We start from the raw sequence: 112,557 nt of genomic DNA, 5'->3' as shown, positions 1-112,557 counted from the left end.
GAGGCCATCGTCGCCGCCTCGAAGATCGGCGCGGACGTCGTCCTGCTCAACACCGGGCTGTCCCCGCAGCAGATGGGCGCGGTCGCGAAGGAGCAGGAGATCACGACGATCGTCGTCGACTCCGACCTCGCCGACCGGCTCGAGCAGGTCGACGACTCGGTCACCCAGATCGCCGCCTGGCAGGACGCGGGCGCCGCGTGCTGGGGCGACGACACCCTCGAGGGCCTCATCGCGGTCGACGGGTCCAAGCCGCTCCCGACGAAGCCGCCGACGGGCAAGACGATCGTGCTCACCTCGGGCACCACCGGGACGCCGAAGGGCGCGGAGCGGCCGTCGCCGGCCGGGATCGGCCCGGTCAACGCGATCCTCTCCCGCATCCCGCTGACCGCCCGCGAGCCGGCGCTGGTCTCGGCGCCGCTGTTCCACACCTGGGGCTTCGCGGCGTTCCAGATCGGCTCGCTCATGGGCTCCACGCTGGTGCTGCGGCGCAAGTTCGACCCCGAGGACGCGCTGGTCCAGCTCGCGACCCACCGCTGCACCTCGATGTTCGCGGTGCCGGTGATGCTGCAACGGATCCTCGAGCTCGGCGACGACGTGCTCGCCCGCTACGACACCTCCGCGCTGCGGACCGTCACAGCGACCGGCTCGGCGATGCCACCCCACAAGGTCACCCAGTTCCTGGAGAGCTTCGGCGACAAGCTCTACATGCTCTACGGCTCCACCGAGGTCTCGTGGGCCTCGATCGCGAAGCCCGAGGAGCTGCGTCAGGAGCCCGGGACGGCGGGCCGCCCGCCGGTCGGCACCGAGGTGAAGATCCTCGGCGACGACGACCGCGAGCTCCCGGCCGGCGAGACGGGGCGGATCTTCGTCGGGAACGACATGCTCTTCACCGGCTACACCGGCGGCCGCGGCCAGACCGACGTCGTCGACGGCATGCTCGGCACCGGCGACCTCGGCCACTACGACGCCAACGGCCTGCTGTTCGTCTCCGGCCGCGCCGACGACATGATCGTCTCGGGCGGGGAGAACATCCACGCCGGCGAGGTCGAGGGGCTGCTGGCCGACATGGACGGGGTCAAGGAGGCGGCCGTCGTCGGGGTCGACGACGAGGAGTACGGCCAGCGCCTGGCGGCCTACCTCGTGCTCGAGTCCGGCGCGTCGCTGACCGCCGACGAGGTCCGCGACCACGTCAAGAACCACCTGGCCCGCTTCGCCTCCCCCCGTGACGTCGAGTTCCTCGACGCGCTGCCCCGCAACCAGACCGGCAAGGTCGTCAAGGCGCAGCTGGGGTCGTCGTCGTGAGGGGGCCTGCGTTCGGTTGACCGGAACTCTCCTCGACTCCCCCGCTCCCCCCTGGAGAACCTGAGGTCATGGCAGCCTTCCCCCCGGCTCTCGGCCACGACGGTCTGATGACCGACGCGGACCCCGTCGCGCTCGCGCGCGGGGCCACGGACATGCTGCTGGCGAACGCGGCCGACAGCGACGACCCCGCCATCGGCGTCCAGCGCTGCATGCTGCGCTGGCTCGCGGCGAAGGGCCTCTACAGCGTGGCCGCGCCGGTCCACGACGGCGGGCTCGGCCACGACGAGCGCACGCTCTGCGAGGTCGAGGAGGTCCTGGCCGGGGCCGACGCCGCGACCTGGTTCGTGCTCACCCAGCACCGCAGCCCGCAGGCGCTGACCGCCGGGTCGGCCTACCCGGCCGCCGACGAGTACCGCGAGGCGCTGGCCCGCGGCGACGAGCTCGGCGGCATCGCGATCGCCCACCTGCGCCGGCCCGGCACCCCGGCCGTGCGGGCCGAGCCCGACGGTTCCGGCGGCTGGCGGTTCAGCGGGCGGGCGGAGTGGTGCACCGGGTGGGAGCTGGTCGACCTGATGCTGATCGCCGGGGTGTCCGACTCCGGCGAGGCGGTGTTCGCGTTGCTCCCCGCCCACGAGCGGCCGGGGCTGCGGGCGACCGAGCCGTACTCGCTGGCGGTCATGGGCGGGACGCGCACCGTCGGGCTGGAGTTCTCGGGGATGGCTGTCGGTTCTGACGAGGTGGCGGCGGTCCTGGGGCACGAGGAGTGGCGCCGCCAGGACCGGGGCACCGTCGTCGACACCAAGCCGGCGACGCTCGGGCTGCTGCGCCGCGTGATCGACGAGACCGTGCGCACCGGGCACGACCGCGAGCGCCCGGCCGCGCTGGAGGAGGCGCAGGCCCTGGCCGCGACGGCGTGGCCGTTGCGGGAGCGGGCGTACGAGCTGCGGTTCTCGTCGGATCGCGACCGGTTCGTCGACGAGCGGCTCTCGCTGCGGGGCCGGATCGCGGAGCTGACGGTGCGGGCGGCGGCCGGGCTGGTCTCGGCGCGGGGCGGGTCGGCGATGCTGGCGTCCAGCCCGGAGCAGCGGTGGTCGCGCGAGGCGATGTTCCACCTGGTGCAGGCGCAGACGGACGACGTGCGGTCGGCGCAGTTGGCGGCGTTCTCGCATCCGTAGGTTCTGGCCGTTGTCAGCGATGCGGCGTCGCTGACGCTGAACGTCAGTAGCTCCACATCCTCGCGGCGCCGGCGTCGAGCCGGGCTGGGCCGTCCTCGCTAGGGTCGGGGCGTGAACGGACGTCTGGTGTGGCTCGACTGCGAGATGACAGGACTCGACCTGGGGAACGACGCGCTCATCGAGATCGCGGCCCTCGTCACCGACGCGGACCTGGTCCCCCAGGGCGAGGGTGTGGACGTCGTCATCCACGCGTCCGACGAGGCACTGGCGAACATGCCCGAGGTCGTCGTCGAGATGCACGCCAAGTCCGGCCTCACCGACGAGGTCCGGGCGTCGACGGTCACGATGGCGGAGGCCGAGAAGCTCGTCCTGGACTACATCCGCGAGCACGTCCCGGAGGCGCGGACCGCTCCGCTGTGCGGCAACTCGATCGCCACCGACCGCGGCTTCATCGCCCGGGACATGCCTGAGCTCGACGCCCACCTGCACTACCGCATGATCGACGTCAGCTCGATCAAGGAGCTGTGCCGGCGCTGGTACCCGCGGATCTACTATGCGCAGCCGGAGAAGGGCCTGGCCCACCGGGCGCTGGCGGACGCGCGGGAGTCCATCCGCGAGCTCGAGTACTACCGCCGGACGGCGTTCGTGCCCCTGCCGGGGCCGTCGACGGACGAGGCCCGCGCGGCGGCGTCGGACGTCGTGGAGGCGGACACGGCGGGTGTGCAGTCGGCCGAGTAGGTGTTCCGGGGCCGGTGTGAATCGGCTGGCCCGGGGCTTGTAGTCTTGACCGGTCGCCGGGGCACCGGCGGACGATGGTGGGTGTAGCTCAGCTGGCAGAGCACTGGGTTGTGATCCCAGGTGTCGCGGGTTCAAGTCCCGTCACTCACCCGGACGGCAGGGGTACCCCCGCTGCCGGACCGGAAGGCCACCTTGATAGTCTTCTGGTCACGCGCCGTTAGCTCAATGGGCAGAGCAAGTGACTCTTAATCACTGGGTTCGGGGTTCGAGTCCCTGACGGCGCACCCATTCCCCAGGTCGAAGGCCGGACGACAGTCGGTGTCGAACGGGCATCCGTGTACCACCCGCGACGTTCGTCCGTCTGGTCGTGCCACGTGTCGAGGGCGGCGGTAGCGCCGGGGTTCGCGATACGCCGGCCGAGGCTGTGGTTCTGTGTCATGGAGACCTGGGCGTGCTCGAGCTGGTCGGCCACCGCGTGGGGTCTTGCCCCGTAGACCGGACACCTGGGGTGTGGTGTCGGTGGCACGAAGGTCGTCCCTGCCCGGGCGGACCCTGCCCACCTCAGGTTCTTCCCGAGCACTGAGCCTGTCGCGGCGGCGGTGGTGCGCACCTGCATCGAGAAGCGCCGAGGTTCGGCGTTCGACGTGTCGGGGACTCCTCCGCACCGACGTCGACAGCGAGGAGATCGCACGTGAGCGATCGGGTGTGCCTGATCACCGGAGCCAGCCGAGGAATCGGAGCCGCCAGTGCGCGGGAGCTCGCGGCGCGCGGTCACCGTGTGGTGGTCAACCATCGTGACAGCGCGACCGACGCCCAGGCCGTCGCGCAGGACGTCCGGGACGCCGGCGGGGCGGCACTGGTGGTGCAGGGCGACGTCACCGATCCGGACGACGTGACGCGGCTGGTCGACGCGGTCGTCGGACAGTGGGGACGGCTCGACGTGCTGGTCCACAACGCCATGACCCCGTTCCCGGTCACCTCGTTCGCCGACCTGAGCTGGGAGCAGCTCTCCACGAAGCTCGACCAGGAGATGCGTGCGGCGCACCTGCTGACCCACGCCGTGCTGCCGGGGATGATCGACCGCCGTGACGGGCGGTTGGTCTATCTGTCCACCGGCCTGTCCCGGCGCCCCCGAACCGGGATGATCGCGCTCGGTGTCGCCAAGGCCGCCCTGGACTCGTTCATGCGCTACGTCGCCGCCGAGGTGGCACCCCACGGCATCACGGCCAACGTCATCGCCCCGTCCACGGTCGAGGACACCGCCGTGAGCGGGCGGCTCTCCGACGAACTCAGGGCACAGCTCGCCGACGCAACGCCGATGGGGCGGCTCGCCCGACCCGAGGACGTCGCCCGCACGGTGGCCTACTTCGCCGGAGACGACGCCGAGTTCACCACGGGCAGTTGGGCGCCGGTCAACGGCGGCCTGATCATGCCGTGACCCCGCCTCGTGACCGTCATGACTTCCCGATCCGTTCCAGGAGCACCGCGTTGCACACCCTCGATCTCACGTACGTCGGCCACGGCCTGCACGAGGAGCTCGTCGCCTACGTGGCGGATCAGGAAGGCTTCCCCGAGCAGGAGGGCGTGCACCTCGCGGTGCGCGACGGGGTGAGCTGGGACGACGAGCGGCTGCGGCGCGGCGCCACGATCGGGCTGGGGCGCTCGGTGTTCGCCCGGCTCACCGACGGCGTCGAGTGGACCGCGCTCTCGGTGAGCACCCATCGGCCGCTGTTCTGGTTCGTCGGCGGCCCGCATGTGGGCGCGATGGAGGACTTGCGGGGACGTCGCCTGTTGGTCCACGCCCCGCACACCGCGCCGGGATGCTTCGCCCGCATCGTGCTGCGCCGGCACGGCCTCGATCCCGACCACGATCTCGAGTGCGTGGTCCGCCCGCCCGGGGACTACGCGATGGACCTGCGACGGCTGCGCGCGGGCGAGGTCGACGCCGCCTACCTCGGCAGCACTCTCGACCCGGCACAGGTCGCCGCCGAGGAGGGGTTCCACGAGCTCGCCTGGGTCGGCGATCACCTGGCCGTCCCCACCGTCGGACTCGCCGTCGATCCGGCTGTCGTCTCGCTCGACGACCCTGCGGTCGCGGCCGCTGTGCGTGCGCAGCGGCGGGCCCTGGCTCTGCTCGCCGCCGACCCGGAGACCGCCGTCGCCTACCTCCAGAGGTTCCTGGGCCGCGACACCCCGGACGAGGTCCGGCGCTACCACGACCGCTTCGTCGCGCCCTGGTTCACCTCCGACGGACAGGTCGACCTCGCCGCCGCCGACGAGGGCCTCGCCGCCGTCGCCGACGAGCTCGGCGTCGCCCACGTCCCCCGAGCCGCCGACGTCTACCGCACCGAGCACGTCGCCCGGTCCGCGCGGCTGTGACCCCCTACGGAAGAGCCCTCATGGCTCCCCGGAAACTGACGGCGGCGACGGCGATCAAGGGCCGATGCCCGGTGTGACGATCACCGCCCAGAGCCAGACCGTGCGCCGATCGCTGTCTTCGACCGCGAACACCACCAGGCCACGGCCCTCCGGTCCGAAGGCCACGGCCCGGGACCCGCTCGGATTCGCCGGGTGGTACGGAGCACCGACCGATGACGGGGGACGCCTCGAGGGCGCTCCGGACCTCGGCGAACGCCACAAGGAACTCGGCCGGCAACGCCTCGATCGCGGCCGCGATGTCCTCGCCGACCGGCTCGACCCGGAACACAGACCTACATGCCCGCCTTGGCCCGTGTCACCGCGAACGGTTCATCGACCGGAACCGGCTCACCGCTGAAGAACGCCGCCGCACGCCGCACCATCGTCCGGAACGCCTCCGGGTCGGACTGGGCGATCGCCTGCCGCCGCCACGTCTCCAGCGTCGACTGCAACCCGGTGATGTCGTAGTCACGCCGTGCCTCGTCGAGCGCGCGGCCGTAGTCCAGATCGAACCGCTGCCGGTCTTCCGGGGGCAATGCTGCTCGGATGGTCGCCGGCGACGCGCCCTGCGCCAGCGACCCGCCCGCGGGCACCTCGCTGGACGCGGAAGCCGTCATGACGCCACGGTAGCGGCTCGACGCGACATCAAGGGGAACCCGGCGACGCCATGCCGGCTCCAGCGACGTCATGATCGACATCGACCGACCGCTGAAGTGTCCGCTCACGTCACACCATCGCCCGGCACGGTGGGGCACGGTTGATGATCGACTCAGCACGGCACCATCACTGACCAGCACCGATGCTCGCCACAGCACACGGCAGAGATGGTGAACCCAGTCCACTGGGTTCGGAGTTCGAGTCCCTGACGGCGCACCCTTCTTCGTTGATCATCGGTTTACGTGATCATCCTTGCCGTGCGTCGACTGACTCCACGGCACGTCTACTCCAGACGATCTCTCCTATGGAGATCATCTTGGACGCCCCGCGGTGACTCCTGATCACCGACGTGCGTCCGTTCTGTCGCTTCGCAAGCGCGCTCGAAAGCAGATGCCCCGGCTCGTGGCCGGGACCGCCGAGTTCGATCATCGCGCCGGCGCCGCCTCAGAAGGCCGAATCGGTGGCGAGGCGATCGGTGGCCCGGCGCATCCGAGTGATCAGCCAGACCCACCAGGCCGCGATCCCGAGGAAGATCACCGAAGCGGCGAGGTAGAACCAGCGGGCCGGGCTGTCCTGGATGGCCGCGTTGCCCCCGTTGACCACACCGAGGGCGAGGTAGACCCAGATCAGCCCCCGTCGGCGGGAAAAATCTCGAGCCACCCGCACGGCTAGCTCCCGGCGATGCGGGTCGATCGGGCGCTCCCGGCGCAGGTCCCGTACCAACCCCCGCCGCTCCTTCTGGGTGGGCAGTTCCCACAAGGGGGAACGGGCGAACATCGCCGAACCGCGGCGGCGACGCCACAGAGTGAATCCCAGCCCGACAGCACCGCACAACACGGCGAACCCCACGACGATCGCGATCAGTAGGGCCCACTGCCCGGAGCTGACGGTGTCCTCGCCGGGATGCTCGGAGCGACCGATCAGGACCCCGGCCACCGCCGACGCGGCGGCGACCACCACGAAGAGCGCCGCGAACCACCACAGGTAGCGGCGTTCTCGCTGCCGCGGAGTCCGCACCGACGCGCCGTCGAGCTCGCTACGCTCCGTCTCCAGCGGACCGTCGCCACCGTCATTGCGTGCAGAACCCACCGCTGCCCCCTGGAACCCTGGCGCGACCCGACCCGCCCGTGTCGACGGAGATCCATCGCGGCCGTTCAGATCCCGTTACAGGGACGGCCCTCATACGCGGCACGACAGTTGATGCCGCGCCGGCGGCGTGGCCGGATCCGCACTCGAGGAAACCTCGATCGGTTCGTCGATGCCCGGGCCGGGGAACAGTCGTCCGGCCGGTTCAGATCCTTGCGTAACAAAAGGATCTGTGGCGGCGACGTCCTCGCCCAGGGCGCGCTCGAGGACGGGCGCCGTAACCGTGGGGGCAGCTCCGTGCACGACATTGCAACAGTCCGGACATCAGCGGGTCGGCTCGGGTCCGTCCCGGCGCGTGCGATGCCGCCGACGGTCCGGTCACGGGGGATGGCGGTGCGCTCGGCGCTGCTGGCTATGGTGACCGCGGCGGTGACGACGCTGTCGGGGGCGGGAATGGCATCGGCGAGCACCGCGGACCCGACGGTGACGTTCTTCTACTACCAGGCCTCGACCAGCCTGCAGCTGGTCGACATCTACACCCCGCCGGCCGCGATGGGCACCGGGCCGTTCCCCACCGTGGTGCTGGTACACGGCGGCGGGTTCGTGGGCGGCGACAAGAACGAGTTCGCCGCCATCGGCCAATCGGTCGCCCGCCGCGGCTACGTCGCCGTGGCCATCAACTACGCGATGCCTCAGCCGGGATATCCCATCGAGGTCAACGACGTCGTCGCGGCGGTGAACACCGTCAAGAGCCGGGCCGCCGAGCTGAAAGCCGACCCGAACCGGATCGCGCTGTGGGGCAACTCGGCCGGGGCGAACCTGGCCGCCCAGGCCGCCACCGCCGGCCACGCCCCGGTGAGGGCCGTGGTGGGCTGGTCCGGGCCCTACAACCTGGCCACCCCCAACGCCCAGCTCTACACCCCGCAGCTGCAGGGCTTCGTTCACAGCTACCTCGGCTGCGACCCGATCACCGACACCACCTGCCGCGCCGGGAAGGCGACGGAGGCCTCCCCGGTCGCCCACGTCGACGCCACGACCCCGCCGATGCGACTGGTCAACGAGACCGACGAGTTGCAGCCGGTCGAACAACTCGACTTCATGGTCACCGCGATGCGCGCCGCGGGCCGGCCGGTCACGCCGGTGGTGCACACCGGCACCCTGCACGCCCAGGACATGGCCGATATCGAAACCGGCCCGACCCTGGACTGGCTCGACCAGTACCTCAAGCCCGCAACCACGACGACCTCAACGTCCACCACGCCCCCGGTCACCACCACGCCGTCGCCCACCACCACGCCGTCGCCCACCACAACGCCCACCCCCACCAAGACGACGCCGCCGACCACCACGACTTCGCCGAGCGCGCCGGCCGCGGCTCCGACCTCGACGAGTGCGCCAACGGTTGACCCGATCGCGGCGTACTACCAGAAGCTGGGCGGAGCCTCCTCCTACCTCGGCGCTCCGAAGACCGCGACGTCCTCGGTGGCCGACGGGCAGAGCCGCGACTACACCGGCGGCACGATCTACTACTCCCCCGCCACAGGCGCCCACGCCGTGCACGGCACCATCCTCGCCAAGTACAAGGCCCTGGGCGGACCGGCCGGCATCCTCGGATTCCCCACCACCGACGAAACCGTCGCCCAGGACGGGCGGGGACGCTTCAACGACTTCGCCGGCGCTACCAGCCGCTCGAGCACCTCAGCTGCGTCGCTCTACTGGAACCCGGCCACCGACACCGCCTTCGCGCTGCGCGGACCGGTCCGGGACAAGTACCTCGCCGCCGGCGCCGCCAGCGGCCCGCTCGGCTATCCGACCGTGGACACCACTGCCACCCCGGACGGGAGCGGCTCCTACAGCCACTTCACCGGGGTGGGCGGATCGATCTACTACTCCCCGGCCACCGGGGCGCACATCGTGCAGGGCACCATCCGAACCCGCTGGGCCCAACTCGGATGGGAACGCTCCACGCTCGGCTATCCCACCACCGACGAATACGCCGTGACAGTCGGCCGGGCCAGCGACTTCGCCCACGGCACCATCACCTGGACCAGCCGCACCAACACCACCCAGGTCACCACCTACTGAACCACAGGCACCGCTGTGCTCCGATCCGGTCCGCCAAGCTGCGGGCTCAATCCGGTCCACGTTACGGCCCGGGCTGGTCCCAAAGTTCGGACGAGGCCTCGTACGCCAGGTCGAGCGCCGACAGGGCACCACGGGGAGGATGGCTGCATGACCGACCCGCGCCCCGTCCGGATCGGGCTGCAGCTGCAGCCTCAGCACGCCGACTACGCCGAGATCCGCCGCACCGTCGCCGCCGCCGAGGCGGCCGGCGCCGACGTGGTGTTCAACTGGGACCACTTCTTCCCGCTCTACGGCGAGCCCGACGGCAAGCACTTCGAGTGCTGGACCATTCTCGGTGCCTGGGCCGAGGCCACCTCACGGGTCGAGATCGGCGCCCTGGTGACCTGCAACAGCTACCGCAACCCCGAGTTGCTGGCCGACATGGCCCGCACCGTCGACCACATCTCCGAGGGCCGGCTGATCCTCGGCATCGGCTCCGGCTGGTTCCAGCGCGACTACGACGAGTACGGCTACGAGTTCGGCACCGCCGGCGGCCGGCTGAACGAGCTGGCCGCCGCGCTGCCACGGATCCGGTCGCGCTGGGCGAAGCTCAACCCGGCCCCGACCCGCGACATCCCGGTCCTGATCGGCGGGAGCGGCGAGAAGAAGACGCTGCGCTACACCGCCGAGCACGCCACGATCTGGCACGGCTTCGGTGACGCGGACACCGTCGCGCACAAGTGCTCGGTGCTCGACCAGCACTGCCGCGACATCGGGCGCGACCCCGCGGAGATCGAGCGCTCCACCGCGGTCCAGGGCACCCCGGACGAGACCGGCTCCGCCCTGTACGACGCCGGCGTCCGGCTGTTCACCGTCGGCCAGGACGGCGCCGGCGGCTACGACCTCGCCCGGCTCAAGGACTGGATCGCCTGGCGCGACGACCGCAACGGCTGACCAACCCCGACGACGACCCACCTCCGGTCTCGTTCGGGGCCGGAGGCGGGCTCGTGCTGCCAGTGCTCGTCGTGCTGGTGACGCTGTTCCTCGCGGAACGCTGCCGAGCGGTGGAGAGCGCCCGTCAGTACTCCCCCTTGATGACGAAGAAGCTGCCGCGGATGGTGCCGGCGAGCTTGGAGCGCTGCCTCGCGAACTTGAACCGCGTCGCCAGCTCCTCGGGAACCTCCATGCCGTCCGAGAGCTTGAACCCCACCGCGCGTTTCGAGCCCGGCTCGAGGCCGTACATCACGTTGATCGAGAGCCCCGACTCGTAGAACACGTAGGCGAACCGGGTCCCGTCCGCGACGAATCCGGTCGCCTCCAACGGACGCGACGCGATCACGAGGTCCCGTTCCTCGGCGAGGATCCGGGTCACCCAGTCGACCACCTCGGCGGCCTCGTCGGCGGGCTCGACGGTGAATTCGTGGTCGTACTTGTTCTTGAAGTACCGGGCCTCGTTCGCACGCAGGCCGGCCAGGGCCGCCGCGACCGGGGAGGTCTCGAGGCCCTCCGTCGAGACGTTGGAGAAGTCGACGACCTGCGACACCACACACCTCCAGGACCGGGAGCCGTGAGCGTATCGGCGCGGCTCGACGGCCGGATCCCTTCACCGAACGCAGACCGTCCAGCAGGAGCGTGACGACGCCGGCGGCCTCGGTCCGCCAGTCGGGACGGGCGTGGGCGGCGCCGACGCCATGGCGTCCTCGAGCTCCCGCCCTCCCGCGGCGACCGTGCTGGAACCTCCGGACATGAGCGTCGCCGGCGTGCGGGCCAGGCCCTGGTGCGCGTCGATGTGGTCGACCATCTCCCGGAGGAAGACCGCCAACGCCTCGCCTGCGGCTCGGGTCGCCCGGAGGTGCCGGGCGCGGTCGCTCAGGGCGAACCGGAGGTCGAAGAAGCGGCCGGCGCCTGTCGCTGGTCACCGATCAGCCCGCCGTCGCGAAGAGGTGCTCTGCCGCCTCCAGCCGCGGGGTCGCGACGCCCCTCCGACGCGCCTCGTCGAGCACGTCCCGACAGATCGCGCGTGGCTCCTCGGCCGCGGGATCGGCATGCGCCTCGAAGCTCCTGCGCAGGACCGGGACCGTGGCGGTCACGAGCGCGAGCGCGGCACCCGTCAACCACGCCGGGGCGCGGAACTGCAGGAGAGCACCGCGGTGCCGGCTCAGGTCGACACCCCGCGCCTCGAGGAGGGGCAGCAGCTCGCGGCTGGTGAGCATCGCCGCGCGCAGGTCCCCGGGCGCACCGATCAGGTCGGCCAGCGCTCCCCGCCGCAGCGCCTGCGCCTGCAGGCCGGCGTCGGAAAGGAAGTGGATCCAGAGCCAGCCCCGGAAGTCGGGCTGCTCGCGGATTCTCAGGCCTGCCTCGCGGAAGGTCCGGCGGACGGCCGGCTCGCGGTCGGTGGGCGGTCCGTCGAGGGTGCCGAAGAGGACCGAGGGCAGCAGCATCGCGCGCAGGACGTCGCCCCTGCCGAACCCTCCTCCCGCCTGCGGGAACCCCCACGCGACCCGGTCGGCGGGGAGGTCGCCGATCGCGGTCGACGGTTCGGTCCAGACGTTGCCGAAGACCAGCACCGCGGCCTCGCCGATCCGCGGCGCCAGGAACGCGGCGGCCTCGGCGAGCCGGTGGTGCCCGACGCTCAGCACGATCAGGTCGTAGTCGTGGTCGGGCGCGAGCTCCTCGCGGTAGCGCACCGGCCACCGCTCCTCGACGCGCTGCCCCCACGGCCGGTGCCGCATGTCGGTGAGCTCGAGGGTGATGACGGTCCCGTAGCCCGCAGCGCGGCCCGGACGGACGTAGAACTCGACCTCGTGCCCGGCCCGTTCCAGGACCCAGCCGTAGACGGACGCGATCACGCCGCGGCCGAACATCAGGATCTTCATTGGACCCCGGATCAGGGCCGTCTGGCCCGCACGAGCCACGTCGCGGAGTCGAACAGCACCCCGTCCCGGGTGTGATGGGCCTCGAACAGCGCGCGGAGCCGGTCGAGCGCGCGACGGCGGGCGGCCTCGTCGTAGCCGTCGAGCACGGCCGCGTTGTGGGTGACCGTGAAGCGCACCGCATCGTCGGGATCCGCCCCCGACCAGTGCGGTGCGCGGAGGTCCTCCAGCTCGACGTCGACGAAGCCCGCGGCACCCAGCACACTCCGGACCCGGGCCGCGTCGCTGAGCCCGAAGGGACTGGGTCCGTCGGTCGGGGGGATCGGCGCCTCCTGGTCGGGGTGCAGGGCACGCAGCACCTCGACCTGCCACGGATTGCGCTCCGGGCCCTGCCAGGTGAGCAGCACGAGCCGCCCCCCGGGTCGCAGCGCACGGCACAGGGAGGTGAACGCTGCGACGGAGTCGTCGAAGAACATCGACCCGAAATGGCTCACGACGACGTCGAACGGGCCCTCGTCCGGCGGGTCGACCTGCGCGTCGGCCGCGACGAAGATCGCATTGTCGCGTCCCGCCGCCTGTGCGCGACGACGTGCCAGGTCGACCAGCGGAGCCGACACGTCGACGCCGACCACGCGACGGGCCGTCGTCGCGATCCGGAGAGCCAGGGCTCCGGGTCCGCTGCCGACGTCGAGCACCAGGTCCTCGGCCCGCGCGTCGACGGCGGCCAGGTAGGCCGCGTCGTAGTCGGCGTACCCGCGCTCGAAGTGCTCGGCGTACTCGGTCCAGGCGGTCCCCGAAGGACCGTTCCACCGGGCGCGCTGCTCGGCGTTGGGCGCGGTGGTCACGGCACCATCGTGCCGGACGGAGCAGGACGAATCAGGAGGACGACCTCGATACGCTCGTAGGCTGCCGAGCATGCGCATGCTCCACGTCGGACTCCGCGTCACCGATCTGGACCGCTCGCTGGCCTTCTACACCGCCCTCGGCTACGCCGAGCTCGGCCGCGTCTCCGATACCCCCTTCGGCACCCTCACCATGCTCCGGCTGCCCGACGATCCATTCGTCAGCCTCGAGCTCGTCCACGACCCCGCCCGGCCCGTGACCGGCACCGACGCCGTCAACCACCTCGTCGTCCAGACCGACGACCTCGACGCGACGATCACCGATCTCGCCGCCCGCGGCGTCCCGGCCGAGCCGCCGGTCGAGCCCGGACCCGGCTTGCCGACGTCCTGGCTGACCGATCCGGACGGCTACCGGATCGAGCTCGTGCAGTGGCCGGCCGGGCACCCCGCCGGCATGACGGAAGCCGACATGGCGGGCGGATGACCGGGGACCCGGCGCGCCCCGTCAGCCGCCTGCAGCGTCCACGGCTTCGATCACGCCGAGGTCGTCGCGGACCGCCCAGTGCTCGGTGAGGTACTCGCCGTCGGTGGCGAAGACGTGGAGCTGCTTCCAGGCGATCCGGGCGCCGTTCGGGGCACGGTCCCCCAGCCAGGGCATCCCGCGGCCGACGTGCCGACCGTGCAGGGTCACCCACACCGCGATCCGCCCGTCGTCGAGCCTGCCCCAGCCGTGGAGCTCGGCGCTGCGCTCCTCGAAGCTGGACTCGATCCAGCCCCAGACCATGTCCCAGGTCTGCGGGCCGCGTCCGCCGCTGACGTGGTCGTGCAGATCGGGCCGCATCATGGCCTGGAACTCGGGCTCGCCGTGCGCGATCCACCCGGCGTAGGCCTGCGCGACCTGCTCTGCTTCGAGCACGGAGCCACTCTGGCACGGGGTCCGCGCCGTGGTCACCAGGCAGCGTGCGCTCGCGAGTGCGCCGACCCGCGCGATCGACTTAGGGTTGCCACCGGTGGGTCCAGCAGGCGAGAGAGGCGGTTGGTCAGTGTCCGAGGTGTCCGAGCGGTCCGGACTGCAGGTCGACGAGCACCTGCGGGCGTTCGTCGAGGACGAGCTGCTCGCGCAGGTCGAGCTCTCCGGCCCGGAGTTCTGGTCGATCCTGGCCCGCCTCCAGGAGCGGTTCGCGCCCCGGATCGCGACGGCGCTGGCCGAGCGCGACGACCTCCAGGCCGAGATCGACGCCTGGCACCAGGGGCACGGCGCGGGCTCCCGTGACGACTACGAGAAGCTGCTCACCGACCTCGGCTACCTGGCGCCGGAACCGTCGAACGTCCCGACGATCGACGTCGACCGGGTCGACCCGGAGATCGCCGAGGTCCCCGGCCCGCAGCTGGTGGTGCCGTCCACGAACGCACGCTTCTCGCTCAACGCCGCGAACGCACGCTGGGGCTCGCTGTTCGACGCGTTCTACGGCACGGACGCACTCCCCCAGGACCACGAGCTCGCGAAGGGCTACGACGAGCAGCGCGGCGCCCAGGTCATCGCGGCCGCCGACGAGCTGCTCGACGAGCTCTTCCCGCTCGAACGCGGCAGCCACGCCGACGTCACCGCCTACGACCCGTCGACCGACGGGCTGGCGGCCGACATGCCGGACGGCCCGGTCGGCCTCGCCGACCCGTCGTCGTTCGCCGGGTTCACCGCCCCGGACGCCGACGGCAAGGGCCACGTCCTGCTCGTGCGGAACGGCCTGCACCTCGACCTGGTGCTCGACCCGTCCACCCAGGTGGGCCGGCAGCACCACGCGGACGTCAGCGACATCGTGCTCGAGTCGGCGGTGACCACGATCGTCGACCTCGAGGACTCGGTCGCGACGGTCGACGGCGAGGACAAGGCCCTCGCCTACCGCACGTGGCTCGGGCTGATGACCGGCGATCTGATCTCGGAGTTCTCGAAGGGCGGCGAGACCGTCACCCGGCGGGTGAACCCGGACCGCGAGTACACCGCTGCCGACGGCACGCCGCTGACGCTGCCGGGCCGCTCGATGATGCTGGTCCGCACCTGCGGCCACCACATGACGACGAACGCGGTGCTCACCGCGGACGGCGCCGAGACCAACGAGGGCGTGCTCGATGCGCTCGTGTGCGCCGTCGCAGGTCTGTACGACCTGCGCGGGCTCGGTCCGCACACGAACTCCCGCGCCGGGAGCGTCTACGTCGTCAAGCCCAAGCAGCACGGGCCGGCAGAGGTCGCGCTGACCGTGGAGCTGTTCGCGGCGGTCGAGGAGGCCCTCGGCCTCGAGGCCAACACGCTGAAGATCGGCATCATGGACGAGGAGAAGCGGACGACGGTGAACCTGTCGGCCTGCATCGGCGCGGCCGCGAACCGCGTCATCTTCGTCAACACCGGGTTCCTCGACCGCACCGGCGACGAGATCCACACCTGCTTCGCCGCCGGCCCGGTGCTGCGCAAGGGCGACATGAAATCGACGGTCTGGCTGCAGACCTACGAGGACCGCAACGTCGACGTCGCGCTGGCGGCCGGCTTCGAGCACCACGCACAGGTCGGCAAGGGGATGTGGGCCAAGCCCGCCGCGATGGCCGAGATGCTCGAGCAGAAGATCGGGCACCCGAAGGCCGGCGCGAACACCGCCTGGGTGCCCTCGCCCACGGCGGCGACGCTGCACGCGCTGCACTACCTGCGCACCGACGTGCACGCCGTCCAGGAGGAGCTCTCGAAGCGGGACACCGCCGACCGCCGCCGCCTGCTGGAGCTCCCGCTCTCCGACCCGGGCACCCTGTCCGACGACGACGTGCGCCGGGAGCTCGAGACCAACGCCCAGTCGATCCTGGGCTACGTCGTGCGCTGGGTCGGGATGGGCATCGGCTGCTCGACGGTGCCAGACCTCGACGGGGTCGGGCTGATGGAGGACCGCGCGACGCTGCGGATCTCCAGCCAGCTCATCGCGAACTGGCTCGAGCACGGCGTCGTCGACGCCGACACGGTGCGGGACACGTTCGCGCGCATGGCCGCGCTCGTCGACGAGCAGAACGAGGGCCAGGACGGATACCCGCCGATGGCACCCGACCTGAAGGGCAGCGCGTCGTTCCAGGCCGCCCTCGAGCTGGTCTTCACGGGCGGCACCGAGCCGAACGGCTACACCGAGCGCGCTCTCACGCAGTGGCGTCGGAAGGCCAAGGCCGACGCCTGAACGCACTCAGCAGGGTCGACACGGTCGTTCCCGCGGGTCTTTCTCGATGGCGGACTCGGACCCGAGGAAGGCGTCGATGACGGGCGCGAGGTCCTCGGGATCGGTGAGCAGGTGCAGGTGCCCCCCGCTGTAACGGTGCACCACGGCTCGCGGCAGCAGTGCTCCGAGGATCGCCGAGTTGGCGGGCGGGATGATCGGGTCGTCGTCTCCCGCCAGGACCAGGGTCGGTTGCCGTATCAGCGGCAGGAACGGGAGGCTGCTCCAGCCGGCGATCGCCGCGAGCTGGTGCAGGTACCCCTTCGCGGTGGTGGGGACGGGCGCACGATGCAGCGCCGACATCGCGGCCTCCGGGTCCACCCGGGCCCTGCCGCCGTAGAGCTCGCCGGCGAACCGGACGGCGTAGCCGGGGTCCCGGTGCCGGCGCGGGGTGAGCATCCGGCCCAGGACCCGAGGTCGCGCGGGCACCATGAGGGTCCCGGTCCCGGTCGCGACGAGCACCACCCGGCGGCATCGACCCGGGTACTGGAAGGCGAGCTGTTGGGCGAGCCCGCCGCCCCAGGAGATGCCGAGGACGTCGAACCGCTCGTGCCCGAGCTCGCGCAGCGCATCCGCGAGGAGCCGCGCGAGCACGCCGTACCGGTACGGCCACCGGCTCGGCGGGGAGGCACCGACCCCCGGAGGGTCGAATCGGACGAGCGGCCGGTCCGGGGCGAGCTCGGCGACCAGGGGGTCGAACAACGCGTGCGGCGACCCGATCCCGGAGCACAGCAGCAGCGGCGGCCGCCCGGGTTCGCCCGGGCGGCGGGTGAGCGCGAACCGGTACCCGAAGCGGCCATGTACCGACGTCTGATCATCCGTGTCGAATCCGGAGCCCGGGTCCTGTCCGGCTGACGGGTTCACGTGGCGCGGACGTAGCTGCCGGGCGCCTCACCGAGCACCGGGTGCGCCACGCCGTCCCGGACGTCGGGGGCGGGGACCTCGGCCCCGCTGCGCTCGCCGAGCCAGGCGCTGAGGTCCGGCCACCACGAGCCCTCCACGCGTTCGGCGGCGGCCGACCACCCCTCGGGGTCGCCCGGCGTGTGGTCCCCGACGCGGAAGTGCGTGCGGGTGTTCCCGGGCGGGTTGACGATCGAGGCGATGTGCCCGCCCGACGACAGCACGAACCTGACCTTGCCGCCCAGCAGGCGGCTCGTCGCGTAACACCCCTGCCACGGGCACAGGTGGTCGGTGGATCCGGCGGTGACGTAGGCGTCCACGCCGACCACGGACAGGTCCACCGGGGTGCCGAGCATGTCGGCTCCCCCCTCGACGAGCGCGTTGCGCTGGGCGAGACGGATGAAGTCGCGATGCAGACCGGCCGGCATCCGGGTCGTGTCGGCGTTCCAGAACAGCACGTCGAACGGCTTCGGCGAACGCCCCAGCAGGTAGTTCTCGACCCAGTAGTTCCAGATGAGGTCGTTCGGCCGCAGCCAGGCGAACACCTCGGCGAGAGACCTGCCGTCGAGGTAGCCGTGGACCGCCGATGCGCGGATCGCGGCTTCCGCGGCGGCGGGGGTCAGGAGCGCACCGGGAAGCCCGCCGTCGGCATGGTCGAGCACCGCCACCGAGAAGGCCGCGGCCGCGATCCGGTCCTGCTCCCCCACGGCGGCCAGATGGGCGAGGACCATCGCGCTCAGGATGCCCCCGGAGCACAGGCCCAGCATCGACGTCCGCGTCGAACCGGCGGCCTCCCGCGCGGCGTCCAGGGCCTCGACGATCGCCGCGCCGTAGGTGTCGAAGCCCCACGAGGCGTGCCGGACGTCCGGGTTCCGCCAGGAGATCATGAAGACCTGGTGGCCCTCCCCGACCAGGTACTCGACCAGGCTGCGTCCCGGGGCGAGGTCCACCACGTAGTACTTGTTGATCGTCGGGGGAACGACCACGAGCGGAGCCTCCCGCACCTCGTCGGTCGTGGGGACGTAGCGGATCAGCTCGAACACCGGTGTCCGCAGGACGACCACGCCCGGGCTCGCGGCCAGGTCCCGCCCGACGTCGAAGGCGTCCGGTTCCACCATGCGCGGCACCCTGGGCGCGGTGGCGACGTCCCGGACGAGGTTCCGGACGCCCGTGACCATGTTGGCGCCACCGGTGTCGATCACCGCCTTGAGCGCCCGCGGGTTGAGCAGCGGGTTGTTGCTCGGCGCGAGCGCGTCGACGGCGTTGGACACCGACAGCGACACGCGCTGCGCGTCGGCCTCGGGGAGCTCGACGTCCTCGACCAGTGCCTCGGCGGCGTGCCCGACGGCGAGATGGGTCTGCATCGCCCGTCGCAGCACCGGGTTGCCGCTCCACGCGTCGTCCGAGAACCGTCGATCGCGCGCCTCGGGCTCGGTCGTCGAGGTCCCGACGACGATCCGGCCGAGCTCGGCGACGAGGCCGCGACCACGTCGCACGACCGTCTCCGGTCGACGGGCCAGGGCCGCCGCGAACCGCACCGTCGAGGCCCGCGGCAGCATCGAGCGCCATCCGCCCCGCGTGGCTTCGGCGAGCAGGAGGTCGAGGGGGGCTCCCGCCTCGACGTCGTCGTCGTGGTCGGCCATCAGCCGACCACCACGTCGTCGGGAACGACGACGTCGCGGTGCTGGATCTTGCCCGTCGGGCCCTTGGGCAGCTCGTCCACCTGCCAGATGTGGCGCGGGTACTTGTACGGGGCCACCCGTTCCTTGCAGAACGCCCGGATCGCGTCGGGATCGAACTCCGCGTCCGGGGCGATCGCGACCGCCGCCCCGACCTCCTCGCCCAGCGACGGGTGCTTCAGCCCGATGACGGCCGCCTCGGCGATGGCCGGGTGCTCGTAGAGCACCTCCTCGATCTCGCGCGGGTAGACGTTGTACCCACCGCGGATGATCAGCTGCTTCTTGCGGTCGACGATGAACAGGTAGCCGTCGTCATCGGCGCGGGCGAGGTCACCGGTGCGGAACCACCCGTCCGGGATCGACTCCGCCGTGGCCTCGGGCCGGTCGAGATAGCCGGCCATGAGGCACTCGCCCCGGACCGCGATCTCCCCCACCTCCCCCGGGGCGACATCGGCACCGTCCTCGCCGACCACCCGGACCTCGACCCCGCGGACAGGTGTCCCGATCGAGCCGACCCTGCGCTCCTGGTCCGGCTGGTTGAACGAGACGATCGGGGACGTCTCCGACAGCCCGTAGCCCTCGAGGATCGCGCACCCGAACGTCTCCTCGAAGCCGCGCAGGACCTCGCCCGGCATCGCCGCGCCGCCGGAGAGGCAGGTGCGCAGGCTGGAGGTGTCGTGGGACCCGGCGTCCGGGACGCCCATCATCGCCGAGTACATCGTCGGCACGCCCTCGAAGACCGTCACGCGGTGCCACGAGATCGTCTGGAGCGCGCGCCCGGCATCGAACCGCGGGAGCAGCGCCAGCGAGGCCCCGGAGAGCACGGCCGCGTTCAGGCCGCAGGTCAGGCCGAACACGTGGAACAGCGGCAGGCACCCCATGATCACGTCATCGGGGGTGGCCCGGATCAGGGTCTCGGCCGCCGTGCGGGCGTTGCTGGTCAGGTTCGCGTGCGTGAGCATCGCGCCCTTCGGCTGCCCCGTGGTGCCGGAGGTGTACAGCACGACCGCGAGATCGTCGTCGGTGCGCTCGGCGACCGACGGACCTTCCTCCGCGGGCTGTCCGGAGTCGTCGAGCTGCCCGGAGTCGGCGAGCTCGACCACCGGCAGGTCGCGGGCCCCGGCGGTCTCGCGGGCCGCTCCCGCGACACTCTCGGCGGCCACGACCGCCCGCGCGGAGGAGTCCTCCAGGTAGTAGTCGATCTCCCGACCGGTGAGCAGCGGATTCATCGGCACCACCGCGCATCCGGCCATCAACGCGCCGTAGAACGCGACCGGGAACGCCGGCACGTTGGCGGACACGAGGCCCACCCGGTCGCCGGGCGCGAGCCCGTGGGCGCGCAACCGCGCAGCCACCGCCGCAGCTCGTTCGGACAACTCGTCGTACGTGATCGTCTCGTCGCCGACCAGCAGAGCAGCCGCCCCGCCTCGGTCGCGCGCCTGGTCGACCAGATGTGCTGCCAGGTTCATCGTGTGCCACCTCTCCCCGTCGGCCGAGACGATGTCGCATGTCACGTCCCACGTCATTGGTCATGGGACCAAGCACGGTGTCACCGGGAACAAGCAGATCCTCGGAGATGTCGCCGCGGCGCGACCCGTGCCTCCTAAGGTGTCGCGATGGGACAGGCGGCACCGACGGGCAGCGAGGCCGCCGTCGCGCGGGTGGTCGAGGGCGTCCGAGGACGGATGCCCGATCTGCTGGCATCCGTGATCGACCGGATCCACGACGAGATCCCGGTCTACGGCCGCGACGATGTCGTCCCGGCCGAGGACCTGCGCGCCTCGGTCACGAACAATGTCGACTTCATCGTCGCCGGTCTGTCCGGGACGGGCACGGACGCCGACCTGCGCGCCGTGCGGACCACCGGCCGCGCCCGCGCGGCACAGGGCACCCCCCTCGTGGACGTGCTCAGCGCCTACCGCGTCGGGTTCGCGGAGATCTGGTCGCGGATGCTGGCGGTCGCGCGGGAGTGCGCCGACGTCCCCGACGCCGTGCTGGTCGACCTCGCGCACACCGTCTTCGAACTGCAGAACGCCTACTGCGACGCCGGCATCGCCGCCTACCGCGACGAAGCCCGCCTCCTCGCCCGGACCCAGGAACGCGAGCGCGCCGTCCTCGTCGAGGCGGTGCTCGCAGGACAGTCCACCCCGGGAATGCTCTGGGAGGTCGCCCAGGCGCTGCAGCTACCCCTCGTCGGGGCGTTCCTCGTCGTGGTGGCCCGTGCCCGGTTGGGTCACGACCCGATGCCGAGGATCGAACAGGCCCTCTCCGTCGCGGAGATGAGCTCGGTGTGGCGCCTCGAGGCCGAGAGCTGCCTCGGGATCGTCGCCCTCGGCGACCGGTCCCGCGCGGAGTCCGCGCTCACGATCCTCCGCCGGAACGCCTCCGGGTCCGGCGGAGTCAGCCCGGTGTTCATGGAGCTGCGTCAGGCCGCCTGGGCCCTGAGTCTCGCCCGGCTCGCCCTGGAGGGCTGCCAGGGGAGCCAGGGCGTGGAGCAGTTCCACGAACGGCCGCTCAACGTCCTGCTGGCCGCCGCGCCCCAGGCCGCGCTCGGCGCCGCGCAGGAGGTCCTCGGCGAGCTCCTCGAGCTCCCCGCCGACGACCGGAACACGCTGTTGCAGACCTTGGAGGCGTGGATCGACTCCGGCGGCTCGGCCCAGGAGACGGGCAAGGTCATGTTCTGCCACCCCAACACCGTCCGCTACCGCCTCCGCAGGATCGAGACGTCGACCGGCCGATCGCTCACCGACCCGACCGACTCGGCCGAGCTCGTCAACGCGATCCGTGCGTGGACACAGATGCCGCGGACGGCCGGGACATGACGGGCTCCGGGTCGCGGACTGGCTCGTGGGGTCGGTCCGGGCAGGTGGCGGCGTGGCTCGTCGTGGACGGTCCGTCGCTGCGCCAGTACGGGACCCCGACGACCGTCGGCGGGCGCCGGTCACCGATGTTGATCGGCGGCCTGGGCGAACTGCTCCCGCAGCGTCTTCTTGACGACCTTGCCACCGGGATTCCGCGGCAGCGCGTCCACGTGCCGCACGTGCCGAGGGCGCTTGTAGGCCGCCAGGTGCTCGCGCGCGAAGGCCTCGACCTCGGCGTCGGTCGGCGCGTCATCCGGGTCCCGCGCGACGACGACCGCCAGCGGGGTCTCGCCCCACCGGTCGTCGGGCACACCGATCAGCGCCACCTCGACGATCTTGGGGTGCCCGGACAGCACGTTCTCGACCTCGGCGCAGTAGATGTTCTCGCCACCCGAGATGATCATGTCCTTCACCCGGTCGACCACGTACAGGTACCCGTCGTCGTCCTCACGGACCAGGTCGCCCGAGTGGAACCACCCGCCGCGGAACGCCTCGGCGGTCTCCTCGGGCTTGTTCCAGTACTCGGTCATCACCATGGGACTGCGATAGACGATCTCGCCGACCGTTCCGCGCGGGACGTCGTTCATCTCCTCGTCGACGACGCGGACCTCGACCCCGATCATCGGGGTCCCGATCGAGCCGATCTTGCGGATCGAGTCCTCGCCGCGCAGGTAGGTGGTCACCGGGCTGCACTCGGTCTGCCCGAAGGCCGTGCAGACCTCGGCCTGCGGGAACGCGGCGATCATCGTCTTCAGGAGCGTGGTGGAGGCCGGGGCCGCACCCCACGAGATCCGGCGCAACCGGGACAGGTCCTGCCCGGCGAGATCGGGCACGGCGCAGATCGCCTGCCACTGCGCCGGCACCATGAAGCACGAGGTGACGCCCTCCTCGACGAGGGTCCGCACGGTCGCCGTCGGGTCGAAGCTCCCCGACGGCGGGATCACGACGGTGCCGCCGGTGATCAACGCCGGCAGCATCCCCGACAGCCCGGCGATGTGGAACAGCGGCGCCGCGGACATCCACACGCGGTCGTCGCCCTCGAGCCCCAGCGTCGCCATCGAACTGAAGGCGTGCAGGTAGAGGTTGCGATGGGACAGCACCGCTCCCTTGGGGAACCCGGTCGTCCCCGAGGTGTACATGATGAACGCCGCCGCGTCGTCGCTCACCGGCTGCTCGCGGTACACCCCGGACGCCTCGACGTCGTCATCACCCAGGGTCATGACGACGGCCGCCCCGGGGGCGGCGCGACGGGCCTCGTCGACGACGTCGGTGAACTCCTCGTCGCGGAGCACGACGGTGGCACCGCTGTCGGCGAGGACGTAGGCGATCTCGTCGGCGACCATCCGGAAGTTCACCGGCACCGCGATGGCGCCGACCCGCAGCGCGGCGAGCCAGGCTTCCACGACGTCGGTGCTGTTGCGCCCCAGCACCGCCACCCGGTCACCCGCCTCGACACCGCGGGCCGACAGGACGTTGCCCAGCCGGGTCACCCGCTCGTCGACCTCCCGGTAGGTCCGTCGCGAGCGGGCATCGACGAACGCGGTGTCCTCCGGCCCGCGTCGTGCGCTGCGGGCGAGCATGTCGCTCATCGTCATCCCGCGCCCGGTGATCGACCCTGATCCCGTCATCGGTCTCCTCACTGCGTCGTGCCCCGAAGCATCTTGCTGTCTCCCGGCCGTGACGAGAACCCTGTACGCGTCCGAGGATCTAGTGTCGGCCGATGACCACCCAGGACGACGTGCTCGGGTACTTCGACACGCTGTCCAACTGGGGACGCTGGGGTGACGACGACGAGCTCGGCACCCTGAACCACATCACCGACGACGTCCGGCTGGCGGCCGCCCGCGCCGTCCGCCACGGCCGGAACGTGTCGTGTGCATGGGAGGTCGCCGTTCCGCGCGACATGGAGCGGTCGACGACGGCGTGCCCGTGCGCCGCCGACATGCCCGGTGCCGAGAACATGCCGGGGCGCTTCCACGACGACCGGCGCTGGGGCTTCTCGTCCGAACGGCTCGGCATCACGTTCCACGGCAACACGATCACCCACGTCGACGCGCCGTCCCACCTCTTCTGGGACGGCACGATGTACAACGGGCGCTCGCACTCGTTGGTCGAGGCCGACGCCGGCACGGCGTGGGCCGCGGTCACGGCCGCCGCGCACGGGATCGTCAGTCGCGGCGTGCTGCTGGACATCGCGAAGGTCCGCGGCGTGCCCTGGTTGGAGCCGGGCGAGGGTGTCCTCCCCGACGACCTCGAGGAGGCCGAGCGCCGCCAGGGCGTCGTCGTCCGGCCCGGCGACGCGGTCCTGCTCCGGACCGGATACGGGCGCGCCCGGCACGAGACCGGTGAGCCGATCGGTCTCGCCCAGGCCGGCTGGCACGCGTCCTGCCTGCCGTGGTTGCACGAACGCGAGGTCGCCCTGATCGGCGCCGACACCCCGCAGGACGTCCAGCCGTCGGGATACGGCGACGTGCTCATGCCGGTCCATGCCGTGGGCCTCGTCGCGATGGGTCTGTGGCTGCTCGACAACTGCGACCTCGAGGAGTGCGCGACGACGGCCGACGAGCTCGGCCAGTGGGACTTCCACCTCGCCGTCGCACCGATCCGCTTCGCCGGCACGTCCGGCAGCCCCGTCAACCCGATCGCCACCTTCTGATCCCGGGCCCGCCGTGCCCAGGATCGGCCCGGGTGCTCAGCGCACCGCCCGCGCGAGCAGCCAGCGGACGATCTCGTGTCCCGCCCGCACCCCGGTGCCGGTGGTCGTGACGACGTGGTCCGCCGCCCATCCGTCCGCGTACAGGCGCCCGTCGGACGGATGGATGCCGGCGTCCGCCGCGGCCAGCATCTCCGCGTCGAGGGGAGAGTCGCCCGCGGCGAGCAGGTGGGTCGCCCCGACCCGGCGTCGGACCTCCTCCACCGCGGCGCACTTGCCCAGGGCCGCGGGCAGGAGGTGCACCTTGTCGCCGTGCACGACGGTCCGCCACCCGCGCGCGGCGCACTCCGCGCTCAGCTCGTCGAGGCCGACGGCCGGTCGGGCACGAGCGACGACCAGGACTCCGTCGACGACGCGCGGCGGGACGTCGGTGTCCGAGGAGAGGCGGTCGAGGTGCCGGGTGACCAGGTCGGCGATCTCGACCGGCGGGGCCACCCCGGCGAGCAGGACCTCGATCCGAGCTGCCCACGCCGGGTCGCGGACGCCGTCGACGAGCAGCACCCCGCCGTTCGCGCACACGGCATGGCGCGGGACGAGCCCGAGCCGCCCGGCCAGGTCCAGCCGCCGGTACTCCGCGACGGATCGGGTGGTGGCGGGAACCCAGACGACCCGGCGGGCGAGTTCGCCCAGGGTCGCCGCGGTCGAGCGGAGCAACGACGCCGTCGCCACAGAGCCACGGCGCTCGAGACAGACGAGTTCGCGCGGCCGGGCAGGGCCGGCGACGCGGGCGGAGTGCACCACGGTGCGGTCCAGGTCGGTGGCGACGAGCGTCGTCATCGCGGTCCGGGCGCCGATGCCCTGTGGGTGCGCCGCGAGGTGGGAGGACGGAGGACAGCGAGGCAGCGGTACGGCGACGGGATTCCGGCGAGCCGGCCGGGCAGGGTCCGGACCGGGACGTCGCGTTCCACGCACAGCTGTCGGACCGGGTCCAGCTCGCCACCGGCGTCGGGAGCCAGGTAGACCGCGGCGGGGTCACGTCGCAGCAACGCCCGGAGGGTCTCGCCGCACCCGGCCCGCACCCGCTGCTCTCCGTCGAGCCCGAAGGAGCGCGCGAACGCGGCGAGGTAGCGGACGCCCCGTTCGTCGCCGACGGGGCCCTCGCCCGGGGCCGTCGGGTCCCCCGGGAACCACGCGCTGACCGCGTCGAGGAACCGGGCGGTGCGGTCGGTCCCGCTGAGCTCGGCGTAGAACTTCGCCCCGTGGTAGGCGCCCGGCGCGATCAGGTCGGCGCGGGCGACGGTGCGGGACACCAGACCGGAGACCGTGGCGTTCAGGCATGCGTGCGGCACGAGGAGGTCCTCCCGGGTCCCGTGCAGCGGTGTGACGTGGGCGGGGTCGGCCAGGACGGCCACGGTCGGGTCGAGCGCCCGATCGGTCCGGAGCGCATGGCGCACGAGGTCCGCGCTCACCTCGCGGAGGATCCCGCCCGATCCGGTCCACCCGTCCACGAAAGCCAACGAGGCGGGGTCGTGCGCTGCGGTCAACGCCTCGAGCGCCGCCCGGTCCAGTCCGCGCCCGCGCACGACGCTGATGGCGTAGTGCGGCAGGACCACGCCGCGCACGGTGCGGGCCCAGCGGCGGACCAGCGCCCCGACGGGGGTGCCCGCCCGCGCCAGCGACACCAGGACCGGCGCCCCGTCGTGACGGGCGAGCAGCCGGTCGGCGAGCAGACCCACCGCTGCCGCGGTCGCGGCCGCCGTCCGTTCGAGGGTCCGTTCGACCAGCTCGGCGTAGTCCGGACTCGGCGGTCGTTCCTCGGGAAGGCTGTCCGAGTAGTGGATGGCTCCCCGGCCGAGGGCCGCCTCCCGCGCCGCGGTCGGGGTCTCCAGTGGGTGCTGGGAGACGTCACTGAGCAACCAGCCCACCTCGTCGGGCGCGAAGCTGCCGAATTCCGGGCCGCGGCGCACCGGCGCACCGGCCGCGTCCGGGTGTGCGGCGCGTACCGGTCTGGGTTCGCGGCAGGGCGCGACGGCCACGAGCGTCCGTCCGGCGACGGTGCTCAGCCGGGCCAGGAGCCCGTCGGCATCGCGGAGGCTCGCGGTGTCCGCGGCCGAGTCGATGATCAGCACCACGGTGTCGTAGAACCCCGCGCCGGGCGCCCCGAGGTTGTAGACGAACCGCTCCGCCGCCGCGCCGGTCGCGGTGTCGTGTGCGGCGAAGCCCAGCCCCGAACGCACGGGATAGCCGGGCAGGTCCCGGGCAACCACCGGGGAGCGGCTCGTGGCGCCCACCCGGACGTCCAGGCCACGGGCCGCAAGGGCTTCGCCGAGCCGGACCGGGAGATAGTGGAGCTCTTCGCAGCCCAGCACCAACACCCGTCCCGGCTCTGGTGGCAGGGCTTCGCACAACGCCGTCGCCGCGGACGGGACGGCGCGGTCCACGAGGGCCCGTCCGGCGCGATCGAGGCCGTGTCTCGCACTCTCCGCCGCGTCGCCGAGACGTAGCCGGACGCTGGTGACATCCCCGTGCCGACGACCGCCGCTCGGCCGGGCAACCGCGTCGGGCCCGTCCGCGAGCTCACGGGCGGCCCGCTCGAGGACGGCCGCCGGCGAGGTCAGCGTCGCCCGCGTGAGGGCGACGACGTCGATGCACACCCCCAGTTCGCGGGCAACACGGGGAATCTCGGTGTCGTCCTGATCGCGGAGATCGGCCAGCGTCGCCACGACATAGCGGTGACGGGGCAGTCGGTGATGCAGCGAGCGCACCGTGGCCGCCACGGTGCGCCCCGTCGAGAGCTCGTCGTCGACCAGGACCAACGGCCGATCGGGAGTCCAGCGACCGGGGTCGTCGGGGACGAGGAAGTGGTGCGGGGCGTGGCTGTGCACCTCGTCGAAGGTCGCGAGAACCGCGGCGCCGGCCACGGTCCGGCGCGTCGTGTGCACCACGTAGTCGGCGTCCAGCGCGTCCGCGACGAGATGGCACAGCCCCGTGGCGTTCTCGGCGTACCCGACGACGACGGGGCTGCTCGACGCGCTCGACGAGGAGTCGAGACGGTCCCGCACCCGTCGAGCGAGGCGGTCGGCCACCGCACGGACCCGGTCCGGCTCGACGGGGACGAGCTTGCCCAGCACCAGCGACACGGGCAGGTGAGCCCGCCTCGGGTTGCGACGCAGGGCCAGACCGACCATCGCGCAGAGCGGCTCAGCCTCCTGGTCGGGTCCGACGACGAGCCCGAGCGCGTCACGCACGCCTACGCCCAGCCACGGCTCGTCACCCACAGTTCTTGTTCCTGCCACACGCCACGGCTGTTGACCACCCCTCGGCGCGCTCGGTTCGAGCGGCTACCCGGCCCGTGCTCGGTGCGGCACGATCGCAGGATGTGCCGCAACATCCGGGTCCTGCACAACTTCGAGCCTCCGGCCACCGAGGACGAGGTGCACGAGGCCGCCCTGCAGTTCGTGCGCAAGATCAGCGGAGCGGCGCGCCCCTCGAAGGCCAACGAGGACGCCTTCGCCCGGGCCGTCGCCGAGATCACGACGAGCACCCGCACGTTGCTCGACGAGCTGGTCACCACCGCTCCGCCGAAGGACCGCGAGGTCGAGGCGAACAAGGCGCGGGAGCGGGCCCGGGAGCGCTACGCCCGCTGATCAGCGGCGACGAGAGTCCGATCGGGGAGCTGGGGATCCCCGTGCCGGCCGGCCGCGCGCAGACGGCGGACCCAGATCGTCAGTCCGGCCAGCGCCACGAAAGCCACCACACCGGTCACCAGGTACTGCCACGACCGGAAGCCCTGCCCGTAGAAGCCGGCGGTCGCGGCCCACCACAGCGGGATCATGAGCGCGAACGACCCGTAGATCACCGGGGACTGCGCGACCGCGGAGCGCCGACGCAGCACGAGCGGGACGGCGAACAGGGGGATGACGTACAGCGTCGTCGCCGCGAGCGCCTGGTAGAGCGGGTCGTCCCAGATCGTCTTCTGGTACTCCCACGCGAGCACGACCATCACCGCGCCGCCCACCAGCAAGGCGTTCCACTGCGCCTGGGTCCCGCCCGGCAGGTACTCCTTGCGCCCCACCCGTGAGGCCTGCGCCAGGAAGACCAGCTCCAAGAGGAACGCCACCACGAGGCCGACCCAGAACAGCTTCAGGAACCAGTGGTCGTAGGTGCCGAACCAGAGGTCGAAGCGCACGACGACGCCGAGATCGTGCGCGAGCCAGAGGAACGTGCACGGCAGCGGGATGGAGATCCAGCCCTCGCGACGTGTCATCAGGACGGCGGTGACCATGGCGACGTCCTGCAGGATCTGGGCGGCCCCGAACAGCAGCAGGATGACGACGGTGTGGTCGTCGATGGCGGCGAGGATCAGCCCCGGGTCGTACACGAGTGCTCCTGGATCCTCGATTTATGAGCTTTGGAGTGTCAGAACATAGGGCGCACGTCTCACACCGTCAACGTCGACGCCCGGGCCGGTCGATCGAGGCGGATTCCCCCGATCTCGGTACATCGGGCCCGGCCGCGACCGTGAGGAAACGGGCACGCTGCTCCCATGGTCGACACCAGCAGCGGGGCGGTCCTCGAGCTCGGCGCCACGCGGGTCAGCGTCCGGCGCATCGTCCAGTACCCGCTGGACCTCTTCCTCGCCGGTCTGGTCCTGGCCGTCATCGGCCTGGTCGGGGACGCCGTCGCGCCCGGCGCGGGATTCGAACAGCTCCACGGCGGGTTCGCCGAGACCCCGCGGCTCGTCGCCCACGGCGGCGGTTGGCCGTCCCTGATCGCCGTGATCGCCACGGTCGCGGTCTGGCTGATCGCCTTCGTCGCCGTCCCGTCCCGCGACGGTCGCACCCTGGGCATGCGCCTGCTCGGCCTGCGGATCCGTCGCGTGGACGGCGGAGTCCCGTCGACCGGGCAGTACCTCGGCCGGGCGCTGCTGCTCGTCGTGGACACGTTCATGGCGGGCCTGCTCGGCCTGATCGTCATGCTCTGCTCCCGCCGGCGCCAGCGGGTCGGCGACCATGCGGCGGGCACCGTCGTCGTGCGGGCATGAGGACCGTCGCTCTCCCGGTCAGGCCCCCGTCCCTGTTCCACTGACGTGCAGGGTGGGCCGATAGATCAGCTCCTGGATGTCGCCGTCGAGGGTGCGGTGCTCCAGCAGCTCGAGGTCGAAGTCGGCGGCACCGCCGAGGACCGGGACGGTGCCGGTCCTCCCCGTGATCACCGGGAAGATCGTCACCTGGACGCGGTCGACCAGACCGGCCGCCATGAGCGCCCAGTTCAGCGACAGGCTGCCGTGCGAGCGCAGCGGCACGTCGGACTCCTGCTTGAGCCGGCCGACGACGTCGACGGCGTCGCCCTGCGCGACGGTCGCGTCCGGCCAGTCGAGGGGCCCGTCCAGCGTCGAGGACACCACCGTCGCCGGCATGGCCCGCATCCGGGTCACCCAGGGGTCGCGCACGTCGTCGCCCTCGGAGCTCGAGGCCAGCATCTCGACGAACTGCCGGAACGTGGTCGCCCCGAAGACCATCCGGTGCTCGGCGTCGAACGAGCGCAGGCGGTGCTCGAGGAGTTCGGGGCCCTGCTTGCCCCAGTAGCCGCCCCAGTCGCCGTCGCCCCCGTAGGAGCCGTAACCGTCGAGGCTGGAGAAGACGTCGAAGGTGTAGGTGGCGGTCATGGTGTCCTCCGCGGGATGGGCGACCGACCCGTTGCCGGTCTCTCACCCAACCCACGAACGGGCCGGGCCCCGTTCGACATGGCCTGCCCGCGACTTCCGGGAGCTCGCGCCGATGGCCACACCATGGTCGACATGATGCATCGTTCTGCGATATATATCGGGGTGTGGCACGACGATCGATGTCCGAGCAGACGTTCCTGGTGCTGACCGCGCTCGCGGACGAGCCGATGCACGGCTACGGCATCGTCCGCGCGGCCGAGGAGCTCTCCGAGGGGCAGGTCCGACTGCGGGTGGGGACGCTCTACGGGGCGCTGGACCGGCTGGTCGCCGACGGCCTCATCGAGCCCGACCGCGAGGAGATCCACCAGGGCCGGCTCCGTCGCTACTACCGGATCACCGACGCCGGGCTGTCCGAGCTGGTCACCGAGGGCTCGCGACGCGAGGCCTCGGCCCGCGTCGCCCTGGACCGCGTCCGCGCACGACGACCCCGCCCGGAGACCGGAGGGAGCACCGCATGACCCGCCTCGAGCAGCGCTACCGCCGCCTGCTGCGCGTCCTGCCCGCGTGGTACCGCGCCGAGCGCGAGCGGGAGATGGTCGACGTCTTCCTGGAGTGCCGCGCCGACCGGGACAGCGCGGACCTCGACGCCGAGTACGGCTGGCCCGGGTGGAGCGAGACCGCGGCGGTGGCCGGGCTCGCGGTACGCACCCGGGTGGGCGGGCACGCCGCCCCGTCCGGACCACGTGCGGTCGGCGACACGATCCGCGCCGCCGCCGGCATCGCCGTGCTGCTCAACGCCGCCGGCGCCGCGACCACCGTGCTCTGGCAGGTGGTGGCGACCCTCGTCGGGCCACCGGAGGCCGCGGTGGTCACCGACTCGCTCCTGCACCCGCTCGGCGCGGGTGGCTGGTGGGCCACCCTCTCGTTGGTCCTGCGGCTCTGCTGGTTGCCGGCCTGGACCGCCCTGACCTCCCAGCGGCGACGGTCCACGCTCCTGCTCGCGGCCGCTGCCTGCACGCCGTCCGTGGTCGGCGCCGTCAGCATCGTCGTCGAGGGGGACGGCTCGTTCGCGCTCATCTCGCTCGCGAGCTCGCTGATCGAGCTGAGCACGGTCGCGCTGCTCCTGCTCGGCTACCCCCGCGCCACGCCTCTGCCCACCGTGGCGCGGCCGTGGTCGCTGCTCGCGGGCGCAGTCGTCGTGCTGGCGGCGGTCACCCCACTGGCGCTCGTCGTCCGACAGGACTTCGCCCCGGAGGCGGCGTTCCTGCTCCTCGCCGCGGTCACTTTGGCGGTCACGCGGCGCCGCGGCCCGCTCGCGGCCGGGATCACGGTGCTCGCCGTCGTCGCGGTCGTGTCCGGGCTCCTCGATCTCGCCGCCCTCGAGGACGGGTACGGGGGCGCCCTCATCACCGTCGCCCTCGGCCTGGGCGCAGCACTCGTCGCGGCATCGGCGGCCCGCCGACCGGCCCGCGACCTCGCCGGGACCTGAGCCGCGCCGGGCGTCCTCCCCGCTGAACCAGCGGGCCCGTGCCGGTCGCCGTACGCTGGGCATTCGCGCCGGGGAGAGGCGCCAGGGGGTGGTTGCGGTGGCGTCGATGTCCGGCCCTCGGCTCGATCCCGCCCCGCTGTTCGACCTGGTCACCGGCTTCCCGCCGGACGACGCCGTCGACGTCACCGTCTCGATGCCGTTGTCGCTCGCCGTCTACATGACGATGCTCGAATCGACGGGACGCGCCGCCGAGCTGGCCGTGCTGCGGAAGATCCACATCGAGCAGGCGCGTGAGACCGCCCGTGCCATCCAGGCCGGGGTCGGCGAGCTCACGGGTTCCGAGGCCGACGTCCGGCTCCGGATCACCCACATCGTCGAGGAACGCGTGCCACGGGTGAACGGCCTGCGCCCCCACGTGCACGCCTACGTCGGCGCGACGTGCCGGACGTCTCCCGACGACGGAGAGACCCCGGTGGAGCCCGGGACGTTGACGGCGCTGGCCGACTCGAGACTGTTCCCGCAGCACCGCGACCGGCTCGCGGCCGCCACCACCGACCTCGCCGGGCTGGCATGGGGACCGACCGCGTGGTCGGCTCTCGAGGTCGTCGGACCGCGCTGGCTCGACGAACGCCTCGCGCAGCTGCGGCACGACGACCTGTCCTGTCGTGGGCCCTGGCCACGGCCCCAGATCGTCGCGGAGCCGCGGTAGCCACCCACCCGGGTCGGCTCGCACTACCGTGAGGCGATGACGGCTTTCTTCGTGCCCGGCGTGGAGCCCGATCAGGCCGAGGCCCGCTGGGTCGAGCTCGCGGATCTCGCCGAGGCTCCGGTGGTCGGCCCCGCGGACCGGGTCCGGTCGCTGCGGTTCGCCCAGGGCGTCGAGGAGTGGACCGCGGTCGTCGGGGAGCACCTGTCCGGGCTCCTGACGGCCACGACCGGTCGCCGCCGGTCGTCGGCACCGGCGTCCGCGCCTTCCCGACGGGTCTCCGACCCCGCCACCGTGCTGGCGATCTTCGACACCGGCGACGCCTACCTGGTGGTGACCGACTCGCACCCCGTCGGGCGGGTCGACGACTCGACCTGGGACAACCCCTTCTCGATCCCGCGCCGCCGGACCCGCGAGGTCGTCCGCTTCGACGCGTGACCCGGCCGTGCAGCTTGTGCAGCCATCGAGTGATGTTGAGCACATATCGTTGACGCGGTACGCGTGACCGCTTGGGGGGTCCGGCCCGGAGGAAGGGACACCGATGACGACCGCCGAACGTCCACCGACCACCACCGCCCCGTCGGAGCGCAGTGTTCCGAAGCCGGTGTTCACCGACGCCGAGGCCGGGGCGAAGGAGTTCCCCGACTCCGGTCCGGGGGCCCGCCGCTACAACTACTTCAAGCCCGCGAAGCGCAAGCAGACCCACTACGAGGACGTCACCGTCGAGGTCCAGCCGGACCCCCGCCACTACCTGACCCAGGGCTGGATCTACGGCTTCGCCGACGGCTCGAACGGCTACCCGCTGACCTGGACCAAGCTCAAGGCCTGGGGCGTCGACGACCCCGAGCCCGTGCGTGGCCCCGGGTCCGGCGGCAAGCCGGTACAGAACTGGCCGGCCCACGGCTGGCACGAGTTCCGTGATCCCAACGAGGAGTGGGAACTCACGATGTACCGGTATAACGCCAACGTCGTGCGGCAGCTGAACCAGAACATCGAGAACGCCCGGCAGAACGAGGCCTTCGACGGCTGGACCGAGAACTGGGTGCGTTTCGTCGAGCGCAACGTCGGCGCCTGGATGCACATCGAGCACATCCTCGGCCTGTACGTGTTCGCGGCCTGCAACCGTTCCGGCCCGACGAACATGCACAACACGGCGATGGCCGTGAACAGCGAGCACAAGATTCGCTTCGCGCAGGACCTCGCGCTCTACAACCTCACCCTCACCGAGGAGATCGAGGGCTTCGACGGCACCGCCCACCTCGAAGCGTGGAACTCCGACGCCGAGTGGCAGGGCGCCCGGGCGCTGTGTGAGGCGCTCACCGCGGTGGACGACGACTGGGGGGAATCGATCTTCGCGACGAACATCGTGTTCGAGCCGCTCGTGGGCGAGCTCTTCCGGTCGGGGCTGGTGATGCAGGCCGCGGCGGGCAACGGCGACTACGTGACCCCGACGGTGATGGGCGCGGGCGAGTACGACTTCGCCCAGCGTGACCTGGCGTGGACCATGGCCTGCTTCGCGCCGCTGACCCAGGACCGGGAGTTCGCCGAGTACAACAAGCAGGTCATGAGCGGATGGCTCACCCGGTGGGTGCCGCAGGCGCTCGACGCCGCCCGGAGCACGGAACCGCTGTGGTCGCTGCCCGGTGCCCGGCCGCCCCGGTTCGGCGACAGCCTCGACCAGGCCAGGAACCGGTTCACTCGGATCATGTCCGACCTCGGGCTCGACGCCCCGGCGGAGCTCTCACGCTGAGTCGCAGGACGACCGCCGTCGCCGCCGTCAGGCCCGCCGCGCCGAGCAGGACGACGCGCAGACCCGTCGTGGGGGTGAGCGCGCCGATCACCGCGGGGGTGAGGGCGGCGCTCACCGACCCGGCGAGCAGGGTGGCGGTGAACGAGGCGGCCGGGTCGTCGGGGATCAACGCGGCGGTCCAGATGGGCAGTGCGGCGGAGCCGACGGTGTTGGCGGCGCCGAACACCGCGGCGGACACGATCACGGCGGGCAACGAGCCAGCATCGAGTCCGAGCAGCGCGAGGGCGACGCCCAGCAGCAGGAGTGCGGTAACCGCGACCGCCGTCGCTCCCGCGCGCTGGGCCAGGGCGCCGGCGGCGAGCCCGGTGAATCCGGCGGCTCCGACCACGACGAAGATCGTGGGGCCCGCCGCGGCACCCAGACCGGCGCGCTCGGCCGCGTCGGTCGCGTAGGTGAAGTAGGCGGTCGCGCCGAGGAACAGCACGACGCCGAACCCGGTCGGCCACGCGATACCGCGACCGAGCCGCATCCGCCGTCGTGCGTGCGCCGGCGGCAGGCGCGGGACGACGCAGCGGTTCAGCACCGTCGCCACCAGGGAGGCCACGGCGATGACGGCCCACGTCCACCGCCACGAGTCGACGACGAGGGCGATCACGCCGACGACGACGAGGCCGGCGGCGGCCCCCGTCGTGATCCCCGCCAGCAGCCGCGGCCGCTGCCGCGGGGCCGCGACGGCCGCCACGATCGTCGAGTAGGAGGCCCAGACCCATCCGGCCGCGCTCCCCGCGACGAGCGCACCGAGCGCGAGCACGCCCGGCGAGGGTGCCACCGCGACCAGGGCACAGCCCACGGCCGCGCTCACGCCACCGAGGGTGGTCGACGCTCGCGGGCCCTTCCTCCTCGCCAGCGACGGGGCGGTCAGCAACGAGAGCAGGAACCCGGCGAACGTGCCGCTGCCGATCAGCCCGAGAACCGGTTCGGACACGTCGAGTGCGCTCCGGATCGCGGGCAGGGTGAGCCCGTAGACGTAGCGGGCCATCCCGAACGTCACGCCCATGACGGCGCCGCCCGCGAGCCCGAGCCGCCACCCGGTGGTCACCGCACGATTCCCGGGCGGATCAGCAGTCCGGCGACGACGGCCGCCACGGCAGCGAGGGAGGCCGCGATCGCGGCGACCGCGCTGACACCGGCGACTCCCACCCCGCCGGACACGGCGAGGCCGAGGACGGTGACGCCGACGGTCACGCCGATCGGGCGCGCGGTCTGGAGGACGCCGGACGCCATCCCGCTGCGGGAGGCAGGGACCCGATCCAGGGCGAGCTGGGTCAGCGGCGTCACGGTCAGACCGGTCCCGAGTCCGGTGACGACCATCCCGCCGGCGACCCCGAGCAGGCCCGCCCCGGCATGGACGCCGACGACCAGCAGCACCATGCCGGCGGCGATCAGCGCGAGCCCGGTGGTCGGCACCCGAGCGCCCGGGAACCGTGTGACCAGGTGCCCGGAGATCGGCGACATGATCATGTAGGGCGCGATCGTCGGGAGGAACACGAGTCCCGCCTCGAAGGCGTCGAGCCGCAGGGCCCCCTGGAGGAACAGGCTCAGGTAGACCAGCATCCCGAAGTACGCCCCGGCGCCCAGCGCCAGCGCGGCGGTCGCGCCGGCGAAGGTGCGGTCGCGGAAGAGCCGGAGGTCCACGACGCCGTCGTGCAGGCGGCGCTCGACCAGCGCGAAGGTGACCAGACCGGCGATGCCGAGCACGGCGGCCACCGCGACCTCGGCGTGCATCCAGCCGATCTCGCCCCCGCGCAGCGCGGCGTAGAGCAGAGCGCCCAGCCCGACGGTGAACGTCACGACGCCGAGGTGGTCGAACCTCGGGCGCTCCCGGCCCTGCGAGTCGGCGAGCGTGGGGAGGATCGCCCGGGCCGCCACGGCGAGGAGCAGCGCGGCCGGCACGTTGACGAAGAACACCGACCGCCATCCGACGAGGTCGGTCAGCGCGCCGCCGACCAGCGGGCCGACGACGAAGGACGACGCGCCGAGCGCCGCGTACGTGCCGAGGGCCCGTCCCCGTGCCGGAGACGGGTAGAGGGTCGCCACCACGGCGAGCCCGCTCGCGGTGACCACGGCGGAGGAGGCGCCCTGCACGGCGCGTGCCACGTCCAGGACGAGCGCCGAGGGCGCGACGCCGCAGGCCGCGGAGGACGCGGCGAAGGCGAGCAGACCCGTCACGAAGACCCGACGACGGCCCAGCCGGTCGCTGAGGTTGCCTGCCGTCACCAGGAGAGCCGCGCTGAACAGCGAGAACGCGTTGATGACCCACCCGACCTCGCTCAGCCCGGCGGCGAGGTCGTGCTGGATGCCCGGAAGGGCCAGGTTGACCGCCGTCGTGTCGAGACCGGCGAGGAAGGCGGAGCCGGCAGCGATGGGGAGCGCGCAGCGGACGGCACCACTCATCGCCGGGGCGTCCAGGGTCTCGGGAGCTCGCATGGTCACACCACCCCCGTCGGGGGCTGGGTGCGGCGCGCCAGCACGACGACCGCAACCAGTCCCGGAAGGCACGGCAGGAGCCCGAGCAGCCCGAGACCCACCAGGTAGGCGGTGATCGCGGAGGCTGCGGGCGGCGCGACCCCCGTGCCGGCGTAGGCCGCCCGTAGGTGCGCCGCGAGAGATCCGACCGTGAGCTGGTCGACGACGGGCACGGCGAGCGCGACGAGGGTGAGGGTGAGGCCGACGGCCATCACCGGGATCGCGCGCCGTGGCGGTGATGACGAGGTGGTGTGGGATCGCGCCGTCGTGGGTGACGGCCGCGTGGTGGACATCGGTGACTCCTTCGTGGATTCGGCCGCCTCGGGCGGCCGGGGCGGACGGGGTCGTGCGTGGTCACGCGTCGAGGCCGCGGCGAAGAACGGCGCCGAGCTCGGCGATCTGGCGCCGGGACACGTCGGCGGAGAGGACCGCCTGCGAGCCGTGGAACGTGCCGGCCCACTGGTGCAGTTCGACCGGGACGCCCGCGCGCAGCAGGTTCAGGGCGTACTCGATCGCCTCATCACGATTCGGGTCGAATTCCGCCGTCGCGACATAGGCCGGCGGCAGCCCGGAGAGGTCGTCGGCCCGAGACGGAGCGGCGTACACGGAGGCCGGCGCGGTGTCCAGATAATGCCGCCACGAGGCCGCGACCTTGTCGTGCGTCATGAACGGGGTGTCGATGAAATTGCGGGCCGACCAGGTCTGCTGACTGTCGTCGAGCTGCGGCTGATTGAGCAACTGGAATCCGATCGGCGGTCCCTGCCGATCGCGGGCCCGCAACGCCACCGCGGCGGCGATCCCGGCTCCGGCGGCGTGCCCGCCGACCGCGACACGGTCGGAGCCGGCGCCCAGTTCGCCCGCGTGCTCCGCCGCCCAGGCCATCACCGCGTAGGCGTCGTCGAGGGCTGCCGGGAACGGATCCTCAGGCGCTCGGCGGTAGCCCACCGAGATCACCACGGCACCCGAGCCCTGCGCGACCCGCACCGCCCAGGGGTGTTCCGTCTCCAGATCACCCATGACGAACCCGCCGCCGTGCAGCCAGACCAGGACGCCGTGCGCCCGGTCCGGGCGATAGATCCGTACCGGTACGTCCGGCCGGGCGGGCACCGAACGGTCCTCGATCTCCATCCCCGCGGTGTCGGGTGCGGGTGCCGCCGCGGCGAGGTCGGCCAGGGCGCCGCGCGCGGCGATCGGGTCGCTCAGGTCGGCCACGGGGAACAGCGGGACCGCACTCTCGAGTTCGGCCGCGACACGCCACGTCGTCGCGTTGTCGGTCATTTCGTCACTCCTGTCCCGGCGCCGATGTTCTTGACGAATGGAGCCTGACGTCGGGCCGAGACCGGTCGCTATGCGGAATCCGCAGGCTTGCGACGCGGATTTGCGCTCTGCCGAAGGCGCTGCGGCGCCTAGCATCGATTCGCCGCCGTCTCGGGAGGAGCTGGGGTGCGCGCGACGATCACGACCGGGATCGACGGGACGCTCCGCGTCGTCGCCCGTCGGCTGCGCGACGAGATCGACGATCTGGTCGCCACGATGCTCGCCCGGATGCGCGACGAGGCGCCGGACTTCGACACGGCGTCGCGGCCCGAGCTCGCGGACGGGCTGCGGGAGTCGTGCTACGGCAACATCCGCGCCGCGCTGGGGGCGCTCGGCGACGACCGGCAGCCGCCGCGCCACTCCCCCGCCGAGGCTGTCGACGTGGCGCGCGCGACGGCCCGGGCCGGCATCGCCCTGGAACCGCTGCTCCACACCTACCGGATCGGGCACGCGGTCGTGCTCGAGCGGTTCTTCGCCCTCATCGAGGAGCTGGACCTGACCTCGGCGCAGCGACACAGCGCCACGCTGATCGGGTCGAAGTACCTGTTCGCCTACGTGGACCGTGTGGTCGGCGAGGTGTCCGCCGAGTACGCCACCGAGTGCCAGCGGGTCAGCCGGAGCAGCATCCAGCGGCGGGTCCAGCTGGTGCGCGACGTGCTCGGCGGGGCCACCGTCGACGGCACGGAACTCGGGTACCGCCTCGAGCAGGAACATCTCGCCGTCGTCGCCACCGGGCCGGCCGCCGACGCATCGCTCCGCGACCTGGCGCGCCGCCTCGAACGGCAACTGCTCACGGTCGCGATGACCGACGACACCGTCTGGGCCTGGCTGGGCTCGACGCGTCGCCACGAACCCAGCTCGTCACGCGTCGATCCATGGAGCGCGGGCGACGACCGGACCCGGTACGCCGTCGGGGAGCCGGCGCGGGGGATCTCGGGCTTCCGCGACAGTCACGAGCAGGCCCTCGCCGCCCACCGGGTGGCCAGGCACCTGCCCGCGCTCGTGACCCACTACGACGACGTCGCGCTCGAGGCCGCGCTCCTGCACGACGTCCACGCCGCCCGCCATTTCGTCGACCGCGAGCTGGGCCCGTTGACCGCGTCGGACGCGCGGACCCGCCTGCTGCGCGAGACCCTCGGGTGCTACCTCCGGTCCGGCCTCAACGCAGCGGCGACCGCGGCAGTCCTGCACGTCAGCGACCGCACGATCGCCTACCGGATCCGGAGCATCGAGGAGATGCTCGGGCGCAGCGTCCTGTCCCGGAGCGGCGAGCTCGCCGCCGCCGTCCGGGTGCACCGGGTCCTGTACCCCTGAGCCGCGACCGGGCCGCCCGTTCGGCCGGCAGCGATCTCAGTGGATCTCGGTGGCCCGCGGCGCCGCTCGTCGGACATGCTCGGCGCGATGAGTGAGCTGGTGGCCATGCCGCGCCTCGACGACGGCGAGATCGTGTTGCGAGCGTTCGAGCGTCGCGACGTGCCCGTGGTGCTGCAGGCCGGCAAGGACCCACTGATCCCGTTAATCACGACCGTGCCTGCCCCGGGCAGCACCGACGAGGCGCTCGACTGGGTGGATCGCCAGCACCAGCGGCTGCGCGACGGGCTCGGCTACTCGTTCTGCGTCGCGAGGGCGCTCGACGATCGCGCCCTCGGCCAGATCGGCGTGTGGCCGCATCGTCATGGACACGGCCGGGCGGTGATCGGCTACTGGATCGCGCCGGAGTTCCGGGGCGCCGGCGTCGTGACGAGGGCACTGCGGCTGGTCAGCGCCTGGGGCGTCGACCACCCCGGCGTCCATCGCCTCGAGCTGTACGTCGAGCCGTGGAACGAGGGCTCGTGGCGGGCCGCCGAGCGCGTCGGGTTCCTCCGCGAAGGGTTGATGCGGCGCTGGGAAGCGGTCGGCGACGAACCGCGGGACATGTTCATGTACTCGCTGCTGCCCGACGATCCTCGCGGCTGAGGACGCTCACCCTCATTCGGTCCCGCCACCACGTCCTTCGCGGGCCGGCATCGCCGAGCTCCCGAAACCTCAAGGCGTCTGCGTGAAGAGCGCCCGCACGCGCTCCGGGTCCGGACCTCCCGGCTCGATGAGGACGACGGCGTCGTCGAAACCGGCGTCGGCGTAGCGCGCGAGGGCCTCGCCGGTCGGCCCGAGGTCGCCTCCGGACACCGGGACGGCGCACACGATCGCCCGTCCGCCGCCGGCGGCCCGGTACCGGTCGTGGGCGGCGACGATCTCGTCGACGGTGCTGCGGTACCCCGACGCCAACCAGCCGTCGAACTCCCGGGCGGCGCGCTCGACGTTGGCGCCCCACGAGCCGAGGAGAAGCGATGTCCCGGCGGCGGCGCTCGTTGGCAGGGCGAGGTCGGCGTCCTCGTCCCGCCCGTCGGCGAGCAGGCCACGCAGCCGCGTCACGTTCTCCCGGAAGACCCGGAACCGCCCGGCGTGGTCCCGCTCGAGCGCGTCGTAGTCGTCCTTGGTCGATCCGGGGCTGACGCCGAGGGTCAGCCGGTCGCCGCAGACCGCGGCGAGCGACAGGATCCGGTGGGCGAGATCGGCGGGATGGTGCAGCGGAACCTGGAGGGTGGCCGTCCCCAGCTCCACGTCCTCGGTGACCGTGGCCGCCGCCGCCAAGGTCACGAACGGGTCCGGCACCAGGAAGCCGCGCCCGATGATCTCGGGGGTCCAGAGGCTCTCGAACCCGGCACCGACCAGCCGTCGTGCCCACTCGGCGGTCGCGTACGGCGGAGCCGGCGACAGGTGGACGAGGGTCGCGCCCAGACGCATGCGCGGTCCGTCCCTTCGATCACCGGCGATGACACGGGTCGGCGCGAGTCTAGGGTCCGGGCGGCCGTCGCCGGACGATCAAGGTCCCCGGACGTTCAGTCGGCGACGAGCTCGAGCCAGCGGACGGGTGGGAAGCGATCACCGGTCAGGAGCTGGAAGACGACGGCGTCCACGGCGGTCCGCGGACCGATCCGTGTCTCGTCGGGCTCGGCGGCGCCCGGGTCCCGGACGTGGGTGAACCCGACGTCGCGATCGAGACGGCCCACCCGGTCGTCGATCGCCGCGAACACCGCGCCGTCCTCGTGCACCAGCACCCGGCTGCGCTCCGGGTCGCCGATGAGCAGCTGGACGAGGATCGGGCGTCCCGCCGCGACCCCGACAGGATGCAGATCGAGCTGGATCGCGGCGCCCTGATCGAGGGCGAGCAGCTCCACGAGGTCCACGACCGCCTCGAACTCGGGGAGAGTGCTGACGAGGATCCGGGTCGGCTCGGCGTCGGTCGGGACACCGAAGTACAGCTCGACGGGCCGGATCACGGCGTGGGTTCGGGAGCGAAGTTGACGCTGATCCGCGGCCCGGCCGGGGTCGACTGCTTCGGCACGGAATGGCGCCAGTCGCGCTGGGCGCGCCCGCCCATCACGACCAGGTCGCCCGACACGACCGTGAGCGACGTGCTCCTCCCGCCCTCGGCGGGCTTGATCAGGAACCGCCGGGTGGCGCCCAGGCTGAGGACGGGCACGATGCTCGTCTCCTGGGTCTTCCCGACGGTGTCGCCGTGCCAGCTCGTCGAGTCCCGGTGGGTGCGGTAGAGGTTGATCCACAGCGAGCGGTACGAGGCCCCGTAGTGGCTGCCCAGCGTCGCCGCCACGGTGCGCAGCATCGGGAGCGGGGCGTCGTCGACGTCCGGGTACTCCGCGGTCAGGCGCGGCTCGATGACCTTCTGGGAGTACATCCACCGCGACCGGTGCTCCCAGCCGGCGGCGGCCAGGACGTCGTCGAACACCTGCTGGCTGCCGGAGAGCCACCCGTGGACGTGCTCGATCCACGACGTCCCGTCGAGCTCGATCCGCTCGGCGGTGGTGAACCCCTCGTCGACGGCGGATTCGACGGCGTCGAACAGGTCGCCCTGGACGGCGAGCGCGGGGATCGCGTCATCGGACACGGTCACGCCTCCACCGGTGGGTGATAGGTCCGCTCGGTCGTCGCCGGGAACCGGTCGAGCAGTGCGGTCGCGCGCGCCGGCCGCGGGGTGAATCCCCCGCCGCAGTTCGGGCAGCGGCCCTCCAGCGGGCCCTCGGCGCAGGACGCGCAGAACGTGCACTCGAAACTGCAGATCCGCGCCTCGGGCGACTCGGGAGCGAGGTCGGCGTCGCAGCGCTCGCACCCCGGGCGCATCTCGAGCATGGTCAGGAACTCCTCTCGGGAAACGCGTCAGCGCGCGAACGCCCCGTTGATCGCGCCGAAGTCGTCGGCGCCGGCGAGTGAGTCGTAGGTGCCGCTGGTCAGGGCCTCGGCCGCGGCCCGCCGGGCCAGCGAGTACGCGGCCTGCGAGACGGCCTGGCCGAGGCTGATGCGGCGGACGCCGGTGGCCCGCAGGGTCGCGACGTCCGGCGCGCCCGGGCCCACCATGACGTTGACCGGGAGGGATGCCTTCCCGGTCAGCGTGGTGAGGACGTCCAGGTCGAGCAGGCCGGGCACGAAGAGGCTGTCCGCGCCGGCCTCGGTGTAGGCGGCGGCCCGGGCCAGGACGTCCTCGAGACGTCCGTCGGGCTCGCCGATCCCGAAGAGGAACACGTCGGTCCGGGCGTTGATCACCAGACCCGGCAGCCCGGCGTCCGCGGCCGCCTCCCGGGCGGCGCGGATGCGCGCGGCCTGGGCGGCCGGGTCGAACAGCGGGCCGCCCGGTGCCCGCGAGTCCTCCAGATTGATGCCCACCGCACCGGCCCCGATCACCGCGCGGACGGTCGCCGCGACCGCGTCGGGGTCCTCGCCGTAGCCGCCCTCGACGTCGGCGCTCACGGGCAGCTCGACGGTGGACACGATCCCGGCAACCGCGGCCACCATCTCGTCCCGGCTCAGGTTCTGGCCGTCCGGGCGGCCCTGGGCCCAGGACACCCCGGCGCTGGTGGTGGCGACGGCGGGTGCGCCGGCGGCTTCGATCATGGCCGCGCTCCCGGCGTCCCACGCGTTGGGCAGCACGAACGTCCCGTCCTCGTGCAGCGCCCGGAAGGCGGCGGCCTTGGCGCTCTGATCGACCATCGGTCAGGTCCTCTCGCGATCGGGACCACCCATGCTGTCGACGCCCGAGCACCCTGACGAGGTGGCGGACCGCCGAATGTGCGCACTTTCCCGCCAGCCCGGTTGTCCTCGCGCGGAACCGGCTGCAAGCTCGATCCGGTGCTCCACCGTGTCGTCGCGCTGGTCCTGCCCGGTGTCTTCACCTTCGACCTGAGCTGCCTCGTGCAGATCTTCGGTCACGCCCCGACCCTCGACGAGTCCGGCGAGGGCTTTTACGCGTTCTCGGTCTGCGGGCCCGGCGGGGACCGCATCCCGACTGCGGACGGGTTCGACATCGGGGTCACCGAAGGGCTCGAGGCCCTGAAGGCGGCCGACACCGTCGCCGTCCCGGGCTACCACCGCGCGTGGGACACCCGGGCCGACGAGGAGTCGCTGACGGCGCTGCGGGAAGCCGCCGAACGCGGCGCCCGAATGCTCTCGATCTGCGTCGGCGCCTTCGCTCTCGCCCACGCGGGGGTGCTCGACGGACGCCGCGCGACGACCCACTGGGCGGCCACCGGGGCGCTCGCCGAGCAGTTCCCGGAGGTCACGGTGGTCTCCGACGCGCTCTACGTCGACGACGGCGACGTGCTGACCTCGGCCGGGCTGGCCGCCGGCATCGACCTCGGCATCCACGTTCTCCGCGCCGACCACGGGGCCCAGGCCGCGGCCGAGCAGGCGCGTTGGAACGTGGTCGCGCCGCACCGCGACGGCGCCCAGGCCCAGTTCATCGAGACGGCGCTGCCCGACACCTCGACCACGAGCATCGCGTCCACGTGCGCCTGGGCGCTGGGCCACCTCGACCGGCCGTTGGACCTGGCCGACCTCGCCGGGCACGCCGCGCTCTCGGAGCGCAGCCTGCTGCGGCGCTTCCACGACGAGGTGGGCGCCAGCCCCAAGCAGTGGCTGATGCGGGCCCGACTCGACCGGGCCCGGCGGCTGCTCGAGACCACCGACCTGACGATGGGCGAGGTCGCCCGGGAGGCGGGCTTCCCGTCGACGGCGGCGCTCCGGCAGCGGTTCGCCACCACGCTGGGGACCACGCCGAGCAGCTACCGGAGCGCGTTCCGGGCCGCCGCGGACGCCTGAGCGGCCGGCCTCAGCCGCACGGCGCGTTGAGGCAGCGCAGCGCGGCCGGCCCGCTCTCCGCCGGCACCACCACGGTCAGCGTCGCCGGGTCGAGCCGCGGGAAGACCGTCCGGTAGCGGTCGAGCGGGAGCCCGAGGAGGTCGCAGAGCAGGAGGCGCAGCAGGGTCTGGTGCGCCACGACGAGCACCCGGCCGTCGGGGCGGGTCCGGCAGGCCTCGTCGAGCACCGGTCGGGCGCGCCCGACCGCCGCCTCCCCCGTCTCGCCACCAGGCAACGGGCTCGACGCGGGGGCCGCCCGGAACGCCGCCAGCCCCTCGGGGAACCGGGCGGCCATCTCGGCGCGGGTGAGTCCCTCGCCCGCGCCGAAGTCGACCTCGACGAGCCGCCGGTCGACCACCGCCTCGAGACCGGCGGCCGCCGCGGCGGGCCCCGAGGTGTCCCGGGCGCGGCGCAGCGGCGAGGTCAGGACGGCGTCGAGCTCCGCCTTGCCGGCCCATCGGGCCAGCTCCTCGGCCTGCGCGACGCCGCGCGGGGTCAGCGCGATGTCGCTGCTCCCGGCGTAGCGGTTCTCGGCGTGCCACTCGGTCTCGCCGTGGCGCACCAGCACGAGCTCGGTCACGTCCACCCCCGTTCGGCGAGTACCGACCGGAAGCGAAGGTAGCGCTGCTCGAGCCCCTCGTCCGGGGCGGGTTCGTAGGTCTCCGCCCGGTGCACCATGGCGTCGCGGGCGGCGACGAGGTCGGGCTCGCCGCCGGCTCCGTCGACGGCCGCCCGCGCGAGCAGCGCCATCCCGACGGCGGGTTCGGCGGCCCGCGGGCGGGCCAGCGTCACGCCGAGCACGGCGGCGCGCCGCCGGTTCCACCAGCGGTTCATCGTGGCGCCGCCGCTGATCACGCGGGTGCCGGAGACGTCGGCGCCGAGCTCGGCGAGGTGGGAGAACGCGAGCCGCTCCACGAACGCCACCCCCTCCGCGAGCCCCGCGAACGCGGCCGTCTCCCCGACCGAGGCGACGAGCGTGTCCAGGCCCCGGGGACGGTCCCCGTCGAGCCAGAAGCCGGTTGCGTCCGGAGCGTCGAACGGGAAGCGCTCGCCGCGCCCCCGTAGTGGCAGGACGACCGGGACGTCGTCGGGCGGGTCGGCCTCGAGCCGGGCGGTCACGGCGTCGAAGCGGGCCGGGTCGACGACGTCGGACAGGACCGCCGCGCCGACGTTGGAGGCGCCGCCCGGGAGCCACCACCCGGCCTGCGGGCTGCGGTGGCAGTAGACCGTGCCGCCCGGGTCGCGCAGCAGCTCGGCGGTCACGCCCTTGACGACGAGGGTGGTGCCGAGCACGGCGTTCCACTCGCCCGGCGCGACCGCCCCCGCGCCGAGCTGCGCGGCGCACCCGTCGGTCATCCCGGCCCGGACCGGGGTGCCGGTGGGGAGCCCGGTCCGCGCGGCGGCCACGGGCCCGACCCTGCCGAGCGGCGCTCCGGGGGCGACGACGTCGGGCAGGCGGGTCCGGTCGAGGTCCAGGGCGTCGAGGACGTCGGTGGGCCACCGGCCGCGGCGCTGGTCGTAGCCGGTCTTCAGGGCGGTCGAGGAGTCGGTGGCGGTCGGGCCGCCGACCAGATGGGTGGTGACGACGTCGGTCTGGTGGCGGATCTCCGCGCCGGGGTGCTCGACGGCCAGCGCGAGCGCGGTCGGCAGGGCCCAGGTCTCGCCGACCCGGTAGCCCAGCTCCGCCCAGAGCTGCGCGCCCGCCGCGCGCACCGGGTCGACACAGGCCCGACCCCGGGCGTCGTCGTACATGACGCCCGGGGTCAGCGGGGTGCCGTCGGGCTTGGTGAGCACGACGGTGCCGGAGGTCCCGTCGACGGCGAGGCCCGCCACCGGGCCGCTGCCGTCGCGGTCCAGGCCGGCGACGACCTCGGCGAGGACGTCGTCGACGCCCGCGCACCACGCCTCGGGGTCCTGCTCGTGGCGGGCGGAGCCGTCCTCGGCCGTCCAGCGCCTGCTCTCCAGCGGGCGCGACGCCGAGGCCCGCACCGCGCCGTCGTCGTCGACGGCCACGGCGCGGACCCCCTGGGTACCGAGGTCGACCCCGATCCAGATCCTGCTCACGCGGCGGCGGCCTCCCGGTGTCGGACCACGCCCGGGTCGATGTCCGAACGGATCACCAGCGAGACCCCGGCGACGATCAGGTACATCAGGCAGTACGCGATCGCGACGCCGCCGCCCCCGAACAGCGGGAACAGCGCGGTGACGGTCAGCGGGCCGAGCAGGGCCGCGCCGCCGGCGCCGGTGTTGAGGATCGCCAGCGCGGCACCCTTGTCCTTGAGCGCGACCATCGAGGGCATCAGCGCCGAGAGCGGCACGAAGCCGGCGAGGACGATCCCGTACACGGCACCCAGGATCGCGGTGAGCAGGAAGCTGTGCGAGGCGATGGCGCCGAAGTACCAGAGCGGCGTCGCGACGGCGCAGCCCACGCACCCGAAGACGGTGACGGTGCGCCGCCAGCCGAAGTAGTCCCCGAAGACGCCGAAGAAGAGGTTCGCGCCGATGTTCGCGGCGTAGGCGACCGTCGAGAGGACGGCGACCTGCGCCGTCGTCAGGAACCCGCCGCCCGGGGTGTCCGGGCCGAACACGAACGGGAACATCGCGAAGAAGCCGTACTGCGGCGCGGTGTTGACGAGGCGGACGAAGAAGCCGGCGATGGTGCGCCGGTCGCGCCAGAGGATGTCGATGCCCTCGGTGAGCCGCGCGAGGCTGCGGGGGTGCGCGACGGTCTCGTCGGCGATCGGGCGCAGGCCGTGCGGCTCGGTGACCGCGAAGCAGCCGATGGCGGCGCCGATCGCGACCAGGACCAGTGAGATGACCAGCGTGGCGTACTCGCTGATGCCGAGCGGACCGACGCAGATGGCGGCGAGCGCGGCACCGAGGGTCGGGAGGCCGCCAGTGAAGGCGAACCAGAACCAGCCGGCCGCCGATCCGCGCATCCGGGGCTCGGCGATCGTCTGGATCCACACCAGGAACGAGAAGGCGAACAGCGGGTAGGCGAGGCCACGGACCGCGTAGACGGTGACGATGAGCGCGGCGTTCTGGGCCGGGATCGCGACGAACAGGAACACCAGTTCCATGACGACCCAGATCGCGGCGCCGAGCCACATCACCCGGCGCGGACCCCAGATCGCGGACAGCGTCCCGGAGAACCACGACGCGATCAGGGCGGCGACGCCGTAGAGCGTGACCGTCGCGAACGAGGCCTGACTGCCGGACAGACCACCGCCGGTGGGATCGGCGAGGAACGCCGACAGGAAGCTGGTCTCGACGCCGTCACCGATCATGAAGATCAGGACACCGACGAAGCCCCAGCGCAGCGCGTACGGGATGCCCCAGCGCTCGATGCCGAGCAGCGGTCGCTCGGCGGCCGTCCCGGCGGGTGATGTCGTGCTCATGTCAGCGCCCCTTACTCCGTTGTGCGGCGCCTCACATGTATCAGTGGATCTGAGAAGTTCACAAGACTTGAGCGTTATTTCGACACGCCGGCCAGCGTGACCCGCGTGTGCTCGCGCATCTCGAGCAGGAGGTCCTCGGGCACCCCGGGGTCGACGACGAGGTCGTCGAACGCCGAGAGCGGCCGCAGCTGGTGCAGCGCCCGCCGGGGCGCCTTGCCGGAGTCCATGAGCAGCACCCGGCGGGCGGCGACGTCGAGCATGGCCCGCTTGACCATGACGATCTCCTGCTCCTGGTGGTAGGTCATCGAGCCCGTCATCGACGAGGTCGACACGAAGGTCGCATCCACCGACATCGCGGCGACGGCCTCGACGCACCCGATGCCGCCGAACGAGTCGTGGGTGCGCGAGTAGTCCCCGCCGAGGGCGATCAGCCGGACCTCCGGCATGTCCTTGAGCAGCGCGATCGCCGGCAGGTAGTTGGTCACGACGGTCAGCGGTCCGACCTCGTGCAGGCGCTCGACCAGCGTCAACGCTGTCGACGAGTCGTCGACCATGATCGACGAGCCGGGCTCGACCATCGCGAGCGCGGCCTCGGCGATCATGGCCTTCTCGCTGCGGCGCACCGCCCGGCGGTACTCCGAGTGCGCCTCGAACACCGAGGTCGGCTGGGCCGAGACGCCCCCGCGGTACTTGCGGACCAGGCCGCGGCGCACCAGTTCGTCGACGTCGCGGTGCACCGTCATGAGGCTGACGCCGGTGAGGTCGACGAGCTCCGCCGCGCTGGCCGACCCGTTGGCCAGGACGTGGTCGACGATGCGCTGCTGCCGGGTGGTCCGGGCGTGCCCCGCCCGGGGCTGGGTCTCGCTGCTCACCCGACCAGCATCGCCGATACCCGCGGTCCCCGGCGCCGGGCCGCGCCCGGGCGGCGTGAGCCGGTTCACGATCGACACTTCCGTGATCACATTTGCGATGTTAACTTCTCAGTCATGCTGGGAGGAGATCGATGATGAGTGTCCACCCACCCCCGGGCCCCACCGCGGTGGTCTTCGACCTCGACGGCGTGCTCATCGAGAGCGAGCACCTCTGGGAGGAGTGCTGGACCCGGTACGCCGCCCACCACGGCGTCGTCTGGACCGCCGACGACACCGCGCACGTGCAGGGCATGAGCGCCCCCGAGTGGTCGGCCTACCTGGCCGAGCGGGCGGGCGGGCACGACGACGCCGCGACCAGTGAACAGGCCGTCGTCGACGACATGGTCCGGGCGCTGTGGGCCGGCCGGATGGAGCCCTACGACGGCGCCGTCGCGATGGTCCGGGAGATCGCGGAGCGGGTGCCGGTCGCGCTGGCCACCTCCGCGCCGCGTCGTCTCGTCGACGCCGTGCTCGACCGGAACGACCTCACCTCGTCGTTCGGGGCGACGGTCTCCTCCGCCGAGGTCGACCGGGGCAAGCCCGGCCCGGACGTCTACCTCGAGGCCGCCCGCCGGCTCGACGCCGATCCGCGGCGGTGCCTCGCGGTCGAGGACTCCAGCAACGGCATCCGGGCCGCGGCGGCCGCGGGCATGACCGTCGTCGCCATCCCGAACCCCACCTACCCGCCCAAGCCCGACGCGATCGCCCTGGCCGGGCACGTCGCCGACGGCGTCGAGGGGGCGCGCGACGAGCTCGTGGCGCTGCTCGACCAGGCCACCGAGGGGGCCGTGCGATGACCACCGTCGACACCCCGCCCACCACGCTCTCCGACCCCACGACGTTCAAGCAGCGCTGGGTCGACGGCCTGTGCGCCGCCTACTCGCGCACCGTCCGCAAGGCGCCCGACGCGTTCGGCGTGCTGTCCAACGCCTCGCCGCGCCCGGGCAAGGTCGCCGTGATCGTCGGCGGCGGCTGCGGGCACTATCCGGCGTTCGCCGGCCTCGTCGGGCCCGGGCTCGCCGACGCCGCCGTCGTCGGGGACGTGTTCACCAGCCCGTCGGCCGAGCAGGCCTACCGGACCGCCAAGGCCGTCGACGGCGGCGCGGGCGTGGTCTTCGCCTACGGCAACTACGCCGGCGACGTCATGCACTTCGGGCTCGCCGGACGGCGCCTGGCCGCCGAGGGCATCGAGGCGCGCCAGATGATCGTCACCGACGACGTCGCGAGCGCCCCCGCCGAGCGGGCCGCCGACCGCCGGGGCGTCGCGGGCGACTTCTTCGTCTTCAAGGTGCTCGGAGCCGCCGCCGAGCGGGGCGACGACCTGGACGCCGTGATGGCGGCCGGCGAGCGCGCCAACGAGGTCACCCGGACGTTCGGCGCCGCGTTCGACGGCTGCACGCTGCCCGGCCAGACCGACCCGCTGTTCACCGTCGCCCCGGGCTCGGTCGAGCTCGGGCTGGGCATCCACGGCGAGCCCGGGATGCGCACCGCCGCCGCGATGGACGCCTACGAGCTGGCCGACGCGCTCGTCGACCAGCTCCTTCCCCAGGTCCCGCGGATCGGCGACGGCCGCGTCGCGGTGCTCCTCAACGGGCTCGGCTCCACGACCTACGAGGACCTGTTCGTGACCTACGGCCGCGTGCACGCCCGGCTGCTGGCGGCCGGGCTGACGCCGTACCGCCCGGAGGTCGGCGAGTTCGTCACCAGCATGGACATGGCCGGGCTCTCGCTGACGCTGATGCCGCTCGACGACGAGCTCGCGGCGCTCTACGACGCGCCGTGCGAGACGCCGGGATTCCGGCTTCCTGCTGGTGGGTGGCTGGCTTCCGGAGAAGTCAGCGATGCGGCATCGCTGACGCTGAACGTCAGCGACTCCACATCCTCGATCCCCGCCCTCGAGGACACCGACCCCGACGACGGCGGGATCGCGGCCGCCGCGCTGACCGCCGCGCTGGCCGCGGTGACCGAGCACGAGGACGAGCTCGGCCGCCTCGACGCCGTCGCCGCCGACGGGGACCACGGCCAGGGCATCGTCCGCGGCATGCGCGCCGCGGTCGCCGCCGCCCGCACGGCCGGGGTCAGCGGCGATACCGCCCGCGACGTAGGCACCGCACTGCTCGCCGCGGGCACCGCCCTCGCCGACGCGGCCGGCGGAGCCTCAGGAGCCCTGTTCGGCCTCCTGCTCACCGAGACCGGCGGGCGCCTCCAGCCCCGGGGCGACACCCCCGTCACCACCGCGGCGCTCGCCGACGCGGTCAGCGCCGCCCAGGCCGCCGTCACCGAGCTCGGCGGCGCCCACCCCGGCGACAAGACCATGGTCGACGCCCTCGACGCGTTCACGACGACGCTGCGGGACCGAAACGACGACGACCTCACCACCGCCTGGCGCCGCGCCGCCGACCAGGCCCGGACCGCGGCCGAACGGACCGCCGACCTCGTCCCCGCCGTCGGCCGCGCCGCCCGCCTCGGGGACCGGGGCCGCGGCAGTGCCGACCCCGGCGCGACGTCGCTCGGCCTCATGCTCGCGGCCGCCGGCGAGGAGATCACCACGCGATGCGGGAAGGACACCCGATGACCGAGAAGCTGCGCATCGCGGTCGCCGCCGACAACGCCGGCGTGGCCCTCAAGGACGCGCTCGCCGCGATGCTCCGCGAGGACCACCGCGTCACCGAGGTCACCGACTTCGGCGTCCCGGACGCGACCGACGACCGCGCCTACCCGCTGCTCGGCCTGGCCGCCGCCCGGGCCGTCGCCGACGGGGAGGCCGACCGCGCGGTCCTCGTCTGCGGCACCGGGATCGGCATGCAGATCTCGGCGAACAAGGTCGAGGGCATCCGGGCCACCGTCGCGCACGACAGCTACTCCGCCGAGCGCTCGATCAAGTCCAACGACTGCCAGGTCCTCTGCCTCGGCGGCCGGGTGATCGGACCGGAGCTCGCCAAGAAGATCGTCGCCGAGTGGCTCGGCTACGAGTTCGACCCGGACTCGGCCAGTGCGACCAAGCTGGGCCACATCACCGCCTTCGAGCACGACCACCAGCTGCCGACGACGGCCGACGCGGCCTGCTGACCGAGGAGAGGAGCCACCCGACGATGCGTGTGCTCGCCGCGGGCGACCATTTCGTCGCCCCTGAACTGTTCGTCGAGGCGCTGCGCGACCAGCCGGACCTCGACACCGTCGAGGCCACCACCCTCACCGCCTCCTGGCCGACCGAACCCTTCGGGCCGGTGGGCTCCGGGGACTCGGTGGTCGAGGAGGCCTCCGGCACCGAGGAGGACCTGATCGCCGCGCTCGACGGCGTCCGGGTGTGCCTGACCCAGATGGCGCCGTTCACCGCGCGCGTGTTCGACGCCCGCCCGGAGCTGGAGATGATCGCGGTGTGCCGCGGCGGCCCGGTGAACGTGGACCTGGCCGCGGCCGACCGGGCCGGGGTCGCCGTCGCGCAGGCGCCGGGCCGCAACGCCGCCGCCGCCGCGGAGTTCGCGATCGGGCTGATGCTCGCGGCCCTGCGCCGCATCCCCGTCGGTGACGCCGAGCTGCGCGCCGGCCGGTGGCGCGGCGACTTCTACGCCTACGACGAGGCCGGGCTCGAGCTCGACGGCGCGACCGTCGGGCTCGTCGGGTACGGCGCGATCGGCCGGATCGTGGCGCGCGTGCTCGGCGCGTTCGGGGCGACGGTGCTGGTCGCGGACCCCTACACCGACACGGCGACCGCGGCGGCCGACGGCGTCGAGCTCGTCGACCTCGACGACCTGCTGGTGCGCTCGTCGGTCGTCTCGTTGCACGCGCGGCTGACCGACGAGACGCGCGGCATCATCGGGGCCCGCGAGCTCGACCTGCTGCCCCACGGCGCGGCCCTGGTCAACTCCGCCCGCGGCGGGCTGCTCGACTACGGCCCGCTCCCCGAGGCGCTGCGGACCGGCCGGCTCGGGGCGCTCGCCCTCGACGTCTACGACGTCGAGCCGCCGCCGCCGGACTGGCCGCTGCACGGGGCGCCGAACGTCGTCGCCACCCCGCACCTGGCCGGGGCCACCCGCCAGACCGCGCACCGCGCCGCGCGGATCGCCGCCGGCGAGGCCGCGCGCTACCTGCGGGGCGAGCGGCTGGCGCACCCGGCCAACGAGACCGCGAGAACCGTCGGGACCGTCGGGGTGACGTCATGATCATCGGAGTGGACGTCGGGACGTCGATGACCAAGGCCGACGCGTACGACGACGACGGCCGCACGCTCGCCTCCGCGGAGCGGGCCAGCACGCTGCACCAGTACGACGACGGGCGCGTCGAGCAGGATCTCGAGGACGTGCTCGCCTCCGCGGCCGATGTGATCCGCCGGGTCGCGGCGCAGGCGGACCGGCCCGTCCGCGCGCTCGCGCTGACCGGCCAGGGCGACGGCCTGTGGCTCCGCGACCGGGACGGCCACGCCACCCGACCGCCGATCTCGTGGCTCGACGACCGCGCCGCCGACGTCGTGCGGGCCTGGCAGGACGACGGCACCGTGCACGAGGTCTACCGCCGCACCGGCACCGGCCTCTTCCCCGGATGCCACGCCCCGCTGCTCAACGTCCTCGCCCGCGACGAGCCGGAGTCCCTCGAGCGCGCCGCCGTCGCCGGGTACTGCGTGGACGCGCTGATCCAGCGGCTGACCGGCGAGATCACCGTCGACGCGTCGGACGCGTCGCTGCCGTTCCTCGACGTCGTGGGCCGCCGCTACGACGAGGACGCGATCGCGGCGTGCGGCGTGTCCGGGTCCCGGCACCTGCTCGCCGAGCCGGCCCCGCCCGGCGCCGTGTTCGCCCTCGACGCCCGCGGCGCCGAGATCACCGGGCTGCCGGTCGGCACCCCGGTCACGGGCGGGCCGTTCGACCTGCCGTCGTGCGCGGCCGGAGCCGGCCTGTCCCGGCCGGGCGACGGCCTGCTGATCATCGGCACCACGCTGGCCTGCGAGGTGTTCACCGATCGCGCGGACGTCACCGCCGACGCCGCCGAGCCGGCCGGGATGTGGTTGTGCACCCCGGACCCGACGACGTGGCTGCGGGCGATGCCGGCGATGGTCGGCACGGCCGGGCTGGACTGGCTCCTCGACTTCCTCGGCGTCGGCATCGACGCGCTCGGCGGGCTGCTCGAGGGCACCCGTCCGGGCGCGGGCGGGGTCTCCGCCCTGCCGTTCCTGTCGGCCTCCGGCGAGCGCGCGCCGTTCGTCGACACCCGGGCGCGTGGGCAGATCGAGGGGGTCACGCTCTCGACCCGCCGGGGCGACGTGGTGCGCGCGGTCTGCGAGGGGATCGCCTACACCGCGAGGCACTGCTTCGAGCGGGCCGCCGCGGCGGCACCCGGGGACGGACGCCTCGTCGCCTGCGGCGGCGGGTCGCGCTCCGGGCCGTGGGCACAGATCTTCGCGGACGTCCTCGGCACTCCGGTGGAGGTCCCCGACGATCCCGGCCTCGGCACCCGCGGCGCCGCGATCGTCGCGCTGCGGGCCCTCGGCGACGCGGTCGAGCCCGCCGACTGGGCGGCACCCTCGCGCACCGTCGAACCCGCCGCCGGGACCGCCGACTGCTACGGCGAGGGCTACCTGCGCTACCGCGCCCACGTCGACACCGCCCGCGGCTTCTGGGCCCGGCAGGGGCAGGGCTTCCGGCGCCCCGAGGAGGCCCGGGGCGCCGGGAGGCCGCTCACCGCCGTCACCTGACGGACCCTCAGCCGAGATGGTCGGCCAGGAACCGCTCCGTCGTGCGGAACATGTCGACGAGGTTCTCCGGCTGGCTGAACAGGTGCCCCTCGTCGGCGTAGACCCGGTAGCCGACCTCGACCCCACGCCCGCGCAGCGACTCGACGATCGTGTCGGACTGGCTCTGCGGGACCCGGACGTCGTTCGCGCCCTGGAACACCAGCAGCGGGGTCACGATGCGGTCGACGTGGGTGATCGGCGAGCGTTCCCGCATGTCGGCGCGGTCCTGCGGGTCCTCCGGGTCGCCGACGTAGGCGTACCAGTTGTCGCCCAGTCCCGGGCGCAGCGCCTCGGGCAGCGCCAGCATGAACGTGGCCAGGTCGGAGATGCCGACGTAGTCGACGGCGGCCGCGAACAGGTGCGGGGTCCTCGTGACCCCGACCAGCGTCGCGTACCCGCCGTAGGAGCCCCCGAAGATCGCCACCCGCGCGGGGTCGGCGTACCCCTGTGCGACGGCCCATTCGACGGCGTCGACCAGGTCGTCCTGCATGGCGCCGGCGAACTCACCGATCGCGGCCTGCATGTGGTCGCGGCCGAAGCCGGTGGAGCCGCGGAAGTTGACCTGCAGCACGGCGTGCCCGCGGTTCGCGAACAGCTGCGCGATCGGGTCGTGGCCCCACGAGTCGCGCGTCCACGGACCGCCGTGCGGGACGAGCACCAGCGATCCCCGGCCGGCGCCGCCGCGCGGCAACGTCAGGTACGACGGCAGGTCGCGCCCGTCCCGGGCCCGGATCGTCACCGGCGTCGTCGGGGCGAGGTCGTCGGGATCGAGGTGCGGGTGGGACCGGAAGAGCAGGCGGGCCTGGCCGGTCAGGTGGTCGTAGAGCCAGGTCGCCCCCCAGTCACGGTCGTGCACGAACGACACCAGCCAGCGCCGTCGTCCGACGTCGGTCGAGATCGCGCCGAGGTCGCCGTCGGACAGCGCCTCGAGCCGCGTCAGCACCTCGGCGAAGTCCGCGTCGACCGGGACGATCACCTGCCGTTCGCGGGAGTGCCGGACGCCGAGCAGCTCACCGGCCCGGTCGCAGATCAGCGGCGACGGCATCGTCGGGAAGACCTGGGCCCGGGTGTCGACGTCGAGCTCGGGGTGGCCCGGGACCTCGGTCTCGACACCGGTGTCGAGGTCGAGCCGGACGAGGCGCAGCCGGTCGGTGTGCCCGTGCCGACCGATCCACAGCGCGGAGCCGTCCGGGGTGAGGCGGGTCGGGAACGGCCCCATCGGGTGGTCGGCGGCGTCGAGGACGGCCACGGTGCGCGCGGCGCCGTCGGGACCCCGGCGGTCGATCGTCCAGTTCCCGTCGTCGTCCTGGCCGATCCCGACGACGCTGCCGTCCGGCCCGACGAGCGTCCCGCCGACGACCCCGTCGCCCCGCATCAGTTCGGTCAGCTCGCCGCTCGCGATGTCGATCTCGCACAGGTCGATCTCGCCCGGTCGCCGGTGGTTGATCGCGACGACGACCTTCCCGGGACGGGTGACCGGCAGGTCGTGGGTGAAGACCCGGGCGCCGGGGAACGGCGTGAGGTCGACGGCCGGAGCGTCCGGGTCCGCGAGGTCGACGCGGTGCACGTGGAAGTGCTCGTCGCCGCCGTCGTCCTGGGTGTAGATCAGGTACCGGTCGTCGGCCCAGCGGTGGTCGATGATGTTCCGGGTCTCGTCCGCGGTCACGCAGCGCGCGTCCTCGACGGCGTCGAGGTCGGCGACCCAGACGTTGAGCCGCTCCTTCCAGGGCGCGAGGAACGCGATCCGCGCGCCGTCCGGGGAGAGGGTCGGGTGGGCGCGCTCGGGCGGGCGGACGAAGTCCTCGACGGGGATGGACGTCATGACGGTTCCTCCTGCTAGTGCGAGTGGTGATCTGTCCGGTTCCGGCAGACTCGGCTCATGGGATGGAGCACGCGGGAACTGGCGGAGCTCGCCGGGACGAGCCTGCGGTCGGTGCGCCACTACCACGACGTCGGGCTGCTGCCGGAGCCCGAGCGCCGCAGCAACGGCTACAAGCAGTACGGCGTCGCGCACCTGGTCCGGCTGCTGCGGATCAAGCGGCTGTCCGATCTGGGCTTCTCCCTGCCGCAGATCGCCGAGCTGGGTGAGGGCGACGAACATCCGGCCGAGGCGCTGCGGGCGCTCGACGACGACCTCGCCGGCCAGATCCGGCGCCTCGAGCAACTGCGGGCGGAGCTGGCGGAGATTCTCGAACGGTCGGTGCCGACCGACCTGCCGCCCGACCTCGCCGTCGCCTCCGAGGTGACGCTCACGGAGACCGACCGGCAGTTCGTGGCCGTGATGGGGCGGACGCTCGGTGAGGACGGGCGGGAGACCTACGCGGCGCTGCTCGGGGACGACGACGCCGACATGGCCCTGAGTATGGAGTTCCACGACCTCGCCGAGGACGCCGACGACGACGTCCGGGACGCCCTCGCCGTCCGCATGGCCGACCAGGTTCTCGTCCTGGCGAGGAAGGATCCGCGGATCGTGCGGTTGGGCGAGGACTCCCCCGGCGGCGTTCCCCGGTACGTCCGGACCATGAACCGGGCCATGGAGGACCTCTACAACCCCGCGCAGCTCGACGTCATCCGGCGGATGCGGCGGGCGTTCCAGGCGAGGTGGACCGGGGGCTGACGCTCAGGACCGCGGCGCGAGCCGCGCGGTGCTGCGCCGGAAGGCCCACACGACGACGAGGGCGGCCAGCACCGTCAGCGGGGTCCCCATGGCGATCCGGGCGATCCCCAGTCCGTCCGTGGTGTCGGCGAGGTAGAGCCACTGCTGGACGACGAACCGGGCCCCGAAGACCGCGGCCGCGGCGAGGGTGGCGAGGTCGTGGGCGCGCAGCACCACCCGGTCGGCGCGCCAGTCGTGGGCGCGGCCGTGGACGAGGTTCCACACCACGCCCGTGATCGGGCGCCGGGCCAGCAGTGAACCGGCGGTGACGACGAAGCCGGCCAGCGCGGCCCAGATGCCGATGACGAAGAAGTCCCTGGCCGATCCGGTCCATGCCACCACCCCCACGGCGACGGCGACGCCCAGCAGGCTCCCGGTCGCCGAGCTGAACCGCTCCCGGCGGACCAGGCGGAACACGGTCAGCGCCAGCCCGACGCCGAGCGCGACGGCGATGGTCGCCGGGAGCGGCAGCAGCGCGTTGGCGGTGACGAAGACGACGACCGGCACGGTCGACCAGACGAAGCCCATCGGGCCGCCCAGCTGGTCGAGCATCGTGGGCGCCGGGTCGGGGTCCGCGGGTGCGTCCTGCGTCGGGTCCTGCTGCTCGGTCATGGTCATGCCGTCCTCCCGAGGTCCTGGTGGGTGCGTCGGGGACCACGGAACGGTGTGCCGTCGCGGCACACTCAAGCCCGACGTGCGCCAGGTCACATCGACAGGGGCCGATCAGGATCCCGCGAGCGCCCCGCAGTCCGAGCAGTCCCGGCTGCCGCGGAGCCCGTCGCCGCACCCGGGGCAGCGGCTCGGGATGTAGACGCCCTGCCGGCACTCGCCGCACCGGCGCCCCTCGACGGTGAGCCCGCAGGCCGCGCAGCTCACCGCCCTCGAGTCGCGGGACCGCCATCGGGAGACCCAGGTCGATCTCGGTTCCGGGCCCTCGCCCGGAGCCTCGGAACTCGCGTTCGCCTGCAGCGCCACGCGGAGAGAAGCGGCGTGGGACAAGGTCGTGACGGACATGGTGGCTCTCCCCGACGGCGGGACGGCTGGTCCATCACCCGGCTCGGGTGATGGCGTCCACGCTGCTCGGAGGGCGCCCGGCGCGCGGTGGAGCTGGCCCCCGGGATGCGGGGGCCAGCCCTACTTCAGCGGTAGCAGTAGGAGTCGGACGACGCGTCCCCTCCCTGGAGCCGGATCTGGTGCACCCGCAGGCCCCGGAAGTCGTCGCCGTGGGGGAAGAACGACTCGTCGATCGTCAGGCCACCGGCCGGGTCGGCGTCGAGCTTCGCCATCCAGGCCCCGACGCCGTCGGGGTAGAACTGGTCGTCCCAGGCGCCGTAGAGCGAGTTGGTGAAGTAGACCCGCCGCCCGTCGCGGCTGACCTCGACCATCTGCGGCCCGCCCGCCAGCGGCAGGTCGGGCCGGGCCGGGTGCGGCGCCCGGTCGACGATGCCGCCGAGGCGCACCGAGCCGACCTCGCGCGGGTGGGCCGGGTCGGTCACGTCGTACTGCTTGAGCTCCCCGGTGCCCCAGCACGAGACGTAGAGGAAGCGGTCGTCGACGGAGAGGTCGATGTCGGTGATCAGCGGCGGGACCGCCCCGAAGCCCTGCAGCAGCGGCGGCAGCAGGCCGGGGTCGGCCGGCTCGGCCGGGATGGAGATGACCTTCTCCATCCGCCAGGTGTCGCCGTCGCGGAACCACCGCCAGATCGAGCCCGACAGGTCGGCGGTGGAGACCACGACCCCGATGAAGCCCCAGGTCGCCCCGGGGTCGTGGGACGGCCGCACCTCGAGGGGCATCTGGTGCTCGGCGCCCAGGTCGACGGTCTGGACGTTCCGGCCCTCGGCGAGGTCCCAGAAGTGCACGCGGTGGCCGTAGGAGTTGCTCAGGAGCAGTTCGGGGACGATCCCGTTCTCGATCATCGACGGGCTGCCCCACTCGGTGGAGATCAGCGTGTTCTGGTTCAGGTGCCACCAGGCGTCGTAGTGGAAGTGCTGGCTGCCCCGGTCGGTCTCCCACGCCCGCAGCACGTCGAAGGTCGAGTGGTCCAGCAGCGCGATGCCGCCGGGGCCGTCGTCGTCGCCCTCGGGGCCGCCGATGCAGGTCATGAACACGCCGTCGGGACCGCAGTGCATGGTGTGGGGCCGCGAGTACCCGGCCCTGGCCGAGAGCTCCTTGCCGTCCACCGTCCTCACCAGCGTCGGGCTCCGGGGATCGTCCCCGACGTCGAGGACGTGGATGTTCGACGAGCGCAGGCCCGGCACGAGCAGGTACCGCCGGGCCAGACCGGCCATGTCGTGCCCCTCGTGCTTGAGGGCGCTCGAGCACGCGTTCCAGCCGAAGTGGTGCAGCTCGTCCCCGACGGACGGGACGTCGGTCCAGCCGACGACGCTGCCGTACCCGGCGGAGCGCGGGTCGACGTCGACCACGGTCATCGCGTCGTGACGCTGGGCCGCGCGGTCGAACGCCACCACGTAGGCGAGCTCCTCACCGGGCGCGGCCGCAGCGTCCGCCGCCGAGCGGTAGAACGTCGGATCCGTCTGCGCACTGGTCACGGGTGTACCCCTCCCGACCGGGGGCGGCGCGACCGTGGACGGCCGCGCCGTCGTGATGGAACAGGACGAAAGTGATGTTCGTCACTGTCTCGACATCGCGACGGTACCGAGCCGCCGGGCGCTCCGCGATCGTCCGTCCGTCCCCGGACTGCACCCGGCGCGACCACGCGCCGGTCACTCGGCGTCGGGATCGTCCGTGCCGGCCCGGCCGCCGGTGACGGCGAGGACGCCCCGGTGGCCGACGAGCTCGGCCACGAGGTCCTCGTAGGAGCCGGTCCCCTCCAGCTCGAGGACGACGAGCACCGTGGCGCCGACGTGGGTCATGGTGTCGCCCTCCTCGGCGCCCTGGACCGCGTCGATCCCGTCCGTACCGGAGGCTCGGGTGTGCAGCTGCTCGATGGACCACCCGTGGCCGGTGCAGATCCGCAGCAGCTCCCGCAGGACACCCTCGCCGTCCCGGTAGCCGATCTCGACGTGCCTGCGGTCGCTGCCGCGGTCGCGCAGCCGGTCCGCGACCGGGGTGAGCCCGTAGATCACCAGGAAGTACGCCGCGGTCGCGGTGGTGGCGAGCACCGGGAGCCCGGCGCCCGCGGTCATCCCGACGGCGGTCGTCAGCCACACTGCGGCCGCGGTGGTCAGTCCGCGCACGGCGTCACGCCGCACGAAGATCAGACCGCCACCGATGAACCCGATGCCGGAGACGATCTGGGCCGCCACGCGGGAGGGGTCGAGCACCACGTGCTCGCCGAGCACGTCGGTGAAGCCGTACTTGGACACCAGCATGATCAGCGCCGCGCTGAAGCCGATGATCGTGTGGGTCCGCAGGCCCGCGCTCTTGCGGCGGATCTCCCGTTCCAGCCCGATCAACGCGGAGAGGACCAACGCCACCGCCAGCTCGACGATCTGCGTCCAGCCCTGTCCGACGGGTTCGGCGAACAGCACCGACACGATCTGGCCCTCCTGTCTCCGGCACACGACGTCGCCCGATCCTCTCGGGAGGGCGTGGTCCTACGCCGGGTGGGCCCTCGGCGGCGAGATCGTGAACGGGAGCACCAGCCGGGACGGGTGGAGCGAGTCGCGATGGATCCGGTGCGTCACCGGCCGCCCGACGGGGAGGTGGAACAGCCTGCTCTCGTCCGGGAGCTGAGCCGGCGTCAGCGACCCGCGAGATCCGCCCCGATGCGCTCCGCGGTGGCGGTGACCTCCGCGGCCCACTCGGGGAGCCGGTCGCGGCGGTAGCGGGCCGTCGGCAGCGCGACCGACACCCCGGCCCGGACGTCCCCCGGTACCGCGGCACCGATCGCACTCACCCCGGCCTCGGTCTGCTGGTCGTTGAGTGCGAAGCGCTGCCGGCGGATCCGACGCAGCTCGCGCAGCAGACGGTCGACGTCGGCGACCGGTGAGTCGGGAGTGTCGTACAGCGCGCGGATCTCGGCCTCGGCCAAGGTGGCGAGCACGGCGCGGGCGCCCGACGCCAGGTGCGCGGGCAGCACCCGCCCCTCGCGCTCCCCGACCCGCAGGACCCGGTCGCACTCGACCGACGCCACGAAGCGCGCCCGGTCGCCGACCACGACGACGAGGTTGCTGGTCTCGTCGAGACGCTCGGTCAGCGCCCTCAGACGTGGGAGCGCGACGCGACGCAGGTCGGCCTGCGGCTCGGGCGCCTGCGCCGCTCGGAGCACCGGCCCGGCGACATAGCGACGGTCCTCGTCCTGCTCGGCGAAGTCGCGGTACACCAGCATCGCGAGCAGCCGGTGCGCTGTCGACCGGGCCACGCCGAGCCGCTCCGCGGCCTCGGAGAGGCGCAACGGGCCTTCCTGGGCGAGAACCGTCGCCAGGTGGAGCGCGTGGTCCACCGACTGGATGCGGTACACCGGCTCGTTCTTCACAACAGAACGATAGCGTCGTCCTCTGCAGAACGTGGGTAGCGTCGGCCGGCAGACCCCGACCTCGGAGAGGAGCGTGAGGTGGCCCAGTTCCACGTCGACGGGTACCGCCCCGGCGACCCGTTCGTCACGGACCCCCGTCCCGCCGTCGCCATCGGTCCGCGCCCGCTGCCGGAGACCACCGACGTGCTCGTCGTCGGGGCCGGGCCGGCCGGGCTCGTGCTCGCGGCGCAGCTGGCGAACTTCGGAGACCTCGACACCGTCGTCGTCGACCGCCGGGACGGCCCGCTCGAGGTCGGACAGGCCGACGGCGTCGCCTGCCGCACCGTGGAGATGTTCGAGGCCTTCGGCCTGGCCGGCCGACTGATCGACGAGGGCTACCGGGTCAACGAGGTCAGCTTCTGGCGTCCCGACCCCGAGCGGGCGGACGAGATCACGCGCACCGGTCGCATCCCCGATGTCGAGGACGGGCTCTCCGAGATGCCGCACCTCATCGTCAACCAGGCGCGGCTGCTCGCCCACCTCCGCGACCACATGGCGCGCGCACCCCGCCGTCCCGAACCGTTCCACGGCCTGGAGCTGCGGGACCTGGACCTCGACGGGTCCGCGGACCACCCGGTGACGGCGACCCTCACGCACACCGCCACCGGCGCCACGTCGACGATCCGGGCGCGCTACGTCGTCGGGTGCGACGGTGCCCGCAGCAGCACGCGCGCCGCGATCGGCCGCCGGCTGGTCGGCGACGCCGCGAACCAGTCATGGGGCGTCATGGACGTCCTCGTCGACACCGACTTCCCCGACATCCGACTCAAGAGCGCGATCACCTCGGCCGAGGGCAGCATCCTCGTCGTCCCGCGCGAGGGCGGCTACCTGGTGCGGCTCTACATCGAGCTGGACAACGATCGCGACGCCGAGGTGCTCCGGAGCCGGAGCGTCTCACCGGAGCACCTCGCGGAGGTCGCGAACCGCATCCTGCACCCCTACCGCCTCGAGGTCCGACACGTCGGGTGGTGGTCGGTGTACGAGGTCGGCCAGCGGCTGTGCGACCGGTTCGACGACGTGCCCCACGAGGACTCCGACCGGCTGCCGCGGGTGTTCATCGCCGGGGACGCCTGCCACACCCACAGCGCCAAGGCCGGACAGGGCATGAACGTCTCGATGGCCGACGCCTGGAACCTCGGGTGGAAGCTCGGGGCGGTCCTGCGAGGCCGGTCGCGGCCCGAGCTGCTCCGCACCTACACCGCGGAACGGCAGCGCGTGGCCCAGGAGCTCATCGACTTCGACCGCGAGTTCGCGGCGATGTTCGGCGCCCACGCCGACCCCGCCGACGCCGACCCGGAGAAGTTCCAGCGCTACTTCTGCGAGCAGGGCCGCTACACGGCGGGATTCGGCGTGCGCCATGGCCCGTCGATGATCACCGCCGCCGACCCCGCGCAGCACCTCGCGACCGGGTTCGAGGTCGGGACGCGCTTCCACTCCGCCCCCGTCGTGCGGCTGGCCGACGCCCGGCCGATGCACCTCGGCCACGTGGCGCGTGCCGACGGGGCGTGGCGGCTGTACCTCTTCGCCGACCGGGACGGCTCGGCGCTGCGCGCCGTCTGCGACCGGCTGACGACGACGGTGCGCCGCTTCACCCCGACCGATGCCGAACCCGACGCCGTCGTCGACGTCCGGGCGGTGTTCCAGCAGCACCACCACGACCTGGCCGTCCCGGACCTGCCCGAGGTGCTGCGGCCCCGCCGGGGCCGGTTCGCGGTGGTCGACCACGAGAAGGCGTTCTGCCCCGACCCGGCGACCGACGACGTCTTCGACCTGCGGGGCGTGGACCGCGACCGCGGCGCGCTCGTCGTCGTGCGGCCCGATCAGTACGTCGCCCACGTGCTCGGCCTCGACGGGCACGACGCCCTCGAGGCGTTCCTCGGCGGTGTCATGCTCGACGCCGCATGAGTGCACCGGGCGTCAGACCCCGACCTCCAGGCGGGCATGGGTCCCGTCGACGGTGGTCCAGAGGTGCAGGACGTCGCACAGCTGACGGGCCAGCCAGACACCCCGCCCGCGGACCGACAGCGCGTCGGGCCGCCGCAGCCCGGGGGTGATCGCGCTCATGTGCCCCGGGTCGTGGACCTGCGCGACGACCCGGCCGGGCCGGATCCACCAGGACAGCGTGCCGTGCCCGGCGCCGTGCTCGATGCTGTTGCTGACCAGCTCGCTCACGGCGAGGACGAGCCCGTCGATGCGCGCCGGGTCGAGACCGGCCTCGAAGCCGTGCCGCTTCGTCCACGCCCGGATGCCGCGCAGCGTGGTCGTGCCGTTCGCGAACTGCTGTTCCTGGTGCGGCGGTCCGAGGGCGGGCGCGGGCGGTGCCGGGGTCGAGGCGAGGACCTCGGCGGGAGCCCGGTAGCGCGGGTTGGGGATCGCGATGGTGTCGACGATGAGCTCGGGGTGGTTCCAGTACAGCGAGCGCTCGGTGTCCTCCGAGCTGCGCTCGGCGTCGCACAGGCACACCAGCGTGACCGGCAGGCCGCTCAGCGCGAGGTTGCAGCTGGCGTCGACGACGCTCCAGGAGTCCGGCGCGGACGGGTCGGTGCCGCCGACGGTGGCGGAGTCGCTCAGGATCAGGGCGGCGCGACCGTGGCCGATCATGTCGCGCAGCCGGTCCGCGCGCCGCGCCGCGGTGGTCTGTCCGCTGTAGCTGTAGGGCTGGCCCGGCTCCCCGAAGATGAACCCGAAGCTCACGCTGCCCAGGCGGCGCTCGATGGCGTCGCGGGTCGCGTCGTCGACGGCGGCCCAGACGAGGTCGCCGCGCCTCACGGCGTCGCGGAGCAGCGGGGCGAGGGTGTCGAGCAGGTCCTCGACGCCGTGGTGGACCACGGCGAGGTGGCGGAACGGGTCGAGGTCCGCCGACGTCGTCGGGGACCGATCGGGCGCGCTGGTCACGGTGAGGCCTCCCCCTCGTCCAGGACCTCGAGGCGGCCGGTGATCCCGAGCATGTCGAAGACCCGCCGGGTGGCGCCGTGCCCGAGGCGCACGGCGAGGAGACGGCCCGCGTCGTCGGCGACCTGCTGGGCGAGCAGCACCATGCGGACACCGGACGAGTCGACGTAGCCGAGCTGCGAGAGGTCGAGCACGAGCACCCGCGGGGCCTGGCCCTCGGCGGCGCTGACCTCGTCCTGCGCGGTGGGCAGCGTGTCGATGTCGAGATCACCGTGCAGGACGAGTACCAGCCGGTCGGAGTCCCACGAGCTGACCGCCCACAGTCCGCCGGAGGTCTCGCTCGGCGCGGTGTCGCGCGGCCCGTTCATCGCTGCACCTGGATCACGAGCAGGGCGACGTCGTCGCGGAGCCGACCGCACTGGAAGTCCGAGACCTCGGTGAGGATGGCGTCGGCGATGGCGTCCGCGGACTCGCCGGCCAGCGTGGCGAGGAGGGCCTCGAGCGGCTCGGAACCGTAGAAGCCCTGTGGCCCGTGGGCCTCGGTCACGCCGTCGGTGTAGAGCAGCATGGTGTCGCCGGGCGCGAGGTGGATCTCGACCTCCGTGAGATTCGGGTCCGGGTAGACCCCGACGAGCGTGCCGGGGACGGCGATGGACTCGACGCGGTCGCCCCGCAGGACGAGCCCGGGCGGATGGCCGCCGTTGACCAGCGTCACCGCGGCGCCCGTCGGCTCCACCGTCAGCGCCGCGTGGACCATCGTCGCGAACCGGGCGCGGGCGCCGCCGTGGTGGCGCAGCATCGCCGTGTTGACCCGGCGCAGGACGTCGGCGGGCGCGTACCCGTGGCCGACCTCGGCGTGGACGGTGTGCCGGATGAGTGCCGTCAGCGCGGCGGCCTGCGGGCCCTTGCCGCAGACGTCGGCGACCGTCAGTGCCCACCGGCCGCGCTCGACGTCCTCGTGGATGTCGTAGAGATCCCCACCCACGTAGACGTCGGTGAGGTCGGGGCTCGGCGGCCGGTAGCGGCCGGCGCACCGCACGCCGGGCACCTTCGGGAGCTCGGCGGGGAGCAGCGCCGTCTGCAGCGTGCGGGCCACGGTGCGCTGCGCCTCGTAGAGGGCGGCGTTGTCGAGCGCGAGCGCGGCCGTGGTGGCGAGCTGCCCGACGAAGGTGAGGTCGTCGTCGGTGAACCGCTCCCCCGACTCGGCGTGCACCAGGGTCAGCGCCCCGAGGCTCCGCCCGCGCGAGAGCAGCGGCACGACGATCGCTGAGCTCAGCCCGATCGCCCGCATCAGCTCGAGGTGGGTCTCGTCCTTCGCCGACGCGACGAGCAAGTCGTCGGGGATCTCGGACATGACGACGGGCACCCCGCTCCGGGCCACCTGCATGGCGCCGCCGGGGGCGTCCGGGTCCGGCGGGTACCGGTGCTCGAGCTCCTCGACGAACGCGACCTTCGCCGGATCCAGGTGCGCGACGGCGACCCGCTCGAGGCGGCTGCCGCGGACGAAGTGCACCGCGGACCAGTCACAGATGCCGGTGACGGCGAGGTCGGCGAGCCGGCGCAGCCGCTCCTCGACCGAGAACGGCGCCTCCATCAGCTGGCTCGCGCGCGCCAAGAAGGACATGCGGTCCCGCTCGCGCTCGGCGGCGGCCCGCGCCTCGCGCTCGGCGGTGTAGAGGCGCGCACGGTCGAGGGCCTGGGCGCACAGGGCGGCGACGGCGAGCAGGAACTCCCGTTCGGCCAGGCCGAAGGCCCGCGCCCCGGAGAAGCTGAACACCGCCGCCCCGAGCTCCCGGCTCTCCACCCGCAGCGGGAGGCAGGCGGTGGCCTCGTGCCCCTCCGCGACGCCCACCGGGGCCATCTCGGGATACTGGCTCCGCCACTGGTGGGCGTCCTCGATCCAGACCGGGCGGCCCGTCAGCACCGCGTCCGACAACGGCCGCCCGCGCTGCATCGGCAGTCGGCGGAAACGCTCGACGGTGTCGCCGGGCCAGCCCGCGTGGTGCAGCGACTCCAGCACGTCCTCCCCCTCGACCCGGGCATACACCACGCTGGCGTCGGCGCCGATCAGCGTCGCCGCGGCAGTGGCCGTCAGTCGGCCGATCTCGGTCGGCGTCGCGGCGCTCGAGAGCTGTTCGGTGAGGCGCTGGAACTCGTGCGCGCGGGCCCGGCTCCCGTCGACGTCGGCCGGGCCGTCCGCGAGGACACGGAGCAGGAGACCCGAGACGCCGCGGGAGATGTCACCGACCGGCGAGGCACTCACCCCGAACGACCACTCGTCGGCCGTCGGGACCGCCGCGGACGACATCACCCCGCGGGGCACGACGGTGGTCTCGCCGTCGCGGTAGGCGGCGTCGAGGGCGGCGACGAGGCCCCCGGTCGGGACGGTCTCGCGGATCGGGCGCCCCGTCCGGACCGCGGTCCCGAACAGCTGCCCGCCCCGGGGACTCAGCGACTCGACGACGTGATCGGCGCCCGCGGTGATGGCGAGCGCGTCAGGCAGCACGGAGAGTAAGTCCGCCGCCGTCATCGCCACCTGTGGAGGCTAGCCGGATCGTTTATCGACTCACAACGCGTCCGTCCAGCGGGCCCTTTCTCACACACTGTGATCACCCTGGTCCTGGGTGACACGAATCATGGTTTCTGCTCTGCGTAGTGTGTTGCGGGTGACCGTGCCGAGTACCACCGACGAGGACCGACTCCGTCGGATCGAGTTCGTGACGGACTCGGCGCTCGCCCACCTCGACGTCAAGGACCTCCTCGACGAGCTGCTCGACCGCGTCCGCAGCCTGCTCGGGGTGGACACGGCGGCGGTCCTGCTCTTCGACGCGTCGGCCACCCACCTGGTGGCCACGGCGGCGCGCGGGATCGAGGAGGAGGTCCGGCAGGGCGTCCGGATCCCGCTCGGCCAGGGCTTCGCCGGGCGCATCGCCGCGGAACGGCGGCCGGTGATCATCGAGCAGGTCGACCACTCGAACGTGCTCAACCCCATCCTGCGGGAGAAGGCGATACGGTCGCTGCTCGGCGTCCCCCTGGTCATCGAGGGGACGGTGCTCGGCGTGCTGCACGTCGGGACCCTGACCCCGCGCCGGTTCACCGAGGCGGACACGCACCTGCTGCAGCTGGTGGCCGACCGGGTCGCGCTGGTCACCCGCACGCACCAGAGCGACGTGGACCGCGCGGCCGCCGAGGCCCTCCAGCACAGCCTCATGCCCGGGACGCTGCCGCAGATCGCGGGCCTCGAGCTCACCGCCCGGTACGTCCCCGGCCAGGCGGGCGGGCTGGGCGGCGACTGGTACGACGTGTTCACCCTCCCCTCGGGGCGCGTCGGGGTGGTGATGGGCGACGTCGTCGGGCGGGGCTTCCAGGCGGCCGTCGTCATGGGCCGGCTCCGCAGCGCGCTGCGGGCCTTCGCCCGCGAGGAGGACGATCCGGCCGAGGTGCTCGAGCGCCTCGACGGCAACGTGCAGCACTTCGAGGACAACGTCATGGCGACCGTCCTATACGCGGTCTTCGAGCCGTCCCTGGACCAGGTGATGCTCACCGTCGCCGGTCACCTCCCGCCCGTGCTGGCCGTGCCCGGGGATGCGGGCCGGCTGCTCCAGCTGCCGGTCGACCTGCCCGTGGGCGTCTCGGTCGGCCCGCCACGGCGGACGACGGTGATCGACCTGCCGCCGGGATCGCTGCTGTTCCTCTACACCGACGGGCTGGTCGAGCGGCGCGGACGCTCCCTCGACGAGGGCCTGGACCGGCTGTGCGGCGCCGTGCGGGCGGTCGACATCGAGACGACCTGCACGACGGTGATGAGCCGGATGGTGGGCGCCGAACCGGTCGCCGACGACGTCGCCGTCCTCGTCGCCCACCGCGCGGAGGCCTCCGAGGCCGCGCCGCTCTACCTCGTCCTCCCGGCCGTCCTCCGGTCGTTGGCCGAGGTCCGGTCGGCGCTGCGGCGCTGGCTCGCGTCGGTCGGGGCCACGCCCGACGACGTCACCGACATCCTCGTGGCCGTGGGCGAGGCGTGCTCGAACGTGGTGGAGCACGCCTACGGACCCGGCGGGGGCAACCTGATGCTGCACGCCGAGCGCGGCGAGGACCAGGTCACCGTGACGGTGTGGGACAACGGCCGCTGGCGCTCGGCGCGCGGCGAGAACCGCGGGCGGGGCACCACGCTGATGCAGCAGTGCAGCGACGCGGTCGACGTCACCGCCGGGCCCCACGGCACGACCGTCCGGATGCAGCGGCACCTCTCCGGGGAGACGCGATGACGACCGCCACCGTGAAGGCGAGCACCCAGGGTCCCGCCGTCGCGATCACCATCATCGGCGAGATCGACCTCGAGAACGCCGAGGCCGTCGAGGAGCAGCTCTCCGGGGCCATCGACAACCAGGCGACGTCGGTGACCATCGACCTCGCCGACCTCACCTACCTCGACAGCGCCGGGCTGCGCCTGATGTTCGCCCTGGCCGCGCGGCTCGAGGTGCTCCAGATCGACCTGACCGTCCAGGCACCGCCGCGCTCACCGGCCCGGCGGGTGCTGGAGCTGTCCGGCTTCGCGAACGCGGCGGCCATCGAGGGCTGAGGTGTCAGGCCCCCCGGCAGCGCGGCGGACGACGTCGCGAACCGTGGCCCGGCCGGTCGTGGACGATCACCCGGGTGCCGGGGTCGGCGACGAGGCCCTGCAGGCCGTCAACGAGGTCGCCGTCCGGCCGCTGTTCATGATCGTGCTGTTCGGGACGGCGCTCGTGGCCGTCGTCCTCGGGGTGTCCGGCCTGCGCCGGCGGACGTGGCTCATGGTGCTCGGGGCGGCGACGTTCCTGCTCGGGGTGATCGTCCTGACGATCGTCGTCAACATCCCGCTCAACGACACCCTGGCCGCCGTCGGGCCGACCGACGACCCCGCCCGCGCCTGGTCCGCCTTCAGCCCGGCCTGGACGCGGGCGAACCACTGGCGCGCCGCCGCGGGGATCGCCGCGGCCGTCCTCCTCCTGGCGGGGGGCACCGGGAGGGCGGTCGGGTCGACGCCGGTCACGTCCGCCGTCGGGCAGCTGACCTGATATTCAGGCGCGGACGTACCGCTGCCCGACCGCGCCGCGGAGACCGACGCAGCCGACACACCCCACGCAGTCGACGCAGTCCACGCACGCGACGCAGCCGACGCACCGGTCGCAGTTCACGCAGGCCACGGTCGCCACGCACCGCCGCAGCCCGATCCCGAGCAGCGTGAGCACGCAGGCCAGGATGCCGACGCTGCCCGACGTCGCGACACTCCCGGCGACCCCCGCGCTGCCCGACGTCGCGACGCTGCCCGCGACCCCCGCGCTGCCTGCCGTCGCGACGCTGCCCGCCACGGCCACACTGCCCGCCGTCGCGATGCTGCCCGCGACCGCGACGGCGCCGCTGGTCGAGAGGCTGCCGACCACGGCGATCCCCTCGTCCTCGGGCACCCCGGCGACGGCCCCGCCCCCCACGTCAGCAGTCATGCCGGTGAGCCTTGCGGACCTCAGCGCTCGCTGTCGAGAGCGGCCATGGCGGCCGCCGGGTAGCGGTCGCCGGACACCGAGCCGCGGGGCACCAGCTGGTCGATCCGGGCCACGTCGTCGGCGTCGAGCGTGACGCCGTCGAGCAGCGTCCCGACCTGATCCACCCGCCGGGCGCCGACGACCGGCACGATGTCGTCGCCCTGCGCGGTCACCCAGCCGATCGCCAGCTGGGCCACCGAGGCGCTCTTCGCCTCGGCCATGTCCCGCAGTCGTGCGACGAGGGCCTCGTTGTGCTCGCGGTGGCCGTCCTGGAACCGCGGAGTCGCCAACCGGCCGCCGGCAAGCACCCCGCTGCCGCCGATCAGGCCGCGGGAGAGCACGCCGTAGGCGGTGATGCCGATGCCGAGCTCCCGGCAGGTCGGCAGGATGGTGTCCTCGATGTCGCGGCTGAGCAGCGAGTACTCGATCTGCAGGTCGCAGATCGGCGCGACCGCGGCGGCCCTGCGGATCGTCTCCGCCCCGACCTCGCTGAGCCCGATGTGGCGGACGAAGCCCTTCTCGACCATCTCCGCGATCGCGCCGACGGTGTCCTCGATCGGGACCCCGGGGTCGAGCCGGGCCGGGCGGTAGACGTCGACGTGGTCGACGCCGAGGCGCTGCAGCGAGTAGGCGAGGAAGTTCTTCATCGCCGCGGGCCGTGCGTCCTGGCCGGTCAGCGCCCCGTCGGGACCCCGCAGGGCACCGAACTTCACCGAGAGGACGACGTCGTCGCGGCTCCGGTCGGTCAGCGCCCGGCGGATCAGCCACTCGTTGTGCCCGGAGCCGTAGAAGTCGCCGGTGTCGAGCAGGGTGCCGCCCGCGTCGAGGTAGGCGTGGATCACCCGCACGCCCTCGTCGTCGTCGACCGATCCGTAGGCGCCGGAGAGCCCCATGCAGCCGAGGCCGGGTGAGGTGACCTCCGGCCCGGTGCGGCCGAGGCGGTGGATGTCGAGTGTCATGGTGACCACGGTGCTCCTCGGACGGCCCCGCTGACAGGACCGGCGCATCCCAGGATCGCGGCGACGGCGCCACGTCGTTCTCATGTCCGGTACACGAGCGCTGACGACGATCGCGTCCGTGATTCACCAGTTGAGCTGGCTCGAGGCGATCGTCGTCGGCGCCATGCAGGGCGTGGCCGAGCTCTTCCCGGTCTCCAGCCTCGGGCACAGCGTGCTGCTGCCCGCCGTCGTCGGCGGCACCTGGGCCCAGGACCTCGACGTCTCCGCCCCCGAGTCGCCCTACCTCGCGTTCATCGTCGGCCTGCACGTCGCCACCGCGCTCGCGCTGCTGCTGTTCTTCTGGCGCGACTGGGTCCGCATCATCGGCGGCCTGGCCACCAGCATCGTCCGCCGCGAGATCACCACCTCCGCGCAACGGCTGGGCTGGCTGCTCGTGCTGGGCACCATCCCGGTCGGACTCGTCGGGCTGGCGCTCGAGCACACCTTCCGCACCGTGCTCTCCCGCCCGGTGCCCACCGCGATCTTCCTGATCCTCAACGGGCTGGTCCTGCTCGGCGCCGAGCTGCTGCGCCGCCGCGCCGCCGCCGGGATCCCCGCCGCCGCGGCGGCGCCGGTCCCGAACGGTGAGGTCGACCCGGCCGGGCGCACCGTCGTCCTGGAGGCCGTACCAGCCACCGCCGCCGAGGCCTCCGACCAGCGCCTCGGCCGGATGCCGATGCTGCGCGCGGTCGGGATCGGCGCCGCCCAGATCGCCGCGCTCTGCCCGGGCATCAGCCGCTCCGGGGTCACCATGGCCACCGGGCTGCTGCGCGGGCTCTCGCACGAGGACGCCGCCCGGTTCTCGTTCCTGCTCTCCACCCCGGTGATCCTCGCCGCCGGCGTGCTCAAGCTCGGCGACCTCGCCGGCCCGCTCGGAGACGGCGTCCGCCCCCAGATCCTGGTCGGCAGCCTGCTCTCGTTCGTCGGCGCCTACCTCTCGGTGCGCTTCCTGACCCGCTACTTCGAGAACCGCTCGCTGCGCCCGTTCGGCGTCTACTGCATCGTCGTCGGGACCGCGTGCCTGATCTGGTTCGGCGTCCGCTGACCGTCTCTCAGATCACCCGTCCGCGTTTCTCACCGGTGGGACACACTCGCTGAGCAGACTTCGCGACGTGGCTCCCCCCGCGAGATTTCCCGCGGCGCGCACGATGCGCCGGCTGCTGGTCCTCGGCGCCCTGCTCGGAGCCCTGATCGGACTGTTCGCCGGACTCCTCCTCGACCGCTCCACCGTCAGCTCGGAGTCGCAGATCGTGTTCTCCGTCGGGACCGGGATCAACGGGTCCGCCGACGCGGCGGCGACCGAGAACCAGTACCTGGGCAACCGGATGACGACCTACGCCGAGCTGACGCAGAGCGATCGTGTCCTCGGACCGGCCGCCCGACAGCTCGGCACCACGGTCGACGCGCTGCGGCCCCTCGTCACGGCCTCGGCCACCTCCGGCAACACCACGCTCACCCTCGCCACGCGGTCCGCCGATCCGGAGGCCGCGGCCGCCGCCACCCGGGCGGTCGACGGCTCGCTCATCTCGACGATCACCGCGATCGAGACCTCCCCCGGCCTCGCGCCGCCGATCGTCGGCGCGGTCACCTCGCCCCCGACGGTGCCGGCCGCGCCGTTCACGCCACCGCTCGGGCTCGCGGTCGCCGCCGGAGCCGTCGCGGGCCTCGTCGTCGCGCTGCTCGCCGCCGCCGCGCGGGCCACCGGGCTCCCGCAACGGGCGACCCGCGCCGTGCTCCGGTGGGTGTTCAGCACGCCGGCCGGCGCCGAGCCGCCGCGTCCGCCCCGTCCTCTCGGTCCCCCGAGGCCGTCGTCGCCGCCGGGGCCGCCGGCGCCCGTCGTGCCGGGCACGTTGTCGGTGCCCGAGCAGGTTCGCGCCGACTCCGCGTCCGATACGGGCCCTTCGAGCGCGGCGTCGACGCCGACGGTCGGAGCATCGGGCTGACGAGGCGTGGACACACCGTCGCGTGATTCGTAGCGTCGGCGGCCGTGTCGGATTCGCGAGGTCTCATCCGCTACTCGGGGCGGGGCGGGTTCAGCCCGGAGATCATCGAGCGGGCCGAGGGCAGTTCGGTGTTCACCACCGACGGCCGCGAACTGCTCGACTTCACGTCCGGGCAGATGAGCGCGATCCTCGGTCACTCCCACCCGGAGATAGTCCGCTGCGTCCGCGAGCAGGTCGGACGGCTCGACCATCTCTACAGCGGGATGCTCAGCCCGCCGGTCCTCGAGCTCGCCGAGCGCCTCGTCGGGACCCTGCCGGAGCCCCTCGACCGCGTCATGTTCCTGACGACGGGCGCGGAGGCGAACGAGGCCGCCCTGCGGATGGCGAAGCTCGTCACCGGCGGTCACGAGGTGGTCTCGTTCGCCCGTTCCTGGCACGGCATGACGCAGGCCGCGGCGAGCGCCACCTACAGCGCGGGCCGGACGGGGTACGGGCCGGCCGTCCCGGGCAACGTCGCCCTGCCCGTCCCCGACCGATTCCGCCCGGGCATCGTCGACGCCGACGGAAACCTCGACTGGCGCCGCCAGCTCGACCTCGGGTTCGACCTGGTCGACGCGCAGTCCGTCGGCAGCCCGGCCGCATGCCTCGTCGAACCGATCCTCAGCTCCGGCGGCGTGGTCGACCTGCCGCCCGGCTACCTGGCGGCGCTGCGGGACAAATGCCACGAGCGCGGGATGCTGCTCGTGCTCGACGAGGCCCAGACCGGACTGTGCCGGACCGGCGACTGGTACGCGTTCCAGCGCGACGGCGTGGTCCCCGACATCCTGACGCTGTCGAAGACGCTCGGCGCCGGGCTGCCGCTCGCGGCCGTCGTGACCAGCGCGGAGATCGAGGAACGGGCGCACGAGCGCGGTTTCCTGTTCTTCACCACCCACGTGAACGACCCGCTCCCGGCCGCCGTCGGGAACACCGTGCTGGAGGTGCTCGAGCGCGATCATCTGGACGTCCGGGCCGGGGAGCTCGGTGAGCGGCTCCGGGCGGGCCTGCTGGATCTCGGCGAGCGTCATCCGGTGATCGGGGACGTCCGCGGGCGGGGGCTGCTCGTGGGCCTCGAGCTCGTCGACCCCTCCGGCGGCGAGGCCGAGAAGCTCGGCGCCGCGGTCACCCGGCGATGCGCCGACCTCGGGCTGCACATGAACATCGTGCAGCTCCCCGGGATGGGCGGGACGTTCCGCATCGCGCCCCCGCTGACGGCGACCGACGCCGAGATCGACCGCGGTGTCGCGATCCTCGACGCCGCGCTGACGGACGTGACGGCGTGAGGCTGTCCGGGCGAGATCGCGAGGTGTGCGGCGGAACAGCTCAGATCTGACGCGTTCCGCCGCACGGAAGTGGATCAACCGCTGGGCCGGGCCGAGCGGGACCGAGCAGACCGAGCACCCGCCAGGCAATGGATCTCGGCGAGTGCGGCCCGGACGATGCCGCGCTCGGCAAGATCCAGTGCCTGGCGTGGACGGGGATGGACGGCCGCCGGACCGCCCCGCTCCCGACACCCGGATCCGGGCCGCCGAGCGATCACCCCGGCCGCGCGTCCGGCTCGTCGTCGGACTCGTCGTGGCGACGAGGCGGGGTCGCCGTCCCCGGCCCGAACGCGAGGGTCTCCTCGGAGCGCCGCCGGCGCCCCTGGTTCCGCCATCCGGCGATGGGCCGCGAACCGAGCTGCCCGGACAGCTGCTCGAGCTCCTCGCGGGTCGCGACCTCCATGACCCGGGCGCCCGCGCCGCGGCGGTCCGGCAGCCGGCGACGGACCTCCTCGAGGATGTCCGCCCACTCCTCGCGGGGCACGCGGGTCGTGACGATCTCGGCGACCCGGGCCTCGGTGGCCTCGAAGAACCGCTCGAGCCGCTCGCGCAGGCGCCGCCAGGACTCGGCGAACGCCTGCACGCGCCGGTAGTCCTGAGCGGTCGCCAACGCCGCGGGCCGCTCCCGGAGATCGGCGACGACGGCCCGGGTCGCGCGCCGCGCGTCGTCGACGGCGCCGCGCACGGTCCGGCGATCCGCGCGGAAGGACGAGTACGGGAGCGCGTCCGGGGCCCGTCGTTCGAGCACCGGCCAGACCAGGGCCTCCTCGAACTCCTGCTCGCCGACGATGTCGTCGCAGAGCCCCTCGGCGACCCCCGAGAACGCCTCCAGACGCCGGGAGGACAGGTACTCGGTCCCCGCCAGGAGCCCGTCGGCGACGTCGCAGAGCCGCCCGACGTCGCGACGGAGCACCCGGCGCCCGAGCCGGAAGGTCACCAGGTCCTCGGGCAGCGTGGGCTCGCGCGGGATCGAGGGGTCCGGCGACATGCCCTCGATCATCCGTGCGGGCCGCGGCCGCGGCCAGTGGAACACCAACCCCGTGTCAGCGACGCGGCACCGCTGACACTGGACGTCAGCGACGCCGCATCGCTGACACCGGAGAAGCTGCAACCGGAGTGGACGCCCGCCGCGCGAACCCGGGCGCCCGCTCCGGCCGGAACCCCACGCCGATCAGGTACGCGGGCACGATCGTCGCCGCCGGGATCGCGTGCATCAGGCGCCGCAGCGGTGCCGGGGCAGCGGCCCGCCGCCCGGCCAGCACCGGCGTGACGATCGCGCGGTGCATCAGCCGCTGCAGCCCTTGGACCAGCACGGTCGGCGCGAGACGGCGCCGGCGCAACGCAGCCAGGTCGCCGGGCCGGACGTGTCCGCGCCGCAGCGGCTCGGCGAGCCGTGACGCGGTGGCGACCGCGTCCTGGATGGCGAGGTTGATCCCCACCCCACCGATCGGCGACATGGCGTGCGCGGCGTCCCCGATGCACAGCAGCCCGTCGACGTGCCAGCGGCGCAGCCGGTTGAGCTCGACGTGGAGCAGCTTGACGTCGTCCATCGACGTGATCGCATCCATGCGGTCGGCGAACTCCGGCACCAGCGCGGCGACGTCGGCCCGGAACGCCTCGATCCCGCGGGCCCGGAGCTCGCCGTCGGAACCCTGGTGGGTCATGTAGGCGACCTGGAAGTAGCCCTCGCGCGGGATCAGGATCGCGAGCCGGCCGGTGCCCATGCGCGGGGAGAGCGCCGAGGCCTCGTCGCCGTCGTGGCGGGGCAGCCGGAACCACCAGGCGTCCATCGGGCACGCGTACCGGGTGACCGGCAGCTCGACGTCGGCCCGCGCGAGGGAGCCGCGCCCGTCGCAGGCGACCGTGAGGTCCGCGGCCAGCTCGCCCTCGTCGCCGTCGGCGGTCCGGTAGCGCACCCCGGCGACCCGGCCCGAGTCGTCCCGGCGCAGCCCCACGACCTCGGTGCTCATCCGCAGCGTGAACGTCGGCTCCCGGCCGGCCTCCTCGGCCAGCAGGTCGAGCAGGTCCCACTGCGGGACCATCGCGACGTACGGGTGCCGCACGCCGAGTGCGGCCAGCCGGCGGAAGTCCCCGACCCGCAGCATCGGCACGCTGCCGACCGCGGCCCCGGACTCGACCGGCCCGGCCGGGAAGGCCACCTCCTCGAGGCGGCTGTGGGTCAGCGCCGCGAACCGCTCTCCCAGCCCGAGGTCGTCGAGCAGGTCCAGCGTCGTCGGGTGCACGGTGTCGCCCCGGAAGTCCCGCAGGAAGTCCGCGTGCTTCTCCAGCACCGTGACCTCGACGCCGGCCCGGGCGAGCAGCAGCCCGAGCATCATCCCGGCCGGGCCTCCCCCGACCACACAGCACGTCGTGCGCTCCATCTCGACCCCCGAGAACTCATTGCTCGATGAATTACGAGGGCGACGCTACGCCGGGCGCGGCAAGAACTCAACGGCTGATGAAATCCGGGTAGGCTGCGGCCGTGGCAGGACGGCAGACCGGGCGCGGGAGACGCCCGGGCGACTCACGCACCCGCGAGGCGATCCTGACGGCCGCCGCCGAGCGCTTCGCCGACCAGGGGTTCCGGGACACCACCATGCGGTCGGTGGCGACGGCGGCGGGCGTGGACCCCGCGCTCGTGCACCACTTCTTCGGCACCAAGGAAGGACTCTTCGCCGCCGCGATGGACTTCCCCATCGACCCGGCCCGGGTGGTGGCCGGGCTGGTCGAGCCGGGGGTGGACGGGCTCGGCGAGCGGGTGGTCCGGACCCTGCTGGGCATCTTCGCCGAGCTCGGCGACACCAACCCGATGATCGGGCTCATCCGCTCGGCGGCCGGCCACCCCCCGGCGGCCCGGATGCTCCGCGAGTTCCTGGGCGGAGCCGTCCTCGACCGGGTCGCCGCCGCCGTCCAGACCGACCGCCCGCAGCTGCGGGCGGAGCTGTGCGCGTCACAGATCCTGGGCATCCTCGTCGCTCGGGAGGTGATCGCGCTGCCCGCGCTCGCCGGCGCCGACCAGGAGACCCTGGCCGGCGCCTACGGGCCGGTCATCCAGCACTTCCTGACCGGCGAGTTCTGAGCGGAGCCGTCAGACCCCGAGCTTCTCGGCTGCGGCGCGCACCCCCTCGATCCGGTTGTGGATCTTCTCGAAGGCGACCTCCCGCGCGAAGTCGGGCGACCCGTGGCTGGGCTTCTCGTCGATCGAGAACGGGGAGAAGCCGCAGTCGTCGGTCGCGCCGAGCTGCTCGCGGGGGATGAAGTTGGCCGCGCGGACCAGCGCGTCGCGCACCTCCTCCGGGCTCTCGATCCGCGGGTTGAGCGGGTTGATCACCCCGACGAAGGCGGTCTGGGCGACCCCGTTGGCGTCGCTGCGGACGTGCTTGCCGATCGACTCGTAGACCGGGTCCTTGTCCCGCTCGCTGGCCAGCTGGATGAGGAAGTAGCCGGCGTTCATCTCGAACATCTTCGGCAGCAGGTTGTTGTAGGGCACGTCCGCGGAGTGCACCGAGTCGCGGTCACCGCCGGGGCAGGTGTGCACGCCGATGTTGACGCGCTCCTCCGGCGTGAAGCGGTCGAGCACCCAGTTGTTGATCTCGACGAACCGGTCGAGCAGCCCGGCGCCGGTCCACGGGTTGCGCGGGTCGTTCCGCGTCGCGAGCCGGCCCTCGGTGAAGTCGATCGACACCCGCGCCGCGCCCGCGTCGAAGGCCTTGCGGATGTCGCGCTCGCACTCGTCGGCGAGGTCGTGCTCGAACTGCTCCTTCGGGTAGCCCGGCACCTCGTCCTCGAGCGGGTAGAGCAGGTAGAGCATGGACGGGGCGATGACGGCCTGCTTCATCGGACGGTGCGCGTACCCGATCGACTTCGCCAACGTGTCCGCGGCGTAGGTCTTGTACCGGAAGGGGCCGCCGGTCAGGCGCGGCAGCTGCCGGTGGTGGCCGTCCGCGAAGATCGCGAAGAACTGGCCGCCGTCGCCCGCGAGGTTGTCGGCGAGCCCGGTACCGGCCAGCGTGTCGGCGATCGGGTAGGTCGCGAAGCTCGACCAGCGCTGCTCGCCGTCCGACACGATCGGCGAGCCGGCCTTCTCCTGGCCCTCGATGGAGCTCTTGACCGCCTCGTCCTGCGCGGACTCGAGCGTGTCCTTGCCGATCTCGCCGCGGTCGTACGCGGCGTAGGCGTCCTGCAGTTTCTGGGGGCGGGGCAGCGACCCCACCTGTTCGGTCGGGATGCCGGTGGCCTGCTTCGGGTCGTATTCGCTCACGGCTGCGTTCCTCGATTCGCCATTGACTCGGTGGGGCGTCGGCACCGGGACAACGCGACTCGGGGCAGCGCCCGGGGAGGGCGGCACGCCTGCTCTCTCCCTGATCGACCGTAGGATGTGATGTTGCTCACGTCAAACGGCGACTCGCCGCAGCAGGAACACCCCCAGCCCGGGCAGCGTCGACACCAGCGCCAGCACCCCGAAGGCCACCGCGGTCGCCAGCCCGGTCGCCGCGCCGAGGCCGGCCAGTCCGAACGACACCGCCGTCGTCGCCTCCCGCGGCCCCCACCCGCCGACGTTCAGCGGCACGCCCATGGCCAGCAACGACAGCATCAGCAGCGGCGCGAGCTGCCCTGGCGACGCCTGCACCCCGACCGCGACCGCCGCCACCCCGAGCAGCGCGAGGTGCCCGGCCATCGCCGCGAGCGAGAGCCCCAGCACCGCGGGCCCGCGCCACCCCGCGAGCACCGCCTCCCGGGTCCCGACGACGAGTGCCGCCAGCCGCCGCCGCACCGGCGGCACCGCGAGGAGCCCGAGCAGCGCGACGACGACCGCCCCCGCCACCAGCCCGGCCGGACCGAGCCCGGCGAGCAGGCCCCGCACCGGGCTCGGGAGCCCGGCCAGCACCGCGACCCCGACCACCACCACGACCGTCTGCCCCGCCACCCGCTCGAGCACCACGGCCCGCACCCCGCGGCCCAGGTCGCCGCTGCGCCGCCCGTGGTCGACGGCCCGGTGCACGTCGCCGAGCACCCCGGCCGGCAGCACCGAGTTCAGGAACTGCGCGCGGTAGCAGTCCCCCACCGCCGCGGAGAACCCGATCGGCAGCCCCAGCCCCCGCGCGACCACGCACCACCGCGCCGCCGACGCCGCCGTCGTCGCCACCCCGAGCACCAGCGCGGCGAGCATCGCCGCCGGGGACACCGCGCGGACACCGTCGAGCACCGCCCCGGACCCCCACCGGACGACGACCGCGCCGACCACCGCCGCGCCGACCAGCAGTTTGAGCAGCCACCCCGGGCACCGTCGGGCGGGACCCGGTGACACCGGGGCCGCGGGAGCGGGACTGGCGAGGACGGCCATCGATCCGGGTCTCCAGGGGTGCAGCGCAGGTCACCGACATCCTCAGAACACGGACGGGACGCGCCGGCGGTTCACCCCCGGGCGCCGAACCCGCGCGGTGTCACCGCCGCGATGCTCCGGTGAGCCGATCCGCGGACCCCTCCTCGCCGCTCCGGGCCGTCGTCGCCAGGAGCGCGTCGAGGCCGCCCACGCGGCGCAGCTTCTGCCACCCGAGCCGGATGCCGCCGAGCGCGGTCACCGCCGAGCGGATCAGCACCGCGTACATCAGCTGGCGGTAGACGATCTGCTGCAGCGGGAGCAGCCAGAGCACCCGTACCCGCTCGCCCTCCAGCCGGAAGGCGATCACCGCGGCGGCGAGCTGGACCGCCAGCACCCCCGCCCACATCGCCAGCGTGGTCACCGGGTTCAGGAAGATCAGCCCGTAGCCCAGGAAGATGTCGACCAGCGGTGCCAGCAGCGGCAGCAGGATCTGGAACACCGCGAGGTGCGCCAGCCCGAAGCGTCCGAACCGGCCCGAGGCACCGCGGTCGAGCACCGCCCGACGGTGCTTCCACATCGCCTGCATGGTGCCGTAGCTCCACCGGTAGCGCTGGCGCCACAGCTGGGCGAGGGTCGCCGGCGCCTCGGTCCAGGCCCGCGCGGAGTCCTCGTAGACCACGCGCCACCCGGTGCGGCAGATCGCCATCGTCAGGTCGGTGTCCTCGGCGAGGGTGTCGTCGCTGACCCCGCCGACCTCGAGCAGCACGCCGCGCCGGAACGCGCCGATCGCGCCCGGGATCGTCGGCATGCAGCGCAGGACGTCGTAGACCCGGCGGTCGACGTTGAAGCCCATGACGTACTCGATGTGCTGCCACCGCGAGATCAACCCCCGACGGCTCGCGACCTTCGCGTTCCCCGCCACCGCACCGACGGTCGGGTCGGCGAACGGCCCGACGAGCCGCCCGATCGTCGCGGGCTCGAACACGGTGTCGCCGTCGATCATCACGATGAGCTCGTGGCGGGCGTGGGCGATGCCGGCGTTGAGCGCGCTCGGCTTGCCGCCGTTGGCCTGGCGCAGCACCCGCACGTTCGGCAGGCGCAGCCCGTCGACGATCTCGGCGGTCCCGTCGGTGCTGCCGTCGTCGACCACCAGGACCTCGACGGGATGCTCGCTCGCCACCAGGGAGCGCACGGTCGCGGCGATGTTCTCCTTCTCGTTGTAGGCGGGCACGATCACCGACACCGGCGCGCGGACGGGCGGTCCCCAGGAGAAGTCCGGCCGATGACGACGGCGGCGGTGCCGGCAGGCCACGACGAGCATCAGCACCAGCCGCACGACGACGAGCACGCCCACCACCAGCAGCAGCCACGCCAGGGTGTCGACGACGACCCCCGCGACCCCCACCAGCCCGAGGACCGTGCGGCCCATGAGGTGCGCGACGCCGGACACGGGTTGGTTGTCGGCCGGCAGCCCGACCGCGGCCTCGGGCGTGGTGAAGCGGTATCCCTGGGCCTGCAGCTGCGGGATCAGCCGGTCGAGCGCGGCGACCGTCTGCGACCGCTCGCCGCCCGCGTCGTGCAGCAGCACGATGCCGCCGGCGCCGGCCGGGGGCAGGGCGTTGCGGACGATCGCGTCAACGCCCGGGCGCTGCCAGTCGCGGCTGTCGACGTCGGAGAGCACGGTGACGTAGCCGTCCGCGCCCGCCTCGCGGAACGAGCGCAGCGCGTCGTTGTCGACCGCGTTCGGGCTCGACGAGTACGGCGGGCGCAGCAGGTAGCTGGACTCCCCGATCGCCCCGTCGAGCACCAGCTGGGTCTCGGCGAGCTCGCGGTCGAGCCGCATGCCCGAGACGGCGGCCAGGTCGGGGTGGGTGAAGGAGTGGATCCCGACCTCCGAACCCGCCGCCCGGATGTCGCGCAGCAGCCCCGGGTAGGTCGCCGCGCGGGAGCCGACGACGAAGAACGTCGCCGGCACGTGGTGGCGACGCAGCACCGAGAGGATCTCCGGGGTCCACGTCGGGTCGGGTCCGTCGTCGAACGTCAGCGCGACGGTCCTCGCCGGCATCGCGGCGCTGCGCGGCTGCGCTCCGCGGGTGTCGACGACGGGGCCGCCGTCGGTGACCGTCCGCGGCACCTCGTCCATGGCGGCCGCGCTCGGGACCGCCGCGGGCGGGTCGATCCCGACCTCGGAGCTCGCGAGCCCGTGCACCAGCAGCAGGCAGCTGAACATCAGCAGCGCCACGACCACGAGCAGGACGCCCGGGCGGGGGATCAGCCGGCGACGGGTCGCGGTGCGGGTCCGCGGGACGGTCGGGTGCGCGCGCCATCCGGCGCGCGCCGGGGCGGCGCGGTGTCGGGCCATGTCACACCGCGCCGGAGCCCGCGATCGGGCCGATCGTGAGCACATCGGAGGTGGCTGCGTCCATCAGCGGCCCGGGGGTGGTCGAGCCGGTCGTGGACGTCCCGGTCCCGGTGCCGCTCGTCCCCGTCGAGCCGGTGCCCGTCGCGCCGGTTCCCGTGGTTCCGGTGCCGGTGGTCCCGGTGCCGGTGCTCCCGGTTCCCGACGACGAGCCGGTGCCGGTCGCGCCGCCGCCGGTGGTCCCGGTTCCCGACGACGAGCCGGTGCCGGTCGTGCCCCTGCCGGTCGCGCCGCTCGACGAGCCGCTGCCGGCGGTACCGGTGCCGCCCGGGGCGGCGCCGCTCCCTGTCGTGGCGCTGCGTGGCGTGCCCGTCGTGGCGGCGGCCGGGGCGGCGGCGGGCCGGGCGACGGCCGGGGCGCTCGCCGGGGCCGGTCCGCCCGTCCGGGCCGTGCTCCGCGACGGACCGGCCGCCGCACCGGTCGCAGCGCGCCGCGCCGGCGAGGGCGCGGACCGCGACTGCCGCGCGGTGGGCGCGGTCGACGCCCGCTGCTGCAGGTCGACCAGCCGCGGGCCGGTCGTGGACACCGCGGCGGCCGTACGGACGGGCGTCGCCACGACAGGACCGACCGCGGCCGTCGGGGACGGGGCCACCGCCGACGGGGCCGCGACGGACGGGGCCGGAGCCGGCGCCGCGTCGTCGGCCCCGTCGGTACCCCCGCCGTCGTCGTCGGGCAGCGGTGTCGGCGTCAGCGCCGCACCGGCGATCGCGCCCAGCGCACCGGCGCTGGTCGTCATCGTGATCCCGAAGGCGGCCAGGTACACCGCGCACGCGGCAGCGCCCAGGTAGCCGAGGACTCCCAGCGTCCGGCGGCGCCGTCCGCTCACGTCGACGAACACCGGGCCACCACCGATCGGGCGCACCAACCGCGGTGCTGTCGTCATGGCGATCTCCTCGAGCCGGTTCCTGATCCGAGAGCCCCCTGCCCCGGATGGGCGAACCAGCGACGCCAGAGATGGTCACCTTCCGTGGTTCCAATCCGCCAACAACTTCACTCGTCCGAGTGAACAGCCGAAAAGATACCTACGGACGGGTGTATGGGTGTCACCGGTCCGTGGCGTGCTGTCCCAACCGCTCAGCCAGGCGGAGGGCGTCCCGCGGCGCATGGCCCGCCGCGTCGTTGTCGAAGTAGACGAGCACGTCGCGGCCCTCGGAGCGCTCCGGGGCGGGGTCGTCCGGGGCGATCGTCGCGGCCGTCACCGGGGACCGTCCGGCCGCCCACGCCCGGACCCGCGCGGCCCACTCGTCGAGCGCCGCGTCGTCGTAGGCGCCGCGGTAGAGCTCGGCCTGCCCGTGCAGCCGGACGTACACCGGGTCGGCGGTGACGTCGTCGAACCGCGGGAACTCGCCGGCGCCGTCGGAGACGACGAGCGACACGTCGTGCTCGCGCAGCAGCCTCACGGCCTCGGCGGTGCGGAAGCTCGGGTGGCGGGCCTCGAGGGCGTGGCGCACCGGGCGGTCGTCGTCGGCGACGGTCCACGGGTCCGGGACGCGGTCCGCGTACCCGGCGGCGAGCGCGGCCAGCTGCCCGGTGGTCCGCGGGAGCAGCCGGAGGAAGCCCCCGACCCGGTCGGCGTCCCATCCCAGGTTCGGCGGGAGCTGCCAGAGCACCGGCCCGAGCTTCGGGCCCAGCGCCAGCAGCCCGGACGCGACGAACCGGCCGAGGGCCTCCTCGACGTCGCGGAGCTTCTTCATGTGCGTGATGTAGCGGCTGCCCTTCACGGCGAACCGGAAGTGCTCCGGGGTCGCCGCGGCCCAGGTCCGGAACGAGGACGCGCGCTGCAGCGAGTAGAAGGTGCCGTTGACCTCGGCGGTGTCCATCCGCGTGCCCAGGTACTCGAGGCGCCGGCGCCGGGCCAGCCCGTCGGGGAAGAAGACCCCCTGCCACGAGTCGTAGGTCCAGCCCGAGGTCCCGACCCGCACCCGCCCCGGCCCGACCGGGTCGCCCGTCGTCGGGACCGCCTCGTCCATCGGGGATCGATGGTAGGTACTGGGGCCGTGACCGGCCGTCCGAGCGATCCGCGCGCCGCGGCCTGGCGGCGGTGGGCCCGGGACCTGCTCCGCGTGCGCCGGACCGGGTTCGACGGGGTGGACGCCGTCCGGGCGGGCACGTGCGCGGGCGTCGTCGTCCTGATCGGCTGGTGGTTCGGCAACGTCGCCGCGGGTCTGACGGCGAGCATCGGCGCGTTCACCGCCCTCTTCGGCGCCGGACGGCCGTACCGGTCGCGGGCCGTGCAGCTCGCGCTCATCGCGGTCGCGCTCGCGGCCGTGGTGATGCTCGGCGCGTGGTCGGAGTCCTCGCGGTGGGTCGCCGTCGTGGTCGTGGCAGCGGTCGCGGTGGTGGCGACGTGGCTGTGCCAGGCCTGCGATACCGGCCCTCCCGGCGCGTACATGATCGTCCTCGCGGCGGCGACCGCGTCGAGCATCACGGGGGCGGACACCGAGGTCTGGCGCCTGGGACTGCTGGTCCTGGCGGGCGGGGCGCTCTCGTGGCTCGCGCACATGCTCGGCGTCGTCGGCGGGCTGCGGCGTCCGGAGAAGGCCACGGTCAGGGCGGGCGGCGCCGCGGTGGGGCGACTGCTCGACGCCGTCGGGTGCGAGGACCACGCGGCCGCGCGGGACGCCGCGGCACGGGCGATGCACCGCTGCTGGGTGGTGCTCGGCGGCCGGCGGGTGACCGATCGCGCGGACGGGACGGCGGTCCGGCTGCGCTCGGTGGCGCTCGGCATCCACGGGGTCATGGCGGAGGCGATCCGGGCCCATGACGAGGGCCGTCCGCCGGGCCGGGACGCCGGGGACCGGCTCCGCGCCTGGCTCGCCGCGGTGAATGACCCCGCGGCGCTGCCCGACGGCCCCGGCGCGCGGGTCGGCGCGGTGCCGTGGGGCGGTCCGGGCGCCGCGGCCGCGGCCCGGGAGATGCTCGCCGCCGGGTCGCCCTGGCGCCCGGTCCTCGTGCGGGTGGGGCTGGCGGCGCTGGTCGCGGGCGCCGTCGGCTCGGTCGTCGGGCTCGATCACGCCTACTGGGCCGTCGCGTCGGCGGTGCTCGTGCTGTGCCAGGGCCTGGGCTGGGCGGGGACGCTGGAGCGGGCGGTCCTGCGGCTCCTCGGGACGTGGGTCGGTCTCCTGCTGGCCGCCGTCCTGCTCTCGGCGCAGCCCGCGGGGGTGTGGCTGGCGGTGACCGTGGCCGCGCTGCAGTGCGCGGTCCAGCTGGCGGTGCCGCGCAACTACGGGCTCGGCGTCGTGGTCATCACGCCCCTCGCGCTGACGATCGGCAGCGCCGGCCACCCCGCCGACCTCGGCGCGCTGCTGCTCGCCCGCGGCGTCGACACCGCGGTGGGCTGCGCGATCGGGGTGCTGGTCTTCCTGGCGGTCCGGCCCGGCGCGACGGTGAGCGCGCCCGCCGTCCTGGTGGCGGGGACGCTGCGCGACGCCGCCCGGGTGGTCCCGCACCTCGTCGACCGGAGCACCACGAGCGACGACGCCCGCCGGGCGCGCAGCGACCTCAACCAGCACCTGCTGGCGCTCGCCGACGCCCACCAGGTCGGCGACCTGGCCGCCCCGGTCCGACGGACCCGCGACGCGACGATCTGGTGGCCGGCCCTCGACGAGGCGCGCCGCGTGGGCCATCAGGTGCTCGCGGCGTGCTGGTCGCAGGAGGCGGCGCCGTCCGGCGGGCCGCCGTCGGTGTCCGCCTCGCGGGCGACGGCGATCGGCTCCGAGATGGCCTCGCTCGCCGCGCTGGCCGATCCCGCCGGCACGTCCGACGGACCGGGTCGCGACGCCGCCGGCGCCGCGGAGGAGCCGGGCTTCCTCGTCCCCGAGCTCGCGGCGCTGCGGACGGCGCTGCCGGTCGGGCCGGTCAGTGGATGAGGAACGACGCCAGCAGCGCGACGATCACCGAGTTGTAGGCGAAGGTCAGCAGGGTGTGGACGTTCACCACGCGGCGCATCCGCGGCGTCGTGATGTTGACGTCGGTGGCGCCGAACGTGGTGGCCACGGCGACCGAGAAGTACCGGTAGTCCGCGAACGTGTGGGTCCGGGTGCCGGGGAACTCCAGCCCGGGTTCGGCCAGGTCCTTCTGCGCGTAGTGCAGCGCGTAGCTGACCACCGCGAGGCACCAGGAGCACAACAGGATGCTGATGGTGACCGGGATGAGCACCAGGTCACGGACCTCGATGGCGTTCACGTGCGGCAGGACGAGCACCACCGCGAACGCCACCAGCGCTGCCTCGATGGCGAACGTCGGGCCGTCGCCGCCCGGGGTGAGCCGGCGCATCGTCCAGCCGCGTGACGCGGAGCGCCGCCGGATCCGGGCCGCGAAGTCCTCGGGGTCGGCCGAGCGGAACACGCGCAGCGTCATCACCACGTAGATGACGACGAACAGGTTCCAGCCGGTCAGGCCGAGGACGAGGCGCGTGGCCGTCGCGTTGAGCCCGGGGTCGAGCTGCCCCAGGACCAGCCCGACCACGACGGGGACGGCGACGGCGACCGTGGTGGCGATCAGCGCGCGCCGGCCGTCGGAGCAGAGCGCGGGCACGGTGCGGTCGAGGGGTGCGACGGCCGGCTCGTCGGCGCGCTGCATGATCTTCTCCCCCGGGACCCGTGTGACTCTTGGTCACTGTGCCCAGGGCCGGGCTTGATCATCAATCACCTGGAAGGTGTAACGGCACTCCGGGGCGATTCGCCGACGCCGTGGGTGGACCGGTCGTCCCGCGACCGGACGCGCTCGGTCTGCCGACTGTTCGGGCGAGCCACTGATCGGCCGTCGGCAGGCACCTGGCGGCGCCCGGCCCAACTCGGGCCCGCGCCGGTGCGTCCTCCTTGTGCGGGGCGCCGCCCCGTGGTCACCCTCCGCTCATGGTGGAACGCGACGGGGTCCCCGGCGGGTCGGACAACGCTCTGGCCCGCGTGATCGCGATGGTCAACGACAAGGGTGGGGTCGGGAAGACCTCGATCGTCGCGAACCTGGCCGGGCAGCTCGCCGCGGCCGACTACCGCTGTCTGGTGATCGACCTCAACCGTCAGGCCAACCTCGCGGACGATCTCGGCTACCGCGACGGCGACGCGGACGACCGTGGCGCGGGCCTGGTGCTGAGCATCCTCACGGAGACCCCGGTGGTGCCCGTGCTCCGCGTCCGGGACGGCCTCGACGTGGTGCCCGGCGGCGCCCGCCTTGCCGACCTGGTCCCGCTGATGGTGGCTCGGATGCAGGAGCGCGGCCGGGAGGCCCTCGACGTCCTGGCCGACGTCCTGGCGCCGACGGCGGACCCCTACGACATCGTCTTCATCGACTGCCCGCCGGAGTCGCCGATCCTCACCGATCTCGCCCTGACCGCCGCGCGCTGGGTGGTGATGCCGACGAAGTCCGACGTCGGAGGCCTCGTGGGGATGCGACTCGTCGCCGAGCGCTTCTCGTTGGCCCGGGAGCGCAATCCGGAGCTGCGGCTCCTCGGAGCAGTGCTCTTCGGGACCGGCACCCGCTCGAGGCGCGTCCACGCCGAGGTGCGCGGCGCCGTGGCGGGCGCTTTCGGCGGGAGCTCACCGATGTTCGCGACGGCCATCCGGCACGCCGAGCGCAGCGCCCAGGACGCCCGGCGTCTCGGCAAGCTCGCCCACGAACTCGAGCTCGAGGTGGCGGCCCAGCCCGCCTGGTGGGCATCGCTGCGCGACGGGACGGCCACGGCGCCGCGGGTGTCGCCGACCGCCGCCGGGGTCGCGGGCGACTACCGCGATCTCGGCGTCGAGCTGCTGGCCCTGCTGCGGGACGCCGAGGAGACGGTCGCGGTGCCGGCCCCCCGCCGCAACGTGGAGGTCGTGTGATGGCCCAGGATCTCAACGAGGCCTTCGGGGGCTCCGCGACGGCGAGCCTGCGCGGGCTCCTGCCGCGCCGGGAGGCCGGGGCACCGGAACAGACCGCGACACCCGAGCACGAGACGCCCGGGCCCGCGGCCCGCGCGAGCAGCCCCGCGCCGTCTCCCGGAGGTGCCGCATCTCCCGGGGGAGACGCGCCTCCCCGGGACGCCGCAACTCCGCGGGACGCCGCAACTCCGCGGGACGCCGCAACTCCGCGGGACGCCGCAACTCCGCGGGACGCCGCAACTCCGCGGGACGCCGCAACTCCCCGCCAGGTTCCGGCTCCCCGCAAGCGGCCGCGGACCGTCCGCCCGACGCCCGCCTCGTCCACGAACCGGCGGTGGGGCGTCGCCCGGGTCGCGTCCCGGGACCACGTCGACCTCCTCGTCCTGCTGGCACTGCGCCAGGGACCGGCCGACGGACGGGGTCTGATCACCCGTCTGCGCGAGACGAGCGGCGGGGCGCTCGACGCGCCGGAGCGGACGGTCCACGCGACGCTGCACCGCCTCGCCCGCAACCGGCTGCTCGCGCGACGGCCCGATCACGGGTCGGGTCGCCACCTCTATGCGCTGACCGCGGCCGGCGAACGAGCGGCCCGCGCACGCCTGCGCGAGTGGCACGCACTGACCCGCGCCACGGACGCCGTCGCCGGGGCCGACCCCACGTCCTGACTCCCGCGTTTCCGGACGGTGGCCGCCGCTGCTCGAGGGAGTCGCCACAAGGCGATCAGTTCTTCGTCGCCCCCGGCAGCCACACCCTGATCACCCGAAGGACCCGACCGGCAGCGCCGCCCGACGATCACGGCTGTCCGCGTCACCCGTCGTTGCCGGACGCCGGCCGCGTCGGCACCGAACCAGCCGCGCGTGCGCCGTGGTCCTACCGGGGGTGCCGGCCGCGCCACCCAGAGTTACGCCGTATGCCACGTTTGGTTCGGCGCGGCATCAACGCACGATCTCGTCAGCAGTTGACGACAGCAACATTCCCTCCATTTCTGTATCATCGGATCTCGGGCTCAGAATTCGACTCCCCGAGCCCGGGCGACTGATCGTCTTTCGCTGGGTGAGACATGCTCCTGCGTGTCGCCGCCGCGAGTAGGCCATCTGGCGCTGTGTGCGTCGGAGCAGCGTGATGTCGTTCGACAGGACGCCCCTTTCCGCCGTTCAGCAGGACGATGGTCCGAACAGTCCAGACGAATAATTGATCGTCTCGGGCTAGTTCCACCGCCATTCTCGACAGGTAGTGTCCGGCACCACAGCGAAGCGGCCTGTAGTTCGCCGCACACGGACGGTCAACGGACGACGAGCACCGAGAAGCGTCGTGACGATCGCGAATCGTCACCGACGAGTAGGCGCCGGGAATTGTCTGCGGACCGGATGCCCGGGTACGGGAAGGATCTCATGGACGGCGGAAAGATCGCTCTGGCGATCATCGGCGGTTACCTGTTGGGCCGCACCAAGAAGATGAAATTCGCGATCATGCTCGGCGGGGCCCTCATGGGGAAGAAGCTCCCCACCGATCCCGCGCAGCTGCTCAAGCTGGCCGGCGGGCTCGTCGACAAGTCCCCGGAGCTCCAGCGCCTCGACACCGCGGTGCGCGGCCGGCTGATGGAAGCCGGCAAGGACGCGGCGCTCGCCGTCGCGAGCTCGCGGATGGAAGCGCTGACCGACAACCTCGTCAACCGCGTGGAGACCCTCGGCAAGCCGGCCGAGAACGTCACCGCGGCCGCGGGACAGGCCGCCGGGCAGGCGGCGGGTGCGGCGGGCGACACCGTCGGCCAGGCCGGCGGAGCGGTCGGCGATGCGGCGGGCGTCGCGGGCTCGGCCGTCGGTGGTGCCGCAGGCGGCGCCGGCCGGGCGGCCTCCGGGCTCACCCGGAAGGGTCGCGGGCGGCGCAAGGCCCAGGAGGAGCCCGCCGAGGAGCCCGAGGACGACCTCGCCGACGACGCTCCCGAGGACCTCGAGGACGCCGAGGACGCCGACGACGCGCCGGTGGACGACTCCGAGGACGACGGGGCCGAGGACGGCGGCGGATCGTCGTCGCGGTCCGGCGGATCGTCGTCGCGGTCCGGCGGATCGTCGTCGCGGTCCGGCGGGTCGTCGAGGTCGGGCTCGGGCGCCGACGGCGGCGAGCGCCGGCAGAGCCGCTCCGGGTCGGGCTCCACGCGGACCTCGTCGGGCACGAGGTCCGGCTCCGGTTCGGGCGGGTCCTCGCGGTCCGGCTCGGGCAGCTCCTCGGGGTCGGCGAAGAAGTCGTCGGCCTCGACGAAGTCCGGATCGGGCAGCTCCGGCGGGGCGCGCTCCACGAACGGCGACGCTTCGGGTCGCAGCAGCAGTTCGGGTCGCTCGACCCGTCGGACCGCGGCGGCGAAGAGCAATGACTGAGACCGAGCAGCAGGACAGAGCAGCCACCAACGGGCACGCCCCGGACGCGGGGTCCGACGGCATCGAGACGCCCTCACTGCCGACCGACCGGCTCAAGCAGGCCGCCCAGCTGTTGCTCAAGGCGCTCAGCGACAAGGCCGTCGGCGCTGCGGTGAACCAGGTCGAGGGGCTGACCGGCAAGCTCTCCGATGTCGCGGAGTCCGGCGGTGTCGGCCTCACGAGCGCCTTCGGCGGCGGGGACGACGAGGGCGGCGGTGGCGGCGGCATCGGCGGCGCGTTGAAGGCAGGCGCGTCCGCGGTGAAGGACAAGGTCACGGGAGCGCTGGGCATGGGCGGCGGTGACGACGACGAGGACCCCGACGGCAGCGGCGGGGGTGGCGGCGGCGGGAGTGGCAGCGGTCGCGGCAAGTTCAAGTTCATGAACATCTTCGAGGCGCAGGACGTCGGCGTCCCGATCCGCGTCGCGTACGACCAGTGGACCCAGTTCGCCGACTTCCCGAGCTTCATGAAGAAGCTCGAGAGCGTCAACCAGGAAGCCGACGAGAAGTCGACCTGGACCGCGAAGGTGTTCTGGTCGCGACGGTCGTGGACCACGACGATCCGCGAGCAGGTCCCGGACAGCCACATCATCTGGGTGTCGTCGGGCGCGAAGGGTCGCGCCGACGGGATCGTGTCCTTCCACGAGCTCGCGCCGAACATGACCCGCATCATCCTGATCCTGGAGTACTACCCCCAGGGATTCATGGAGAAGACCGGGAACATCTGGCGGGCCGTCGGCCGGCGCGCACGGCTGGAGTTCAAGCATTTCTGCCGTCACGTCATGATGGACACCCTCATCAATCGCGAGGAACTCGAGGGCTGGCGCGGCGAGATTCGAGACAGCGAGGTCGTGAAGACCCACGAGGAAGCGATGGAGGAGGAGCAGGCCGCCGCGGAGGCGTCCGAGGACGACGAATTCGACGACGAGGACATCGACGACGAGTTCTCCGACGACGAGGGCGCGCCTGCGGACGACGACGAATTCGTGGCCGAGGACGTGGAGCCCGAGGACGACCTCGAGGACGACGACATCGAGGACCGCGACGACGACGCCGAGTTCGAGGACGCCGAGGACGCCGAGTTCGATGACGAGGACCTCGACGACGGCTTCGACGACGAGGACGACGACCTCCCTCAGGACGAGGACGAGGGCGACGACCCCGACGAGCCCGAACGCCCGCGGCGCCGCCGTCAGCGGACCCCGGCCTGACCGATCGCCCTGCGTCGGACCCGACCGCGGGTCGGGTCCGACGCGGGCGCCCGAAGGAAGCGAGCCAATGTGACCGTCAGTCAACGCCAGGGAGGCGGAGGCGTCCAGAAAGCCCCTCAGGGGGGCCTCGCCGAGGTGCTCGACCTGATCCTCGACAAGGGCCTGGTCATCGACGTCTTCGTGAAGGTGTCCCTCGTCGGGATCGAACTCATCACCATCGACGCCCGCATCGTCGTCGCCAGTGTCGACACCTATCTGCGGTTCGCCGAGGCCACCAACCGGCTCGACCTGCACCAGAAGGGCGGGAAGGACCTCGGCGAGTTCATGGGTGGCCTGACCGAGAACGTCACGCAGGGCGGGGCGAAGGGCAAGACCAAGGGCATGCTCGACGCGGGCAAGGAGAAGTGGGACGAGATCCGCGGCGGCGACGAGCAACCGACCCGACGCGGGAGGCGCTCATGAGCGGGGAGACGGGCACCGTCGCGTCCTACGTCTACGGGATCATCCCGGCCGGCGCGCGCATCCCGGAGGGGCTCACGCCGATCCCCGGCGGTGACGACGACGGCGGCCTCGGCCTGGTCACCGTCGGTGAGTTGGCCGCGGTGGTCAGCGACGTGGCGACGAGCCGGCCGCTCGGGACCCGCAAGGACCTCATGGCCCACGAGACCGTGCTCAACGCGATCGCCCAGTCCTCGCCGGTCCTGCCGATGCGCTTCGGCGCGGTGGTGACCGACGACGACGCCGTCGCCGACGAGCTGCTCACGCCCCACCAGGACTACTTCACCAAGGCGCTCGGGCAGATGGAGGGCCTGGTCGAGTTCTCCCTGCGCGGCGAGTACGACCAGACCGCGGTCCTGACGCGGATCGTCGAGGACAACCCGGAGATCCAGCAGCTGCGGGAGCGGATCGCCGGCGTCGACGAGGACGCGTCGTACTACGACCGGATCAAGCTCGGCGAGGCCATCTCGCAGTCGATGGACCGGTTGAAGGAGGTCGACGCCGACGCCGTGCTCGACGCGCTCGAGCGCTACGCCGTCGCCACCGTGGTGAAGGAGCCCGGCGGCGAGAACGGCGCCGTGCACGTGGCGTTCCTCGTCCGCAGCGATCACCGCAGCGACTTCGAGCGGGCCGTCGACGACCTCGGGGACGCGTGGAGCGGGCGCGTGGACCTGCGCCTCATCGGCCCGACGGCGGCGTTCGACTTCCTTCCCGAGTACGACCCGCCCGAGGGTCAGAGCTGAGGTGGGGTTCTTCACCGAGCTGCTCCTGCTGCCCCTCGCCCCGGTCCGCGGGGTCTCGTGGGTCGCGGCCCAGATCCAGGACCAGGTCGACTACCGGCTCAACGACCCGGGGGTGATCCGCGCCCAGATCGACGAGCTCGACGCGGCGTTCGACCGCGAGGAGATCACCGAGGCAGAGCGGGACGAGCAGCAGGAGGTGCTGCTGCGCCGTCTCGTCGGCGGACCCGCGGCGGACGCCGACCCGGAACCCGAGGGTCCGGCGTGAGCGACGAGGACCGTCCCGCACCCCGGCGCCGGACCCGCGAGGAGGCGGAGGAGCGGCCCCGCCGGTCGTCCTCGTCCGGCGGTACGACGAGCAGGACCACGGGGTCGGGCACCGGGAACCGGAGGCGGTCGGCGAAGAAGTCGGCGTCGTCGGAGCAGGAACGGCCCCGTCGTCGTCGATCCGCCGAGCAGACCGAGGGTGACGCCCCGGCAGAGCAGGAACGGCCCCGTCGTCGTCGATCCGCCGAGCAGACCGAGGGGGACGCGCCGACGCGTCGCGAGCGCCCCCCGCGGTCCCGCGACGACGGCGACCAGGAGCGGCCCCGTCGTCGGGCCCGGCCTTCGGAACCGGAAGAGAGGCCGGACGACGAGCCGCCGGAGGCGGACGAGGCACCGGACGAGACGACCGGCGAGGAGGAGGTCGACGAGCCGGAACCCGAACCGGCGCCACCGAAGAAGATCCCGGCCCGCAAGGTCGCCCGCTGGGCGGCCGAGCAGGTGGAGGAGATGACCGGCAAGCAGAGCGAGAGCGTCACGTCGGTCCGCAAGACCGACGACGGCTGGTACGTCGGGCTCGAGGTGGTCGAGAGCCACCGGATCCCGGACTCGACCGACGTCCTGGCCACCTACGAGGCCGAGATGGACGCCGACGGCGAGCTCCTGAGCTACCGCCGCGTCAAGCGCTACACCCGCGGCCGGGGTGACGACGAGTGAGACCGAGGAGGGGACGCGCATGACCGAGCCGACACGCTGGACGGGTCAGATGCCGTCCACCCGGGCGCAGCAGCAGCCCGCCGGGGACGGCACGAACCTCGCGGACATCCTCGAACGCGTGCTCGACAAGGGCATCGTCATCGCGGGCGACGTCCAGATCAACCTCCTCGACATCGAGCTGCTGACCATCAAGCTGCGGCTCGTCGTCGCCTCGGTCGACCGCGCCAAGGAGATGGGGATCGACTGGTGGGAGCGCGACCCCACGCTCTCCGCCGGCCACCGCGAGCTCGAGGATGAGAACCGACGGCTCCGCGAACGGCTCGAGGCGCTCGAGAACGGCCACGTCGGCTCGCGGAAGAGCGCGCTCGGGGCCGGCGAGGAGACCACGGACGACGACGGCGACGCTGACGACGACGGCCCGGACAGGGACGTCGAGGACGTCGACGAGAACGACGTGGACGACGCCGAGTTCGACGACGAGGACCAGCCGGACGACGAGGGCGACGACGCCCAGTTCGAGGACGAGGTCGACGACGAGGTTGACGACGAGCCGGAACCCGAGCCCGAACCCCGCCGGCGTTCCTCGACCGGCACCCGGACCCGGAAGCGGCGCTCATGAACGGCAGCGCGACCTATGTCTACGCCGTGGCCCGCGCCATCGATCGCGCGGCGGTGGCCGGCGTGACCGGCATCGACGGCGCCCCGGTCCGGCTCGTGCCGGGCGCGACCCTCGTCGCCGTGGTCAGCGACGTCGATCGGGGCGAGTTCGAGGAGCGCGCCCTCGAGGAGCACCGCGAGGACCTCGCGTGGCTGACGACGACGGCCCGGACCCATCACCAGGTCGTCGACGCCGTCGGGCGGGAGAACGTGATCGCCCCACTGGCCCTCGCCACGGTCTACTTCGGCGACGACCGGGTCCGCGAGGTGCTCGACCGGAGCCGGGGAGCGTTCCAGCACGTGCTCGACCACGTGGCCGGCCGGTCCGAGTGGGGCGTCAAGGCCTACGCGCGCCGTCGCTCCCGGGCCTCGGGTGAGGACGGCCGGCCCCGGTCGGGCGCCGAGTACCTGCGCCGGCGTCGGCGGGAGCTGCGCGAGCGCGACGACGGTGTCGAGGAGGCGGTGCTCGCGGCGGAAGAGGTGCACGAGGCCCTCGGTGGCCTCGCCGCCGACGTCCGCCGGCACCGACTCCAGGACTCCGCGCTCACCGGCGACCCGGACCAGATGGTGCTCAACGGCGCCTACCTCGTCCCGGACCGCGCCTCGGCCGAGTTCACGACGCTGGTCGGCGCGTTCGCCGACCACTCCTCGATCCGGGTCGAGCTGACCGGCCCGTGGGTGCCGTACTCGTTCTCGCAGGTGAGGACGTCGTGACCGCCGACCACGAACTCCAGCCGCGCTCGACCTCGCTGTTCGGGGACCAGGAGGTCGCGCTCGTCGACCTGCTCGACCGTCTGCTCGCCGGCGGCGTCGTGCTCACCGGCGATCTCACGATCTCGCTGGCCGGCGTCGACCTGGTACGCATCTCGCTGCGGGCTCTGATCACCTCGATCGCCCCCGTCGAGCGCACCGTCCCGCTGCAGGCCCGGGCGGAACGTCAGTCGCAGATCGGGGCCGGCGATGACTGAGTCCGGGACCAACGGGGAGACTCCCCCACCCGCCGGTTCCGGCCGGCGGGTGGAGATCGACAAGGACGCCGTCCGGCGGGACCTCATGAAACTGGTCCTCACGATCGTCGAGCTGTTGCGACAACTGATGGAGCGTCAAGCCATCCGGCGCGTCGACCAGGGCGATCTCACCGAGGCCGAGGAAGAGGACCTCGGCACGTCATTGTTGCTGTTGCAGGAAGCGATGGACGAACTGACCGAACAGTTCGGCCTCACCGCCGAGGATCTCAACATCGATCTGGGCCCGCTCGGGCCGTTGTTGCCGCGACACCGCTGAACCGGCCGTCCGCGACTCACTGTCCCCGGACGGCGGCGACGATCGCCAGGACCAGGAGCAGCAGCGCAACGACGAGCAGGACGACAGGGGCGAGCACGGCCGTCAGGATGAGCAGAATCCCGACCATCACCTTCGTCGTCGGGCTCATCGCGGCGACGCCACCCTTGATCGCCGCCCACACCGGGTTCTTCCCACCCAAGGCCGCGAGACCCCCGCTGATCAGGGCATTCATGCCGACCCCGCCGCCCGCGCCGACCCCGTCGAGCATCCCGGCGACGTCGTCGACCTTGGACACGAGCGCGCCGGCCGCGCGATCGATCACGGCCACGGCGAGCTGTTCGGCAGCCGCGATGAAGCGTTCCTTCGGGGACACCTCGGGCGCGGCCGCGGGGGTGGGAGCGGGCATCGGCGACTCGACGGCAGCGGCCGGAGCGGTCATGGGCAGTCCTCATCAGGCACCGGGTGATCTCGTGGGTCGGCGGGTCAGTCGGTCAGTTTCGAACCCCGCTGCTTGACCTCTCCCTTGGCCATGTCGGACTTTCCGCTCCACTCGAGCTTCTTGTTCTTCGTGGCCTTCCCGGTGACTTCTTTCGCCTTCCCCTTGACCTGCTGAGAACGGTTCTTGATGGTGTCGTCAGCGCCCATGTGAGCGGATTTCCCCGGCGTCGCCGAAACAAGTCGGCAATATCAGAAGTTGGGCCGATCGCGACCGGAGAGACTCCGTTCGCGCTCGCCCGCTGCTCTCCACGCCGGATCCGACACCCGTGACGCCCTGCCACGAGGCGCAACGCACCGTTAGTCTAGTGACCGTTCACTAGGCCGACGTGCCCCGACCTCGCAGGAGGCCGACCGTGTCCCTCCGCTCCGACCTCGCCTGGCAGCGATTCTTCGCCGCCTGCTCGTTCCTGTTCGTCGCGTCCACCTTCGTCGGCCTCGAGCTGTTCTGGCCGCAACCGCCCTCGTTCGACCTCACCGCCGACCAGACCGCCGGCTACTACGTCGCCCACCAGACCGGGTTCCTCGTCGGCGTCGTGTTCTGCAGCGTCGGGATGGCGTTCCTGCTCGCGTGGACGGTGCAGTTCGGGGTCATGCTCCGCCGCCTCGACGCGGGCTCGCGCGTGGTCTCGACGGTGACGGTGGTCAGCCTCGCCGCGAGCCCCGTCCTGCTGTCGTTCGACCTCGCGATCTTCGGCGTCGCGGCCTTCCGCCCCGACACCACCAGCCCCGAGATCACCCGGGCGCTCAGCGATGTCGCCTGGCTCAGCTCGCAGCACATCTGGCCGATGCTCGCCGCGGCGATGGCGCTGAGCGGGCTCCTGATCGTCAAGACGCAGGGGCGTCCGGACTCCCTGCCGCGCTGGCTCGGCTACTTCGGCCTGGTGTGCGCCGTGGCCGAGTTCGGCCAGCTCCCGATCTTCTTCGTGAAGTCGGGGCCGTTCGCGGGCGACGGCGCCGGGGCCTGGTACCTCGCGACGTTCACCTGGGGACCGTGGATCCTCGGCACCGGCTGGGCCATGGTGCGCGTCCTCGCGCGGCAGTCGGCCGCCCTGGACGCGACCGCCGCGGCCGCCGCCCCCGCCGAGGTCGACGCCCCCGCGGAGGTCGACGCATGACCGTCGACCGGACCGACCTCGACCGCGCCCGCTCCCTCCTGGCCTGGACCGGCCCCGTCGGGATCGTGCTCGTCCTCGTCGGGTGGATGGTGCTGGCCGGGTTCCTGCCGCCGCCCTCGCCGACCCTCTCGCCGTCCGACACGGTCGCGGTGTGGGCCGATCACACCAACCTCAAGCGGCTCGGCATGATCCTCGCGGTGTGGGGCGGGGTGCTCTACGTCCCGTTCACGGTCGCGGTGGCCGAGGCGCTCTGGCGTGACGGCGGCTCCGGGCCGCGTCTGCTCGCCGTCGCGCAGGGGGCGATGGGCACGTTCGGCACGGTGTTCTTCTCGCTGAACTTCTTCATCCTGGCCATGGCGCCCTACCGGATCGAGCAGGCCCCGGACCGCCTGCCACCGATGTACGACCTCGGCATGGCGATGACGTTCGCGCCGGTCGCGCCGTTCACGTTCCAGTACGCCCTCATCGCGGCGGCGATCCTGCAGAACCGCGCGGAACGGCCGGCGCTCCCGCGCTGGGTGGCCTACGTGAACCTCTGGGTCGCGATCCTGCTGATCCCGGCCACGCTGATCCCGTTCGTCAAGAGCGGGCCGCTCGCCTGGAACGGGGTGCTGAGCTTCTGGATCCCGGTGATCGTGTTCGTCGGCTGGTTCGGGGTGATGTTCTGGAGCCTGCGCCGCTCCCCCGCCGCGACCGGTGCCGTGCTCCAGCACTCATGATCACCCACCTCTGACGCCCACCCCACCGACCATGATCACCAAAATGACGAGGATCTGGACGCTCAGCGCCCAAATCCTCGTCATCCTGGTGATCATGGGCCGGGTTGGGCGAGGGGGCGGGCGGCCGGGACCGGCCCAGCGGCGGAGCCGAGCCTCACCGACCCCGACTGCAGCTGGTCAACGCCTCCAGCAACGGGGCCAGGCGGAGACCTTCGGCGGAGAGCGCGTACTCGGTGCGCGGCGGACGCGTGTCGAGCACGCGACGCTCCAGCAGCCCCGCCCCCTCCAGGTCGGCCAGGCGCGCCGCCAACGTGGCCGGCGGGACCTGGCCGAGCGCCTGCTCGAACTCGGAGAACCGGACCGCACCGAGGTGCGCGGCGTAGAGCACCGAGAGCGACCAGCGTCGCTCCAGCAGTGCCGTCAGCGCACGCACCTCGGGCGGTACCGGCTCCCGCGAGCACATGTCAGGCCGCCACCCCGAGCTCGGCCGCGACGGGCTCGAGCGCCACATCGAGGACCTCGGTGATGGTCATCGACGGGTGGAACTCGAGCTGCCCGGCCACGTCCGCGGGGACGTCGTCGAGGTCGGCGCGGTTGCGCTCCGGCACGACGATCTGCGTCAGGCCCGCCGCGTGCGCGGCCAGCACCTTCTGCTTCACGCCGCCGATGGGCAGCACCCGGCCCTGCAGCGTCAGCTCACCCGTCATCGCGACGGTGTGGCGCACCGGTCGCCCGGTCAGCAGCGACACCAGCGCGGTGGCCATGGTGACACCGGCCGACGGCCCGTCCTTCGGGATCGCGCCCGCGGGGACGTGCACGTGGAACGAGCGCCCCGTGAACGCGTCCTCGGCGATGCCCAGCTCCGCGGCGTGGGAGCGCACCCACGACAGGGCGATCCGGGCCGACTCCTTCATGACGTCGCCGAGCTGGCCGGTGAGGATCAGGCCCTCGTCGCCGGTCATCGACGCCGCCTCGATGAAGAGCACGTCGCCGCCCGCGCCGGTCACGGCCATGCCGGTCGCGACGCCGGGCACCGCGGTCCGCTCGACGGCCTCGGTGAAGACCTTCTGCCGGCCCAGGTGCCTGCGCACCACCTCCGTGTCGACGACGACCGCCGCCACCGCGTCATCGGCTCCGCTGCGCTCCGCGTCCCGCGACGCCACATCCGTCGCGATCTTGCGCGTCAGCTTGCCGAGTGCGCGGTCGAGCTGCCGGACACCCGACTCGCGGGTGTACTCGGACACCACGAGACGCAGCGCCGACTCGTCGGCGGTCACGTCCTCGGGGGTCAGCCCGGCGGCGCGGATCTGCCGCGGGAACAGGTGGTCCCGCGCGATCGCGACCTTCTCCTCCACGGTGTAGCCGTCGAAGGAGATGACCTCCATGCGGTCGAGCAGCGGACCCGGGATGGTGTCCATCTGGTTGGCCGTCGCGAGGAACACGACCTGCGAGAGGTCGATCTCGACGTCGAGGTAGTGGTCGCGGAACGCGTGGTTCTGCGCCGGGTCCAGGACCTCGAGCAGCGCGGCGGACGGGTCGCCGCGCCAGTCGGCGCCGACCTTGTCCACCTCGTCGAGCAGGATCACCGGGTTCATCGTGCCCGCGTCGCGCAGTGCCCGCACCAGGCGGCCGGGCAGGGCGCCGACGTAGGTCCGCCGGTGTCCACGGATCTCGGCCTCGTCGCGGACGCCGCCGAGCGACATCCGGACGAACTCGCGGCCCATCGCGCGGGCCACGGACTCGCCGATCGACGTCTTGCCGGTGCCGGGCGGCCCGACCAGCGTCAGGATCGTCCCGGCCTTCTTGTCGTCGGAGACGCCACGGTCCCGGCGCAGCTTGCGAACGGCGAGGTACTCGACGATGCGGTCCTTCACGTCCTCGAGGCCGGTGTGGTCCGCGTCCAGGACGGTCCGCGCCGCGACCGGGTCGAGCTGCTCCTCGGAGAGCTCCGACCACGGCAGCGCCAGCAGCCAGTCCAGGTAGGTCCGGATCATCGACGACTCGCCGGACTGCTCGCCGGCGCGCTCCAGGCGGGCGAGCTCGCGCTCGGCCTGCTCGCGCACGTGGTCGGGCATGCCGGCCTCGGCGATCTTCGCCCGGTAGTCGTCCCCGGTGCCGGCGGAATCGTCGGACTCCCCCAGCTCCTTGCGGATCGACTCCAGCTGACGGCGCAGCACGTACTCGCGCTGGGCCTTGGCCGCGCCGGACTCGACGTCCTCGCGCAGCGTCTTGCGCACCTGCAGCTCGGCGAGCCGCTCGCGCTGCAGGCGCAGCGCCAGCTCCAGGCGCTCACGCACGTCGAGCGTCTCGAGCAGGGACACCTTCTCCTCGTAGGAGGTCTCCGGCGCCCAGCCGGCCGTGTCGGCCAGCGCGCCCGGCTCGTCGATCCCGCGCAGCAGCCCGGCACCACGGCCGTCGTCGCCCCGCAGCTCGAGGACCTCGTCGACCACCGCGCGGTACGTGCTCTCCAGCTCGCGGATCCGTCCGTCGCGCTCGGTGGCGTCCGGGAACGGCGTCACGTCGACGCGCAGGTGTCCCGCGTCGTCGGCGCTTCCCGTCCCGGCCTTCCCGCGGTGCACGCCGGTCAGCTGCACGGCGGTCACGCCGCCGGGCATGCGGGTGCGTCCCGCGACGTCGGCGACGGTGCCGACGGCGGCGAAACGACCCTCGTGGCGAGGGACGAGCAGCACCTGCTCGCCCTGCTCGGCGCCGACCTCGGCGGCCGGGACCACGACGGTCATGCCGGGGAAGATCACGTTGTCGTCGACGGGGACCAGCAACAGCTCGGTCATCTCGTCACCCCATCACTCGTACTTGGTAGCAGCTACAAGCGTTGAAGTCGCTACGGTATTCCGTGCGCGACGACGGGTCCCGGGCCCGATCCGTGCTAGCGTCCCCGGCGGTGCCGCCTCCTCCCCCCCCGCGCTGCGGATCCGTTCCGGTGACCGAGATCCACGCCCCCGGAGCGGCGTTCTCCGACCTCACCGCCCTGATCAAGCAGGCGGGGCTGCTGGACCGCCGTCGTGGGGCGTACGCGCTGGTGTTCGTCCGGAACGCGCTGCTCGCCGCGGTGGCGCTGGCCGCCTTCGTCATGCTCGGGGCCTCGTGGTGGCAGCTGCTCACCGCGGTCTTCCTCGGCCTGGTGACCACCCAGCTCGCCTTCATCGGGCACGACGCCGGCCACCGTCAGATCTTCACGGGCCGGCGGGCCAACGACGTCGTCGGCTACCTGCACGGCGTCCTGGTCGGCATGAGCTACGACTCCTGGGTCACCCAGCACAACGCCCACCACGCGCACCCCAACCACGCCGACGCCGACCCCGACATCGACATCCCGGTGCTCGCCTTCAGCGTCGACCAGGCGGCGACGCGCCGCGGACCGGCCCGCTGGATCGTCGCGCACCAGGCGGTGATGTTCGTGCCGCTCCTGCTGCTCGAGGGCTGGAGCCTGCACCTCACGGCCGCCCGCACCGCCCTGGCCGGACAGGTCCGCCGTCCCGCCCTCGAGCTCGGCCTCCTCACGCTGGGCGCCCTCGGCTACGGCGTCGCGGTGTTCACCGTGCTCACCCCGCTGCAGGGCCTGGCCTTCGTCGTCGTGCACCAGGGCGTGTGGGGGCTCTGCATGGGCCTGGTCTTCGCGCCGAACCACAAGGGCATGCCGATCGTCCCGCCCGGCACCCGCCTCGACCATCTGCAGAAGCAGGTCCTGACGGCGCGCAACCTGCCCGGCGGCCGCCTGAACGACTTCCTGTTCGGCGGCCTCAACCACCAGGTCGAGCACCACCTCTTCCCCCGCATGCCGCGACCCAACCTGCGCCACGCCCGGGTCGTCGTCGAGGCGTTCTGCCGCGAGCACGGTCTGCCCTACACCGAGACCGGGATCCGCTCGTCCTACGTACAGATCCTGCGCCATCTCCATGACGTGTCGGCGCCGCTCCGTGGTCCCCGACCGGCCGGAACGCCCCCGACAGGGTGATCCGTCCGGGGTGTCCGCATCCCGGACTGGGCCGTACGCGAGGATGACCGCGTCGGCCCCGGACCCCGGCCGACTCCTCCTCAGCGGGGCTCCGCCAGCTCGGGCAGCTCCGTGGTGCTGACCCACGCCAGCGCGTCCAGTCCCGCGGCGACCGCCGGCTGGTCGCCCGAGCCGGCCCGCACCGCCGTCAGCACGTGCCGGGCGGGCACCGGCACCCCGGTCACCGGGATCCGGCGGGTGTCGTGGTGCGCGGGCAGGTCGGCCAGGCGGGGCACCAGCGCGACCCCGAAGCCGCGGGCCACCAGGGCGGCGCCGGTGTCCCACTCGTCCGCGTAGTGCGCGACGGCGGGATCGAAGCCCGCGCTGGTGCAGGCCAGGGTCACCAGCTGGTGGTAGGCGCGGCCGGGCGTGCCCAGGATCCAGGGCTCGGCGGCGACGTCGGCGAGCGAGATGGTCGCGGCTCCGGCCAACCGGTGCTCGGGGCCGACCAGCAGGTCCAGCGGCTCCAGGTAGAGCGGCTGCTGCTCGAACGCCGGGTCGGTCCGGGACGGGATGCTCGGGGTCGCCACCACGACCGCGATGTCGGTGTCGCCCGCGGCGAGCAGGTCGAAGGCCCGGGCCGGTTCGGTCTCGCGCAGCTGCACCCGCAGGCCGGGGTGCTCGTCGCGCAGCCGGGTCAGCGCGCGGGGCGCCACGACGGCGGCCGCGGTCGAGAACCCGCACAGCCGCAGCGACCCGGTGAGCTCGCTGCCGCGGTGGGTGGCCAGATCCGCCCGGGCCCGCTCCCACTGGGCGGTGAGGGCGGCGCCGTGCCCGAGCAGCGTGTGGGCCGCCGGGGTCAGCCGGACGGTGCGCCCGACGTGCTCGAGCAGCACGACGTCGAGCTCGCGCGCCAGCGCCTGCATCTGGTGCGAGACCGCGGACGGGGTCAGGCGGCACACCTCCGCGGCGGCGGTGACGGTGCCGTGCCGGGCGATCGCCTGGAGGACCTTCAACCGCCGGTCAATCATGTACACAACGTACAAGATCACGTGTACGGAACTCCGATGGACGCGAACGGTTCGCGGTGGCGACACTGGCCCCACGCACTCCTGGTGACGACGCCCGGGTGCCGTTCCCCCTGATCCGTACCGTTCTCGAGCAGGAGTCCGAGTGGACACATATCGCGTCATCGTCGTCGGATGCGGCGGCCTGGGATCGGCCGCACTCCACCGGCTGGCCGCCGAACTGGGACCGGGAGTCCTCGGGCTCGAACAATTCGATCTCGGGCACCACCGCGGCGCGTCCCAGGACCATTCCCGAATCATCCGGCTCGCCCAGCACGAACCGCAGTACGCCGCCCTCGCGGCCCCCGCGTACAAGGCCTGGGAGGAGGTGGAGGCCGAGTCCTGCCAGCAGATCGTGACCCGGACCGGTGGGCTGGTGATCGAGGACCGGGTCGCCCGCCGCGGCGCCGCGACGGGCACCCGCAACATCGAGGGCTACACCGCGATGTTCGACCGGTACGGGGTGGCCTACGAGCTCCTCGACGCCGACGACCTGGTCGAGCGGTGGCCCCAGTTCCGGGTGCGCGGCGGCGAGCAGGCGCTCTACCAGGCGGAATCCGGCATCGTCGACGCCGCCCGCGCCAACGCCGTCCACGTCGCCCTGGCCCGCGCGGCCGGCGCGCACGTCCGGGCGAACACGCCGGTGCGCGCGATCCGCCCGGACGGCGACGGCGTCGTCGTGGTCACCGACGAGCGCACCTACCGCGCCGACCGCGTGGTGGTCGCGAGCGACGCGTGGACCAACCAGGTGCTCGCCGAGACCGGGCCGCGGCTGCCGCTGACGGTGCTGCGCGAACAGGTCACCTACTACGCGACGCCCCACCTCGCGGAATTCGCGCCGTCACGCTTCCCGGTCTTCATGTGGCACGGCGCGCACAATTTCTACGGCTTCCCGGTGTACGGCGAGGTGGCGACCAAACTCGGGCAGCACATGGGCGGTGACGAGACCACCGCCGATTCCCGGTCCTTCGTCCCCGACGACGTCCGCCGTGACCGCTACGCCGCATTCGTCGACGACCATCTCCCCCGTTTCGGCGGCCCGGAGCTCTACTCGAAGACCTGCCTCTACACCGTGCCGCCGGACCAGGGCTTCGTGCTGGACCGCCTCCCCGAGCACCCGCAGATCGTGGTCGCCATCGGCGCCGGGCACGCGTTCAAGTTCGCCGCGCTGATCGGATCGCTGCTCACCGACCTCGCCCTCGACCGGGAGCCCGCCCACCCCATCGACGCGTTCCGCATCGACCGGCCCGCGCTGACCGACCCGACGTTCCCCCGCAGCTTGCACGTCTGACCACGCCGTTCCCGGAAGGAGTCCACCGTGCTCGACCCCAACTCCACCCTCCCGGCCCGCCCGGTCGATCCGGCGCGGTTCACCGACGAGGAGGTCTACCGCCGGACCCGGCTGCCGGTGGAACTGGCCTCGACCCTGCTCCCGGACGCCTACTGCTCCCCCGCGTTCTTCGCGCTCGAGCAGGACCGGGTGTTCAGCTCGAGCTGGGTCGCGGTCGGCTGCGCCGCCGACGTCGACGCCCCCGGGCGCTGCGTCGTCGTCGAGGTCGCGGGCCGCTCGATCATCATCACCCGCAACCGCCACGGCGAGCTGCGCGGCTTCCACAACGTCTGCCGGCACCGCGCGACCCGCCTGCTCGACGACGACGCCCGCGAGGTCGGCCGCCGCGGGCGCATCCGCTGCCCGTACCACAGCTGGACCTACGACAGCGACGGCGCGTGCCTCGGCACCCCGCTGTTCGAGGGCTCCGACGTGCCCGCCGGCCAGGAGCCGATCTTCGACACCTCGGTGGCCAGCGGCTTCGACCGCGCCGACTACGGCCTGCTGCCCGTCGCCGTCGACACCTGGGGCCTGTTCCTCTTCGTGAACCTCGCCGCCGACCCCGTGCCGCTCGCGACCCAGCTCGGTGACCTCTCACAGCGGTTCGCCGACTACCAGCTCGGGGCGTGGCTGCCGCAGCGACGGACGACCTACGACGTCGCGGCCAACTACAAGCTCATCGGCGAGAACTTCATGGAGTATTACCACCTGCCGTGGGTGCACCCGGAGCTGAACAAGGTCTCGAAGTTCTCCGACCACTACCGCTGGCAGGGTCCCGGCCTCTACACCGGCATGACGACGACCCCGGTCTCGCGCAACACCGACGCCGGCGGCTGGGACGGGCTACGCCCGCTGAGCACCCTCGGCCCGGTCGACGCGGACGCCGGGCGGTTCGTCTGGCTGTTCCCCGGCACCGCGCTCGTCGTGCTGCCCAACCACGCCTTCGTGCTGTTCACCCGCCCGGTCGCGGCCGACCGCACCGTCGAGACCGCGGTGCTGCTCAGCCACCCCGAGTCGCTCGACGACCCGGCGGCCGAGGAGGGCCTCGAGCAGCTGGAGAAATTCTGGGACCTGGTCAACCGGCAGGACCTCGAGATCGTCGAGCGGGTCCAGGACGGCATTGCGAACCCTGCCTACCGGGGCGGCCGGATGTGCTTCCGGTTCGAGGAGCCGCTGCACCGCTTCCAGAACATGGTCATCGACAAGATGGTCGGCGTCGATCGGGTGCCCGGGGGTGACGAGGAGACCATGACCCGGATGTTCCCGGACCCGTGACGGCGACGGTGCCGGACGCCGGGTTCGACGGACCGACCCTCGCCGTCGAGGACCCCTCCACCGCGACGACGTTCGCCCACGTCGCCCGCGGTGGCGCCGACGACGTGGACCGCGCGGTCACCGCCGCGCGGGCCCAGGCCCCGCACCTGCGCGCGACCCCGCCCGCCGAGCGGGGCCGGGCACTGCGCCGGCTCGCCGCGGAGGTCGACGGCGCCCGGGAGGAGCTCGCGCACCTCGAGACCCGCGACACCGGCAAGCCCCTCTCGCTCGCCCGCGCCGAGATCGACGGCTGCGTCGGCTACCTGGACTTCTACGCCGGCGCCGCGGACACGCTGCGCGGCGAGACGATCCCCGTCGGGCCCGGGTCGCTCGCGTACACCGTGCCCGAGCCGGTCGGGGTCAGCGCGCACATCGTGCCGTGGAACGCGCCGCTGTCGATGCTCTGCCGCAGCGTCGCGCCGGCGCTCGCGGCCGGGAACGCCGCCGTCGTCAAACCCGCCGAACAGACGCCCATGACGGCGCTGCGCTTCGCCGACCTCGTGGAGGCCGCCGGCTACCCGGCCGGGACGTACGGCGTCGTCACCGGGCTCGGCACGGAGGCCGGGCACGCCCTCGCCGCGCACCCGGGCATCGGGTCGCTGACCTTCACCGGTTCGGTGGCCACCGGCCGGGCGGTACTGCGGGCGGCCGCCGAGCACATCACCCCGGTGGTCACCGAGCTCGGCGGCAAGTCCCCGCAGCTCGTCTTCGCCGACGCCGACCTCGACGACGTCGCCGCCCAGATCGTCACCGGCTTCACCGCGAACAGCGGCCAGTACTGCGACGCCGGGTCGCGGGTCCTGGTCGACCGAGCGGTGGCCGACGAGCTCGTGGAGCTCGTCGCCGCCCGCGCCGCGGCGCTGACGCTCGGCGCCGGCCTCGACGACCCCGACCTCGGCCCGCTGGTCTCCGCCCAGCACCACGGCCGCGTGACCGACTACATCGCGCTCGGGCACGAGGAGGGGGCCGTCGGCACCCTGCCGTCGAACCGGCTGCCGGATACCGGCTACTTCGTGGCCCCGACGATCTTCACCGGGGTCACCCCGACCATGCGCATCGCCCGCGAGGAGATCTTCGGCCCGGTGCTCGTCGTGCTGCCGTTCGACGGTGAGGAGGACGCCGTCGCGCTCGCGAACGGCACCGACTACGGCCTCGGCGTCGGCATCCACACCCGCGACGTCGACCGTGCCCTGCGCGTAGCCGACCGGGTCGACGCCGGCTACGTGATGGTCAACGAGTACTTCGCGGGCGGCCCGGCGGTCCCCTTCGGCGGCACGAAGCACAGCGGTACCGGGCGCGAGCGTGGCCTGGTCGCGCTGGAGAGCTACGTGCGGCGAAAGACGGTCGTCGTGCGGGTCGGTGCGGCCGGATGATCACCGCGCCAGGTGTTCGAGGAACCAGTCGCGGGCGGGGACCATCGAGTGCTGGAAGCCCTTGACGTACGCGTCGAAGTGCCCGCCCGGCAGGATGACCAGCTTCTTGGGCTCGCGGGCGTTCTCGTACGCGGCCAGCGCGAGCTCGGTGGGCGTGAGCACGTCGTTCTCGGCGACGAGCATCAGCAGCGGGGTCGGGCTGATCCGCGAGATGTAGCTGCCCGGCTCGTACTCGAACAGCATCTCCACGGTGCGGAGGGTGACCTCGTTGCGCCACGACGGCGCCCGGTTCTCGTGGGTCTCGGTGAACCACTGGTACGAGTCCGGGGTCGGCAGCGCGGACGGGGCGAGCGGGTCCTTGTCGACCACCGGAACCATCGCGGGCGCCTCCCCGCGGCCCCGGGCCTCGCGGTCGGCGTCGAACTGCTCGCGGAACCCGCCGATGAAGTCCGCGCGCACCAGCGCGCGGATGTTCTCGTAGCCCGAGGTCAGCGGGACCTGCGAGACGACCGCGCCGACCCGGCGGTCGATCGCGCCGAGCACGAGCGCGTGGCCACCGGAGTAGCTCGAGCCCCACACCCCGACCTTCGAGCGGTCCACCTCGGGGAGCCCGATCGCGTACGTGATCGCGTGGCGGTAGTCGCGGACCTGCGCGATCGGGTCGATCTCCTGACGGGGCTCGCCGTCGCTGGCGCCGAAGTTGCGGTTGTCGAACACGAGCGCGTTCAGCCCGGCCGCCGAGAACGCCGCGGCGTAGTCGTCGAGGTGCATCTCCTTGACCGCGGAGAAGCCGTGGGCCATCACGATCACCGGGGCGCTCGAGGTGGCTCCCTCAGCCGGATAGAACCAGCCCCGCAGCGTGGTCCCCTCGGCGTCGAACTCGACATCACGGCGCGTCATCGCATTCCTCCTCGGGCGTGGCCGGGGAGGCGCGCGTGATCCCCGCCGTCGGGGTCCGCCTCGACCCGGCTCGTGATCCGCTGTGATCCGGATCACGATCGACCCTAGCCACGGGGATCCGCTCCGGATACCGCCGTCGGGACGCGCCGCCGACCCCGGACGGCGCACGGTCCTCACGGTCCAGCGGCGCGGTCCACGCAGCGGAACCCGATGTGGCTCATGCCGGTGTCGACCGGTTGGCCCCGCCGCGCCGCCGGGCGGTAGCGGCGGCAGTAGCTGTCCGCGCAGAGGAACGAGCCGCCCTTGACGACCCGCCGGGGCACGGACCCGCCGTCGGGAACGCCGCAGCGGTCCCCGGCGTCGGTGTAGGGATCCGCGGTCCACTCCCAGACGTTGCCGGCCATGTCGACCAGGCCGTACGGGTTGGGCGGGAAGGTTCCCACCGGCGAGGTCCGGCCGTACCCGGGGTCGGCGCGCCAGGGGAAGTCCCCGTGCCAGTAGTTCGCGAGCCGCTCGCCCACCCCCTCCGGTGAGTCGCCCCAGGTGAACGCGGCGCCCGCCAGGCCACCCCGCGCGGCGGTCTCCCACTCGGCCTCGGTGGGCAGCGCCAGACCGGCCCAGGCCGCGTAGGCCTCGGCGTCGGCGTGGGCGACGTGCACGACGGGGTGGTCGGCCCGGTCGGCGAGCGACGAACGCCGGCCCTCCGGGCGGCGCCAGCACGCGCCCGGGGTCCAGGTCCACCACTGGGAGAGGTGGCGGAGGTCGACCGGGCCCGGCGTCGGGGTGAAGACGAGCGATCCGGGCTGCAGGTTCTCCACCGGGGCGCCCGGGAAGTCCGCCGGGTCGAGGGGCTGCTCGGCCACCGTCCGGTACCCGGTGTCGCGCACGAACGCGGCGAACTGGGCGTTCGTCACCGGATGGCGCTCGATGCGGAACGCCGCCACCGCGACCGGGCGGGCGGGACGTTCCTCCGGCCCGTGGTCGTCCGAGCCGAGGGTGGCGGTCTGTGCGTCGATCGGCACCAGGTCACCGGTGACCACGGAGGCCGTCACGAGCCTGCCCCGGCGAACACCCGGTCCCAGTCCCGTCTCATGCTGACGACGGTCCAGTCCTCGTCCGCCGCGCGCGCCAGCAGGTCCTCGGCGCCCGAGGAATCGTCGAACTCGCGCTCGCCGTCGTCGTGACGGACGACCAGCCGCAGCGCCGGGTGGCCACCGCCGTCGGAGAACTCCAGCATCGGCAGGTCGCCGTTCGCGTTGCCGATCGAGATCACCGGACGGCGCCCGATCCGGCTCCAGATCCGGACCGGCTTCTCCGGGCCGTCGTCGAAGAAGTCCATCTCCGGGCGGTAGAGCAGGCGCGTGTCCCGGTACTCCAGGCCGAGCGCGCTCCCGATCACCCGCTCCGGCGGGACGCCGTAGAGGCCGCCCGCGACGGGGCGCATGAAGTCGCGATCACCTCCGGATGCGATGTAGACGGTGAAGCCGTGCGCGGCCAGGTATGTCAGCAGATCGACCATCGGCGCGAACCCGCACGTCCGGTAGGGACGGCCGAGCGTGGGGTGCTGGGCGGCCCGGAAGAACTCCCGCACCGAGCGGTCGTACTCCTCGACGGCGACGGCGCCGAACGCGCTGGTGAGGGCCTTCTTCAGCAGCCCGAGGTCGGCGTCGTCGCCCCGGTAGTGCTTCACCATCGCGGCGCCGAACCACCTGGTGTCGCCCTCGTGCGCGGCCCGGTAGGGCTCGGTGCCCCGCAACGTCGGGTCGGCGTGCGCGAGTGCCGCGAGCCGGCGGACCGTGAAGTCGAGCTGGATCGGCATCGGCTTCTCGCACCAGAGCGTGCCGTCGTTGTCGGTGACGACGACGCGCTCCTCGGGCGGGATGAGCACCGGGGAGGACGGATCCGTGGTGCGGCGGACGAAGTCCTCGATCGCCCGCCGCGCGGGACCGTCCCGCCAGGAATCCAGGCCCGGCACCGTCAGTCCCGGGCGAGGAAGGCGTGCAGCTTCGCCACGGCGTGGTCGATGGTGAAGGTGGCCGGCTCCTGCCGTGGCGGGAACTCCTTGAACGTCTCGAGGAACGCGGTCCCGATCCCGCCGCCGTAGAGCGCGATGTAGTCGTGGTCGAGGAACCAGTCCCAGTAGGTGTTCGACGTGACGTCGGCGCGTTCGAACGGATCCGTGCGCAGGTTGAACAGTTTCGGCACCCGCAGCGTGGTGAACGGCTCGGCCCAGATGCCGAGCGTGCCCTCCTTGCGCTGCTCCATGAACACGATCTTCCAGTTCTCGAAACGCACGCCCAGCACGTCGCAGTCGTCGGAGAAGTACATGAAGCCGCGCCGCGGCGAGTGCTCCACCCGGCCCGTGAGGTAGGGCAGCAGGTCGTAGCCGTCGATGTGCACCCGGAACCGCTTGTCGCCGGCCTGGTGCCCGTTCTTCAGTTTCTCGACGATGTCGGGCTCACCCGCCGCGGACAGGAACGTGGGCAGCCAGTCGTGGTGCTGGACGATGTCGTTGGAGACCGCGCCGGCCGCGATGTGCCCGGGCCAGCGGATGACCTCGGGGACGCGGAAGGCCCCCTCCCAGTTGGTGTCCTTCTCGCTGCGGAACGGGGTCGTGGCGCCGTCGGGCCAGGTGTTCGCGTGCGGGCCGTTGTCGGTGGAGTAGATGACGATCGTGTCCTCGACGATCCCGAGCTCGTCGACCAGGTCGAGCAGCTGCCCGACGTTCCGGTCGTGGTCGATCATCGTGTCGTGGTAGGGCGACTGCCAGAACCCGGCCTGGCCCAGGCTCTCCGGTTTGGTGTGCGTCCGCAGGTGCATGTGGGTCATGTTCATCCAGCAGAAGAACGGGGTGCCCGCCTCGTGCTGCGTGCGGATCCATCGGGCGCAGGCGGCGGTCGTCTCGTCGTCGATCGTCTCCATGCGCTTCTTGGTCAGCGGCCCGGTGTCCTCGATGCGCTGCTTCCCGACGGGGCCGTACTTCTCGTCGGTCTCGCCGGTGTCGGTATCGGTGGCCCAGCAGTGCAGGATGCCGCGGGGGTACAGGAATCCGTGCAGCCGCGGGTACTGCTCGACGCCCGGGTAGTCCGGGAGCTCGGGCTCCTCCTCGGCGTTGAGGTGGTAGAGGTTGCCGAAGAACTCGTCGAATCCGTGGACCGTCGGCAGGTACTTGTTGAGGTCCCCGAGGTGGTTCTTGCCGAACTGCCCCGTCGCGTAGCCCAGCGGCTTGAGCAGCTCGGCGATCGTCGGGTCGGCGGGGTCGAGCCCCACGTCCGCGCCGGGGAACCCGACCTTGCTCATCCCGGTGCGGTAGACGCTCTGCCCGGTGATGAACGACGCCCGGCCCGCGGTGCAGCTCTGTTCGCCGTAGGAGTCGGTGAACCGCATCCCCTCGGTGGCGAGGCGGTCGATGTTCGGGGTGCGGTACCCCATCAGCCCGTCGGAGTAGCAGGACAGGTTGGTGATCCCGATGTCGTCGCCCCAGATGACGAGGATGTTCGGCTGACCGTTCGGCACGGCGGTTCTCCTTCGACGGCGGGTGGCTCGGAATCAGCGGGGGACCTCGCGCATGGAGACGACGTGCAGGCCGAGGGACCGGAAGCGCGCGAGGATGCCGTGCAGGTGGGCCTCGTCCACGACCTCGCCGTGCATGACCGTCTCGGGCACGGACTCCGAGACCTCGAGCTCGCCGAACTCGCCGGCGACCTCGTCGGACAGCCGGCCCTCGACGCGGAACTCGTAGCGGCCGCTCGGCATCACCGGCCTCCAGTCCCTGACGGTGCTCAGTCCGATACCGGGGTGGTGCCCTGGCTCAGGACGGCGGCGATGACGACGACGTCGAGGACGATCACGACGATCGCCCACAGCGGGTAGACCGGCAGGAACGTGAGCTGGGCGATGGCGTTCAGCCCGGCGAGGACCACCGCGGCGACCCGCGCGATGGCGTTCCCGGAGAACACCCCGAGGCCGGTGATGAACAGCAGGATCCCGCCGATGAGGTGGATCCAGCCCCACCCGGTGATGCTGAAGACCAGCACACCCGACGGTGCCGCGACGAAGACGCCGGACCGGAACAGCGCGACGAGCCCGACGACGACGTTGAACGCGCCGACCAGTAGCAGCATGACCCCGGCGAACGCCACCCATCCCGAGCCGGGGCCCGAGCCCACGGTCTGAGGCGGCCGGGCCCGCCCGGGATCGGCGGCGGAGAGGCGGCTCTCGGTCATCGTCGTGCTCCTTCACCGGTCGGGGTCCCCCACGGACGACCGACGATGCCCGCGCGGCGCCCGGCCGGCCTCATGCGCAGCGGATGAGTCCCGTGCCGCACCGCCCGCGCGTCCCCGGCCGCCCGACGGGTCCGGGACGACGACGGCGGGCCCGGGTCTCATCCGCCGCGGGCGAGGCGGCGGGCCGCGTTCCGCCGGAGGCTGGCTGACCCGGGTGTCCGGCGAGGTCGACGCGGCGGTCGCGGCCCCGCCCACCGACTCCGCGCCCGACCCCGGGAGGAACCCCGATGGACGCCGACACCGACGAACTGCGAGCGACGATCACCGAGGCGTTCGTCTACGCCTACCCGATGCTGGCCAACTACCGGACGCTGCACAGCCAGGTCCTCGACGACTCGTCCGCCGGCTTCGTGGGCGGGTTCGGCCGCTTCCGCCACTACGCCCGTCTGTTCACCCCAGCCGACACCGACATCGTCACCGCGAACAACGACACCCCGTACTCCTGGGCGTGGCTCGACCTGCGCGCCGAGCCCTGGGTCCTGGGTCCTGGGTCCTGGGTCCTGGGTCCTGGGTCCTGGGTCCTGGGTCCTGGGTCCTGGGTCCTGGGTCCTGGGTCCTGGGTCCTGGGTCCTGGGTCCTGGGTCCTGGGTCCTGGGTC

Annotated in this window: 111 protein-coding genes, 2 tRNA genes and 2 pseudogenes (1 of these 115 only partly in view); 57 read left to right on the top strand and 58 right to left on the bottom strand. The window is 73.0% G+C overall.

The window, feature by feature from the left end; all coding sequences use genetic code 11:
* The 7 genes from LQ327_RS33050 to LQ327_RS33020 all read left to right on the top strand — a co-directional run.
* A protein-coding gene (locus LQ327_RS33050) for an AMP-binding protein (protein WP_230740934.1) crosses the window boundary here: on the top strand, positions 1–1,302 show its 3' portion. Its footprint begins 324 nt before the window's first position; 1,302 of the gene's 1,626 nt are visible here — the last part of the coding sequence; its start codon lies beyond the left edge, outside the window; the stop codon is at positions 1,300–1,302.
* Positions 1,303–1,370: 68 nt separating this feature from the next.
* A complete protein-coding gene (locus LQ327_RS34430) occupies positions 1,371–2,477 on the top strand; it encodes an acyl-CoA dehydrogenase family protein (RefSeq protein ID WP_269071424.1) in 1,107 nt (368 codons plus the stop codon).
* A gap of 111 nt (positions 2,478–2,588) precedes the next feature.
* Complete coding sequence (gene orn, locus LQ327_RS33040) at positions 2,589–3,215, top strand: oligoribonuclease (protein WP_230740932.1); 627 nt, start codon at positions 2,589–2,591, stop codon at positions 3,213–3,215.
* A gap of 77 nt (positions 3,216–3,292) precedes the next feature.
* Positions 3,293–3,365 (top strand) — tRNA-His (locus LQ327_RS33035).
* Between the two features lie 61 nt (positions 3,366–3,426).
* A tRNA-Lys gene (locus LQ327_RS33030) sits at positions 3,427–3,499 on the top strand.
* A 407-nt stretch (positions 3,500–3,906) separates the two neighbouring features.
* On the top strand, positions 3,907–4,653 hold the full coding sequence (locus LQ327_RS33025; RefSeq protein WP_230740930.1) for an SDR family NAD(P)-dependent oxidoreductase: 747 nt from the start codon (positions 3,907–3,909) through the stop codon (positions 4,651–4,653).
* A 50-nt stretch (positions 4,654–4,703) separates the two neighbouring features.
* On the top strand, positions 4,704–5,594 hold the full coding sequence (locus tag LQ327_RS33020; RefSeq protein WP_230740928.1) for a substrate-binding domain-containing protein: 891 nt from the start codon (positions 4,704–4,706) through the stop codon (positions 5,592–5,594).
* A 332-nt stretch (positions 5,595–5,926) separates the two neighbouring features.
* On the opposite strand, the gene LQ327_RS33015 is transcribed toward LQ327_RS33020, so the two are convergent.
* On the bottom strand, positions 5,927–6,358 hold the full coding sequence (locus tag LQ327_RS33015; protein ID WP_230740926.1) for a DUF6247 family protein: 432 nt from the start codon (positions 6,356–6,358) through the stop codon (positions 5,927–5,929).
* Positions 6,359–6,734: 376 nt separating this feature from the next.
* Complete coding sequence (locus LQ327_RS33010; RefSeq protein ID WP_230740924.1) at positions 6,735–7,307, bottom strand: hypothetical protein; 573 nt, start codon at positions 7,305–7,307, stop codon at positions 6,735–6,737.
* 456 nt (positions 7,308–7,763) lie between these two features.
* Here LQ327_RS33010 and LQ327_RS33005 point away from each other — a divergent pair, with 456 nt between their 5' ends.
* Positions 7,764–9,461, top strand: coding sequence for an alpha/beta hydrolase fold domain-containing protein (locus tag LQ327_RS33005; RefSeq protein WP_230740922.1), 1,698 nt, complete (start codon positions 7,764–7,766; stop codon positions 9,459–9,461).
* Positions 9,462–9,608: 147 nt separating this feature from the next.
* Positions 9,609–10,394, top strand: a complete 786-nt coding sequence (locus LQ327_RS33000; protein ID WP_230740920.1) for an LLM class F420-dependent oxidoreductase — start codon at positions 9,609–9,611, stop codon at positions 10,392–10,394.
* A gap of 124 nt (positions 10,395–10,518) precedes the next feature.
* Here the strand turns inward: LQ327_RS33000 and LQ327_RS32995 are convergent, their stop codons facing one another.
* The 4 genes and pseudogenes from LQ327_RS32995 to LQ327_RS32980 all read right to left on the bottom strand — a co-directional run bounded on the left by LQ327_RS32995 (position 10,519) and on the right by LQ327_RS32980 (position 13,158).
* Positions 10,519–10,983: a DUF8821 family protein gene (locus LQ327_RS32995; RefSeq protein ID WP_230740918.1), complete on the bottom strand. Its 465-nt coding sequence runs from the start codon at positions 10,981–10,983 to the stop codon at positions 10,519–10,521.
* 67 nt (positions 10,984–11,050) lie between these two features.
* Positions 11,051–11,313 (bottom strand): annotated as a pseudogene (locus LQ327_RS32990) (TetR/AcrR family transcriptional regulator); the annotation flags it as partial.
* Positions 11,314–11,362: 49 nt separating this feature from the next.
* Positions 11,363–12,316, bottom strand: a complete 954-nt coding sequence (locus LQ327_RS32985; protein ID WP_230740916.1) for a ketopantoate reductase family protein — start codon at positions 12,314–12,316, stop codon at positions 11,363–11,365.
* A gap of 11 nt (positions 12,317–12,327) precedes the next feature.
* Positions 12,328–13,158 carry a class I SAM-dependent methyltransferase gene (locus LQ327_RS32980; RefSeq protein WP_230740914.1) on the bottom strand — a complete coding sequence of 277 codons (831 nt, stop codon included), beginning with the start codon at positions 13,156–13,158 and terminating at the stop codon, positions 12,328–12,330.
* 70 nt (positions 13,159–13,228) lie between these two features.
* Between LQ327_RS32980 and LQ327_RS32975 the strand changes: the two genes are divergently transcribed.
* The gene (locus LQ327_RS32975; protein ID WP_230740912.1) at positions 13,229–13,639 is read left to right on the top strand and encodes a VOC family protein; all 411 of its coding nucleotides are present in this window, start codon (positions 13,229–13,231) and stop codon (positions 13,637–13,639) included.
* A 21-nt stretch (positions 13,640–13,660) separates the two neighbouring features.
* Here LQ327_RS32975 and LQ327_RS32970 read toward each other — a convergent pair whose 3' ends face one another.
* Positions 13,661–14,071, bottom strand: a complete 411-nt coding sequence (locus tag LQ327_RS32970; RefSeq protein WP_230740910.1) for a nuclear transport factor 2 family protein — start codon at positions 14,069–14,071, stop codon at positions 13,661–13,663.
* A 127-nt stretch (positions 14,072–14,198) separates the two neighbouring features.
* On the opposite strand from LQ327_RS32970, the gene LQ327_RS32965 reads away from it, so the two are divergent.
* Positions 14,199–16,361, top strand: coding sequence for a malate synthase G (locus LQ327_RS32965; RefSeq protein WP_230740908.1), 2,163 nt, complete (start codon positions 14,199–14,201; stop codon positions 16,359–16,361).
* A 6-nt stretch (positions 16,362–16,367) separates the two neighbouring features.
* On the opposite strand, the gene LQ327_RS32960 is transcribed toward LQ327_RS32965, so the two are convergent.
* Genes LQ327_RS32960 through LQ327_RS32950 form a run of 3 tightly spaced genes read right to left on the bottom strand, consistent with a single transcriptional unit; the run spans position 16,368 to position 20,445 of the window.
* Complete coding sequence (locus LQ327_RS32960) at positions 16,368–17,261, bottom strand: alpha/beta fold hydrolase (RefSeq protein ID WP_230740906.1); 894 nt, start codon at positions 17,259–17,261, stop codon at positions 16,368–16,370.
* Entirely contained in the window at positions 17,258–18,940 is a 1,683-nt protein-coding gene (locus LQ327_RS32955) for a PHA/PHB synthase family protein (protein ID WP_230740904.1), read from the bottom strand. The genes LQ327_RS32960 and LQ327_RS32955 overlap by 4 nt, the downstream gene beginning before the upstream one ends.
* On the bottom strand, positions 18,940–20,445 hold the full coding sequence (locus tag LQ327_RS32950; protein ID WP_230740902.1) for a long-chain-fatty-acid--CoA ligase: 1,506 nt from the start codon (positions 20,443–20,445) through the stop codon (positions 18,940–18,942). Before LQ327_RS32950 ends, LQ327_RS32955 begins: the two co-directional genes overlap by 1 nt.
* A 147-nt stretch (positions 20,446–20,592) precedes the next feature.
* Here LQ327_RS32950 and LQ327_RS32945 point away from each other — a divergent pair, with 147 nt between their 5' ends.
* Complete coding sequence (locus tag LQ327_RS32945; protein ID WP_230740900.1) at positions 20,593–21,798, top strand: PucR family transcriptional regulator; 1,206 nt, start codon at positions 20,593–20,595, stop codon at positions 21,796–21,798.
* 119 nt (positions 21,799–21,917) lie between these two features.
* Here the strand turns inward: LQ327_RS32945 and LQ327_RS32940 are convergent, their stop codons facing one another.
* On the bottom strand, positions 21,918–23,465 hold the full coding sequence (locus tag LQ327_RS32940; RefSeq protein WP_230740898.1) for a long-chain-fatty-acid--CoA ligase: 1,548 nt from the start codon (positions 23,463–23,465) through the stop codon (positions 21,918–21,920).
* A 92-nt stretch (positions 23,466–23,557) separates the two neighbouring features.
* Here LQ327_RS32940 and LQ327_RS32935 point away from each other — a divergent pair, with 92 nt between their 5' ends.
* On the top strand, positions 23,558–24,493 hold the full coding sequence (locus LQ327_RS32935; RefSeq protein ID WP_230740896.1) for a cyclase family protein: 936 nt from the start codon (positions 23,558–23,560) through the stop codon (positions 24,491–24,493).
* Between the two features lie 36 nt (positions 24,494–24,529).
* Here LQ327_RS32935 and LQ327_RS32930 read toward each other — a convergent pair whose 3' ends face one another.
* Positions 24,530–25,327, bottom strand: a complete 798-nt coding sequence (locus LQ327_RS32930) for an HAD family hydrolase (RefSeq protein ID WP_230740894.1) — start codon at positions 25,325–25,327, stop codon at positions 24,530–24,532.
* Entirely contained in the window at positions 25,324–27,768 is a 2,445-nt protein-coding gene (locus tag LQ327_RS32925) for a phosphoribosyltransferase domain-containing protein (protein WP_230740892.1), read from the bottom strand. The genes LQ327_RS32930 and LQ327_RS32925 overlap by 4 nt, the downstream gene beginning before the upstream one ends.
* 99 nt (positions 27,769–27,867) lie before the next feature.
* Here LQ327_RS32925 and LQ327_RS32920 point away from each other — a divergent pair, with 99 nt between their 5' ends.
* The gene (locus tag LQ327_RS32920; protein WP_230740890.1) at positions 27,868–28,137 is read left to right on the top strand and encodes a DUF2277 domain-containing protein; all 270 of its coding nucleotides are present in this window, start codon (positions 27,868–27,870) and stop codon (positions 28,135–28,137) included.
* On the opposite strand, the gene LQ327_RS32915 is transcribed toward LQ327_RS32920, so the two are convergent.
* Positions 28,125–28,871, bottom strand: a complete 747-nt coding sequence (locus tag LQ327_RS32915) for a hypothetical protein (RefSeq protein ID WP_230740888.1) — start codon at positions 28,869–28,871, stop codon at positions 28,125–28,127. The genes LQ327_RS32920 and LQ327_RS32915 overlap by 13 nt on opposite strands.
* Positions 28,872–29,036: 165 nt before the next feature.
* Here LQ327_RS32915 and LQ327_RS32910 point away from each other — a divergent pair, with 165 nt between their 5' ends.
* Complete coding sequence (locus tag LQ327_RS32910) at positions 29,037–29,534, top strand: RDD family protein (protein WP_230740886.1); 498 nt, start codon at positions 29,037–29,039, stop codon at positions 29,532–29,534.
* A gap of 18 nt (positions 29,535–29,552) precedes the next feature.
* Here LQ327_RS32910 and LQ327_RS32905 read toward each other — a convergent pair whose 3' ends face one another.
* Positions 29,553–30,158 (bottom strand): dihydrofolate reductase family protein, encoded by a 606-nt coding sequence (locus LQ327_RS32905; protein WP_230740884.1) that lies wholly within the window; start codon positions 30,156–30,158, stop codon positions 29,553–29,555.
* Positions 30,159–30,337: 179 nt separating this feature from the next.
* On the opposite strand from LQ327_RS32905, the gene LQ327_RS32900 reads away from it, so the two are divergent.
* The 5 genes from LQ327_RS32900 (at position 30,338) to LQ327_RS32880 (ending at position 34,103) form a co-directional block, all read left to right on the top strand.
* Positions 30,338–30,676 (top strand): PadR family transcriptional regulator, encoded by a 339-nt coding sequence (locus tag LQ327_RS32900; RefSeq protein ID WP_230740882.1) that lies wholly within the window; start codon positions 30,338–30,340, stop codon positions 30,674–30,676.
* Positions 30,673–31,647: a hypothetical protein gene (locus tag LQ327_RS32895; protein WP_230740879.1), complete on the top strand. Its 975-nt coding sequence runs from the start codon at positions 30,673–30,675 to the stop codon at positions 31,645–31,647. The genes LQ327_RS32900 and LQ327_RS32895 overlap by 4 nt, the downstream gene beginning before the upstream one ends.
* A gap of 106 nt (positions 31,648–31,753) precedes the next feature.
* Positions 31,754–32,356, top strand: a complete 603-nt coding sequence (locus LQ327_RS32890; protein WP_230740878.1) for a hypothetical protein — start codon at positions 31,754–31,756, stop codon at positions 32,354–32,356.
* A 36-nt stretch (positions 32,357–32,392) separates the two neighbouring features.
* Positions 32,393–32,791, top strand: coding sequence for a hypothetical protein (locus LQ327_RS32885; RefSeq protein ID WP_230740876.1), 399 nt, complete (start codon positions 32,393–32,395; stop codon positions 32,789–32,791).
* Between the two features lie 103 nt (positions 32,792–32,894).
* A complete protein-coding gene (locus LQ327_RS32880) occupies positions 32,895–34,103 on the top strand; it encodes a ferritin family protein (protein WP_230740874.1) in 1,209 nt (402 codons plus the stop codon).
* Here LQ327_RS32880 and LQ327_RS32875 read toward each other — a convergent pair.
* The 4 genes from LQ327_RS32875 to LQ327_RS32860 all read right to left on the bottom strand — a co-directional run bounded on the left by LQ327_RS32875 (position 34,057) and on the right by LQ327_RS32860 (position 38,042).
* The gene (locus LQ327_RS32875; RefSeq protein ID WP_230740872.1) at positions 34,057–35,202 is read right to left on the bottom strand and encodes an MFS transporter; all 1,146 of its coding nucleotides are present in this window, start codon (positions 35,200–35,202) and stop codon (positions 34,057–34,059) included. The genes LQ327_RS32880 and LQ327_RS32875 overlap by 47 nt on opposite strands.
* Positions 35,199–36,590 (bottom strand): MFS transporter, encoded by a 1,392-nt coding sequence (locus tag LQ327_RS32870; RefSeq protein WP_230740870.1) that lies wholly within the window; start codon positions 36,588–36,590, stop codon positions 35,199–35,201. Before LQ327_RS32870 ends, LQ327_RS32875 begins: the two co-directional genes overlap by 4 nt.
* Before the next feature lie 2 nt (positions 36,591–36,592).
* Positions 36,593–36,922 (bottom strand): hypothetical protein, encoded by a 330-nt coding sequence (locus LQ327_RS32865; protein ID WP_230740868.1) that lies wholly within the window; start codon positions 36,920–36,922, stop codon positions 36,593–36,595.
* A 61-nt stretch (positions 36,923–36,983) separates the two neighbouring features.
* A complete protein-coding gene (locus LQ327_RS32860; protein WP_308286417.1) occupies positions 36,984–38,042 on the bottom strand; it encodes an alpha/beta hydrolase in 1,059 nt (352 codons plus the stop codon).
* A gap of 30 nt (positions 38,043–38,072) precedes the next feature.
* Between LQ327_RS32860 and LQ327_RS32855 the strand changes: the two genes are divergently transcribed.
* Both LQ327_RS32855 and LQ327_RS32850 read left to right on the top strand, forming a co-directional pair.
* Positions 38,073–39,260, top strand: a complete 1,188-nt coding sequence (locus tag LQ327_RS32855; RefSeq protein ID WP_230740866.1) for a PucR family transcriptional regulator — start codon at positions 38,073–38,075, stop codon at positions 39,258–39,260.
* An 87-nt stretch (positions 39,261–39,347) separates the two neighbouring features.
* Positions 39,348–39,902, top strand: a complete 555-nt coding sequence (locus LQ327_RS32850; RefSeq protein ID WP_230740864.1) for a GNAT family N-acetyltransferase — start codon at positions 39,348–39,350, stop codon at positions 39,900–39,902.
* Positions 39,903–39,971: 69 nt separating this feature from the next.
* Here the strand turns inward: LQ327_RS32850 and LQ327_RS32845 are convergent, their stop codons facing one another.
* The 5 genes from LQ327_RS32845 to LQ327_RS32825 all read right to left on the bottom strand — a co-directional run bounded on the left by LQ327_RS32845 (position 39,972) and on the right by LQ327_RS32825 (position 42,989).
* The gene (locus LQ327_RS32845) at positions 39,972–40,730 is read right to left on the bottom strand and encodes an LLM class flavin-dependent oxidoreductase (RefSeq protein ID WP_230740862.1); all 759 of its coding nucleotides are present in this window, start codon (positions 40,728–40,730) and stop codon (positions 39,972–39,974) included.
* A gap of 95 nt (positions 40,731–40,825) precedes the next feature.
* On the bottom strand, positions 40,826–41,266 hold the full coding sequence (locus tag LQ327_RS32840) for a hypothetical protein (protein ID WP_230740860.1): 441 nt from the start codon (positions 41,264–41,266) through the stop codon (positions 40,826–40,828).
* Positions 41,263–41,898, bottom strand: a complete 636-nt coding sequence (locus tag LQ327_RS35140; protein WP_230740859.1) for an alpha-ketoglutarate-dependent dioxygenase AlkB — start codon at positions 41,896–41,898, stop codon at positions 41,263–41,265. The genes LQ327_RS32840 and LQ327_RS35140 overlap by 4 nt, the downstream gene beginning before the upstream one ends.
* Positions 41,895–42,134 (bottom strand): DUF1272 domain-containing protein, encoded by a 240-nt coding sequence (locus LQ327_RS32830; protein WP_230740856.1) that lies wholly within the window; start codon positions 42,132–42,134, stop codon positions 41,895–41,897. The genes LQ327_RS35140 and LQ327_RS32830 overlap by 4 nt, the downstream gene beginning before the upstream one ends.
* 27 nt (positions 42,135–42,161) lie before the next feature.
* On the bottom strand, positions 42,162–42,989 hold the full coding sequence (locus LQ327_RS32825) for an isocitrate lyase/PEP mutase family protein (protein ID WP_230740854.1): 828 nt from the start codon (positions 42,987–42,989) through the stop codon (positions 42,162–42,164).
* 138 nt (positions 42,990–43,127) lie between these two features.
* Here LQ327_RS32825 and LQ327_RS32820 point away from each other — a divergent pair, with 138 nt between their 5' ends.
* Positions 43,128–44,096, top strand: a complete 969-nt coding sequence (locus LQ327_RS32820; protein WP_230740852.1) for a GlxA family transcriptional regulator — start codon at positions 43,128–43,130, stop codon at positions 44,094–44,096.
* Between the two features lie 10 nt (positions 44,097–44,106).
* Here the strand turns inward: LQ327_RS32820 and LQ327_RS32815 are convergent, their stop codons facing one another.
* From LQ327_RS32815 to LQ327_RS32800, 4 genes are all read right to left on the bottom strand, one after another.
* Positions 44,107–44,715 carry a histidine phosphatase family protein gene (locus LQ327_RS32815; RefSeq protein ID WP_230740850.1) on the bottom strand — a complete coding sequence of 203 codons (609 nt, stop codon included), beginning with the start codon at positions 44,713–44,715 and terminating at the stop codon, positions 44,107–44,109.
* Positions 44,712–46,199, bottom strand: coding sequence for an FGGY-family carbohydrate kinase (locus LQ327_RS32810; RefSeq protein WP_230740848.1), 1,488 nt, complete (start codon positions 46,197–46,199; stop codon positions 44,712–44,714). Before LQ327_RS32810 ends, LQ327_RS32815 begins: the two co-directional genes overlap by 4 nt.
* On the bottom strand, positions 46,196–47,533 hold the full coding sequence (locus LQ327_RS32805) for an MFS transporter (RefSeq protein WP_230740845.1): 1,338 nt from the start codon (positions 47,531–47,533) through the stop codon (positions 46,196–46,198). Before LQ327_RS32805 ends, LQ327_RS32810 begins: the two co-directional genes overlap by 4 nt.
* A gap of 74 nt (positions 47,534–47,607) precedes the next feature.
* Positions 47,608–48,405, bottom strand: coding sequence for a DeoR/GlpR family DNA-binding transcription regulator (locus LQ327_RS32800; protein WP_230740843.1), 798 nt, complete (start codon positions 48,403–48,405; stop codon positions 47,608–47,610).
* A gap of 131 nt (positions 48,406–48,536) precedes the next feature.
* Between LQ327_RS32800 and LQ327_RS32795 the strand changes: the two genes are divergently transcribed.
* From LQ327_RS32795 to LQ327_RS32775, 5 genes are read left to right on the top strand one after another with little or no spacing between them, the layout of a single operon-like run.
* Positions 48,537–49,241, top strand: a complete 705-nt coding sequence (locus LQ327_RS32795; RefSeq protein ID WP_372460799.1) for an HAD family hydrolase — start codon at positions 48,537–48,539, stop codon at positions 49,239–49,241.
* Positions 49,238–51,019, top strand: coding sequence for a dihydroxyacetone kinase family protein (locus LQ327_RS32790; RefSeq protein ID WP_230740839.1), 1,782 nt, complete (start codon positions 49,238–49,240; stop codon positions 51,017–51,019). Before LQ327_RS32795 ends, LQ327_RS32790 begins: the two co-directional genes overlap by 4 nt.
* 8 nt (positions 51,020–51,027) lie before the next feature.
* Positions 51,028–51,513 (top strand): ribose-5-phosphate isomerase, encoded by a 486-nt coding sequence (locus LQ327_RS32785; RefSeq protein ID WP_308286419.1) that lies wholly within the window; start codon positions 51,028–51,030, stop codon positions 51,511–51,513.
* Positions 51,514–51,536: 23 nt separating this feature from the next.
* Positions 51,537–52,607, top strand: coding sequence for a 2-hydroxyacid dehydrogenase (locus tag LQ327_RS32780; protein ID WP_230740835.1), 1,071 nt, complete (start codon positions 51,537–51,539; stop codon positions 52,605–52,607).
* Positions 52,604–54,133 (top strand): FGGY-family carbohydrate kinase, encoded by a 1,530-nt coding sequence (locus LQ327_RS32775; protein ID WP_230740833.1) that lies wholly within the window; start codon positions 52,604–52,606, stop codon positions 54,131–54,133. Before LQ327_RS32780 ends, LQ327_RS32775 begins: the two co-directional genes overlap by 4 nt.
* A 7-nt stretch (positions 54,134–54,140) precedes the next feature.
* Here LQ327_RS32775 and LQ327_RS32770 read toward each other — a convergent pair whose 3' ends face one another.
* Positions 54,141–55,994 (bottom strand): S9 family peptidase, encoded by a 1,854-nt coding sequence (locus LQ327_RS32770; RefSeq protein WP_230740831.1) that lies wholly within the window; start codon positions 55,992–55,994, stop codon positions 54,141–54,143.
* 57 nt (positions 55,995–56,051) lie between these two features.
* Between LQ327_RS32770 and LQ327_RS32765 the strand changes: the two genes are divergently transcribed.
* Entirely contained in the window at positions 56,052–56,789 is a 738-nt protein-coding gene (locus tag LQ327_RS32765; protein WP_230740829.1) for a helix-turn-helix domain-containing protein, read from the top strand.
* A 3-nt stretch (positions 56,790–56,792) separates the two neighbouring features.
* Here the strand turns inward: LQ327_RS32765 and LQ327_RS32760 are convergent, their stop codons facing one another.
* From LQ327_RS32760 to LQ327_RS32740, 5 genes are all read right to left on the bottom strand, one after another.
* On the bottom strand, positions 56,793–57,446 hold the full coding sequence (locus tag LQ327_RS32760; RefSeq protein WP_230740827.1) for a DUF3159 domain-containing protein: 654 nt from the start codon (positions 57,444–57,446) through the stop codon (positions 56,793–56,795).
* A 105-nt stretch (positions 57,447–57,551) separates the two neighbouring features.
* Positions 57,552–57,842, bottom strand: a complete 291-nt coding sequence (locus LQ327_RS32755) for a hypothetical protein (RefSeq protein WP_230740825.1) — start codon at positions 57,840–57,842, stop codon at positions 57,552–57,554.
* 125 nt (positions 57,843–57,967) lie between these two features.
* The gene (locus tag LQ327_RS32750; RefSeq protein WP_230740823.1) at positions 57,968–59,377 is read right to left on the bottom strand and encodes a selenium-binding protein SBP56-related protein; all 1,410 of its coding nucleotides are present in this window, start codon (positions 59,375–59,377) and stop codon (positions 57,968–57,970) included.
* A gap of 174 nt (positions 59,378–59,551) precedes the next feature.
* Positions 59,552–60,352 carry an MgtC/SapB family protein gene (locus LQ327_RS32745; protein ID WP_372460798.1) on the bottom strand — a complete coding sequence of 267 codons (801 nt, stop codon included), beginning with the start codon at positions 60,350–60,352 and terminating at the stop codon, positions 59,552–59,554.
* Between the two features lie 179 nt (positions 60,353–60,531).
* The gene (locus tag LQ327_RS32740) at positions 60,532–61,266 is read right to left on the bottom strand and encodes an IclR family transcriptional regulator (RefSeq protein WP_230740821.1); all 735 of its coding nucleotides are present in this window, start codon (positions 61,264–61,266) and stop codon (positions 60,532–60,534) included.
* 78 nt (positions 61,267–61,344) lie between these two features.
* Between LQ327_RS32740 and LQ327_RS32735 the strand changes: the two genes are divergently transcribed.
* Entirely contained in the window at positions 61,345–63,210 is a 1,866-nt protein-coding gene (locus tag LQ327_RS32735; protein WP_230740819.1) for an FAD-dependent monooxygenase, read from the top strand.
* A gap of 12 nt (positions 63,211–63,222) precedes the next feature.
* On the opposite strand, the gene LQ327_RS35135 is transcribed toward LQ327_RS32735, so the two are convergent.
* From LQ327_RS35135 to LQ327_RS32720, 3 genes are read right to left on the bottom strand one after another with little or no spacing between them, the layout of a single operon-like run.
* The gene (locus LQ327_RS35135) at positions 63,223–64,200 is read right to left on the bottom strand and encodes an ATP-binding protein (protein WP_230740817.1); all 978 of its coding nucleotides are present in this window, start codon (positions 64,198–64,200) and stop codon (positions 63,223–63,225) included.
* Entirely contained in the window at positions 64,197–64,565 is a 369-nt protein-coding gene (locus tag LQ327_RS32725) for an STAS domain-containing protein (protein ID WP_230740815.1), read from the bottom strand. Before LQ327_RS32725 ends, LQ327_RS35135 begins: the two co-directional genes overlap by 4 nt.
* On the bottom strand, positions 64,562–66,727 hold the full coding sequence (locus LQ327_RS32720) for a GAF domain-containing SpoIIE family protein phosphatase (RefSeq protein WP_230740986.1): 2,166 nt from the start codon (positions 66,725–66,727) through the stop codon (positions 64,562–64,564). Before LQ327_RS32720 ends, LQ327_RS32725 begins: the two co-directional genes overlap by 4 nt.
* A 136-nt stretch (positions 66,728–66,863) precedes the next feature.
* On the opposite strand from LQ327_RS32720, the gene LQ327_RS32715 reads away from it, so the two are divergent.
* From LQ327_RS32715 to LQ327_RS32705, 3 genes are read left to right on the top strand one after another with little or no spacing between them, the layout of a single operon-like run.
* Positions 66,864–68,462, top strand: a complete 1,599-nt coding sequence (locus LQ327_RS32715; RefSeq protein ID WP_230740813.1) for an ATP-binding SpoIIE family protein phosphatase — start codon at positions 66,864–66,866, stop codon at positions 68,460–68,462.
* Entirely contained in the window at positions 68,459–68,776 is a 318-nt protein-coding gene (locus LQ327_RS32710; RefSeq protein ID WP_230740811.1) for an STAS domain-containing protein, read from the top strand. Before LQ327_RS32715 ends, LQ327_RS32710 begins: the two co-directional genes overlap by 4 nt.
* 43 nt (positions 68,777–68,819) lie before the next feature.
* On the top strand, positions 68,820–69,251 hold the full coding sequence (locus tag LQ327_RS32705) for an anthrone oxygenase family protein (protein WP_230740809.1): 432 nt from the start codon (positions 68,820–68,822) through the stop codon (positions 69,249–69,251).
* A gap of 3 nt (positions 69,252–69,254) precedes the next feature.
* Here the strand turns inward: LQ327_RS32705 and LQ327_RS32700 are convergent, their stop codons facing one another.
* Complete coding sequence (locus LQ327_RS32700) at positions 69,255–69,677, bottom strand: hypothetical protein (protein ID WP_230740807.1); 423 nt, start codon at positions 69,675–69,677, stop codon at positions 69,255–69,257.
* A gap of 20 nt (positions 69,678–69,697) precedes the next feature.
* Positions 69,698–70,675, bottom strand: coding sequence for an aldo/keto reductase (locus tag LQ327_RS32695; protein WP_230740805.1), 978 nt, complete (start codon positions 70,673–70,675; stop codon positions 69,698–69,700).
* A 121-nt stretch (positions 70,676–70,796) separates the two neighbouring features.
* Here LQ327_RS32695 and LQ327_RS32690 point away from each other — a divergent pair, with 121 nt between their 5' ends.
* The 3 genes from LQ327_RS32690 to LQ327_RS32680 all read left to right on the top strand — a co-directional run bounded on the left by LQ327_RS32690 (position 70,797) and on the right by LQ327_RS32680 (position 73,979).
* Positions 70,797–71,759, top strand: a complete 963-nt coding sequence (locus LQ327_RS32690) for an undecaprenyl-diphosphate phosphatase (protein WP_230740984.1) — start codon at positions 70,797–70,799, stop codon at positions 71,757–71,759.
* Between the two features lie 67 nt (positions 71,760–71,826).
* Positions 71,827–72,657 (top strand): YveK family protein, encoded by an 831-nt coding sequence (locus tag LQ327_RS32685; protein WP_230740804.1) that lies wholly within the window; start codon positions 71,827–71,829, stop codon positions 72,655–72,657.
* A gap of 44 nt (positions 72,658–72,701) precedes the next feature.
* The gene (locus LQ327_RS32680) at positions 72,702–73,979 is read left to right on the top strand and encodes an aspartate aminotransferase family protein (RefSeq protein WP_230740802.1); all 1,278 of its coding nucleotides are present in this window, start codon (positions 72,702–72,704) and stop codon (positions 73,977–73,979) included.
* Between the two features lie 253 nt (positions 73,980–74,232).
* Here the strand turns inward: LQ327_RS32680 and LQ327_RS32675 are convergent, their stop codons facing one another.
* Positions 74,233–75,006, bottom strand: coding sequence for a hemerythrin domain-containing protein (locus LQ327_RS32675; protein ID WP_230740800.1), 774 nt, complete (start codon positions 75,004–75,006; stop codon positions 74,233–74,235).
* Between the two features lie 85 nt (positions 75,007–75,091).
* Positions 75,092–76,399, bottom strand: a complete 1,308-nt coding sequence (locus LQ327_RS32670) for an FAD-dependent oxidoreductase (protein WP_230740798.1) — start codon at positions 76,397–76,399, stop codon at positions 75,092–75,094.
* A 101-nt stretch (positions 76,400–76,500) separates the two neighbouring features.
* On the opposite strand from LQ327_RS32670, the gene LQ327_RS32665 reads away from it, so the two are divergent.
* A complete protein-coding gene (locus LQ327_RS32665; RefSeq protein ID WP_230740796.1) occupies positions 76,501–77,097 on the top strand; it encodes a TetR/AcrR family transcriptional regulator in 597 nt (198 codons plus the stop codon).
* A 9-nt stretch (positions 77,098–77,106) separates the two neighbouring features.
* Here LQ327_RS32665 and LQ327_RS32660 read toward each other — a convergent pair whose 3' ends face one another.
* From LQ327_RS32660 to LQ327_RS32640, 5 genes are all read right to left on the bottom strand, one after another.
* Positions 77,107–78,279, bottom strand: a complete 1,173-nt coding sequence (locus tag LQ327_RS32660; protein ID WP_230740795.1) for a uroporphyrinogen decarboxylase/cobalamine-independent methonine synthase family protein — start codon at positions 78,277–78,279, stop codon at positions 77,107–77,109.
* Positions 78,280–78,411: 132 nt separating this feature from the next.
* Positions 78,412–79,362 carry a lysylphosphatidylglycerol synthase transmembrane domain-containing protein gene (locus tag LQ327_RS32655; RefSeq protein WP_230740793.1) on the bottom strand — a complete coding sequence of 317 codons (951 nt, stop codon included), beginning with the start codon at positions 79,360–79,362 and terminating at the stop codon, positions 78,412–78,414.
* Between the two features lie 100 nt (positions 79,363–79,462).
* Positions 79,463–81,703: a bifunctional polysaccharide deacetylase/glycosyltransferase family 2 protein gene (locus LQ327_RS32650; RefSeq protein ID WP_308286416.1), complete on the bottom strand. Its 2,241-nt coding sequence runs from the start codon at positions 81,701–81,703 to the stop codon at positions 79,463–79,465.
* A gap of 1 nt (position 81,704) precedes the next feature.
* Complete coding sequence (locus tag LQ327_RS32645) at positions 81,705–82,643, bottom strand: hypothetical protein (protein WP_230740791.1); 939 nt, start codon at positions 82,641–82,643, stop codon at positions 81,705–81,707.
* Positions 82,644–82,803: 160 nt separating this feature from the next.
* The gene (locus LQ327_RS32640; protein ID WP_230740789.1) at positions 82,804–83,730 is read right to left on the bottom strand and encodes a DUF72 domain-containing protein; all 927 of its coding nucleotides are present in this window, start codon (positions 83,728–83,730) and stop codon (positions 82,804–82,806) included.
* Between the two features lie 27 nt (positions 83,731–83,757).
* Here LQ327_RS32640 and LQ327_RS35130 point away from each other — a divergent pair, with 27 nt between their 5' ends.
* Entirely contained in the window at positions 83,758–85,629 is a 1,872-nt protein-coding gene (locus LQ327_RS35130) for an FUSC family protein (protein WP_230740787.1), read from the top strand.
* On the opposite strand, the gene LQ327_RS32630 is transcribed toward LQ327_RS35130, so the two are convergent.
* Positions 85,619–86,341, bottom strand: a complete 723-nt coding sequence (locus LQ327_RS32630) for a DUF1345 domain-containing protein (protein ID WP_230740785.1) — start codon at positions 86,339–86,341, stop codon at positions 85,619–85,621. The genes LQ327_RS35130 and LQ327_RS32630 overlap by 11 nt on opposite strands.
* 275 nt (positions 86,342–86,616) lie before the next feature.
* On the opposite strand from LQ327_RS32630, the gene LQ327_RS32625 reads away from it, so the two are divergent.
* From LQ327_RS32625 to LQ327_RS32565, 12 genes and pseudogenes are all read left to right on the top strand, one after another.
* The gene (locus LQ327_RS32625) at positions 86,617–87,579 is read left to right on the top strand and encodes a ParA family protein (protein WP_230740783.1); all 963 of its coding nucleotides are present in this window, start codon (positions 86,617–86,619) and stop codon (positions 87,577–87,579) included.
* Positions 87,579–88,283 (top strand): PadR family transcriptional regulator, encoded by a 705-nt coding sequence (locus tag LQ327_RS32620; RefSeq protein ID WP_230740781.1) that lies wholly within the window; start codon positions 87,579–87,581, stop codon positions 88,281–88,283. The genes LQ327_RS32625 and LQ327_RS32620 overlap by 1 nt, the downstream gene beginning before the upstream one ends.
* A gap of 726 nt (positions 88,284–89,009) precedes the next feature.
* Positions 89,010–89,993 (top strand): hypothetical protein, encoded by a 984-nt coding sequence (locus tag LQ327_RS32615; protein WP_230740779.1) that lies wholly within the window; start codon positions 89,010–89,012, stop codon positions 89,991–89,993.
* Positions 89,986–91,242, top strand: a complete 1,257-nt coding sequence (locus tag LQ327_RS32605; protein WP_269071420.1) for an SRPBCC family protein — start codon at positions 89,986–89,988, stop codon at positions 91,240–91,242. Before LQ327_RS32615 ends, LQ327_RS32605 begins: the two co-directional genes overlap by 8 nt.
* 69 nt (positions 91,243–91,311) lie before the next feature.
* On the top strand, positions 91,312–91,704 hold the full coding sequence (gene gvpJ / locus LQ327_RS32600; protein WP_230740776.1) for a gas vesicle protein GvpJ: 393 nt from the start codon (positions 91,312–91,314) through the stop codon (positions 91,702–91,704).
* A complete protein-coding gene (locus LQ327_RS32595) occupies positions 91,701–92,483 on the top strand; it encodes a GvpL/GvpF family gas vesicle protein (RefSeq protein ID WP_230740774.1) in 783 nt (260 codons plus the stop codon). Before gvpJ ends, LQ327_RS32595 begins: the two co-directional genes overlap by 4 nt.
* Position 92,484: 1 nt before the next feature.
* Positions 92,485–92,748 carry a gas vesicle protein GvpG gene (locus tag LQ327_RS32590; RefSeq protein ID WP_230740772.1) on the top strand — a complete coding sequence of 88 codons (264 nt, stop codon included), beginning with the start codon at positions 92,485–92,487 and terminating at the stop codon, positions 92,746–92,748.
* On the top strand, positions 92,745–93,461 hold the full coding sequence (locus LQ327_RS35125; RefSeq protein WP_230740770.1) for a gas vesicle protein GvpO: 717 nt from the start codon (positions 92,745–92,747) through the stop codon (positions 93,459–93,461). The genes LQ327_RS32590 and LQ327_RS35125 overlap by 4 nt, the downstream gene beginning before the upstream one ends.
* Before the next feature lie 49 nt (positions 93,462–93,510).
* Positions 93,511–93,775: pseudogene (locus LQ327_RS32580) on the top strand (gas vesicle protein); the annotation flags it as partial.
* A gap of 301 nt (positions 93,776–94,076) precedes the next feature.
* On the top strand, positions 94,077–94,832 hold the full coding sequence (locus LQ327_RS32575) for a GvpL/GvpF family gas vesicle protein (RefSeq protein WP_230740768.1): 756 nt from the start codon (positions 94,077–94,079) through the stop codon (positions 94,830–94,832).
* Positions 94,829–95,086: a gas vesicle protein gene (locus tag LQ327_RS32570; RefSeq protein WP_230740767.1), complete on the top strand. Its 258-nt coding sequence runs from the start codon at positions 94,829–94,831 to the stop codon at positions 95,084–95,086. The genes LQ327_RS32575 and LQ327_RS32570 overlap by 4 nt, the downstream gene beginning before the upstream one ends.
* Entirely contained in the window at positions 95,079–95,402 is a 324-nt protein-coding gene (locus LQ327_RS32565) for a gas vesicle protein K (RefSeq protein WP_230740765.1), read from the top strand. The genes LQ327_RS32570 and LQ327_RS32565 overlap by 8 nt, the downstream gene beginning before the upstream one ends.
* A 16-nt stretch (positions 95,403–95,418) precedes the next feature.
* Here LQ327_RS32565 and LQ327_RS32560 read toward each other — a convergent pair whose 3' ends face one another.
* Entirely contained in the window at positions 95,419–95,841 is a 423-nt protein-coding gene (locus LQ327_RS32560; RefSeq protein WP_230740764.1) for a hypothetical protein, read from the bottom strand.
* A 44-nt stretch (positions 95,842–95,885) separates the two neighbouring features.
* Positions 95,886–96,047, bottom strand: a complete 162-nt coding sequence (locus LQ327_RS32555; protein WP_230740762.1) for a CsbD family protein — start codon at positions 96,045–96,047, stop codon at positions 95,886–95,888.
* 206 nt (positions 96,048–96,253) lie between these two features.
* On the opposite strand from LQ327_RS32555, the gene LQ327_RS32550 reads away from it, so the two are divergent.
* Both LQ327_RS32550 and LQ327_RS32545 read left to right on the top strand, forming a co-directional pair.
* Positions 96,254–97,015 (top strand): hypothetical protein, encoded by a 762-nt coding sequence (locus LQ327_RS32550; protein WP_230740760.1) that lies wholly within the window; start codon positions 96,254–96,256, stop codon positions 97,013–97,015.
* Complete coding sequence (locus LQ327_RS32545; RefSeq protein ID WP_230740758.1) at positions 97,012–97,734, top strand: hypothetical protein; 723 nt, start codon at positions 97,012–97,014, stop codon at positions 97,732–97,734. The genes LQ327_RS32550 and LQ327_RS32545 overlap by 4 nt, the downstream gene beginning before the upstream one ends.
* Before the next feature lie 154 nt (positions 97,735–97,888).
* On the opposite strand, the gene LQ327_RS32540 is transcribed toward LQ327_RS32545, so the two are convergent.
* Positions 97,889–98,197: a winged helix-turn-helix transcriptional regulator gene (locus tag LQ327_RS32540; RefSeq protein WP_230740756.1), complete on the bottom strand. Its 309-nt coding sequence runs from the start codon at positions 98,195–98,197 to the stop codon at positions 97,889–97,891.
* 1 nt (position 98,198) lies between these two features.
* Positions 98,199–100,526, bottom strand: a complete 2,328-nt coding sequence (lon, locus tag LQ327_RS32535) for an endopeptidase La (RefSeq protein WP_230740754.1) — start codon at positions 100,524–100,526, stop codon at positions 98,199–98,201.
* 149 nt (positions 100,527–100,675) lie between these two features.
* Here lon and LQ327_RS32530 point away from each other — a divergent pair, with 149 nt between their 5' ends.
* Complete coding sequence (locus LQ327_RS32530; protein WP_230740752.1) at positions 100,676–101,710, top strand: fatty acid desaturase family protein; 1,035 nt, start codon at positions 100,676–100,678, stop codon at positions 101,708–101,710.
* Positions 101,711–101,790: 80 nt separating this feature from the next.
* On the opposite strand, the gene LQ327_RS32525 is transcribed toward LQ327_RS32530, so the two are convergent.
* A complete protein-coding gene (locus tag LQ327_RS32525) occupies positions 101,791–102,705 on the bottom strand; it encodes a LysR family transcriptional regulator (protein WP_230740750.1) in 915 nt (304 codons plus the stop codon).
* A gap of 157 nt (positions 102,706–102,862) precedes the next feature.
* On the opposite strand from LQ327_RS32525, the gene solA reads away from it, so the two are divergent.
* Genes solA through LQ327_RS32510 form a run of 3 tightly spaced genes read left to right on the top strand, consistent with a single transcriptional unit; the run spans position 102,863 to position 106,773 of the window.
* Positions 102,863–104,047, top strand: coding sequence for an N-methyl-L-tryptophan oxidase (solA, locus tag LQ327_RS32520; protein WP_230740748.1), 1,185 nt, complete (start codon positions 102,863–102,865; stop codon positions 104,045–104,047).
* Between the two features lie 27 nt (positions 104,048–104,074).
* Complete coding sequence (locus LQ327_RS32515) at positions 104,075–105,361, top strand: aromatic ring-hydroxylating oxygenase subunit alpha (protein WP_230740746.1); 1,287 nt, start codon at positions 104,075–104,077, stop codon at positions 105,359–105,361.
* A complete protein-coding gene (locus LQ327_RS32510) occupies positions 105,358–106,773 on the top strand; it encodes an aldehyde dehydrogenase family protein (RefSeq protein WP_230740744.1) in 1,416 nt (471 codons plus the stop codon). The genes LQ327_RS32515 and LQ327_RS32510 overlap by 4 nt, the downstream gene beginning before the upstream one ends.
* On the opposite strand, the gene LQ327_RS32505 is transcribed toward LQ327_RS32510, so the two are convergent.
* The 6 genes from LQ327_RS32505 to LQ327_RS32480 all read right to left on the bottom strand — a co-directional run bounded on the left by LQ327_RS32505 (position 106,774) and on the right by LQ327_RS32480 (position 111,899).
* A complete protein-coding gene (locus tag LQ327_RS32505) occupies positions 106,774–107,673 on the bottom strand; it encodes an alpha/beta hydrolase (protein WP_230740742.1) in 900 nt (299 codons plus the stop codon).
* 173 nt (positions 107,674–107,846) lie between these two features.
* Entirely contained in the window at positions 107,847–108,725 is an 879-nt protein-coding gene (locus LQ327_RS32500) for an SUMF1/EgtB/PvdO family nonheme iron enzyme (protein ID WP_230740740.1), read from the bottom strand.
* Positions 108,722–109,648: an HAD family hydrolase gene (locus LQ327_RS32495; protein ID WP_230740738.1), complete on the bottom strand. Its 927-nt coding sequence runs from the start codon at positions 109,646–109,648 to the stop codon at positions 108,722–108,724. Before LQ327_RS32495 ends, LQ327_RS32500 begins: the two co-directional genes overlap by 4 nt.
* Before the next feature lie 2 nt (positions 109,649–109,650).
* Complete coding sequence (locus LQ327_RS32490; protein ID WP_230740736.1) at positions 109,651–111,189, bottom strand: arylsulfatase; 1,539 nt, start codon at positions 111,187–111,189, stop codon at positions 109,651–109,653.
* 33 nt (positions 111,190–111,222) lie between these two features.
* Positions 111,223–111,429 carry a DUF8691 family protein gene (locus LQ327_RS32485; RefSeq protein WP_230740734.1) on the bottom strand — a complete coding sequence of 69 codons (207 nt, stop codon included), beginning with the start codon at positions 111,427–111,429 and terminating at the stop codon, positions 111,223–111,225.
* Positions 111,430–111,455: 26 nt separating this feature from the next.
* A complete protein-coding gene (locus LQ327_RS32480; protein ID WP_230740733.1) occupies positions 111,456–111,899 on the bottom strand; it encodes a DUF7144 family membrane protein in 444 nt (147 codons plus the stop codon).
* A 287-nt stretch (positions 111,900–112,186) separates the two neighbouring features.
* Between LQ327_RS32480 and LQ327_RS32475 the strand changes: the two genes are divergently transcribed.
* A partial coding sequence (locus LQ327_RS32475; protein WP_230740731.1) for a DUF1254 domain-containing protein occupies positions 112,187–112,557 on the top strand: 371 nt, incomplete at its 3' end.

This window comes from Actinomycetospora endophytica, from assembly GCF_021026375.1.
GTDB classification, from domain to species: Bacteria; Actinomycetota; Actinomycetes; order Mycobacteriales; family Pseudonocardiaceae; genus Actinomycetospora; species Actinomycetospora endophytica.
The sequence above is the reverse complement of the archived record's forward strand: the minus strand, read 5'-3'. Positions and strand labels throughout refer to the sequence as shown.

What these genes read in the sequence shown, in the direction of transcription:
- LQ327_RS34430 (WP_269071424.1), top strand. Translation starts at nt 1,371, where the DNA reads ATGGCAGCCTTCCCCCCGGCTCTCGGCCACGACGGTCTGATGACCGAC.
- LQ327_RS33005 (WP_230740922.1), top strand. Translation starts at nt 7,764, where the DNA reads ATGGCGGTGCGCTCGGCGCTGCTGGCTATGGTGACCGCGGCGGTGACG.
- LQ327_RS33000 (WP_230740920.1), top strand. Translation starts at nt 9,609, where the DNA reads ATGACCGACCCGCGCCCCGTCCGGATCGGGCTGCAGCTGCAGCCTCAG.
- LQ327_RS32985 (WP_230740916.1), bottom strand. Translation starts at nt 12,316, where the DNA reads ATGAAGATCCTGATGTTCGGCCGCGGCGTGATCGCGTCCGTCTACGGC.
- LQ327_RS32975 (WP_230740912.1), top strand. Translation starts at nt 13,229, where the DNA reads ATGCGCATGCTCCACGTCGGACTCCGCGTCACCGATCTGGACCGCTCG.
- LQ327_RS32955 (WP_230740904.1), bottom strand. Translation starts at nt 18,940, where the DNA reads ATGGCCGACCACGACGACGACGTCGAGGCGGGAGCCCCCCTCGACCTC.
- LQ327_RS32950 (WP_230740902.1), bottom strand. Translation starts at nt 20,445, where the DNA reads ATGAACCTGGCAGCACATCTGGTCGACCAGGCGCGCGACCGAGGCGGG.
- LQ327_RS32945 (WP_230740900.1), top strand. Translation starts at nt 20,593, where the DNA reads ATGGGACAGGCGGCACCGACGGGCAGCGAGGCCGCCGTCGCGCGGGTG.
- LQ327_RS32940 (WP_230740898.1), bottom strand. Translation starts at nt 23,465, where the DNA reads ATGACGGGATCAGGGTCGATCACCGGGCGCGGGATGACGATGAGCGAC.
- LQ327_RS32935 (WP_230740896.1), top strand. Translation starts at nt 23,558, where the DNA reads ATGACCACCCAGGACGACGTGCTCGGGTACTTCGACACGCTGTCCAAC.
- LQ327_RS32930 (WP_230740894.1), bottom strand. Translation starts at nt 25,327, where the DNA reads ATGACGACGCTCGTCGCCACCGACCTGGACCGCACCGTGGTGCACTCC.
- LQ327_RS32920 (WP_230740890.1), top strand. Translation starts at nt 27,868, where the DNA reads ATGTGCCGCAACATCCGGGTCCTGCACAACTTCGAGCCTCCGGCCACC.
- LQ327_RS32910 (WP_230740886.1), top strand. Translation starts at nt 29,037, where the DNA reads ATGGTCGACACCAGCAGCGGGGCGGTCCTCGAGCTCGGCGCCACGCGG.
- LQ327_RS32905 (WP_230740884.1), bottom strand. Translation starts at nt 30,158, where the DNA reads ATGACCGCCACCTACACCTTCGACGTCTTCTCCAGCCTCGACGGTTAC.
- LQ327_RS32900 (WP_230740882.1), top strand. Translation starts at nt 30,338, where the DNA reads ATGTCCGAGCAGACGTTCCTGGTGCTGACCGCGCTCGCGGACGAGCCG.
- LQ327_RS32895 (WP_230740879.1), top strand. Translation starts at nt 30,673, where the DNA reads ATGACCCGCCTCGAGCAGCGCTACCGCCGCCTGCTGCGCGTCCTGCCC.
- LQ327_RS32890 (WP_230740878.1), top strand. Translation starts at nt 31,754, where the DNA reads ATGTCCGGCCCTCGGCTCGATCCCGCCCCGCTGTTCGACCTGGTCACC.
- LQ327_RS32885 (WP_230740876.1), top strand. Translation starts at nt 32,393, where the DNA reads ATGACGGCTTTCTTCGTGCCCGGCGTGGAGCCCGATCAGGCCGAGGCC.
- LQ327_RS32880 (WP_230740874.1), top strand. Translation starts at nt 32,895, where the DNA reads ATGACGACCGCCGAACGTCCACCGACCACCACCGCCCCGTCGGAGCGC.
- LQ327_RS32870 (WP_230740870.1), bottom strand. Translation starts at nt 36,590, where the DNA reads ATGCGAGCTCCCGAGACCCTGGACGCCCCGGCGATGAGTGGTGCCGTC.
- LQ327_RS32865 (WP_230740868.1), bottom strand. Translation starts at nt 36,922, where the DNA reads ATGTCCACCACGCGGCCGTCACCCACGACGGCGCGATCCCACACCACC.
- LQ327_RS32860 (WP_308286417.1), bottom strand. Translation starts at nt 38,042, where the DNA reads ATGCTAGGCGCCGCAGCGCCTTCGGCAGAGCGCAAATCCGCGTCGCAA.
- LQ327_RS32850 (WP_230740864.1), top strand. Translation starts at nt 39,348, where the DNA reads ATGAGTGAGCTGGTGGCCATGCCGCGCCTCGACGACGGCGAGATCGTG.
- LQ327_RS32845 (WP_230740862.1), bottom strand. Translation starts at nt 40,730, where the DNA reads ATGCGTCTGGGCGCGACCCTCGTCCACCTGTCGCCGGCTCCGCCGTAC.
- LQ327_RS32830 (WP_230740856.1), bottom strand. Translation starts at nt 42,134, where the DNA reads ATGCTCGAGATGCGCCCGGGGTGCGAGCGCTGCGACGCCGACCTCGCT.
- LQ327_RS32825 (WP_230740854.1), bottom strand. Translation starts at nt 42,989, where the DNA reads ATGGTCGATCAGAGCGCCAAGGCCGCCGCCTTCCGGGCGCTGCACGAG.
- LQ327_RS32805 (WP_230740845.1), bottom strand. Translation starts at nt 47,533, where the DNA reads ATGAGCACGACATCACCCGCCGGGACGGCCGCCGAGCGACCGCTGCTC.
- LQ327_RS32795 (WP_372460799.1), top strand. Translation starts at nt 48,537, where the DNA reads ATGATGAGTGTCCACCCACCCCCGGGCCCCACCGCGGTGGTCTTCGAC.
- LQ327_RS32790 (WP_230740839.1), top strand. Translation starts at nt 49,238, where the DNA reads ATGACCACCGTCGACACCCCGCCCACCACGCTCTCCGACCCCACGACG.
- LQ327_RS32780 (WP_230740835.1), top strand. Translation starts at nt 51,537, where the DNA reads ATGCGTGTGCTCGCCGCGGGCGACCATTTCGTCGCCCCTGAACTGTTC.
- LQ327_RS32775 (WP_230740833.1), top strand. Translation starts at nt 52,604, where the DNA reads ATGATCATCGGAGTGGACGTCGGGACGTCGATGACCAAGGCCGACGCG.
- LQ327_RS32770 (WP_230740831.1), bottom strand. Translation starts at nt 55,994, where the DNA reads ATGACGTCCATCCCCGTCGAGGACTTCGTCCGCCCGCCCGAGCGCGCC.
- LQ327_RS32765 (WP_230740829.1), top strand. Translation starts at nt 56,052, where the DNA reads ATGGGATGGAGCACGCGGGAACTGGCGGAGCTCGCCGGGACGAGCCTG.
- LQ327_RS32760 (WP_230740827.1), bottom strand. Translation starts at nt 57,446, where the DNA reads ATGACCATGACCGAGCAGCAGGACCCGACGCAGGACGCACCCGCGGAC.
- LQ327_RS32755 (WP_230740825.1), bottom strand. Translation starts at nt 57,842, where the DNA reads ATGTCCGTCACGACCTTGTCCCACGCCGCTTCTCTCCGCGTGGCGCTG.
- LQ327_RS32725 (WP_230740815.1), bottom strand. Translation starts at nt 64,565, where the DNA reads ATGAACGGGCCGCGCGACACCGCGCCGAGCGAGACCTCCGGCGGACTG.
- LQ327_RS32720 (WP_230740986.1), bottom strand. Translation starts at nt 66,727, where the DNA reads ATGACGGCGGCGGACTTACTCTCCGTGCTGCCTGACGCGCTCGCCATC.
- LQ327_RS32710 (WP_230740811.1), top strand. Translation starts at nt 68,459, where the DNA reads ATGACGACCGCCACCGTGAAGGCGAGCACCCAGGGTCCCGCCGTCGCG.
- LQ327_RS32700 (WP_230740807.1), bottom strand. Translation starts at nt 69,677, where the DNA reads ATGACTGCTGACGTGGGGGGCGGGGCCGTCGCCGGGGTGCCCGAGGAC.
- LQ327_RS32695 (WP_230740805.1), bottom strand. Translation starts at nt 70,675, where the DNA reads ATGACACTCGACATCCACCGCCTCGGCCGCACCGGGCCGGAGGTCACC.
- LQ327_RS32675 (WP_230740800.1), bottom strand. Translation starts at nt 75,006, where the DNA reads ATGTCGCCGGACCCCTCGATCCCGCGCGAGCCCACGCTGCCCGAGGAC.
- LQ327_RS32670 (WP_230740798.1), bottom strand. Translation starts at nt 76,399, where the DNA reads ATGGAGCGCACGACGTGCTGTGTGGTCGGGGGAGGCCCGGCCGGGATG.
- LQ327_RS32655 (WP_230740793.1), bottom strand. Translation starts at nt 79,362, where the DNA reads ATGGCCGTCCTCGCCAGTCCCGCTCCCGCGGCCCCGGTGTCACCGGGT.
- LQ327_RS32650 (WP_308286416.1), bottom strand. Translation starts at nt 81,703, where the DNA reads ATGGCCCGACACCGCGCCGCCCCGGCGCGCGCCGGATGGCGCGCGCAC.
- LQ327_RS32645 (WP_230740791.1), bottom strand. Translation starts at nt 82,643, where the DNA reads ATGACGACAGCACCGCGGTTGGTGCGCCCGATCGGTGGTGGCCCGGTG.
- LQ327_RS32640 (WP_230740789.1), bottom strand. Translation starts at nt 83,730, where the DNA reads ATGGACGAGGCGGTCCCGACGACGGGCGACCCGGTCGGGCCGGGGCGG.
- LQ327_RS32630 (WP_230740785.1), bottom strand. Translation starts at nt 86,341, where the DNA reads ATGCAGCGCGCCGACGAGCCGGCCGTCGCACCCCTCGACCGCACCGTG.
- LQ327_RS32625 (WP_230740783.1), top strand. Translation starts at nt 86,617, where the DNA reads ATGGTGGAACGCGACGGGGTCCCCGGCGGGTCGGACAACGCTCTGGCC.
- LQ327_RS32620 (WP_230740781.1), top strand. Translation starts at nt 87,579, where the DNA reads ATGGCCCAGGATCTCAACGAGGCCTTCGGGGGCTCCGCGACGGCGAGC.
- LQ327_RS32615 (WP_230740779.1), top strand. Translation starts at nt 89,010, where the DNA reads ATGGACGGCGGAAAGATCGCTCTGGCGATCATCGGCGGTTACCTGTTG.
- LQ327_RS32605 (WP_269071420.1), top strand. Translation starts at nt 89,986, where the DNA reads ATGACTGAGACCGAGCAGCAGGACAGAGCAGCCACCAACGGGCACGCC.
- LQ327_RS32595 (WP_230740774.1), top strand. Translation starts at nt 91,701, where the DNA reads ATGAGCGGGGAGACGGGCACCGTCGCGTCCTACGTCTACGGGATCATC.
- LQ327_RS32575 (WP_230740768.1), top strand. Translation starts at nt 94,077, where the DNA reads ATGAACGGCAGCGCGACCTATGTCTACGCCGTGGCCCGCGCCATCGAT.
- LQ327_RS32565 (WP_230740765.1), top strand. Translation starts at nt 95,079, where the DNA reads ATGACTGAGTCCGGGACCAACGGGGAGACTCCCCCACCCGCCGGTTCC.
- LQ327_RS32560 (WP_230740764.1), bottom strand. Translation starts at nt 95,841, where the DNA reads ATGACCGCTCCGGCCGCTGCCGTCGAGTCGCCGATGCCCGCTCCCACC.
- LQ327_RS32555 (WP_230740762.1), bottom strand. Translation starts at nt 96,047, where the DNA reads ATGGGCGCTGACGACACCATCAAGAACCGTTCTCAGCAGGTCAAGGGG.
- LQ327_RS32545 (WP_230740758.1), top strand. Translation starts at nt 97,012, where the DNA reads ATGACCGTCGACCGGACCGACCTCGACCGCGCCCGCTCCCTCCTGGCC.
- LQ327_RS32540 (WP_230740756.1), bottom strand. Translation starts at nt 98,197, where the DNA reads ATGTGCTCGCGGGAGCCGGTACCGCCCGAGGTGCGTGCGCTGACGGCA.
- lon (WP_230740754.1), bottom strand. Translation starts at nt 100,526, where the DNA reads ATGACCGAGCTGTTGCTGGTCCCCGTCGACGACAACGTGATCTTCCCC.
- LQ327_RS32505 (WP_230740742.1), bottom strand. Translation starts at nt 107,673, where the DNA reads ATGACGCGCCGTGATGTCGAGTTCGACGCCGAGGGGACCACGCTGCGG.
- LQ327_RS32485 (WP_230740734.1), bottom strand. Translation starts at nt 111,429, where the DNA reads ATGCCGAGCGGCCGCTACGAGTTCCGCGTCGAGGGCCGGCTGTCCGAC.
- LQ327_RS32480 (WP_230740733.1), bottom strand. Translation starts at nt 111,899, where the DNA reads ATGACCGAGAGCCGCCTCTCCGCCGCCGATCCCGGGCGGGCCCGGCCG.